This is a genomic window from Alishewanella sp. WH16-1 (assembly GCF_001441695.1).
GTDB classification, from domain to species: Bacteria; Pseudomonadota; Gammaproteobacteria; order Enterobacterales; family Alteromonadaceae; genus Alishewanella; species Alishewanella agri.
The window spans coordinates 1-107,042 of record NZ_LCWL01000145.1; the positions used below are offsets into that span (position 1 = coordinate 1).

107 protein-coding genes and 1 pseudogene are annotated in these 107,042 nt (G+C 51.3%); 50 read left to right on the top strand and 58 right to left on the bottom strand.

Annotated features, from left to right (window positions below; genetic code table 11):
• Positions 1–206 precede the first annotated feature (206 nt).
• Positions 207–704 (top strand): RNA-binding protein, encoded by a 498-nt coding sequence (locus tag AAY72_RS14965; RefSeq protein ID WP_008985215.1) that lies wholly within the window; start codon positions 207–209, stop codon positions 702–704.
• A 96-nt stretch (positions 705–800) separates the two neighbouring features.
• Positions 801–1,889, top strand: a complete 1,089-nt coding sequence (trmA, locus tag AAY72_RS14970) for a tRNA (uridine(54)-C5)-methyltransferase TrmA (protein ID WP_008985214.1) — start codon at positions 801–803, stop codon at positions 1,887–1,889.
• Here trmA and fabR read toward each other — a convergent pair.
• Positions 1,886–2,494, bottom strand: a complete 609-nt coding sequence (gene fabR, locus AAY72_RS14975; protein ID WP_008985213.1) for an HTH-type transcriptional repressor FabR — start codon at positions 2,492–2,494, stop codon at positions 1,886–1,888. The genes trmA and fabR overlap by 4 nt on opposite strands.
• A gap of 99 nt (positions 2,495–2,593) precedes the next feature.
• On the opposite strand from fabR, the gene AAY72_RS14980 reads away from it, so the two are divergent.
• On the top strand, positions 2,594–3,712 hold the full coding sequence (locus AAY72_RS14980; RefSeq protein WP_008985212.1) for a fatty acid desaturase: 1,119 nt from the start codon (positions 2,594–2,596) through the stop codon (positions 3,710–3,712).
• A 60-nt stretch (positions 3,713–3,772) separates the two neighbouring features.
• On the top strand, positions 3,773–5,233 hold the full coding sequence (gene sthA, locus AAY72_RS14985) for a Si-specific NAD(P)(+) transhydrogenase (protein ID WP_193353437.1): 1,461 nt from the start codon (positions 3,773–3,775) through the stop codon (positions 5,231–5,233).
• Between the two features lie 55 nt (positions 5,234–5,288).
• Here the strand turns inward: sthA and hemE are convergent, their stop codons facing one another.
• Positions 5,289–6,368 carry a uroporphyrinogen decarboxylase gene (hemE, locus tag AAY72_RS14990; protein ID WP_008985210.1) on the bottom strand — a complete coding sequence of 360 codons (1,080 nt, stop codon included), beginning with the start codon at positions 6,366–6,368 and terminating at the stop codon, positions 5,289–5,291.
• A 266-nt stretch (positions 6,369–6,634) separates the two neighbouring features.
• The gene (nudC, locus tag AAY72_RS14995; protein WP_057788601.1) at positions 6,635–7,435 is read right to left on the bottom strand and encodes an NAD(+) diphosphatase; all 801 of its coding nucleotides are present in this window, start codon (positions 7,433–7,435) and stop codon (positions 6,635–6,637) included.
• A 154-nt stretch (positions 7,436–7,589) separates the two neighbouring features.
• On the opposite strand from nudC, the gene AAY72_RS15000 reads away from it, so the two are divergent.
• A complete protein-coding gene (locus AAY72_RS15000; RefSeq protein ID WP_057788603.1) occupies positions 7,590–8,075 on the top strand; it encodes an Rsd/AlgQ family anti-sigma factor in 486 nt (161 codons plus the stop codon).
• Between the two features lie 85 nt (positions 8,076–8,160).
• Here the strand turns inward: AAY72_RS15000 and fkpA are convergent, their stop codons facing one another.
• The gene (fkpA, locus tag AAY72_RS15005) at positions 8,161–8,892 is read right to left on the bottom strand and encodes an FKBP-type peptidyl-prolyl cis-trans isomerase (protein WP_057788604.1); all 732 of its coding nucleotides are present in this window, start codon (positions 8,890–8,892) and stop codon (positions 8,161–8,163) included.
• Between the two features lie 104 nt (positions 8,893–8,996).
• On the opposite strand from fkpA, the gene AAY72_RS15010 reads away from it, so the two are divergent.
• Together AAY72_RS15010 and AAY72_RS15015 are read left to right on the top strand one after the other, a co-directional pair.
• On the top strand, positions 8,997–9,974 hold the full coding sequence (locus AAY72_RS15010; protein ID WP_057788606.1) for a WD40 repeat domain-containing protein: 978 nt from the start codon (positions 8,997–8,999) through the stop codon (positions 9,972–9,974).
• Complete coding sequence (locus tag AAY72_RS15015; protein ID WP_008950776.1) at positions 9,967–10,194, top strand: SlyX family protein; 228 nt, start codon at positions 9,967–9,969, stop codon at positions 10,192–10,194. The genes AAY72_RS15010 and AAY72_RS15015 overlap by 8 nt, the downstream gene beginning before the upstream one ends.
• A gap of 33 nt (positions 10,195–10,227) precedes the next feature.
• Here AAY72_RS15015 and AAY72_RS15020 read toward each other — a convergent pair whose 3' ends face one another.
• Entirely contained in the window at positions 10,228–10,434 is a 207-nt protein-coding gene (locus tag AAY72_RS15020; protein ID WP_057788608.1) for a YheV family putative zinc ribbon protein, read from the bottom strand.
• 96 nt (positions 10,435–10,530) lie between these two features.
• Between AAY72_RS15020 and AAY72_RS15025 the strand changes: the two genes are divergently transcribed.
• The 3 genes from AAY72_RS15025 (at position 10,531) to AAY72_RS16785 (ending at position 13,187) form a co-directional block, all read left to right on the top strand.
• Entirely contained in the window at positions 10,531–12,441 is a 1,911-nt protein-coding gene (locus AAY72_RS15025; RefSeq protein ID WP_057788610.1) for an ATP-binding cassette domain-containing protein, read from the top strand.
• Positions 12,442–12,455: 14 nt separating this feature from the next.
• Positions 12,456–12,968, top strand: a complete 513-nt coding sequence (locus AAY72_RS15030; RefSeq protein WP_057788612.1) for a TIGR02444 family protein — start codon at positions 12,456–12,458, stop codon at positions 12,966–12,968.
• 78 nt (positions 12,969–13,046) lie between these two features.
• A complete protein-coding gene (locus tag AAY72_RS16785) occupies positions 13,047–13,187 on the top strand; it encodes a DUF3149 domain-containing protein (RefSeq protein ID WP_141686150.1) in 141 nt (46 codons plus the stop codon).
• A gap of 32 nt (positions 13,188–13,219) precedes the next feature.
• Here the strand turns inward: AAY72_RS16785 and fdxA are convergent, their stop codons facing one another.
• Positions 13,220–13,543, bottom strand: coding sequence for a ferredoxin FdxA (fdxA, locus tag AAY72_RS15035; protein WP_057788614.1), 324 nt, complete (start codon positions 13,541–13,543; stop codon positions 13,220–13,222).
• A gap of 137 nt (positions 13,544–13,680) precedes the next feature.
• On the opposite strand from fdxA, the gene AAY72_RS15040 reads away from it, so the two are divergent.
• From AAY72_RS15040 to AAY72_RS15055, 4 genes are all read left to right on the top strand, one after another.
• Complete coding sequence (locus AAY72_RS15040; protein WP_057788616.1) at positions 13,681–15,306, top strand: NAD(P)/FAD-dependent oxidoreductase; 1,626 nt, start codon at positions 13,681–13,683, stop codon at positions 15,304–15,306.
• A 114-nt stretch (positions 15,307–15,420) separates the two neighbouring features.
• Positions 15,421–15,732, top strand: coding sequence for a hypothetical protein (locus AAY72_RS15045; RefSeq protein ID WP_008985200.1), 312 nt, complete (start codon positions 15,421–15,423; stop codon positions 15,730–15,732).
• Positions 15,733–15,808: 76 nt separating this feature from the next.
• The gene (locus tag AAY72_RS15050; protein ID WP_008985199.1) at positions 15,809–16,369 is read left to right on the top strand and encodes a CBS domain-containing protein; all 561 of its coding nucleotides are present in this window, start codon (positions 15,809–15,811) and stop codon (positions 16,367–16,369) included.
• A gap of 91 nt (positions 16,370–16,460) precedes the next feature.
• On the top strand, positions 16,461–17,249 hold the full coding sequence (locus AAY72_RS15055) for a CLCA_X family protein (protein ID WP_057788618.1): 789 nt from the start codon (positions 16,461–16,463) through the stop codon (positions 17,247–17,249).
• Here the strand turns inward: AAY72_RS15055 and AAY72_RS15060 are convergent.
• From AAY72_RS15060 to AAY72_RS15070, 3 genes are all read right to left on the bottom strand, one after another.
• Entirely contained in the window at positions 17,246–18,556 is a 1,311-nt protein-coding gene (locus AAY72_RS15060; protein ID WP_057788620.1) for a bifunctional diguanylate cyclase/phosphodiesterase, read from the bottom strand. The genes AAY72_RS15055 and AAY72_RS15060 overlap by 4 nt on opposite strands.
• Before the next feature lie 97 nt (positions 18,557–18,653).
• Positions 18,654–20,222, bottom strand: a complete 1,569-nt coding sequence (locus tag AAY72_RS15065) for a GMC family oxidoreductase (RefSeq protein WP_057788622.1) — start codon at positions 20,220–20,222, stop codon at positions 18,654–18,656.
• Positions 20,222–20,713 (bottom strand): hypothetical protein, encoded by a 492-nt coding sequence (locus AAY72_RS15070; RefSeq protein ID WP_057788624.1) that lies wholly within the window; start codon positions 20,711–20,713, stop codon positions 20,222–20,224. The genes AAY72_RS15065 and AAY72_RS15070 overlap by 1 nt, the downstream gene beginning before the upstream one ends.
• Positions 20,714–20,767: 54 nt before the next feature.
• On the opposite strand from AAY72_RS15070, the gene AAY72_RS15075 reads away from it, so the two are divergent.
• Positions 20,768–21,793: a hydrolase gene (locus AAY72_RS15075; RefSeq protein ID WP_057788625.1), complete on the top strand. Its 1,026-nt coding sequence runs from the start codon at positions 20,768–20,770 to the stop codon at positions 21,791–21,793.
• A gap of 65 nt (positions 21,794–21,858) precedes the next feature.
• Here AAY72_RS15075 and pckA read toward each other — a convergent pair whose 3' ends face one another.
• The 3 genes from pckA to nudE form a co-directional block, all read right to left on the bottom strand.
• Complete coding sequence (pckA, locus tag AAY72_RS15080; protein WP_057788627.1) at positions 21,859–23,457, bottom strand: phosphoenolpyruvate carboxykinase (ATP); 1,599 nt, start codon at positions 23,455–23,457, stop codon at positions 21,859–21,861.
• A 209-nt stretch (positions 23,458–23,666) separates the two neighbouring features.
• Positions 23,667–24,491: a 3'(2'),5'-bisphosphate nucleotidase CysQ gene (gene cysQ / locus AAY72_RS15085; protein ID WP_008985191.1), complete on the bottom strand. Its 825-nt coding sequence runs from the start codon at positions 24,489–24,491 to the stop codon at positions 23,667–23,669.
• Positions 24,445–25,056: an ADP compounds hydrolase NudE gene (gene nudE / locus AAY72_RS15090; RefSeq protein ID WP_008950758.1), complete on the bottom strand. Its 612-nt coding sequence runs from the start codon at positions 25,054–25,056 to the stop codon at positions 24,445–24,447. Before nudE ends, cysQ begins: the two co-directional genes overlap by 47 nt.
• Before the next feature lie 72 nt (positions 25,057–25,128).
• On the opposite strand from nudE, the gene yrfG reads away from it, so the two are divergent.
• Positions 25,129–25,821 carry a GMP/IMP nucleotidase gene (gene yrfG, locus AAY72_RS15095; RefSeq protein ID WP_057788629.1) on the top strand — a complete coding sequence of 231 codons (693 nt, stop codon included), beginning with the start codon at positions 25,129–25,131 and terminating at the stop codon, positions 25,819–25,821.
• On the opposite strand, the gene AAY72_RS15100 is transcribed toward yrfG, so the two are convergent.
• Genes AAY72_RS15100 through gspC form a run of 12 tightly spaced genes read right to left on the bottom strand, consistent with a single transcriptional unit; the run spans position 25,810 to position 37,026 of the window.
• A complete protein-coding gene (locus AAY72_RS15100; protein ID WP_057788631.1) occupies positions 25,810–26,559 on the bottom strand; it encodes a type II secretion system protein N in 750 nt (249 codons plus the stop codon). The genes yrfG and AAY72_RS15100 overlap by 12 nt on opposite strands.
• Before the next feature lies 1 nt (position 26,560).
• Complete coding sequence (gene gspM, locus AAY72_RS15105) at positions 26,561–27,031, bottom strand: type II secretion system protein GspM (RefSeq protein ID WP_057788633.1); 471 nt, start codon at positions 27,029–27,031, stop codon at positions 26,561–26,563.
• Complete coding sequence (gspL, locus tag AAY72_RS15110) at positions 27,028–28,218, bottom strand: type II secretion system protein GspL (protein WP_057788635.1); 1,191 nt, start codon at positions 28,216–28,218, stop codon at positions 27,028–27,030. The genes gspM and gspL overlap by 4 nt, the downstream gene beginning before the upstream one ends.
• Positions 28,215–29,213, bottom strand: coding sequence for a type II secretion system minor pseudopilin GspK (gspK, locus tag AAY72_RS15115; RefSeq protein ID WP_008985186.1), 999 nt, complete (start codon positions 29,211–29,213; stop codon positions 28,215–28,217). Before gspK ends, gspL begins: the two co-directional genes overlap by 4 nt.
• Positions 29,210–29,827, bottom strand: coding sequence for a type II secretion system minor pseudopilin GspJ (gene gspJ / locus AAY72_RS15120; protein WP_057788637.1), 618 nt, complete (start codon positions 29,825–29,827; stop codon positions 29,210–29,212). The genes gspK and gspJ overlap by 4 nt, the downstream gene beginning before the upstream one ends.
• A complete protein-coding gene (gene gspI, locus AAY72_RS15125; RefSeq protein WP_008985184.1) occupies positions 29,814–30,194 on the bottom strand; it encodes a type II secretion system minor pseudopilin GspI in 381 nt (126 codons plus the stop codon). The genes gspJ and gspI overlap by 14 nt, the downstream gene beginning before the upstream one ends.
• Positions 30,194–30,760: a type II secretion system minor pseudopilin GspH gene (gspH, locus tag AAY72_RS15130; protein ID WP_057788639.1), complete on the bottom strand. Its 567-nt coding sequence runs from the start codon at positions 30,758–30,760 to the stop codon at positions 30,194–30,196. Before gspH ends, gspI begins: the two co-directional genes overlap by 1 nt.
• The gene (gspG, locus tag AAY72_RS15135) at positions 30,760–31,203 is read right to left on the bottom strand and encodes a type II secretion system major pseudopilin GspG (RefSeq protein ID WP_008985182.1); all 444 of its coding nucleotides are present in this window, start codon (positions 31,201–31,203) and stop codon (positions 30,760–30,762) included. The genes gspH and gspG overlap by 1 nt, the downstream gene beginning before the upstream one ends.
• A 1-nt stretch (position 31,204) precedes the next feature.
• A complete protein-coding gene (gene gspF, locus AAY72_RS15140; protein ID WP_057788641.1) occupies positions 31,205–32,425 on the bottom strand; it encodes a type II secretion system inner membrane protein GspF in 1,221 nt (406 codons plus the stop codon).
• Entirely contained in the window at positions 32,425–33,933 is a 1,509-nt protein-coding gene (gene gspE, locus AAY72_RS15145; protein ID WP_057788723.1) for a type II secretion system ATPase GspE, read from the bottom strand. Before gspE ends, gspF begins: the two co-directional genes overlap by 1 nt.
• Before the next feature lie 11 nt (positions 33,934–33,944).
• Positions 33,945–36,044: a type II secretion system secretin GspD gene (gene gspD, locus AAY72_RS15150; protein ID WP_057788643.1), complete on the bottom strand. Its 2,100-nt coding sequence runs from the start codon at positions 36,042–36,044 to the stop codon at positions 33,945–33,947.
• Between the two features lie 28 nt (positions 36,045–36,072).
• Positions 36,073–37,026: a type II secretion system protein GspC gene (gspC, locus tag AAY72_RS15155; RefSeq protein WP_057788645.1), complete on the bottom strand. Its 954-nt coding sequence runs from the start codon at positions 37,024–37,026 to the stop codon at positions 36,073–36,075.
• Positions 37,027–37,193: 167 nt separating this feature from the next.
• On the opposite strand from gspC, the gene hslR reads away from it, so the two are divergent.
• Positions 37,194–37,607, top strand: a complete 414-nt coding sequence (hslR, locus tag AAY72_RS15160; protein ID WP_057788647.1) for a ribosome-associated heat shock protein Hsp15 — start codon at positions 37,194–37,196, stop codon at positions 37,605–37,607.
• A 10-nt stretch (positions 37,608–37,617) separates the two neighbouring features.
• Positions 37,618–38,460: an Hsp33 family molecular chaperone HslO gene (hslO, locus tag AAY72_RS15165; RefSeq protein WP_057788649.1), complete on the top strand. Its 843-nt coding sequence runs from the start codon at positions 37,618–37,620 to the stop codon at positions 38,458–38,460.
• Positions 38,461–38,572: 112 nt separating this feature from the next.
• Here hslO and AAY72_RS15170 read toward each other — a convergent pair whose 3' ends face one another.
• The 4 genes from AAY72_RS15170 to AAY72_RS15185 form a co-directional block, all read right to left on the bottom strand.
• The gene (locus AAY72_RS15170; RefSeq protein WP_057788650.1) at positions 38,573–42,316 is read right to left on the bottom strand and encodes a S8 family serine peptidase; all 3,744 of its coding nucleotides are present in this window, start codon (positions 42,314–42,316) and stop codon (positions 38,573–38,575) included.
• 286 nt (positions 42,317–42,602) lie between these two features.
• Positions 42,603–43,910: a two-component system sensor histidine kinase EnvZ gene (gene envZ / locus AAY72_RS15175; protein WP_057788653.1), complete on the bottom strand. Its 1,308-nt coding sequence runs from the start codon at positions 43,908–43,910 to the stop codon at positions 42,603–42,605.
• Positions 43,910–44,632: a two-component system response regulator OmpR gene (ompR, locus tag AAY72_RS15180; protein ID WP_008985173.1), complete on the bottom strand. Its 723-nt coding sequence runs from the start codon at positions 44,630–44,632 to the stop codon at positions 43,910–43,912. Before ompR ends, envZ begins: the two co-directional genes overlap by 1 nt.
• A gap of 116 nt (positions 44,633–44,748) precedes the next feature.
• Positions 44,749–44,964: a hypothetical protein gene (locus tag AAY72_RS15185; protein ID WP_231728981.1), complete on the bottom strand. Its 216-nt coding sequence runs from the start codon at positions 44,962–44,964 to the stop codon at positions 44,749–44,751.
• A 165-nt stretch (positions 44,965–45,129) separates the two neighbouring features.
• On the opposite strand from AAY72_RS15185, the gene greB reads away from it, so the two are divergent.
• Both greB and AAY72_RS15195 read left to right on the top strand, forming a co-directional pair.
• Positions 45,130–45,633 (top strand): transcription elongation factor GreB, encoded by a 504-nt coding sequence (greB, locus tag AAY72_RS15190; RefSeq protein ID WP_057788657.1) that lies wholly within the window; start codon positions 45,130–45,132, stop codon positions 45,631–45,633.
• Between the two features lie 48 nt (positions 45,634–45,681).
• The gene (locus AAY72_RS15195) at positions 45,682–48,003 is read left to right on the top strand and encodes a Tex family protein (RefSeq protein ID WP_057788659.1); all 2,322 of its coding nucleotides are present in this window, start codon (positions 45,682–45,684) and stop codon (positions 48,001–48,003) included.
• 44 nt (positions 48,004–48,047) lie between these two features.
• Here the strand turns inward: AAY72_RS15195 and AAY72_RS15200 are convergent, their stop codons facing one another.
• The 3 genes from AAY72_RS15200 to bioH form a co-directional block, all read right to left on the bottom strand.
• Positions 48,048–48,923 (bottom strand): putative metalloprotease CJM1_0395 family protein, encoded by an 876-nt coding sequence (locus AAY72_RS15200; protein ID WP_057788660.1) that lies wholly within the window; start codon positions 48,921–48,923, stop codon positions 48,048–48,050.
• Between the two features lie 5 nt (positions 48,924–48,928).
• Positions 48,929–49,261 (bottom strand): hypothetical protein, encoded by a 333-nt coding sequence (locus AAY72_RS15205; protein WP_057788662.1) that lies wholly within the window; start codon positions 49,259–49,261, stop codon positions 48,929–48,931.
• Positions 49,262–49,343: 82 nt separating this feature from the next.
• Positions 49,344–50,099 (bottom strand): pimeloyl-ACP methyl ester esterase BioH, encoded by a 756-nt coding sequence (bioH, locus tag AAY72_RS15210; protein WP_057788725.1) that lies wholly within the window; start codon positions 50,097–50,099, stop codon positions 49,344–49,346.
• A gap of 29 nt (positions 50,100–50,128) precedes the next feature.
• On the opposite strand from bioH, the gene AAY72_RS15215 reads away from it, so the two are divergent.
• A complete protein-coding gene (locus AAY72_RS15215) occupies positions 50,129–50,848 on the top strand; it encodes a ComF family protein (protein ID WP_057788664.1) in 720 nt (239 codons plus the stop codon).
• Here the strand turns inward: AAY72_RS15215 and AAY72_RS15220 are convergent.
• A complete protein-coding gene (locus AAY72_RS15220) occupies positions 50,833–53,379 on the bottom strand; it encodes a M14 family zinc carboxypeptidase (RefSeq protein WP_057788666.1) in 2,547 nt (848 codons plus the stop codon). The genes AAY72_RS15215 and AAY72_RS15220 overlap by 16 nt on opposite strands.
• 126 nt (positions 53,380–53,505) lie before the next feature.
• Between AAY72_RS15220 and nfuA the strand changes: the two genes are divergently transcribed.
• Positions 53,506–54,084, top strand: coding sequence for a Fe-S biogenesis protein NfuA (gene nfuA, locus AAY72_RS15225; RefSeq protein ID WP_008985164.1), 579 nt, complete (start codon positions 53,506–53,508; stop codon positions 54,082–54,084).
• A gap of 99 nt (positions 54,085–54,183) precedes the next feature.
• Positions 54,184–55,191, top strand: a complete 1,008-nt coding sequence (locus AAY72_RS15230) for a polysaccharide deacetylase family protein (protein ID WP_057788667.1) — start codon at positions 54,184–54,186, stop codon at positions 55,189–55,191.
• On the opposite strand, the gene AAY72_RS15235 is transcribed toward AAY72_RS15230, so the two are convergent.
• The 5 genes from AAY72_RS15235 to AAY72_RS15255 are packed head-to-tail and all read right to left on the bottom strand — an operon-like array spanning position 55,188 to position 58,951.
• Entirely contained in the window at positions 55,188–55,832 is a 645-nt protein-coding gene (locus AAY72_RS15235) for an SCO family protein (protein ID WP_057788669.1), read from the bottom strand. The two genes, AAY72_RS15230 and AAY72_RS15235, sit on opposite strands and share 4 nt — an antisense overlap.
• Positions 55,822–56,733 carry a heme o synthase gene (gene cyoE, locus AAY72_RS15240; protein WP_057788671.1) on the bottom strand — a complete coding sequence of 304 codons (912 nt, stop codon included), beginning with the start codon at positions 56,731–56,733 and terminating at the stop codon, positions 55,822–55,824. Before cyoE ends, AAY72_RS15235 begins: the two co-directional genes overlap by 11 nt.
• 1 nt (position 56,734) lies before the next feature.
• The gene (locus AAY72_RS15245; RefSeq protein ID WP_057788673.1) at positions 56,735–57,727 is read right to left on the bottom strand and encodes a heme A synthase; all 993 of its coding nucleotides are present in this window, start codon (positions 57,725–57,727) and stop codon (positions 56,735–56,737) included.
• On the bottom strand, positions 57,724–58,230 hold the full coding sequence (locus AAY72_RS15250) for a hypothetical protein (RefSeq protein WP_057788675.1): 507 nt from the start codon (positions 58,228–58,230) through the stop codon (positions 57,724–57,726). Before AAY72_RS15250 ends, AAY72_RS15245 begins: the two co-directional genes overlap by 4 nt.
• A complete protein-coding gene (locus AAY72_RS15255; RefSeq protein WP_057788677.1) occupies positions 58,217–58,951 on the bottom strand; it encodes an SURF1 family protein in 735 nt (244 codons plus the stop codon). The genes AAY72_RS15250 and AAY72_RS15255 overlap by 14 nt, the downstream gene beginning before the upstream one ends.
• Before the next feature lie 22 nt (positions 58,952–58,973).
• On the opposite strand from AAY72_RS15255, the gene AAY72_RS15260 reads away from it, so the two are divergent.
• Positions 58,974–59,183, top strand: a complete 210-nt coding sequence (locus AAY72_RS15260) for a DUF2909 domain-containing protein (RefSeq protein WP_008985157.1) — start codon at positions 58,974–58,976, stop codon at positions 59,181–59,183.
• Positions 59,184–59,188: 5 nt separating this feature from the next.
• Here the strand turns inward: AAY72_RS15260 and AAY72_RS15265 are convergent, their stop codons facing one another.
• From AAY72_RS15265 to lexA, 5 genes are all read right to left on the bottom strand, one after another.
• The gene (locus AAY72_RS15265) at positions 59,189–60,067 is read right to left on the bottom strand and encodes a cytochrome c oxidase subunit 3 (protein ID WP_008985156.1); all 879 of its coding nucleotides are present in this window, start codon (positions 60,065–60,067) and stop codon (positions 59,189–59,191) included.
• Position 60,068: 1 nt separating this feature from the next.
• Positions 60,069–60,623 (bottom strand): cytochrome c oxidase assembly protein, encoded by a 555-nt coding sequence (locus AAY72_RS15270; protein WP_008985155.1) that lies wholly within the window; start codon positions 60,621–60,623, stop codon positions 60,069–60,071.
• An 8-nt stretch (positions 60,624–60,631) separates the two neighbouring features.
• Positions 60,632–62,212, bottom strand: coding sequence for a cytochrome c oxidase subunit I (gene ctaD / locus AAY72_RS15275; RefSeq protein ID WP_008985154.1), 1,581 nt, complete (start codon positions 62,210–62,212; stop codon positions 60,632–60,634).
• Between the two features lie 3 nt (positions 62,213–62,215).
• Positions 62,216–63,286 carry a cytochrome c oxidase subunit II gene (gene coxB / locus AAY72_RS15280; protein ID WP_057788679.1) on the bottom strand — a complete coding sequence of 357 codons (1,071 nt, stop codon included), beginning with the start codon at positions 63,284–63,286 and terminating at the stop codon, positions 62,216–62,218.
• Positions 63,287–63,804: 518 nt separating this feature from the next.
• Positions 63,805–64,428 carry a transcriptional repressor LexA gene (gene lexA, locus AAY72_RS15285; RefSeq protein WP_082629004.1) on the bottom strand — a complete coding sequence of 208 codons (624 nt, stop codon included), beginning with the start codon at positions 64,426–64,428 and terminating at the stop codon, positions 63,805–63,807.
• Between the two features lie 135 nt (positions 64,429–64,563).
• Between lexA and plsB the strand changes: the two genes are divergently transcribed.
• Positions 64,564–66,999 (top strand): glycerol-3-phosphate 1-O-acyltransferase PlsB, encoded by a 2,436-nt coding sequence (gene plsB, locus AAY72_RS15290; protein ID WP_057788681.1) that lies wholly within the window; start codon positions 64,564–64,566, stop codon positions 66,997–66,999.
• Here the strand turns inward: plsB and tesB are convergent.
• A complete protein-coding gene (gene tesB / locus AAY72_RS15295; protein ID WP_008985150.1) occupies positions 66,996–67,865 on the bottom strand; it encodes an acyl-CoA thioesterase II in 870 nt (289 codons plus the stop codon). The two genes, plsB and tesB, sit on opposite strands and share 4 nt — an antisense overlap.
• Positions 67,866–67,928: 63 nt before the next feature.
• On the opposite strand from tesB, the gene AAY72_RS15300 reads away from it, so the two are divergent.
• Both AAY72_RS15300 and AAY72_RS15305 read left to right on the top strand, forming a co-directional pair.
• Positions 67,929–68,387 carry an EVE domain-containing protein gene (locus tag AAY72_RS15300; protein WP_008985149.1) on the top strand — a complete coding sequence of 153 codons (459 nt, stop codon included), beginning with the start codon at positions 67,929–67,931 and terminating at the stop codon, positions 68,385–68,387.
• A gap of 33 nt (positions 68,388–68,420) precedes the next feature.
• Entirely contained in the window at positions 68,421–68,663 is a 243-nt protein-coding gene (locus AAY72_RS15305) for a hypothetical protein (protein WP_008985148.1), read from the top strand.
• A 77-nt stretch (positions 68,664–68,740) separates the two neighbouring features.
• Here AAY72_RS15305 and AAY72_RS15310 read toward each other — a convergent pair whose 3' ends face one another.
• Positions 68,741–70,477 (bottom strand): DUF885 family protein, encoded by a 1,737-nt coding sequence (locus AAY72_RS15310; protein ID WP_057788683.1) that lies wholly within the window; start codon positions 70,475–70,477, stop codon positions 68,741–68,743.
• A gap of 238 nt (positions 70,478–70,715) precedes the next feature.
• Here AAY72_RS15310 and AAY72_RS15315 point away from each other — a divergent pair, with 238 nt between their 5' ends.
• The 10 genes from AAY72_RS15315 (at position 70,716) to hemB (ending at position 78,508) form a co-directional block, all read left to right on the top strand.
• On the top strand, positions 70,716–71,738 hold the full coding sequence (locus AAY72_RS15315) for a GGDEF domain-containing protein (RefSeq protein ID WP_008985146.1): 1,023 nt from the start codon (positions 70,716–70,718) through the stop codon (positions 71,736–71,738).
• A gap of 99 nt (positions 71,739–71,837) precedes the next feature.
• Entirely contained in the window at positions 71,838–72,593 is a 756-nt protein-coding gene (gene ubiE, locus AAY72_RS15320; protein WP_057788685.1) for a bifunctional demethylmenaquinone methyltransferase/2-methoxy-6-polyprenyl-1,4-benzoquinol methylase UbiE, read from the top strand.
• Complete coding sequence (locus AAY72_RS15325; RefSeq protein ID WP_057788687.1) at positions 72,593–73,210, top strand: SCP2 domain-containing protein; 618 nt, start codon at positions 72,593–72,595, stop codon at positions 73,208–73,210. The genes ubiE and AAY72_RS15325 overlap by 1 nt, the downstream gene beginning before the upstream one ends.
• Positions 73,201–74,829: a ubiquinone biosynthesis regulatory protein kinase UbiB gene (gene ubiB, locus AAY72_RS15330; RefSeq protein ID WP_057788689.1), complete on the top strand. Its 1,629-nt coding sequence runs from the start codon at positions 73,201–73,203 to the stop codon at positions 74,827–74,829. The genes AAY72_RS15325 and ubiB overlap by 10 nt, the downstream gene beginning before the upstream one ends.
• Positions 74,830–74,863: 34 nt before the next feature.
• On the top strand, positions 74,864–75,124 hold the full coding sequence (tatA, locus tag AAY72_RS15335; protein ID WP_057788691.1) for a twin-arginine translocase TatA/TatE family subunit: 261 nt from the start codon (positions 74,864–74,866) through the stop codon (positions 75,122–75,124).
• A gap of 2 nt (positions 75,125–75,126) precedes the next feature.
• Positions 75,127–75,513: a Sec-independent protein translocase protein TatB gene (tatB, locus tag AAY72_RS15340; RefSeq protein WP_057788693.1), complete on the top strand. Its 387-nt coding sequence runs from the start codon at positions 75,127–75,129 to the stop codon at positions 75,511–75,513.
• Positions 75,491–76,243 (top strand): twin-arginine translocase subunit TatC, encoded by a 753-nt coding sequence (tatC, locus tag AAY72_RS15345; RefSeq protein WP_008985140.1) that lies wholly within the window; start codon positions 75,491–75,493, stop codon positions 76,241–76,243. The genes tatB and tatC overlap by 23 nt, the downstream gene beginning before the upstream one ends.
• Positions 76,240–76,719 carry a hypothetical protein gene (locus AAY72_RS15350; RefSeq protein ID WP_057788695.1) on the top strand — a complete coding sequence of 160 codons (480 nt, stop codon included), beginning with the start codon at positions 76,240–76,242 and terminating at the stop codon, positions 76,717–76,719. Before tatC ends, AAY72_RS15350 begins: the two co-directional genes overlap by 4 nt.
• A gap of 1 nt (position 76,720) precedes the next feature.
• The gene (locus AAY72_RS15355; protein WP_008985138.1) at positions 76,721–77,500 is read left to right on the top strand and encodes a TatD family hydrolase; all 780 of its coding nucleotides are present in this window, start codon (positions 76,721–76,723) and stop codon (positions 77,498–77,500) included.
• The gene (gene hemB, locus AAY72_RS15360; RefSeq protein WP_057788698.1) at positions 77,501–78,508 is read left to right on the top strand and encodes a porphobilinogen synthase; all 1,008 of its coding nucleotides are present in this window, start codon (positions 77,501–77,503) and stop codon (positions 78,506–78,508) included.
• Between the two features lie 10 nt (positions 78,509–78,518).
• Here the strand turns inward: hemB and gppA are convergent, their stop codons facing one another.
• The gene (gppA, locus tag AAY72_RS15365; RefSeq protein WP_082629005.1) at positions 78,519–80,063 is read right to left on the bottom strand and encodes a guanosine-5'-triphosphate,3'-diphosphate diphosphatase; all 1,545 of its coding nucleotides are present in this window, start codon (positions 80,061–80,063) and stop codon (positions 78,519–78,521) included.
• Entirely contained in the window at positions 80,029–81,312 is a 1,284-nt protein-coding gene (gene rhlB, locus AAY72_RS15370; protein WP_008985135.1) for an ATP-dependent RNA helicase RhlB, read from the bottom strand. Before rhlB ends, gppA begins: the two co-directional genes overlap by 35 nt.
• A 101-nt stretch (positions 81,313–81,413) precedes the next feature.
• Here rhlB and trxA point away from each other — a divergent pair, with 101 nt between their 5' ends.
• The gene (trxA, locus tag AAY72_RS15375) at positions 81,414–81,740 is read left to right on the top strand and encodes a thioredoxin TrxA (RefSeq protein WP_008609714.1); all 327 of its coding nucleotides are present in this window, start codon (positions 81,414–81,416) and stop codon (positions 81,738–81,740) included.
• A gap of 194 nt (positions 81,741–81,934) precedes the next feature.
• The gene (rho, locus tag AAY72_RS15380) at positions 81,935–83,200 is read left to right on the top strand and encodes a transcription termination factor Rho (RefSeq protein ID WP_008609715.1); all 1,266 of its coding nucleotides are present in this window, start codon (positions 81,935–81,937) and stop codon (positions 83,198–83,200) included.
• A 24-nt stretch (positions 83,201–83,224) separates the two neighbouring features.
• On the opposite strand, the gene AAY72_RS15385 is transcribed toward rho, so the two are convergent.
• From AAY72_RS15385 to AAY72_RS15410, 6 genes are read right to left on the bottom strand one after another with little or no spacing between them, the layout of a single operon-like run.
• Positions 83,225–84,079, bottom strand: a complete 855-nt coding sequence (locus AAY72_RS15385; RefSeq protein WP_008985134.1) for a hypothetical protein — start codon at positions 84,077–84,079, stop codon at positions 83,225–83,227.
• 30 nt (positions 84,080–84,109) lie between these two features.
• Entirely contained in the window at positions 84,110–85,417 is a 1,308-nt protein-coding gene (gene deoA / locus AAY72_RS15390) for a thymidine phosphorylase (RefSeq protein WP_057788700.1), read from the bottom strand.
• On the bottom strand, positions 85,418–85,849 hold the full coding sequence (locus AAY72_RS15395) for a cytidine deaminase (RefSeq protein WP_057788731.1): 432 nt from the start codon (positions 85,847–85,849) through the stop codon (positions 85,418–85,420).
• A gap of 56 nt (positions 85,850–85,905) precedes the next feature.
• The gene (locus AAY72_RS15400; RefSeq protein WP_057788702.1) at positions 85,906–87,081 is read right to left on the bottom strand and encodes a sugar MFS transporter; all 1,176 of its coding nucleotides are present in this window, start codon (positions 87,079–87,081) and stop codon (positions 85,906–85,908) included.
• Positions 87,082–87,124: 43 nt separating this feature from the next.
• On the bottom strand, positions 87,125–87,916 hold the full coding sequence (locus AAY72_RS15405; protein WP_057788705.1) for an amidohydrolase: 792 nt from the start codon (positions 87,914–87,916) through the stop codon (positions 87,125–87,127).
• Entirely contained in the window at positions 87,904–89,082 is a 1,179-nt protein-coding gene (locus tag AAY72_RS15410; protein WP_057788707.1) for a methionine aminotransferase, read from the bottom strand. Before AAY72_RS15410 ends, AAY72_RS15405 begins: the two co-directional genes overlap by 13 nt.
• Before the next feature lie 134 nt (positions 89,083–89,216).
• Here AAY72_RS15410 and AAY72_RS15415 point away from each other — a divergent pair, with 134 nt between their 5' ends.
• The 4 genes from AAY72_RS15415 to AAY72_RS15430 all read left to right on the top strand — a co-directional run bounded on the left by AAY72_RS15415 (position 89,217) and on the right by AAY72_RS15430 (position 92,191).
• Positions 89,217–89,858, top strand: a complete 642-nt coding sequence (locus AAY72_RS15415; RefSeq protein ID WP_008985128.1) for a methylthioribulose 1-phosphate dehydratase — start codon at positions 89,217–89,219, stop codon at positions 89,856–89,858.
• Positions 89,855–90,532 (top strand): acireductone synthase, encoded by a 678-nt coding sequence (gene mtnC, locus AAY72_RS15420; RefSeq protein WP_008985127.1) that lies wholly within the window; start codon positions 89,855–89,857, stop codon positions 90,530–90,532. The genes AAY72_RS15415 and mtnC overlap by 4 nt, the downstream gene beginning before the upstream one ends.
• A 15-nt stretch (positions 90,533–90,547) precedes the next feature.
• The gene (locus tag AAY72_RS15425) at positions 90,548–91,090 is read left to right on the top strand and encodes an acireductone dioxygenase (RefSeq protein ID WP_057788709.1); all 543 of its coding nucleotides are present in this window, start codon (positions 90,548–90,550) and stop codon (positions 91,088–91,090) included.
• 195 nt (positions 91,091–91,285) lie between these two features.
• Positions 91,286–92,191, top strand: a complete 906-nt coding sequence (locus AAY72_RS15430; RefSeq protein ID WP_008609725.1) for a LysR substrate-binding domain-containing protein — start codon at positions 91,286–91,288, stop codon at positions 92,189–92,191.
• 261 nt (positions 92,192–92,452) lie between these two features.
• Here AAY72_RS15430 and lepB read toward each other — a convergent pair whose 3' ends face one another.
• From lepB to mtnA, 4 genes are all read right to left on the bottom strand, one after another.
• The gene (gene lepB, locus AAY72_RS15435) at positions 92,453–93,184 is read right to left on the bottom strand and encodes a signal peptidase I (protein ID WP_057788711.1); all 732 of its coding nucleotides are present in this window, start codon (positions 93,182–93,184) and stop codon (positions 92,453–92,455) included.
• 47 nt (positions 93,185–93,231) lie between these two features.
• On the bottom strand, positions 93,232–93,441 hold the full coding sequence (locus AAY72_RS15440; RefSeq protein WP_008950694.1) for a hypothetical protein: 210 nt from the start codon (positions 93,439–93,441) through the stop codon (positions 93,232–93,234).
• A gap of 86 nt (positions 93,442–93,527) precedes the next feature.
• The gene (locus AAY72_RS15445) at positions 93,528–94,238 is read right to left on the bottom strand and encodes an SIMPL domain-containing protein (RefSeq protein ID WP_057788713.1); all 711 of its coding nucleotides are present in this window, start codon (positions 94,236–94,238) and stop codon (positions 93,528–93,530) included.
• A gap of 72 nt (positions 94,239–94,310) precedes the next feature.
• A complete protein-coding gene (gene mtnA, locus AAY72_RS15450) occupies positions 94,311–95,339 on the bottom strand; it encodes an S-methyl-5-thioribose-1-phosphate isomerase (RefSeq protein ID WP_057788715.1) in 1,029 nt (342 codons plus the stop codon).
• A gap of 90 nt (positions 95,340–95,429) precedes the next feature.
• Between mtnA and mtnK the strand changes: the two genes are divergently transcribed.
• The 6 genes from mtnK (at position 95,430) to AAY72_RS15480 (ending at position 101,804) form a co-directional block, all read left to right on the top strand.
• Positions 95,430–96,629 (top strand): S-methyl-5-thioribose kinase, encoded by a 1,200-nt coding sequence (gene mtnK, locus AAY72_RS15455; protein ID WP_057788717.1) that lies wholly within the window; start codon positions 95,430–95,432, stop codon positions 96,627–96,629.
• Positions 96,630–96,753: 124 nt separating this feature from the next.
• Positions 96,754–97,434: an ABC transporter ATP-binding protein gene (locus AAY72_RS15460; RefSeq protein WP_008985121.1), complete on the top strand. Its 681-nt coding sequence runs from the start codon at positions 96,754–96,756 to the stop codon at positions 97,432–97,434.
• Complete coding sequence (locus AAY72_RS15465; protein WP_057788719.1) at positions 97,422–98,363, top strand: HlyD family secretion protein; 942 nt, start codon at positions 97,422–97,424, stop codon at positions 98,361–98,363. The genes AAY72_RS15460 and AAY72_RS15465 overlap by 13 nt, the downstream gene beginning before the upstream one ends.
• Positions 98,363–99,373, top strand: coding sequence for an HlyD family secretion protein (locus AAY72_RS15470; protein ID WP_008985119.1), 1,011 nt, complete (start codon positions 98,363–98,365; stop codon positions 99,371–99,373). The genes AAY72_RS15465 and AAY72_RS15470 overlap by 1 nt, the downstream gene beginning before the upstream one ends.
• Complete coding sequence (locus tag AAY72_RS15475; protein WP_008985118.1) at positions 99,374–100,567, top strand: efflux RND transporter periplasmic adaptor subunit; 1,194 nt, start codon at positions 99,374–99,376, stop codon at positions 100,565–100,567.
• A 1-nt stretch (position 100,568) separates the two neighbouring features.
• Positions 100,569–101,804 carry an ABC transporter permease gene (locus AAY72_RS15480; RefSeq protein WP_008609743.1) on the top strand — a complete coding sequence of 412 codons (1,236 nt, stop codon included), beginning with the start codon at positions 100,569–100,571 and terminating at the stop codon, positions 101,802–101,804.
• A 61-nt stretch (positions 101,805–101,865) separates the two neighbouring features.
• Here the strand turns inward: AAY72_RS15480 and AAY72_RS15485 are convergent, their stop codons facing one another.
• Positions 101,866–102,465 carry a redoxin domain-containing protein gene (locus AAY72_RS15485; protein WP_008609744.1) on the bottom strand — a complete coding sequence of 200 codons (600 nt, stop codon included), beginning with the start codon at positions 102,463–102,465 and terminating at the stop codon, positions 101,866–101,868.
• Between the two features lie 34 nt (positions 102,466–102,499).
• Positions 102,500–104,545, bottom strand: coding sequence for a protein-disulfide reductase DsbD (locus AAY72_RS15490; protein ID WP_231728982.1), 2,046 nt, complete (start codon positions 104,543–104,545; stop codon positions 102,500–102,502).
• A 197-nt stretch (positions 104,546–104,742) separates the two neighbouring features.
• On the opposite strand from AAY72_RS15490, the pseudogene AAY72_RS15495 reads away from it, so the two are divergent.
• Positions 104,743–106,988 (top strand): annotated as a pseudogene (locus AAY72_RS15495) (TonB-dependent receptor).
• The last annotated feature ends 54 nt before the right edge of the window (positions 106,989–107,042 follow it).

The following is a 107,042-nucleotide window of genomic DNA, read 5'->3' on the forward strand; positions in this document are numbered from 1 at the left end:
AGTTTTAACGAGGCTGCAAGCGGATATTTATAAAAAAAATTGATTACAGCACTGTTTGCTTATTAAAGCCTCATTTTGGTTATTTTTATAGCCGTAGCATATTAAAACAACTGATATTACTTGTTGGCTGTTCAGAAAATAGTCGTTAAGATAGAGTGGCTTTATATAACAAGAATCATTTTTCAACTAAGCTGCAGGAATTCATTATGTCATCTATGTTACGCGCATCCCTTCCTTATACACTGGCACTTGCTGTTATCGCTTTTTTAGTTTTTAACTTTGCCGTGACCTTACCCTTGTCGTCTGGCTGGGCATTTATTGCTGGCGTTCTTACATGTGGCATTCTGGTGCCTATTCTGGTCGATGTAAAAGGCCCGGCTGTTAGCGCTGAAATTTCTACTCAGGAAATCCCCAACAACGACTTTAGCGGTGAGACTGCAACCTTATATGTGGGAAATCTGCCCTATCGCGCCAATGAAGATGCTGTAAAAGCACTATTCAGTCGTTACGGTACTGTGGTCAATGTGCGACTGATGAAGGATCGCCAGACTGGACGTCGTCGGGGTTTTGGCTTTGTCGAAGTCGCCGCAGCAGACGCCAATCAAATGATTACCAAGCTCAATGATTTCGAATTTCAGGAACGCACATTAAAAGTGCGTGAAGCTCGTGAGCGTCAGGATGAAGATAATTCCAATGACGAGTAATTGAGGTTTAACGCCGGCATAGTGTCGGTGGTTAAATTTGGCTCTACGGTAAAAAGCGCTTAAAATAGCGCTTTTTTCTTGCATACTGAGAGTCGAATGTCGTTAGGTCAGGTATTTCCCGCACAATATGAACAGCAACTTGCCGATAAAGCAATTAGGTTGCAACAGTTATTACAAGCTTTGCCCTTACCGACATTACAGCTTTATCGTTCTGCCGATTCGCATTTCAGACAACGGGCCGAATTTCGAATTTGGCATAACGGTGACGATCTTTATCACTGCATGTTTGATCCGGCAACGAGGCAGCCTGTTCGGATAGACTCGTTTCCGGTAGCAACGAAACCGATTGCTAACTTTATGCCGGTTTTATTAAAGGCTATCCAGTTTAATCATGAATTGCGTTACCGGCTTTATCAGGCCGATTATCTGGCAACCACCAGCGGCGAGCTCCTGGTCAGTCTTATTTATAAGCGCAAACTGGATGAGCAATGGCTAACAGCAGCTCAGCAACTTCAGCAAGAATTGTCACCTCTGTATAACGTGCGCTTTATTGGCCGCGCCAGGAAACAAAAGTTGGTGGTGACGGATGACTTTGTAACCGAGCGATTTACGGTGGCAAATACTACTCTGCACTACCAACAACTTGAAGGCAGTTTTACTCAGCCTAATGCTGGCGTGAATCAACAAATGCTCAACTGGGCAGCAGATTGTGCCCGGGGTTTATCGGGTGACTTATTAGAGCTTTATTGTGGTAACGGTAATTTCTCTTTGGCATTAGCCAGCCAATTCGGACAAGTTGTTGCTACCGAACTGGCGCGCAGCTCTATTCAATCAGCAAAGTACAATATTGCGCTGAATAACATAGAGAATGTGCAAGTACTGCAAATGTCTGCTGAAGATGTTGCTGCGGCTTTGCAGCAAGGCAGCAAGCTAAAAGATCTCGACCTCTCGACTTTGCAACTTAATACCGTACTGGTTGATCCACCACGGGCAGGTTTAGATCCAGCCACGCTGGAGTTAGTCAGCCGTTTCCAATCGATTATTTATGTTTCTTGCAATCCGGAAACGCTTGCTGCCAACCTGATGGAACTGAGCAACACTCATTCCATCAGCAGGCTGGCATTATTTGATCAGTTTCCTTACACCCATCATATTGAAACCGGTGTATTGCTGACCAAAATCTAATCCGGTTGCTTGCGTCCATAACTCGCTGCGCCATGCGCCAGCCAGCGCAGCTGGGTAATGGTCCTTTTCGTCAACTGCGGATAGAGTTCTCGCGGTGCATCCAAGGCATCAGCGCCGGTGTGGAACACCAGTGTTACCATGGCTTCGGCCTGTAATTGCGCATGCTCTAGCGGACATTGAGTCTGTTTGCGCAGATAATGCGCCAGCTCAGCACAAAAATGCTGAATCTCCCGCGCAACAGCACCTCGAAAGGCAGCTGAGGTACCAGAGCGTTCACGCAACAATAAACGGAACACGTTACTGTTTTCAGCGACAAACTCCATAAAGGTTTCAACTGAGGTACTGATCACACTGCCATGTTTTTCTATGCGCAGCCGCGCCTGCCGCATCAGTTGTCGCAACATCAGACCGGCCTCATCAACCAGCGTCAGCCCCAGTTCATCCATATCAGCAAAATGACGGTAAAATGATGTCGGGGCTATCCCTGCTTCGCGCGCAACTTCACGCAAACTTAGACTGGCAAAGCCTTTTTCGGCGCTAAGCTGTGAAAAGGCAGCATTAATAATCGCCTGCCGGGTGCGCTCTTTCTGTTCTGCTCTGGTCACTATGCATCCCTTTCTTACTGCTGTTCAGCCGATTTACCTTGACCAGCCGTTAGCAGCTCGGTAAATTGGCGTACAGTTGTAAGCTCAAAGTGTGAATTCATGAAAAAACATCCAATCATCTGGACAAACGTTATCCTGTTCAGCCTGACTTTTCTGGTTGCGGCTATTGCCGTACCCTATTATGCCCTGACAGTTGGCTTTACCGCAGCAGAAATTATCGCCACTATCCTCTGTATGGGTTATTGCGGTATTTCGATTACGGCAGGTTATCACCGGCTATGGGCACATAAAACTTATGATGCTCACCCAGTTTTGCAATGGATTTTCGCTATCGGCGGTGCCTTTGCGCTGCAGAACAGCGCTATTCATTGGTCATCTGATCACCGGGTCCATCACCGTCATGTCGATAATAATGAAAAGGATCCTTACTCTGCCGGCCGCGGCTTCTGGTATAGCCATATCGGCTGGATGTTACGTGACTACCAGGGTGAGAGCTATTTTGACTATAGTAATGTGCGCGATTTGCAAAAGAACCCAATCCTGGCTTTTCAACATAAACATTACTTAGTACTGGTACTCTTGACTAATATCGGTATTCCACTGTTGCTGGGCCTGCTGGTTGGCAATATCTGGGGTATGTTACTGAGTGTTGGCGTATTACGTCTGGTATTGAGTCACCACTTTACGTTTTTTATCAACTCACTGGCGCATATCTGGGGTAAGCAGACCTATACCGATGAAAACAGTGCCCGGGATAACGGTTTTTTAGCCTTTCTGACCTATGGCGAGGGTTATCATAACTATCATCATATTTTTGAATATGATTACCGTAACGGTATTCGCTGGTGGCAGTTTGATCCCACCAAATGGCTGATTAAGACTTGCTCATACCTGAAATTAACCGGCAATTTGCGAACAGTACCGGAAGATCGGATTGCCCAGGCAGTAGCGAAAATGCAACTAAAGCGCGCCAAGGATAAAGCCCGCCATCTGCCAAACGCCGAACAACTGCTCGCCTTGCTGGAGCAGGAATATCAGCTGTTAGTGGCAAAAATTCAGGATTATTATCAACTTAAAAAAGAGCTGTTACAGCAAAAACGTAATGCCCTGGTTGATCAGTATCATGCGTCAGAGTTTATGCAGCGTTATCAGGAATTGAAGCTGCACTTACAACAGCAACAAAACCATTGGCAACGCCTGACCGCAGCCTTTAGTTAAGCGAGCGCTTGTTCCGGAAAAAAGAGGCTAACGCCTCTTTTTTTGTGTTCGATAACTGTTATGCTAATTTCCATTAGGAATTTGACAGGATTGGCTAGCGTGTCAGTAAAAGCATCGAAAAAACAACCCAGTTATGATTATGACGCCATTGTAATAGGTACCGGCCCCGGCGGTGAAGGGGCTGCTATGTATCTGGCAAAAAGCGGCAAACGCGTTGCGGCTATCGAGCGCTACCAGGCGGTGGGTGGCGGCTGTACCCATTGGGGTACCATTCCGTCTAAGGCATTACGGCACTCGGTCAGCCGCTTAATTGAATTTAACGAAAACCCGCTATTTCAGGTCGAAGAGCAGATGAAAGGGTTAACCTTTTCACAGATCCTGAAGCATGCGGCCGGGGTAATTCGCAAGCAAGTGCGGCTGCGCAGCGGCTTTTATGATCGTAATCTGGTAAAGATTTATCAGGGCGAAGCGCGTTTTATAGATAATCATACCCTCGAAATCACCCATACCGATGGCAGTAGCTACACACTTAGCGCTGAGACTATCGTCATTGCAACCGGATCCCGCCCGTACCGGCCACCGCAAGTTGATTTTAATCATCCGCGTATTTATGACAGCGATACTATTTTGTCACTGGATCACGACCCGCGGCATATTATTATTTTTGGTGCCGGGGTTATCGGCTGTGAATATGCGTCGATTTTCAGAGGTCTTGGCGTACGGGTCGATCTGGTCAATACCCGTGATCGCCTCCTGTCATTTATGGACACCGAAATTTCAGATGCGCTGAGTTATCACTTCTGGAATTCCGGCATGACCATCCGCCACGGTGAAGAACTGTCGCATGTTGAAGGCCGTGATGATGGCGTAGTTTTACACCTGCAATCGGGTAAACGGATGAAAGCTGACTGCTTCCTGTTCGCTAACGGCCGCACCGGCAATACTGAAATGCTGAATCTGGAGGCGGTAGGTCTGGCGGCTGATAGTCGCGGCCTGTTAAAAGTAAATAGTGAGTATCAGACAGCGGTTGATAATATCTATGCCGTCGGTGATGTAATTGGTTATCCCAGTCTGGCCAGCGCTGCCTATGACCAGGGCCGGTTAGCGGGAGAGGCTATTGTTAAAGGCAATCTGGACGGGCATTTGATTGCCGATATTCCGACTGGTATTTACACCATTCCGGAGATGTCCTCAGTCGGCAAAACCGAGCAGGAACTCACCGCCGCCAAAATACCTTACGAGGTCGGCCGGGCGCAATTTAAGCATTTGGCCAGAGCGCAAATCGCCAATACCAGCGCCGGCAGCCTGAAAGTGTTATTTCACCGCGATACATTAGAAATTCTGGGGATTCATTGTTTTGGGGAGCGGGCGGCGGAGATTATCCATATCGGCCAGGCCATTATGATGCAAAAGAACGGTGGTAATAATCTGAATTACTTTGTGCATACCACCTTTAACTACCCAACGATGGCCGAGGCTTATCGGGTTGCAGCGCTCAACGGGTTAAACCGCTTGTTCTGATGTTCTGAGTCTTAGCGCAGTAGCTCACTACTGCGCTATCAGCTTCACCTAAAACTTACTCGGCGATCTCTGCATTCATATGGTACATCGGACTAAGGTCCTGCACCGCCTCGATAAAGATCCCGGCATGCTCAGGATCAACATCCGGTGTAATGCCATGTCCCAGATTAAAGATATGACCTGAACCCTGGCCAAAGCCATCCAGAATAGTTTGCACTTCCTGACGGATCCGCTCAGGTGTACCGAGTAGGATCGAAGGGTCCATATTACCCTGTAACGCCACCTGATGCCCTACGCGGGCACGGGCATTGGCGATATCAGTCGTCCAGTCTAAACCTAAGGCATCACAGCCTGTTGCAGCCATCATTTCCAGCCACTGGCCACCGTTTTTGGTGAATAAAGTCACCGGCACTCTACGGCCATCCGCTTCACGGGTTAAACCGTTCAAAATTTGTTGCATATAACTGAGCGAATATTCTTGGTAATCGCGCGGGGTCAGCACCCCACCCCAGGTATCAAAGATCATCACGGCCTGAGCGCCGGCTGCAATTTGCGCATTCAGATACAGGGTCACGCTTTGCGCCAGCTTATCCAGCAGCATATGTAGCACTTCTGGCTCGCTGTACATCATCTTCTTGATGATACTAAAGGTTTTACTACCACTACCCTCAACCATATAGGTCGCTAGCGTCCAGGGACTACCTGAAAAGCCAATTAACGGCACACTACCCTGCAACTCACGACGGATAGTACGGACTGCGTCCATTACGTAACGCAGCTCCTGTTCCGGATCCGGAATGGGTAAATGTACAACATCCATAAAATCGCGGATCGGCTTACTAAATTTAGGGCCTTCGCCGACACCAAAGCTTAAACCCAAGCCCATGGCGTCAGGGATGGTCAGAATATCGCTAAATAAAATGGCAGCATCTAACGGGTAACGGCGCAAGGGTTGCAACGTCACTTCACAGGCTAATTCCGGATTCTTGCAAAGTGACATAAAATCACCGGCCTGAGCACGGGTGGCACGATACTCTGGTAAATAACGTCCGGCTTGCCGCATCATCCAAATTGGGGTTCTATCAACCGGCTGCCGCAGTAACGCCCGCAGGTAACGATCATTTTTTAGTTGCATAATTTATCCGCCATAACACCTTTTGTCGCATTCTAACAGCTTGCGGGCAGCAGCTCTATGATCTGGCGCTAAAAGCCGCACGCTTTACCTTTACGTCAACTGCAAAAAATATTCAGCTTAGGTTCATTTTTTTCAATTTCACCCTTGTGTCAGTAAAACGCATCTGTTATAACACTATTGCGCTAGTGAAGTTCTAACAACGAAGAAGCTCGATCTACGAGACCTAAAGCTCCAATTTGAAGCCACCTTGAGTGGCTTTTTTATTTTCAGTTTTTCGCCAGGCATTTCGCTTGCGCCAACGCAATCAACTGCCCGGATAGGGTTTGCAAGCCTGGCGTTTCTGGTAACTGGTCAAGCGGACACCAGTAGGCCTCAGCTATTTCCTCTGGCTGGCACTGGATCTCTCCGCCGGCATAATCAGCCAAAAAGCCGGTCATTAAAGAATGGGGAAAAGGCCACGGCTGACTGCCGACATAGTGCAAATTGGTGATATCGATCCCCACTTCTTCTTTTACTTCCCTTACTGCTGCCTGCTCCAGAGTTTCGGCCGACTCGACAAAACCCGCCAGCACCGAAAAAAAGCCGGCTTTGTGGCGGGTGGAGCGCGCCAGCAAAATCTGCTCGTCTTTTACTACGGCGACTAAGACACAGGGGGCGATACGAGGGTAACAGCGGTGGCCACAGCGGTGACAAAGCGTTGCCAGCTCCCAGTTAACCAGACGCATCGCACTGCCACACTGACCGCAAAAACGGTGTGTTTGCAAAAACAACGCGACCTGGGTCGCCCGGGCAGCAAGCTGAAACAGCGCTTCGCCCTGTTCCAATAAGGCGCGGGCGGAATGCCAATCTGCTTCATTCGGCGGCCGGTCGTCATAAACCACCAGATAACATGGCTGCAGCTGGTATTCGCCCAGTTTACAGATCATCGCGTCTGCCAGCTGCAACGGCAGAGCTGCCAGCTCCGCAAAGGGTACAGTGCCATCTGTGGTCAGAAATAACCGACCCTGACTAACAATAAACCAGTAAGCCAACTGCCCGGATGATACTTTTACACTATGTTCAATCATTACAGCCTCTGTTTTAATGCGGAGGTTTTAGCAAGAATGGCAGCATCATACTCTGCACCGCTGAGCTGACCAATAAAAAAACGGTTGATCTTTTGTTGGAAATTCTTTTAATTAGCAGTATTGCAGCAAAGTTACTGCATCTAAGGAGAGGCAAATGTACACCCGCGTACAGCAAGCGCAACAGAAGTGGGGCGGCAGCCTGAATGCGATAGACAATTGGTTGCAGGAGAGACGCGAGCTGATTGTTTGTTATTGCCGTCTGGCGGGATTACCGCCCTTCGAAAAGGATCGCCATACCATGCCCTCGCAGGACAAAATTAAAGAGTTCTGTCAGTTACTGATGGATTATTTATCGGCAGGCCACTTTGAGGTGTACGAGCAAATCGTAGCCCAATGTGCGGTAAACGGTACCGACAGTCGCAAACTTGCCGACTCGCTTTATCCGAAAATTTCGGTCTCTACTGACTTAGCACTGGAGTTTAACGACAAATATGCCGATCATCTGAGCACCCGCAGAAGCGGTTCCTTTGATTTAGAGCTTTCGGCACTGGGGCAAGCCCTGGAAGAACGGTTTGCGTTGGAGGATAAGTTAATCGATACCTTACACGCTAAACATCAATCCACCCAAACCATCGCCTGAGTAGAGATCCCGCTCTGCAAAATTCGGGGCAAAATTACCAATAAAAAAAGCGGCAACTTGCCGCTTTTTTTGCTTAAACAACTGATTACTCAGCTTTAATAATATCTAACAGCTCAACTTCGAACACCAGTACGCTGTTTGGCGGAATGGTGCCCATATCACGTTCGCCATAGGCCAGCTCTGATGGGATAGTGAAGCGGAATTTCGAGCCAACGTTCATCAGCTGTACACCTTCAGTCCAGCCTGGGATCACGCGGTTTAACGGGAACTCAACCGGTTCGCCACGATCGACAGAGCTATCAAACTTAGTGCCATCAGTCAGGGTACCGGTGTAGTGCACTTTTACGGTATCAGTGGCAGCAGGTTTAGCACCTTCTGCCGCTTGCAGTACTTCATACTGCAGACCCGATTCCGTCACTGAAACACCTTCTTTCTTGGCGTTTTCATCCAGATAAGCCTGACCAGCAGCCTTGGCAGAAGCCGCTGCGGCTTCTGCCAGCTTAGCTTGCTCAGTACGGTAGGTTTCATCTAACGCGGACAGTAACTGCTGAATATCTTCTTCAGACACTTCCGACTTACCGGCCATGCCGTCCTGCACACCACGTAAAATCAGCTCAGCGTTTAAGTCAACCGCAATTTTACCGTATTCATCAACAGTGCTTTGTAAATAACGACCTGCTGACACACCCAGACTATAGGCTTGTTTCGCCTGTTCAGTTTCTAATACCGGTGCTGGTGCGGCCTTTTCTTCTTTTTGACAGGCTGTCAGGGTCAGCAAAGCGACCGCGATCAGGGTAAATTTGGTTTTTAAGCGCATTCTTTTCTCCATAGTGCAGCCTTAAGACTGCGAAAGTATGTTTTAATAAAGGTTAGCTCGCTTAGCTATACTAACGCTTTGTGTGGATGAGGTTAACACCTGTCATGAAATATCCTGTACTTTTGCTGCTCGGTGGCCTGTTGCTGACCGCCTGCAACAAGCCGGAAACGCAACCGGTTTCCAGCTGGCCACATGTGGCACCGGGCAGTTATGCAGCAGCCATCTCAGCCGATGCCCGCTACGCTGCTGTTTCATCCATTCAGGATGGGGTTGCGCTGTGGGATCTGCAAAACAATGCCCTGCTCTATCAATGGCGGCATCAGGACAGTAGCGATAATCTGGTCTTTACGCTGGCCATTAGTGACGACAACAGTCATGTTGTAACCGCCGATCACAGTACCTTTGCCCTGTGGCGCACCGCCGATGGCCAGAACGTCGGCTATTGGCAAACCGATAACAGCAGTATCCGCGATATTGCCCTGTCTAATAACGGCGCCCATATTCTGGTTGGACGCAGCGATAACGTGGTACAACATATTACGCTTAGCAGCGGCCGGCGCCTGGACTTTCTGGGGCACAGCGAGCGTATTAACAGTGTCGCCTTATCACCGAATGGCCGCTATGCCCTGACCGGTAGCAATGATTATCAGGCGTACCTCTGGGACACTCAGACCGCACAAATCCTATATAGTTTCCCGCATCCAAGCCGGGTGACCAAAGTCGCCTTTGACCCACAGGGCCGTTATGCGTTTACCGCTGATAGTCAGCAATTAGCGCAAATCTGGGATATTCAAAGCGGGCAACGGGTGAGCTCCTTGCAAATGCTGGCCAGACAACAAATTTTTAGTGCTGTGCGTTTCAGTCAGGATGGCCGCTTTTTACTCACCGGCGCCCCAACCCGCAACCTGGTACTCTGGGATGTACAAAGTGGCCGGGAGCTGCAACGCTGGCGGGTTTCCCCCAGAGTTGGCAGTCGCCCACCCAGTGCAGTGGTACATGCCGTCGCTTTTCTGGATGAAAACCGTATAATTAGCGAAAGCTCCAGTGGCCTGGCTGAAGTATGGGAAATCCGTTATGACTGAGCAACCCTCAGCAATAGAACTACATTTGATTGAGCTGGAAAGCAAAATTGCTTTTCAGGAAGATACAATGCACAGCCTGCACGAGGAGCTGCTGGCTCATCAACGCAAGATTGAGCAACTGCAACGGCAAATTCTGCTGATGGCGCAAAAGTTACAACAATTACCGGAAGACAGCGGTATTTTGCGACCGGAAGAAGAACCGCCACCGCCGCACTATTAAGGCCACTCCGATCAAGCCAGCAACAGTGCTGGCCTATTCTGGCTTAAAGACCCCAATCACCAATTCCTTCTCGCGGGTCGATTGCACCACTTGCTGCTCTGGCTGCGCCATCTGATGCCCACAGGCCACACATTCCACCTTCTCAACATTGTTTTCAATAAACAAACTCATGGTATCGGTGGCTTTACACTGTGGGCAGGTCGCGCCAGCGATAAAACGCTTTTTCTTACGGGTGGTCATACAGGCTCCAACGGGCACAAAAAGCCGGACGAAATTTTAGTTTCAGCCGGATATAGCGTAAAATCGCCGACTTAGTTCACTGGTACAAGGTAAAACATGATCCAGCTTCAGCAGGTAGAATTAAGACGCGGTATCCAGGCACTGTTTACAGGGGCCGATCTTACCGTATTTCCGGGGCAAAAGGTGGGAATTGTCGGCGCCAACGGTTGTGGTAAATCCAGCTTATTTGCGCTGCTGCAAGGTAAATTACATGCCGATGCCGGTAATGTCAGCATTCCTGCTGCCTGGGTGATCGCAACAGTGGCCCAGGAAACGCCGGCCCTGGACTGTTCCGCCCTGGATTATGTGTTACAAGGCGAGCCTGAACTCTATCCCTTGCTGCTAAAAGCCCGCAGTCAATGCAGCGACAGCGATCTGGCAGCGGTACATCAGCAAATTGAAGCGCTGGATGGCTACCGTGCCGAAGCCAAGGCCGGTACCCTGCTGGCGGGTTTGGGATTTAGTGGCGAGATGCAGCAACAGACCGTGAAGTCGTTTTCCGGTGGCTGGCGGATGCGGATGAACCTGGCACGGGCGCTGATGCAAAAAGCCGAGCTGTTACTGCTCGATGAGCCAACCAACCACCTGGATCTGGATGCGGTACTCTGGCTGGAAAAGTACCTCAGTAACTATCCGGGCACCTTACTGCTGATTAGCCATGATCGGGATTTTCTTGATGCAGTGACCGACAATACTGTGCATATCGAACGCCAGTGTCTGACGCTGTATAAAGGCAATTATAGCCAGTTCGAGCGCCAGCGCGCAGAACAACTGGCGCAACACCAGGCGAACTTTGAAAAGCAACAGCGCCAAGTGGCGCACTTGCAACAATTTATCGACCGCTTTAAAGCCCAGGCCACCAAAGCCCGGCAGGCACAGAGCCGGATTAAAGCGTTGGAGCGGATGACCATACTGGCACCGGCGCACGTTGATTCGCCGTTTAACTTCAGTTTCCGCGAGCCACGGGCCTTACCCAACCCACTGTTAAAACTGGAACAGGTCCAGGCCGGCTACAGCGGCAAGCCCATTCTAAGCAATATTAACTTTCAGTTGCTGCCAGGTAGTCGTATCGGCTTACTCGGGCGTAATGGCGCCGGTAAATCCACACTAATCAAATTACTCAGTGGTGAGCTACCGCCACTGGCTGGTGAACTCTGGTATGCCAGTGGCGTTAGTCTTGGTTATTTTGCCCAGCACCAACTGGAAACCCTCAGACCGCAAGATTCGCCACTGCAGCATCTGGTACGACTGGACCCGCAGGTTCCTGAGCAGAAGCTACGTGATTTTCTTGGTGGTTTTGGTTTTCACGGCGACAAAGCGCTGGAACCCTGTGCGCCTTTCTCCGGCGGCGAAAAGGCACGCCTGGTGCTGGCGTTATTGGTGTATCAGCGCCCGAATTTGCTTTTGCTGGACGAACCGACTAACCATTTGGATCTGGAAATGCGCGAAGCCATCGTAATGGCGCTACAGGATTTTGCCGGTGCCATAGTAGTGGTTTCGCACGACCGCCACTTGCTGACCAGCACCACTGACGAATTTTATTTAGTGGCGAATGGCAAAGTCGCACCCTTCGATGGCGACTTGCAGGACTATTACCAGTGGCTGCAACAAGATGCCCGGCAAAGCCAGCAGAGTGCGGCACCGGAAACCGTCAGTAGCAATAGTGCTGCAGTGCGCAAAGATCAAAAACGCTTGGAGGCGGAGCTGCGTAATGTGCTGCGACCACTGAAGCTGAAAATTGACAAGCTGGAGCTACGGCAGCAACAACTGGAAACTCAGCTGGCCAGCCTGGAGCAACAACTGGCTGAGCCAACCATCTACGAAGCCGCTAACAAAGCCCAGCTAACTAAACTGCTGACAGAACAAACCCAGGCCAGCAGCGAACTGGCGCAAGTAGAAGAAAGCTGGTTTGAGGCGCAAGAGGCGCTGGAACAACAAAGCCAACTTTTCTGGCAGCAAAATCAGTAGGGACAAAGCGATCTATGCAGCAGAGGCCAGTGCAGCAAATGACAGTGCAGCAGCTTAATGCCGACGCCTTCTGGCAAGTCAGCCTGGCGTTTTACCCACAGGTGCAGCCGCTTTGCCTGCAGTTACAGGACAATTGGCAGGCCAATGTTAATCTGCTGCTGCTACTCAGCTATACCGAGCAGCTGGGCTGGCAGCTGGATGCCGCTAGTCTGACGCAGGGCTTACAGCAACTGGCACCGTTAAGTCAGCACATTACTCAGGTATTGCGCCAGTGCCGGCGAGAGCTGCCTAAACTGCCGCTGGATAGTAACCAGCAAACGGAACTAAAACAGGGACTTTTACAAACCGAGTTGGTGGCAGAACGGCTGGAGCAGCAACTGCTGTGTCACTACTTACGCTTCAAGCTGGCAAGCAACCCGGACAACCTGAGCCTATACTGCCAGCAGTTAGCCGCAACAAACGAAGCGCTACAACGGGCATTATTTGATCTGCGTCAAGCTGCCGCCCGCTTTGCCGCGGCCAGCTGAGTAACTTTGATCCAGGTCATATCAGCGCCTGCTGCCCTTGCCTACACTTCCCTCAAGCAACTTCAGGAGGGAAATCCTATGAACCTATGGCATGAGTTTTTAAACGACCCGGTAATTTTTATTTCTTTTACCGGCCTGGCCATTGTGATTGGCCTGTGCATTTTCTACGCGGTGTACTTTATGTACAAAGTCGGTAATGCTGAGGAACAAACCAAGTAAAACCAGACGGTTTAACAGGTCGGGCAGATGCCCTAATACTCCAGATGCTGGAGTTTATCGGCCACACCATTCCAGGCATCCGCATCGGCGGGTGCCGCTTTGACTTCACGGATATTCGGCCACAGCTTAACCAGCTCGGCATTTAACGCGACAAAGCCTTCCTGACCTGGCGGCAGTTTATCTTCCTGAAAAATCGCCGTGGCCGGACATTCCGGCTCGCATAAACCGCAATCAATACAAATCACCGGGTCAATAGCCAGAAAATTTGGCCCTTCAAAGAACGCATCAACCGGGCATACCGCCACACAATCGGTATATTTACATTTGATACAGTTCTCACTTACCACAAAGGCCATGGCAACTTCCTCCGCTATTTTGCGCGATCATACTGAAGCAAACGTGAAACACAACAGGAAAGCGGACAGCCGGCGTCAGATCGCGTAAAATACTGGCTTTACCGGTAAACCGGCCCGCAATCTGAGACTCGAGTGTTATGTTACGTTTAACCGAAATTAAATTACCGCTGCAGCATCAAGATGAACAGGCTGAATTGCGCGCAGCCATTCTGGCCAAACTGGGCATCAGCGACAGTGATTTAAACCATTTCAGCGTGTTTAAACGTGGCATTGACGCCCGTAAAAAATCTGATATTCAACTGATTTATACCCTGGATCTGGACGTTGCCGGCGAAGCGGCACTGCTAAAACGTTTTCAGAAAGATCCGCATGTGTCGGTTGCGCCGGATACCCGTTATAAATATGTCGCGCCAATTCCTGCCGCCGCAGCTGAACGACCAGTCGTGGTCGGCTTTGGTCCCTGTGGTTTGTTTGCCGCACTGATCCTGGCCGAAATGGGCTTAAAACCTATAGTGTTAGAGCGCGGTAAAGCCGTGCGCGAGAGAACCAAAGATACCTTTGGTTTTTGGCGTGGCCAGGCTTTGAATACCGAATCCAATGTGCAGTATGGCGAAGGCGGCGCCGGAACCTTTTCCGATGGCAAGCTATATAGCCAGGTCAAGGATCCGAAACACTATGGCCGCAAAGTGCTGACCGAGTTCGTTGCCGCCGGGGCACCGGACGAAATACTCTATGTCAGTAAGCCGCATATCGGTACTTTTAAATTGGTGTCGATGATTGAAAAGATGCGCGCCAAAATCACCGAGCTGGGTGGTGAAATTCGCTTTAGTACCCGGGTCGATCAGCTGCATATCAATAACCAGCAACTGGAAGGGGTGACGCTGCATAACGGCGACTACCTGCCCTGCCGGCATCTGGTGCTGGCCGTTGGCCACAGTGCCCGCGATACTTTTCAGATGCTGTACGATGCCGGCGTCTATATTGAAGCCAAACCCTTTTCGGTTGGCTTTCGGATTGAGCATGAACAATCCCTGATTGATGAATGCCGCTGGGGGCCAAATGCCGGCCACCCTATTCTCGGTGCTGCCGATTATAAGCTGGTGCATCATTGTCAGAATGGCCGTACTGTCTACAGTTTCTGTATGTGCCCGGGCGGTACTGTAGTTGCTGCTGCGTCCGAAGAGGGCGGCGTGGTGACCAATGGAATGAGTCAGTATTCCCGCCACGAGCGTAATGCCAATAGCGCAATAGTGGTGGGCATTGATCCGGAACGTGACTATCCGGGCCACCCGCTGGCTGGTATCGATTTACAACGTAAACTGGAACGTGCAGCCTTTGAGTTAGGCGGGGCCGACTACCATGCACCGGCACAGCTGATTGGCGATTTTCTTGCGGGTAAATCCTCTGCCGAGTTAGGTGAGGTTAAGCCCTCTTACACGCCGGGGATCCGGCTTACCGATCTGTCTGCGGTATTGCCCGACTTTGCTATCGCCGCCATCCGCGAAGCCATCCCGGCTTTTGATAAGCAGATTAAAGGTTTTGCCAAAGCTGATGGCTTACTGACCGGCGTGGAAACCCGCACCTCATCACCGATTTGTATTAAACGCGGCAAAGATTTCCAGAGCCTGAACGTGCGCGGCCTCTACCCCGCCGGTGAAGGCGCCGGTTATGCTGGCGGTATTTTATCTGCCGGCATTGACGGCATAAAGGTAGCCGAAGCGCTGGCACTGGATTTACTGCAGCAAAGTATCGCATCAGCCTGATTCGGATTTAAGTAAGAATTAGGGCGGTAAATATTTTTTATTCGCCCTCTTGTTAATTGCTGCAAAACTGGCCATTATCACTTTAGTAGTAGTAAAAGGGTCGTCGTATAGACTATGCGTTGGTTTAATCTGTTTATCGCGGTGTTTTATCTGAGCCTGTTGGTGACAACAGACGCAGGTATTACCCATGACAGCAGATTATCGCCGTTAGCTGATAGTCCTTATCAGGCATTACATGCTGAAAGTAGTCATCTGGGTCAAAGCAAGAGCAGTAATGAGCAGGAGCCAGATGAACCCGACAGCCTGAATGCAACTGTAAAAGTGCCTGGCCAAAGTCTGCTACCTACTCTTAACTCGCTGTATCAAACTCCCTGGTTATCACATCGTAGCAGCCCGGATAGCGCCCGCGCACCACCCGTAGTTTAATCGCACTTAACATCAGCTCGTTTTATTTGTTAATTCCGGCGCGGCCTCTGCGTGCCTATTAGTGTGAGAAGCTATTATGAAAACTTTATCATTATTTAATTTAGATGCTGTTGATCAATTAATCCAACCAACCGATTTTACCGAAACCTCGCTGAATTCACCGGCGCTAAGCGTGTTAAGTGACTTCAAACATAACCAGCCAACGATGATCGAGGGCAATACCTCGGCCACGCAGGCGCTGCAAATGATGCAGCTGGAACACTGTCAGTTAAAACTGGTAGTCGATGCCGACGAGCGGATGCTCGGTCTAATCCATATCGAGCAACTATCTGAACAGGCATTATTGCGGCAGGTTATTCAGGGTAATAGCCGTGATGAAATCAAGGTACGGGATCTGATGCGGCCACGTGAGCGCATCAAGGCGCTGGCTTATCAGCAACTACAAAACTGCACCATCGCCGACGTGGTCAATACCCTGCAATCGAATGGCGAGGCCTTTTGTCTGGTGGTGGACCGCGATAACCATCAGATCCGTGGCGTGATCCATGCGCAGGAGCTGGCACGGCGCTTACATATGCCGTTAGCTATCCGCCAGCAACCGACTTTTTTGCGGATCTTCGATAGTTTAACCGCTTAACCTTTCAGGTCTGCGGGCTGCTGTGTTACTCCGAGCATGGTGGCCCGCTTTTTTGTTGCCCTAAGCTGAAAGCTCTCGCTATTATAGCGGCATGCAGCACGCTTCCCGCCCCCCACGCCAATACTATCGAAATGGTCCACCGCATCGCAGTGGTGCCGACGTTAGCTTTGCCGATTTGGTAACGATTTTTGGCTTTAACAGCATTCATATTGGTCGCTGGGTGACCGCAGCAGAACAACAACAAGCGGCTAATTTATTCTTTGATGCCTTTGCCGATTTGCAACAATTGCTGCAAGTCCCGGCCGAGGTGATTTCACTGCGCGGTACTCTGGCGTTAACTTTTGGTATTGGTGGCCAACCCGGAGTTTGCGCATTTTATCAACCCAAAGGACGGATCCTGGCGCTGGCCAAAAATGCCGGCGGCGGCAGCCTGGCTCACGAGTGGATGCATGCTTTTGATCATTATATTGCGCAGAAAATGTTTCAGGGCGAGGTTAGCGCCGGTCAATTTGCCAGCCGCACCTGGCTAACACAGCAGCCAATAAAAGCGCATCCCCTCAATGCTTTGTTAGACCAGGCTTTTACAAAACTCTTTGTTAGTGATGATGGTTGTGATGTCAGCGACTTTTTTCAGCATTGCCGAAGTCTGGACCAAGCCGCAGCGCGACTTTATTTCAGCTTGCCGGAAGAAATGACGGCCAGAGCATTCGAGAAAGTATTACAGAGCCAGTCACTGAAAAATAGTTTTCTGGTAGCGGGCACCCAGCAAACTGCTGCTGCCCGCGCAGGGGTTTACCCTGAACCGCAATTAACCGCTGAGCTCGGACAATTATGGCTGGGTTATTTCCGTCTATTAGGGCAACAACTACAAACCGTTTAGCCCTGAATACAGCGGTTACCACCGAGTTGCTTGGCGCGATACATCGCCTGATCGGCCATTGCAAGTAACGGCTCTGTGTTTAGTGTCGCCGCTGCAGCACATACCACACCGATACTTGCCGTGATCGTCAGGCTGTGCGACGGTAATTGAAAGGAGGTGCTAAAACTCTGACGGATCTTTTCCGCCGCTACGGCGGCCTGCTCTGCCGAGTCAACTTCACTCAACAAAATCACAAACTCATCGCCACCAAAGCGCGCGACAGTGTCGGCCTGACGTACATTCTGGATTAAGCGTTGCGCAACCTGTTGTAATAAATCATCACCAACGCTATGACCGAACTGATCATTCACCGGTTTAAAACCGTCCAGATCGAGATAACAAATGGCCAACTGACACTGATGCCGCTGTGCCTGTGCCATGGCTTGCCGGCAACGATCGTAAAACAGCTCCCGCTTGGGTAAGCCGGTTAGCTCATCATACAATGCGGAATGTTGCAGCCGCGCCAGCAACTCTTTCCGCTCAATCGCTACCGCCATATGCTGTGCCACGAAATCCAGTAAATCGGCATCCGCATGATGTGATACGGCAGTTTGTGCTGAAACTAAGATCACCATAGCGCCTAGCACGTTGGTGTGCGAGATCAGCCGCACCCCCAACCATAAATTATGGTCTGCACGTTTACGGATCAGCGGCAATGAGGCTGGTCCCCTGTCCTGCAACAGCTGATTACAAAGCTCGGTTGCTTCCGCAGCACTCTGCGTATCCCCCTCAGGTAGATACTGATAAGCTAAATTGATACTGCCGGCAACCGTGCGGCGGGCAATGACACAGGCCTGGATCGGCATTAACTGCTGTACAATTTGCAACAGCTGCCGGTATAGATCCTGCAAATTCTCGGCAGCAAAAGCCGCCTCGGAAATAGCATAGAGCGCATGCTGGCGGCTCTCCGCCAATTTTAACCTGGTAATATCACGCGCCACGGCGACCCGCTGCTGCTTATCTGCCGACCAGCGTGCTGACCATAGCAAATGTACAATCTGGCCATCTTTGCGTAGGTAGCGGTTTTCGAAATCGGTCTTGATTTGCCCGGTATTGATGGCCTGCGCCGCGGCCAGCGTCTTAGGAACATCATCCGGATGGATAAAGTCCAGCATACTCCGACCCAGCATTTCACTGGCCGGGTAACCAAAGATCCGCTCTGCACCAGAGCTTAAAAACTGAAAATGCCCATCGCGATCCACAGCACAAACCGCATCCAGTAAAACATCTATATATTCGCCTAAGGCGTGGCATAACGAAGCTGGCATGACTGTATTGTTACAACATAAGAAGTGTCAGAGCTTAACAATAGTCTATTTTTACTAGTAGAATCCAGCTTTAGCTACCTAAGCCAAAGAAAAATTGTTAACGGGAGCCGTGTCGTAAACGACTAATCAGCCGTTCAGTATTACGCCACACTAAAGCGTAGATCGTCAGCTGCGGGTTAGCCCCCAGGCTGGTTGGTAATACCGAGCCGTCAAAAATCGACAGGTTTTGCAGTTGATAATGCTGACCATCGGCATTCACTACGCCCTGTCGCTCGTTAGCCGCCATATTACAGCCGCCCATCACATGAGCCGACACCACCGTTTGTAATAACGGACGCATTGCCAGCTGGGCGATCGCGCTTTTTGCCTCGGCCCAGCTTTGGTATTGCTGCGCCTGATGATGAATGGGCAATACCGCTTTGGCACCAGCAGCAAATTGTAGCTCAGCCATCGATAACAGCGCACGACGCATACCCTGCCACAAATAGTCACTGATCGGATAATCCAGCAGCGGTTGCTGCTGCGCATCCAGGCTAACACTGCCGCCCTGACTTTGCGGATGAAAACCATCGCGCAGTAAAGCGATAGTCACCTGTAACTGATTAAACTGCTGCATCAAGGCAGCATGGGCCTGAGCCTGGCCAGTCAGCTTGGTTGCCATCAGTACCGGGTGCAGCGGGGGGACTTCCAGCTTGTAACCGGCCTGCCCATCGCTGGGCCAGACAAACTGATCGGAATAAATACTTTGCGGTGCGCCGGCATGGCCATTAATGTCCTCATTAAAGACCGCGCCGGAGATCACTGTCGGGTGCAAATAGGTATGTTTACCCAGACGGCCTGAGGGATCCGGCACTTTGGAGCGTAACAGTAACGCCGGCGAGCCGATGGCGCCGGCGGCGACAATAAAGTGTTTGGCCCGAATGCGAATCTGTATTTCCGCGCGCGGATGGAAAAAGCGATCGACCGGCACCGCAGTAAGACTTTGCACCTGATTGCCCTGCCAGTGTAGCTGCCGCACCGAAAGTCGCGAGATCAGCCGGGCGCCCTGCGTCAACGCACTGGGAATGGTACTAACTAACATCGATTGCTTGGCATTGATCGGGCAGCCCATGCCGCAATAGCCAAGGTTGGCGCAGCCGTTGACATTACGGTCGATCACCGTATATTCCCATCCCAGACGCTCGCAACCTTGCTGTAATTTGGCATTATTCGCATTGGGCGGCATCGGCCAGCGGTGGATATTTAACCGCTGCTCAGCCAAAGCAAAATAAGGACTTAGCGTATTGTCACCGCTAAAGTCGAGGCCAAATTCTGTTTGCCAGTAGCTGAGTGTTGGCTGAGGGGTGCGGATTGAGGTAGTCCAGTTAACGGTGGTTGAGCCACCTACAGTGCGGCCCTGCAGAATACCAATCGCCTGATCGCGGGTTTTACGCCCCGCTGCTTCCTGATACAGCTGCGGATAGGCCCAGCGCTCTTCCATGACAAAATCATCGCGATCATAGTAGGCGCCCTCTTCCAGTAACAATACCTGCAAACCGGCCTTAGCCAGTAACTCCGCGGCAATACCGCCACCGGCGCCGCTACCGATGATGACCACATCGGCGCTAAATTGTTGTTCGGCGGTAAATTGACTGGCGTCCAGATGTTGCGGTGACTGCTTAGCCATTAACGGAACCTCGGTGCAGTATAATTGAGGGTGGCCCAGTGCTCGGGCTGACTGTAGTAGGCAGCAAATAACAATTCGCGTAAACCATGGTAAGCTTGCTGCAATACGGCAAGGTAGCTATCACGCCAGCGGGCAAACAACGTCAGCCGTTGTGGCAGACTCAGCTCAGCCAGCGGCAACCAGTGGCCACTTAGCGCCAGCCGGCCCAGTCGCTGTGCCAGCAAATTAAATAGCAGTTGTAGTTCTTGCTGCTGGCGTAGCGGCAAAAATGCCAGGCTGTCGTGCACCGCCGCGATAGTCCGGCTAATGGCGGCGTCAGACTCTGCCGGCGCTGTGGGTAAAGCACCGTATAATAAGGCCGGTAGCAAGGCGGCGAGGACCAGCTCAGAATTAGCCGTGTCATCACTGTTTAGCAGCTGATAACCGTTAACTCCCAGCGTTGCGGTGGTGCCAAGCGCCAGGCCTGACAGGATAAATTGGCGGCGATTCATCGTTATTCTTTTTTTGGAAGCCTTAGGCCACATTCTTTCTCAGGAGCGGTTATTTTGCAAGCACAGCTCGGACCAGCCAGTCATCATCTTCATGCCACCAGCTTTAGCGCGCCGTGGTGGCTACGTAATGCTCATCTGCAAACTATTTTTGCTAAGTATTTAAGTCCAAAGCAACAGGTGCCAACCTACCCGGAAATGTTAGCCTTACCCGATGGTGATGAACTGCAGCTCAACTGGACCGAACAACTGCCAGTAACCGAGCAAAGGCCGCTACTGGTGATCCTGCATGGTTTAGCCGGCGATCTGCACAGCCATTATATTCAGGGGCTGCTGGCCGAAGTAACACGCCGCAAACTGCCAGCGGTAGTGATGCATTTTCGTGGCTGTCATGGCAAACCGAACAAGCTGCCACGGGCCTATCACAGCGGCGATACTGCCGATGTTGGCTATTTGCTAAGCCAACTACAACAGCGTTTTCCGGCGATGCCACTAACCGCAGTTGGCTTTTCCCTGGGGGGTAATGTGTTGGTAAAATACTGTGGTGAGCAAGCCAGTGCTAATCCGCTACGCGCTGCCGTCGCCATCTGCCCGCCACTGGATCTGGCGGCCTGCGCCAAACGCATTAATCAGGGCCTGAGTAAAATTTATCAGCGTTACTTGCTGGAGCGCTTAAAACGGCAAACCCTGGCCAAGCTGGCGCAGTTCCCGGATTTTCCGCTCCCGCTAACGCCAGCTCAGGTGCGGCAATTTAACAGTATTGCCGAATTCGACCAGCATTATACTGCGCCGATCCATGGCTTTCGCGATGCCGCTGACTATTACCAACGCGCCAGCGGCAAAGCCTGGTTAAACGCTATCACCATCCCAACGCTGATTATTCATGCCAGTGACGATCCCTTTTTAAGCGACGCCGTGATCCCCTCCCCGGCGGAGCTGAGTCCACAGGTGGAATACCGGCTCAGCCGCCACGGTGGCCATGTCGGCTTTGTCGGCGGCAAACATCCATTTCGTACCGAATTCTGGCTTAACCACCAAATCTGCGACTATCTGCAGACGAAGCTGAACCTGGCGCCAGCATAAATTTAGTACCGGATAAAACAACAAAGCCCCGAACCGGGGCTTTGTGTTATTAGCACTGCAGTTTATTACAACTGTGGGCCTGCCGCCACCAGGGCTTTACCTTCATCGTTATCAGTAAACTTAACAAAGTTATCGATAAAACGTTTGGCCAGATCTTTGGCTTTGACTTCCCAGTCTGCTGCGTTGGTGTAAGTTGCACGCGGATCCAGGATACCGTCATCGACATCATGCAGATGAGTTGGAATTGCCAGGTTAAAGTACGGCAGCTGCACAAATTCGGCGTTCTCGATGCTACCGTCCAGGATGGCGTCAATAATGGCACGGGTGGCTTTAATGGATACACGTTTACCTGTGCCATTCCAACCGGTATTGACCAGATAAGCTTCAGCACCAGCGGCTTCCATCCGCTTACCTAACACTTCCGCATACTTAGTTGGGTGCAGGCTTAAGAAGGCGGCGCCGAAACAGCTGGAGAAGGTTGGCGTAGGTTCAGTAATACCACGCTCAGTACCGGCCAGCTTGGCCGTAAAGCCAGACAGGAAATGGTACTTAGCCTGTTCTTTGGTTAACTTCGATACCGGCGGTAAGACACCAAAGGCATCTGCAGTCAGAAAAATCACTTTCTTGGCATGACCAGCTTTCGACACTGGGGTGACGATATTGTCGATATGGTAAATCGGGTACGACACCCGGGTATTTTCCGTTTTCGAGCCATCGTTAAAATCAATTTTGCCGTCTGCCAGCACGGTCACGTTTTCCAGCAGGGCGTCACGACGGATGGCATTATAGATATCCGGCTCGTTTTCTTTCGACAGGTTAATGGTCTTGGCGTAACAGCCGCCTTCGAAGTTAAATACACCGTCGTCATCCCAGCCGTGCTCATCGTCACCAATTAACTGGCGCTTCGGATCGGTTGACAGGGTCGTTTTACCGGTACCAGACAGACCGAAGAATACCGCCACGTCGCCGTCTTTACCGACGTTAGCAGAACAATGCATCGAAGCGATGCCTTGCAGTGGCAGGAAGTAGTTCATCATTGAGAACATACCCTTCTTCATTTCGCCGCCGTACCAGGTACCACCGATCAGTTGAATGCGCTCGGTCAGGTTAAAGGCAACGAAGTTTTCTGAATTCAGGCCATGTTTCTGCCAATCCGGGTTAGTGCATTTGGCACCGTTCATCACGATAAAGTCTGGCTTATAGCTTTTCAGCTCTTCATCGGTAGGCCGGATAAACATATTTTTTACGAAATGCGCCTGCCAAGCCACCTCAGTAATAAAACGTACCGCTAAGCGGGTGTCGGCGTTAGCACCACAAAAGGTGTCAACAACAAAGAGTCTTTTGCCGGATAACTGGCGGGTTACCAGTGTTTTCAGATCAGCCCAAACTTCCGGGGTGATAGCTTTGTTGTCGTTTTTGCCTTGATCAGACCACCAAACGGTATCGCGGGTGGTGTCATCACGCACAATGTATTTGTCTTTCGGAGAACGGCCGGTAAAGATACCAGTATCAACTGATACCGCGCCAAGTTCGGTCAGCTTACCTTTTTCATAACCTTGTAGGTCACTGCGGGTTTCTTCAGCGAACAGCAGCTCGTAAGATGGGTTATATACGATTTCCGTGACATCTGTGATGCCGTATTGGCCCAAATCCAGATCGGACATTTGTTAACTCCTAAGGGTACTGTAGGTAAGGGTGCAGTCTCTGACGGACTTAATTTAATGTTGCTCTTTGAACAAAGGGCGGTTCTCTGTTCAAAAAACACCCGCGCATCATAGCGTTTTTTCACGATAAAAGATACTGGGATTTGGCTAAGCGCCACTGATTGCGCGGCTTGTGGCCAGTTACTTAATTACTAAAGTTGGTAATTTTATTACAATTCGCGCGCAGTTTGCCGGGCTTTAATTAACTCCGGCCAGGGCTGTACTGCAGCTCCTATTACCATAAAATCAGGATTACCGAGGGTTTCCCTTTGGTTATAACTAAGGGGTGCAAACTGACTATCGAGGATTTTACCGCCGGCTTCTTCAACAATGACCTGCACCGCGCCGGTATCCCATTCACCAGTGGGTCCTAAGCGCAGATAACAATCTGCTTTGCCTTCCGCCACCAGACAACTTTTTAACGAGCAGCTACCTAAAGCAATAAATTCAGCATGTTCGGGTTGCTGTAATAACTCACTGATAAGCAGCCGGGGCTGACGCCGACTTACGGCGATACGCAAGGGTTGCTCAGGCTGATACTGATGAACCTGAATACGTTGTAGCAGATTACGTTGTTGTTTAAAGGCGCCATTGCCGCGAATGGCGTAATACAACAACTGTTCCTGAGGCCAGTAAATCACGCCCAGCGCTGGCCAGCCATGTTCCACCAACGCAATACTAACGGCAAAATCGCCACTACGGGCAACAAACTCCTGGGTACCGTCCATCGGATCGATCAACCAATAACGCGGCCAGTCATAACGCTGGGCTAAAGGAACTAAGTGAGTTTCTTCGGAGATAATCGGTATGTCCGGCGTCAGCTCACTGAGCCGGTCAATAATATGCTTATTAGCGGCCAGATCAGCCGTAGTGACCGGGCTGGTATCCTGCTTTTGTTGCTGGCTAAAGTCACCGCTCTGGTAAAGCTCCCATAAAATCGCACCGGCCTCACGGGCGGTGGTCTTCACTGGCTCCAGCAGTTTGCTTAAAAACATCCGGGTTGGCTTCCAAATAGTGTTGTGCCAGCAACAAGGCTGCCACGCTGCGCGCTTCGGTAAAATCTGCCTGTTGCAATAAAGCGGCTGACTCTTGCCGCGCCCAGCGCACCAGCTCCAAAGGTTCAGGTTCGTCACCAGCCTGTTGCTCAGCATAAAGATCAAAGGCCAGCACCAGATGCATTGTAGCATTAAAATAGCCAGGCGCTAAAGCCAGTGATTTCAGCTGTACAAAACGCCTGGCACCGAAGCCGATTTCCTCTTTTAGCTCGCGATTGGCCGCAGTCAGAATATCCTCGCCCGGGTCAATTAACCCTTTCGGAAAACCCAATTGATAATCGTGGGTGCCGGCACAGTATTCGCGTACCAGATACAGGTGTTCCGGATCCGGACAGGCGATAATCATTACCGCGCCGCGGTTGCTACCGCGCATACGCTCGTAAATACGCTCTTCACCGTTGCTAAATCGCAGCTCCAGCTGCTCCACTTTAAACAGCCGGCTTTGCGCCACAATTTGTTGCGACAGAATTTCCGGTTTTTGTTTATCGTCTGTGCGCTGCGTCATCGGCTGCTCTCTGTTAAACTGCTTATCACTCTACTTGGTTAGCTACTATAAAGCGATTAACGGGAAAAGCCTATGCTGCAATGGTCAGAAATCGATACCGTACTATTGGATATGGACGGTACCCTGCTGGATTTACATTTTGACAATTATTTCTGGCAAGTACATTTGCCACAGCGCTGGGCCGAGTTGTCAGGCAAGAGCGCAGCGGAAGCCAGTGCTGAGCTGATGGCTGAATACGACCATCTGCAAGGCAAACTAGAATGGTATTGTCTGGATTATTGGGGTAAACGATTACAGTTACCGATCACCGAACTGAAACGTGAAATAATCCATAAAATTCAGATGCGCGACGATGTACCGGCATTTTTGACAGCCTTAAAGGCTACCGGCCGGCATGTCGCTTTAGTCACTAATGCTCATCCGGACAGTTTGTCGTTAAAACTGGAACGTACGGATCTGGCGAAATATATTGAACAGCTGATTTCAACCCACGAATTTGGCGTCACCAAAGAAAGCCAGCAGTTGTGGCATAAATTAAAGCAGCGACTGAATTTCGATCCGGCACGCACGCTGTTTGTCGATGATAGCCTACCCATTCTGGAAGCCGCCCGCGAGTTTGGCATTAAACACCTACTCGGCGTGGCGAACCCGGATAGCCAGAAACCGGGTAATCATTACCATGGTTTTAGCATGATTACCGATTACCGCACTTTGCTGTCAGACATTTATCAAAGCCGCAATCAGCTCCCTGCTTCAGAAGTTTAGCCGATAACGCCCTTCCGCATCAGGTGTACCGACAAAACGCATCGCCTGATGCACCTCATCTGGCAGTTGTGCAGAGGGTTGTAGCGTGCCGCTTACTGTAAGCTGCCCTTGCTGATTGACGGTAGCTTCTATTGCCAAGGCTAAAATGTTAGCCGGATCAGTAGTCAACAGCGGCTGATTATTTTCACAACGCAGGCTGGCATGAAAATGCTCCAGGTTCAGCCAGGTACCAGTTGGTGGCTGTAAACGCGCATCTAACCAACTCGCACTGCCCGTAAGCTCGTGGCATTGTTGTTCCCGAATAACCAAGCGACTGACATCAAACAGCAAATTACCTTCCGCCTGTACCGGTAACGGCAGCTTTAGTAATGGCAGCACCGCCGGCACGGGCAACCGCAACAGAGCGTCACGGACCTCGACTGCCGCCGGCGATAAACGCAACTGCGCTTGCAGATAAGGCTGCTGTTGTTGTTGCATAGAGCCGGAATCCAACTGCAACTCGGCACGTAATAACAACAATGACCAGGGTTGCAACTGCCAGCGTAACTCTGCTATCTGCAACTGTTGATACTGCACTTGCTGGATCTGTCCCTGCCATAAAGTACCGGTTACCGGACCATGCTGGATGGCGGCTGGCAAGGGTAACAACCTGAACCACCAGGCTGCGGGCATCATGATAATCAGAAATACCAGATAAGCCAGACTACCCAGCAGCGCGAACTTCCAATACTTCTTCATACTACTCAATCACCATTCTGCGAACTCTGACCATACCGCTTTTATCTGTCGCCGCCAAATCGACTTGCACCAGCCGTACGCCATTCTGATAGTGCAATTGGTGCAACCATGGCAGTAATTGCTCGTAAGCAATATCTTCTAACACCAGTTGCAACTGTTCGCCTTGCGGCTGCATTCTGCTAACGCGAATATTAAAGGTCCTGGCGCTGTTACTGACAATTTGTGCCAGACTACCACCGGTTCGCTGCAGCTCTTTGCCCGCTTGTAATAAGATGGGCTTAGCTTGCTGCAGTGCTGCTAATTGCTGCTGTGCCAGCTGTAAGGCCTGACTATTTTGTTGCTGCGCCTGATGAAGTGGCTGCCAGATTAGCCAATAAAACATCCCCAACGCTAACACCGGAATACAAATCAGCAACAGCCGCTGCTCACGTTGCGCCAGCTGACCCCACCAAATCAAGAGCCGTTGTTTCATACTTTACCCCGCATGACTACTGTACCCTGCACACGACTGCCGTCATTACTCAAGGCACCCTGTTCAACCACGTAGCCAGCTTGTTCCAGAGCATTTTTCAACTGTTCAAAGCTCTGAAAACCACCGGCACTCGCCGAAAAACGCAGCTCCTGCCTTGCCGCATCGTAACGCAAAGAATCCAGCTTAATATCTGGCATGCTTTGTAATCGTTGTTGTAATGCCTGTAACTGCACAAAGAAGCTTTGCTCGCTACCTCCGGCGCCGACAGCCTGCAGCTTTTGCTGCAACTGACGGCTTAAATTAATAATCCGCTCGCCGGGGTAGAGCTGCAAATACTCATTTTGTAAATTGGCACGGGTCTCGGCCAGAGCCCGCTGTTGCTGCCAGACTTCCGCGGTCAATTGTGCTAAATACAATATCAGCACAGCGCCGGTAAGCAGTGCGGTTGAGCGCCATTGCTGCCAGGTTTTATTCTGCGGTTTCTTCGGCGTATAGGTGCCTTGCAGCAGGTTAAAACTGGTAGTGGCTAGCCCCCGGGCCAATAATGCCAGCGGTAACTCAGGTGAACCGGGTTTGACCGGATGGGCGAGCTGTTCTGGCCACGGACTGTAACTGGTCATTTCTGGCAAAGCCGCCAAACTGAGGTAGTCTGGCCACCAACTACTATCAACAGCCGTTGCCTGCCACGCATCTAAACGCAATAACCATTGCTGTTGCAGTTCAATGCAGGCAGGTAGTGACTCTGCGGGTAACAACAAGGCATCCGGAATCAGCCGGCTGACATTAAAGCCAGCTTGCTGCAGCCAGTCCAGCCACTGTTCCAATCGTTGCCGCTGACAAATCGCCACTTGCTGCCAATACTGTCCTTCGCGCTGTTCAACCTGGCCGACGGCGATAAAGAGCCGATCAATATCTTCTGCCTGCTCCTCCTCCAGCATAAAGGGTAATGCCTGCAACAGTTGCTTAGTTGGCTTGGCCGGCAAAGCGATAGTTTTTAATACCACATCTGCGGCTGGCACCAGGGCAATGACCGCTCTACGCCCCAAGCGTTCGGCTAATGCAGGTAATTGTTCAACTGCAGCCACTTCGCCACTGGCGATCACTTCTGCCGTCAACGGTGCCCACACCAACCAACTAATGCTTTGTTGTGGCTGACTACCAAGCCGGATTATTAATTGTTCATTCACCCCTGGCCTCCAAAACGCCGTGCCAACACCTTGATTGCATCATTTTCTTCTCGTTTAAACAGCGTCGTCTGCCGGAACCCGGCTTCCAGATAAGCGGTTGTTGCCTGCAACCGAAAATAGTTGGAACGGACACTGAGTATTGCCTTGGCTTCATCTGTTACTGTTATACCGGAAAGTGCTGTGCTTTGCAGAAAGCTTTCTACATCGGCATAACCTTCTTCGGGCCTTTCCAACACCAGCTCCTGAGCTTGCGCTTCGGTCAGCTCAGGTATCAGTGCTTGCAACAATACCGCTGTCTGCTCCGTCAGCGTATTCACATTCAACAGCCAACTGTCTGTTTCCGGTAGCACACAGATATAAGGTTGTAACAACTGGTAGTCTGCCGGCGTCAGATCCAGCATCAAACGCAGTTCAGTCTCTGATACCATTAAACTGTTAGCGGTATAATACGGAAACTGCAGCGAGGCATAATCATCTTGTTCAGCGCCACCGGCTGAATTCAATATGCCATCTTCATCCAACCAGTCGCTGAGCCTGGCTGTCAGGTACTCAGCCGGCATACTGAGCTCGCTACCTATTTGCTCCAATAACCGCTGAAAACTTTGCTGTGCCAACGTTTGTTGCTGACCCTTGCTGCGGTCGGGCTGTTTTTGCAAGGCGTTTAAATTAAAACAGCTGTTCAGGTCATTAATTTCACCCGCAATCTGGCCATCTTCTACCATAAAACTGGCACCCTGTTGCGCCCAATCCTGCCCCAAATGCACCACCTGCTGCCCCGCTAACGAGCGTTGTAATAACACCCTGGCAAAAGCCTCGGCGCCCATGGCGTACCAAAATGCCTGTTGCTGTTGCTGAATATTTTGCTGCCGTTGTAGTTGCAATTGTAAGCGGCCACTCATTTCGACAGCTAATACCACGACTATCGCTACAATCATCAGCACCGTAATTAAGGCTGCACCAGCTTGAGTGCGGATCGGAGGCGGGCTTGTGTTCATCCCTCAACTCCACGCCATAACGCATCAGGCAGTATAAAAACCCGCTCATATTCACCGCTACCCAGCTGGGTCAGTTGGATACGGATCGCTTGCGGAAAATATTGATGATGCCAACGCTCTTCCCATTTATCGTTGTACCAGTAAGACACCACAAAGGACTCGACATCGGTCAGCAAAATTTGTTGTTGCGGCGTACTGTCATTCACCGCATCCACATAAAGCGTAAACAGCCGTTGTAATTGACCATCCTGCAAACGATAAGCAACCGCTTGCAGTTCGCTACGCGGTAATAACATTCCCGGATTGCGCCAACCCTGACGGGTAAAACTCAGACCATGGTCTTCACTACCGAGCAAAAAGGGCTCACCCCATAAACGCTCTTGTTTTGGTGGATCACCTTCAATACGTACCCGTCTGGCGCTGATTTGCATCAAATCCCGCTCTAATAGCAACATGGTTTGTTGTAACTGACGTAAGTTTGTTAACCGCTGTTGTGATACCTCATCGCTCTGAGTCACATTCGATAAAATGCCAACTGAAGCTAAGCCAACCATCGCAAAAATTGCCGTCGCCAACAACATTTCCAGAAAGGTAAAGCCGTTAATTCGCTGCATCTGGCCGCCCGACGTAAGTTTTCAGCTGATAGACAATCTGCTCCGGAGCTTCTGCTGCTCTGACTGTCACCACTAATTCGCGCAAATCCTGATCCGGTACCACATTAGCCCGCAGTTGCCATTGCCAGTCGCGTTCACCTAAGCGGACTTCGCCCTGCTCCAGCTCACGCGGTGGCCAGCTGCGATTTATCTGCGCCAGCTGTAGTTGATTATTCGCCACCATACTCGCCAGTGTCAGTTCTTCCAATTGGGCAATGGCGCGTAAATGGCTGCCACTGGCTTGCAAGATGGCGGCACCGGCGGTAGCAAAAATAGCCAATGCAATAAGCACCTCAAGTAACGTAAAGCCGCGGCAGATTTTGCGCATCAATCCGCCTCACTATATCGCTGCAATGGCAGGCTAAAGTCGGTACCCAGTGTTACCTGCACTGGCGACAGTGACTGCTCGGTGCTGAAGGTTAAACGAAAGGGGCTGAGTTCGCCGGATGACAAAATAAATACCTGTGGTAGCGGTGGCGGTGAGGAGGCTTCGGGTGATGTTGCAAGGTCTTCGGCTGCATCTTCCCACTCGAGCTGGCTCAATAAACTCTGTTCCTCACCTGGCAGCCCCTCCAGTTCCACTGTCAGGGTAATACCCTCAGGTAAGGTATAGGCTTTGGCTGCGGCAGGTTGCTGTGCCCATTGCCAACCATCGGCCTGATAGTAGACAAAAGCGTATTGACCGGCGGCAACCACCAGTCCCCATTCCTGCTGCCTTAATTGTGCGGAGTCGGCAATAAACTGAAACACTTGCGAAAAACGCAATACCTCTTTTTCCAGACGTTGCTCGGGGCTATTACCGCTAAAATTAATGACGACTGCACTGGCTAGGATCCCAACCAGTAGCAGCACTAACATCACCTCCAGTAGCGTAAAGCCCCGAGCTCTCTGCATTAATTCGCACCTGAGCCTTCCGCGTCCAGGTTCCAGTTGCCGATGTCATCATCAGTACCAGCGACCCGGTCAGGACCTTTGCTGAACACATCAATACGGCCCATCTGCCCTGGGCTGACCAGAATATATTCTTCACCCCAAGGGTCCTTTGGTAAGCGACGGATAAAACCGCCTTCCGGGAATACCCGTGGTACCGGCTGAGAGCTGGGTGCTGTCACCAAAGCTTCCAGGCCCTGCTCAGTAGTTGGGTAGAAGCTATTGCGTAAGCGGTACATATCAAGGGCACTTTCCAGCTGCTGAATATCCACCACCACTTTCTGCCGGGCAGCCTGCTCCTGATTACCCATCAAGTTAGGTACCACCATACTGGCAATAATACCCAGGATTACAATAACGACCATCACTTCCAGTAAGGTAAAACCCTGTTGTTTCTGCCTTAACATTTTAACCACCTACCATATTGTTTAACGCTAAAATCGGCTGCAGAATCGCTAAGACGATAAATAACACCATCCCGGCCATCACTGCGACTAATACTGGTTCAAACACTTTCAACGATACCTTAACCAGTGTTTCAAATTCTGTGTCCTGGGCATTGGCGGCCCGCTCTAACATTGCATCGAGCTGGCCACTTTTTTCACCGCTGGCAATCATATGCAGCATCATTGGTGGAAACAGTCGACTTTGCTCCAGTGCACTTTTTAACGAAGCCCCCTCTCGCACCCTGGCTGTTGCCTCTCCCAGCGCCTGCCGCATATAACTATTACTCAACACGTCTGAACTGATCCGCATCGCTTCCAATAGCGGCACTGCGCTGGCATTCAGAATACTTAAGGTGCGGGCAAAGCGGGCGGTATTTAAGCCTCTTGCGACCTTGCCAAACAGACCGCTGCGCAATACCAGCTGGTCCCAGCGCAAGCGCAATGCGGGTTTTTGCAGCGCCCGTTGCCAAAACACCAGCGCCAACAACAGAGCAATCAGAACTAAGACACCATATTGGCGTAAAAAATCGCTGGCGGCGATTAAGAATAGTGTTGAGCCGGGTAACGACTCGCCCATATGCTCAAACTGCACAACAATCTTCGGCACAACAGCAGCCAGTAGAATGCTGATCACCAATATTGCAAAACCGGTAAGGATTAACGGATACAGCATAGCTTGCAGGATCTGGCTGCGCATATATTGCCGCTGCTCGGTGTAATCGGCCAGGCGGTTCAGTACTTGCTCCAGATGCCCGGCTTTCTCACCTGCGGCAACCATTGAGCGGAATAAATGATCAAACACGTGGGGGAACTCTGCCAAACCTTCAGCCAGACTGTAGCCTTCCACGACCTTAGAACGAACAGCCATCAGCATATTTTTCAGCCGCGGTTTTTCACATTGCTCGGCCACCGCCAGAATGGCACTTTCGATCGGCAGAGCAGCTTCAACCAGCGTCGCTAATTGCCGGGTAATGAGCGCCAGCTCGGCAGCAGAAATACGCCGGCGCAACCACACCGACTGAGTGGCCAGGCGCTTTTCTTGTTGTGACGCCAGCTCTACGGCGAGCGGTGTTAGCTTACGTTCGCGCAGGATTTGCCGGGCATGCCGGGCATTATCTGCCTCTAACACACCTTTGTTTTTTTTCCCCTGACTATCCAGAGCCTGAAATTCAAAGGCTGCCATTACAGATCCTCACGGGTGACCCGTAATACTTCCTCCAGCGTGGTAAACCCCGCCAGCACCTTACTAAAGCCATCCGCTCTGATACTGGGGCACTGCGCACGGGCGTATTTTTCTATCGCCTGCTCACCCTTACCGTTGTGGATCATTTCGCGCATTTGTTCGTCTACCACGATCAGCTCGTGAATACCTGTCCGGCCACGATAGCCAGTATAATTACACTGCTCACAGCCCACCGCCCGATAAATCAGGCCACCCTCTTTCTTAGTGATCCCCAACAGGTGTCGCTCTTCCTTATCGGGTTCATGGGCGGCTTTGCAGTGCGGACACAGAGTTCTGACTAAACGTTGCGCCAGTACACCGAGCAAACTCGACGACAACAGAAAGGCTTCGACGCCCATATCTTCCAAGCGGGTTATTGCGCCGGCAGCGGTGTTGGTGTGTAAGGTCGATAACACCAGGTGGCCGGTTAAACTGGCCTGCACCGCAATTTGCGCGGTTTCCAGATCACGGATTTCACCAACCATCACCACGTCCGGGTCCTGACGCAGAATAGCCCGCAGGCCCCGGGCAAAAGTCATATTGACCTTAGTATTAACCTGCGTCTGGCCAATGCCTTCCAATTCATATTCGATTGGATCTTCGACCGTCAGAATATTGCGATCTTTAGTGTTAATCTCGGTCAGGCCGGCATACAAAGTGGTACTTTTACCGGAACCGGTAGGGCCAGTGACCAGAATAATGCCATGTGGCTTCAAAATCAGTTGCGAAAATTGCTGCTGGACGCCGCTGGTCATACCCAGATCGGCCAAATTCAGATGTGAATTATTTTTATCCAGTAAGCGCAGCACTACCCGCTCACCATGGCTGGATGGCATAGTCGAGACCCGCACATCGACGGCGCGACCGGCAATCCGCAGGCTGATCCGGCCGTCTTGCGGCACCCGCTTCTCGGCGATATCCAGCTTCGCCATCACCTTAATCCGCGATACCAGTAAGCTGGATAAGCGGCGATTCGGCCGCAGCACTTCCCGCAGCAAACCATCGACCCGAAAGCGGACGACAAGGGCCTTTTCAAAGGTTTCAACGTGGATATCCGAGGCACCAAGTTTAATGGCTTCACCGAGCATGGCATTGATCAGCTTAATAATCGGCGCATCATCTTCGTTTTCCAGCAGATCTTCGGTTTCCTGAATATCTTCTGCCAGCGATACCAGATCGACTTCGTTGCCGATATCTTCCATCAACTGCTGCGCTTCGCTGGAGTCACGCTGATAAGAGGCCTCTAACAGCGCCTCAAATGCCTGAGCCTCTAGCCGCTGTACCTGGAACGGCTCGGCGAGTAAACGCCGAACTTCCAGCAGTGCCTGTGCCGAGGTTGCCGGCTGAGTGTAAAGCATCCAGCCAGAGGCCTGCTGCTGTAACAACACACCAAAACGTTTGGCGAAGCCAAAAGGCAGGCGAATCCGCGGGCTCACCGGCTGAATCGGTTGCTCTGCACTCTCGCTCATTACACTGTCGATCATGGTTGCTGCTGCCCCTGCGGCTGCACCTGTTGCTCTTGCTGTTGCATAAACTCTTCAAAACTTGGCGGCAACTTCAGTGTATCGTCCCACTCCGGCAATACCGCCTGCGGCGTGTTTGGCATCAAACGGATACCTTCTTCGTCACGTTTCAGCTGTTCTGCCCGGATATAGTTATACTTTTGTTTACTAATACCACTGATGGCACTGCCGTCACGCACGATACTGGCTTTAATAAAGACCATCAGGTTACGCTTACGTTTGCTGACGCTGGTAGATTTAAACAAATGGCCCAATACCGGAATATCACCCAGCAATGGCACCTTAGATTCACTTTCCTGAACGTCCTCGTCAATCAGGCCACCCAGTACGATGGTCGCACCATCATCCGCCATCACTGTGGTTTTAATTTCACGCTTGTTGATCGTGATATCGACTGCGGTGGCACCGCCAATGCTGGAGACCTCCTGCTCGATCACCAGTTGTACCGCATCGCCTTCGTTAATTTGCGGTGTGACTTTTAACTTGATACCTACTTCCTGCCGCTGTACCTGCTGGAATGGGTTAGTATTGTCTGAGCCCAATGACGAGCCGGTAATGATTGGCACTTCCTGACCGACCAGGAAAATCGCTTCCTGGTTATCCATAGTGGTGATATGGGGTGTTGCCAAAACATTGGAATTGGTATTGGACCTGACTGCCTGCAATATTGCAGCCCAATTACCATTATAGAAACCTAACATAGCACCATTCAAACCGCTCAAAGCCTGGGCTAATAGGGTATAGTCACCCGGTGTATCCGGGACAGGCACTGTCGTACTAGGTACACCAGGAATCGTAGATTGCTCTACGCGATCCGGATTCCGTGTTGGTCTCGCGGCAGCGGCGCCAGTAGCGATATTCACAATAGGGATCACGTTACCTGTATTGAAATTGGTTCCACCACCCTTTTCGTTAATCCACTGCACACCAAAGTCTGTACCAGTGCCATCAAAGACCTCAACAATAATCGCCTCGACCAGAACCTGAGCGCGGCGGATATCTAACTGGCGCACCACTTCTTCCAGCGAACGCATCATATCCGGTTGGGCAGTAATCACTAAGGAGTTACTGTCCGGATGCGCTTCGATGCTAATCGCCCGGCCCGCATTGCGGCGCGGTGCTTGCTGACCTCCGGCCTGCTGCGCGCCCTGAGCTTCGGCAGCGATAGAGTCACTGACCCCTTTTAATACCGGCACCAAATCTTCTGCCTTGGCGTATTTGAGGTACATTACCCGGGTATTACCATTGGTTTGCAATTCGGCATCCAGACGACGGGCTAATTCGATGACCCGCTGCCGCGCCTGGGCTTCACCGCTGACGATCACGCTATTGGTGCGTTCGTCGGCGACAATCCGCGGCACCAGAAAATCAGGTTGCTCGCCCCGACTCTGACCACGGTAGATGCTTTCCAGGATACGAACAATTTCTGCCGCAGACGCAAAGTTAAGTTTTAAAATTTCCAGTTCCTGGTCGCCGGCTTTGTCTACGCGCTGGATAATATCTACCAAGCGGTTTACCAGGGCGGCCGGACCGGTCATCATAATGACGTTGGACGGGTCGTAGTTCACCACATGGCCGCCACCACCCTGATTAACAAACTGACGTAATAACGGCGCGAGTTCACGTACCGAGACATTGCGCACCGGAACGACCCGGGTCACCATCTCATCACCGTAACCCGGTGCGTCATCGCCGACCACCGGAATATTTGACGTTTTAGCGTCCTTGTCGCGTACTACCTTTAAAATACCACTGTCCATCTCGACAATTGCAAAGCCGTACACCTGTAATACGTTAAGGAAAAACTGGTAATACTGCTCTTCGGTCAGCATATCGTAGCTACGGACATTAATCCGGCCGCGCACCTGAGGATCAACGATAATGGTTTTTTTCAGGTTCATACCGACGATATTAATAAATTCATTAATATCGGTGCCTTTGAAATTCGGAGAGTAGCGGACTTCGTTGTCTGCCAGCACGCTGAAGCTAAGTAGTGCTGCCAGCAACAGGCTGGCCAGAGTACGCGGCTTCGCAACAGAGAGAAAAGCTGATTTCATGAGAGATTAACCAATTCTTATCGTTATATTACTGTGACAGACTAAACAGAATATCTCTGATTTCGCCATCGCGTTCAATCTTTAATGTCGCTTCGGTGGCTTCACGCAGATCATTAATTACCCGCATCGCCTGCTGCATATCATTCAGCGGTATACCATTGATCTCGATGGCCAGATCATTTTGCTGCAATCCCATCTGGGCAAAGACAGCTGCATCTTTACCAGGCATCAACCGATAACCCACCAACTGGCCATCACGCTGTACCGGTGAGACTCTGACATAATCGAAAAATTTCATTGGTTCAGCCAGAATTTCATCCCGTCTGGCCTGCACGTCAGGATTAATGACCCCACTGGCGATAGATTCAGCCAGCACGATAGGCTCTTCCACTGCAACCACATCACCTGGGTTGTCACTTTGACCCAAACCGGCATTCGCCTGGGCAATACGGGTAAATTCAACACCGTCCAGCATTAGGGTTTCAAAACGGCCATTTTGCTCTAGCAGAACGCGATCCTCTAATACCTGATGCAATTTAGCACGGGTACCGTCCAGCGTATCGCCGACTGCATAGGTCGCTTCGGCACCGCGATGCTCGATAATAGCGCTGCCGGCATCCGGCCGGTTAGGTACGGCAACCAGGCCAGTCAACTTAACATTTAATTGGGTTTTCGGCGCTTCGGTAATGGCGACAGTACTGGTAATGGCAACCGGCTCTGCCTGTAGGGTACCGAATAATGCGTGTTGTAGCAGGTCGTTAAGCTGAACGCCCGCCGCTCTGTTCGTCGTCAGACTGACTGACGTAATAGCCGGCAATGCTTGCTGCACCGGCAACGGCAACACCTGCCAGCTCAGACGCGCTAACATAAATGCTGCTAGTATCACCAGCAACCATTGCAAAGGTCTAATTAACGCCAATACCGGCAGCTGTTGTAATGAGATCCAGAATGCTGCCAATTTTGGCGATAAGGTAACGCTCATAGTTATAATCTTTATCTAAGCTTAAAAGCATCTTACTGAGGAACGCTAAGTACAACAAGCTTTGCTCAAGCCTTTTACAACAATCTAACGATAAAAAGCCCGGCAACTGTAAGCCAAAACGTACTTTTGCACTATAATGCAGGGTCTGGGCATATTACAGGAAGACTATGACAGTTTTAGCAACCCCTACACAGGGCTCGACAGTAGGTATTCGCCTCGATAAATGGCTATGGGCCTGCCGCTTCTACAAAACACGAGGCCTGGCCAAAGACATGATTGAAGGCGGTAAGGTGCATTATAACGGCCAGCGATGCAAGCCGAGTAAGGTGGTGGAACCCGGCGCGACGATCCGTTTGGCACAGGGTTCAGACGAAAAGATTGTCGTTGTATTGGCGCTCAGCGACAAACGGCTTGCTGCACCGCTGGCACAACAGTTGTATCAGGAAACCGCCGAAAGCCTGGCCGAACGGCAAAAACGCGCCGAGTTACGGAAAACCAACTCCCTGTATGCGCCCCATCCGGAAACGAAACCGGATAAAAAAGAACGCCGACAATTACTTTTATTAAAATCACAGCAGTGAGAACTTCAGCATGTCAGATGCATTAATCCGTTTTTTATTTCAGCAAAAGCATGTCCGGGGCGAGCTGGCCTATGTGCAGCAAAGCCTGAATCAAATGCTTGAACATCACCAATATCCGCTACCGGTGAAACAACTACTCGCTGAGTTAGTGGTTGCAACCAGTCTGCTTACCGCTACCCTGAAGTTTGAAGGCGAAATAGCAGTACAATTACAAGGCGATGGTCCGGTACGCTTTGCTGCGGTAAATGGTACTCACGCTCAGGCTTTCCGGGGCGTGGTTCGCTTGCAAGCCGAGCTGACGGGGGAAAGTTTTCGTGATCTGGTCGGTAACGGTTATCTGGTGGTGACCATTACGCCAAATCAAGGCGAGCGCTACCAGGGGATCATTCCGTTAACCGGCGATAGCCTAACCTCAACCCTGGAAGCTTATTTCGCGCAGTCAGAACAGCTACCGACCCGCTTATATATTTTCACCGACATCCAACAACATAACAGAGCTGCAGGCTTGATGTTGCAGGTGTTGCCGGTAGAGCAGGAAAAAGCGCGGCAGGATTTTGCGGACTTGGTGGTACTAAGCGACACCATCACTGCGGCAGAGTTGCTGGATCTGGAACCCGAGGTCGTGCTGCATCGACTGTTCCATCAGGAATCGGTCGAAGTATTTCCAGCGCAAGGTATTAGCTTTGTCTGCGGTTGCTCAAAGCAGAAATGTGAAGCAGCATTATTCAGTCTGGGCCGCGCCGTGGTAGCTGAGCAACTGGCGATGGGCGGTTTGGATATGGCCTGTGAGTACTGTAATGCGTCATACCACTTTAGCGCCGATGACTTGCAACTGATTCACGACCAGCTGTAACGCCTGCGCGTCCGTATAGTGCTGACCTTTTAGCGGCTGTAAAAAAACCACCGTTTCGCGGTGGTTTTTTGTTCTGCTACAGCCCACAGTAGTGAGCTGTATTACCGCCTAATTAGGCTTTAGTCCGGCGCCGTAACCACAGCAATGGTAATAGCAGCAGGCCTAACCAACCTGCACTACCACCACTTGATTTGTGCGTAAAGGTCACCTGACCAGTCGCTGTAGCCTGTAAACCTGCTGAGTCGCGAGCTGTCAAAGTAAAGCTTTGCGTACCTGCATCGGCTTTAGAGGGTGAACGTGTCAGGATAATCTGGCCATTTTGTACCGCAAACAGTGGGTTGCTGGACGTAACACCAACCAAGGTTGCCCCAGCTTCACGTACCTGAACCGAGACCGTACCTACGACAGTGCCAGCAGCAGTACCTGAAGCCAGACTGCTCATTGTAACTGTAGACGTCAGTACCGGCGTTTCATCAGGCACGTTATTAACTGCAACATTAATAGTTACCGGAGCTGACACCTGACCGCTGCTATCTAAAACAGCCACTTCAAAGCTTGCACCAGTCATGCCGGCTTCATAGTTTAGCGTTGCTCCGTCGGCGACCACGATACGGCCATCAGTCTCAACCCGAATGGCAGACGTAGAACTTGCCAGTACCACAAACTCGGTGATAGCCGTACGGAAATCCGCCGTCGCACCGATTTGACCGATGACCGTACCGGCAGCCGTATTTTCATTCACGTTGAAATTGCCATCTGCATGTACGACCGGTTGTGCCAATGGTGCAGCATAGTTTGCCACAGCAGCAGCTTCAGCCTGTGCAGATAACAGCACGAAACTGCGATTATCACCGGCAGGACGCTGCAGGTAAGCAGACTCACCCGGTGCCAACTCCGTCACGTTGTTATCATCTTCCGCCTCGTTAGCAGGACCTTGGTTATCCGCTAAAGAGCGGGTAAGTGTTACGGCCGGGGACGGTAACAAAGTCACCGCTGCAGTAACCTGATCCGCAGTCAGTGCCGGGTTATAACTTAAAGAGAACGAGTCAGGATTGGTCCGGAAACGCGCACTGATAGTACGACCAAGATCGGCAGCCGTTAAACCAACATGGTTAAAACAGGCTTCCAGTGTGACTTGTTTACTGCCAGAGAAATGTAACACGTCACCAAAGAAGCCGCTGGTGGTGTTATACACAGTATTAAACGACACCATTACACCCGGGCTGCCGGCATAGGCAGCACCCAACCGCGTCAGTAACAAGGTGTTCATGGTATGATTGTATACGCCGTCATTATTGGCATCGATATCAATTGCATAGTTGCCCTGTAGCAGATGCGTCACACCTTCTGCCAGATGAATCGTCGGATACAGTGCATAACCCGAAGTACAGAAGTCCGCTTCGGCAATATCAAAGGTCACGGCCCGGATATCGTGAATTGGGTTAATGGCTGGGTTAGCAACAGAAGTCGCAACTAGCGTTGAAGCGAACGGCTCAACTGGAATTGCCCCTACGTTGTTAACCTTAGTAGCAACTTGACCATTTACCATCTCACCAGATAGTTGCAGCTGACCAACTGCTTTTGGAATCAAATGATAAACCAGATGTAAATCATGGTCGCCGCTGGTGCTCGGATCGTTAAAGACCAGCGCACCGTCAAACTCCACCGCATCCATTTGTGTTGCTGCGTTCAGAGGTGCCCAGTAGACACCATTTGTCAGCACAAAATCAGGTAGCTTAGCCGGATCAACGGTCAGGGTTACATCAAATTGTACTGACTGATTTGCCGGTACCGTAACTGAAGCCGGGAAATTCCAGCTCAGCGCACCTGTGGCGGTCTTATCCGCATAACGGTCCTGCACACGCAGATTGTAAGTTTTATTGCTGCTACTAAAGTTTTTCAGCGTAACCGTTTTGGTCATACTGCTCACTTCGCTTAGCGATTGCAAACCAAAAGACAATGCTGCCTGGCCAGTATCAAACTGTGGCTCGTTAACCCAGGCCGCTACTGGCGAGTTAACTGCTTTTTCCACATCAACTAAGCCAGCACCAATTTGGCTGATTGAAGCCAGCTTGGCATTTGGATTGATAGCAATTGGCTCACGATGCACGGTTAAATTGGCAGTATTCATTAGGGTTGCTTTAACTTCCAGCGCGCTACGGTCTGGCAAGGCACCGCGAACCAGCGCCACGGCACCGGCAGTAATCGGACCGGAGAAGGAGGTACCATTAACCAGTGCCGAACCTGTTCCGGTACCAACGCGGGCAACATCGATGTCGACACCCGGTGCAGTAATTTCAGGCTTCAATAAGCCATCCATTGCCGGACCGCGAGAGGTAAAGTTAGCAATAGCACCGGCACCAGACTTGCCAACTGAACGAATCTCGTAACTGACTACATCACCCGCTTCCAGCTTAGCTTTAATGGCATCGCCGACTTCTTTGGTAATCATTACCGCCGGAATGGTCACTTCAGGATCAGCACCACCTGCAACAATCGGGGCTTCACCCGGGTTGCTGTTGGCAATAATCACAAATTCCGCACCACGTTGCTGAGCAACTTTAACTTTCTCAGTAAAGGCACAAGCACCGCGCGACACTAAAACCGCTTTACCAGTCAGGTCAACGTCTTCTGCTAAGGCTACACAGGCGGTGTATTCGCCAGGAATCACCACCAGTGGCGTGCTCGCTGAGCTATAATCTAAATTCAGAGTACGGTTAAAACCAGCGGCAACCATCACTACCGTTTCACCGTCAATGGTTGCTTCTTCAAATACACCGACTGCGGCTGCCGGATGCGTCATGGCGCCAACTGACAGCGCATTCGGCGTAGTACTGGGGCCACCCACACGGAACGGCACATTACCGTCGTTACCGGCTGAGATCACCATATTGGTACCCAGTGTAACAGCGCGCTGAATCAGGAATTGCGTACCTGACATGGTTTGAGTAGAACCAAACTGGCCACCTAATGACATATTGATAATATCAACGCGGTCTTCCAGGTTACCATCACCATTTGGATCCATGGCCGCTTCTAAAGCGCGCAATTGCGCCACACCAGGACAAGTGTTAGTACAGACGGTATAAGCATAAAACGCCACTTTCGGGGCAATACCGGCAACCGAGTGCGCTACCGAAGTACCGTGACCAGCACCTGCTAAACGGACATCATCAATAGGATTTGGGTCGTTGCGTAAGAAATCGTAACCACCGATCACCTGACCAATCGGCCAAGCCGGAGTGCTGGTTTGGTCTGATAAGGCTGCTGCATAAGCCTCGGCAGTGCCCGGACCACCTAAGGCAGCATGAGTATAATCGACACCGGAGTCCAGAATAGCAACTTTAATACCTTCACCAGTCGCTTTGCCTGATTCAACCGTTTGTACTGCGCGAATATATTCTGCGCTGTCGGCGACCATTGGCTTGCTGTCATAGATCGGTAGAATTTTGCTAACAGCAGCGCTTTGCCGCAGGGCATCTAGCGCCTGGGGTGATGCCGTCACAACTAAACCAGCAGCTAAATGTTTAGTCTGTAACAATACCTCTGCATCGGCATCTAAAGTACGCAGCTGATAACTCACTTCCCGTTGCAGGGTTTCCGTGGTTGCCACATTCTGTGCTGCCAGCTGTTGATTAAATACTTCGCCTTGTAAGGCATCGCTGGATGCCGGAGCATTTAACAAAATTAACCAGGCACTGGGTTGCTCAGTTTGCTCATCCAGACTAACCGCGACTTGATTGGTATAAATTTCGTGTACGCTTTGGCCGTGAGCGGCTCTGATTTGTTCAATACCGGCATGCGCAGCGCCGGAGATTGCCAGACCCACTGCGGAGGCTAGCATTGTTTTTTTCATATTCACCAAAGTGTTACTCCTTCAAAACTCTTATTGTTTTACCCGGGACAAGGGCTTATTTTTTTGAACGGCCGCTTTAAATCTGATGCTTCAGCATCGAACAGCCAGGGTCAGGATGAGAGCCTGAATCCCACTGAGACAAAGTCTCATTTCCTGTTTTTAACACAGCTTTGGCTAAAAGTGATACAGAAAAATCAGGTGACTGTAAAATTTAATGACACCAAGCAACACCAGGTGTAATTTAATTTTTACATTTGTGTAAGAGTGATGCAGCCTTGAGACTGGATTAAAGTTCAGTTTTTAGCGGTAAAGTTACAGTAACCACTAAACCACCCTGCGGATGATTATGCAGCTTCACTTCGCCACTGTGAGTACTGATAATCTTCTTGATAATCGCCAGGCCCAGACCAGAGCCGCCACTGCCCCTAGCCTCATCGCCCTGAACGAAGGGGGTGAACATTGCTTGCATCCGGTGCTCAGGAATACCAGGACCGTAGTCCCGCACTTGCAGATAAATACGTTTGCCGGCTTTATCAAAACCAGTACGGATCTCGATGTCACCTTCACTGTAGCGCAGGGCATTTTCCAGCAAATTATTCAACACCCGTTTTATCGCCAGACGCCGTAAGGCAATTACCGGCAAATCCGGATCAAAATGGGTAGCAATCTGCCGTTGTTGCACCTGTTCAGCTTGTACCACCTCATTTACCAGCTCGTTTAAACTTAACCACTGCGGTTCTTCCTGTTTATGGTGCCGCAAGTAATCAATAAATTGGTCAATAATGGCATTCATATCCTCAATATCATTGATAATGCCATCCCGGATCCAACTATCCTGCTCACTCATCATTTCAGAAGCCAACCGGATACGGGTTAGCGGTGTACGCAAGTCATGTGACACGCCAGCCATCAACAGTGCCCGATCTTGTTCCAGTTGTTTAATCCCCTGCGACATATAATTAAACGCCTTGGTTACCGCTAAAATTTCGGTTGCGCCTTCATGCTCTGGTAACGGCGGGGGAAATTCGCCATGCCCTACTTGCAATGCGGCTTGCTGTAGTTTTTGTAACGGTCGGTTTAAATGCCGCGCTAATGTCCAGCCACCCAGTACGCTAAGTGCACCAATCATCAGCAAATAAAAGGTTAACAGCGGGAAACTGGCTTCATCTAACCCCGCCAGCGGCACTCGCACCCAAAATTCAGACTCAGGCTGCGGTTTAACCCAAAACACGAAATTGTCAGTCTGTGAGATCCTGACTTCAGCCGAACGCTGCAGCGCATCAGAAAGTTGTTGCGAAAAGTAGCCATAGTAGGTTGCCTCAGCCAGGCCATGCTGCAGAGCTTCGGCTTCATCATAGAGCTTAACTCCGGTTTTCTGCTGCAGTTGCGCCGACAAGGCAGCGGCTAAGGGTGGTTCAAGTTCAGCAGGTAGAGCTAACTCCACTTGCTTGGCAATCAAATGACTAATTTGCTGTGTGCTGGGTTTGATGACATAAAATGCCACAGAAAGGTAAGATACAACCTGATTAATCAGTAACATAATACCGATTAAAAAAACTGTTTGCCCAAAAGCGCTACGCGGTAACAGCCTCATCAGCCAAGATTACCATCTGGTACAAACACATAGCCCAATCCCCAAACGGTTTGAATATACCGTGGATTGGCAGCATCATCTTCCAACATTCTTCTCAAGCGTGATACCTGGACATCAATGCTGCGTTCCATCGCTGAATAATCGCGACCTCGCGCCTGATTCATCAGTTTATCACGTGATAAGGGTTCTCTTGGATGACTGACTAAGACCTTTAGTACCGCATATTCACCACTGGTTAACGGCAGCTGCTGTTGCCCCCGGAACATTTCACGGGTTGCGAGATTGAAGCGAAAGGGACCAAATTCAATAATGCTTTCTTCCTGACTGGGTGCGCCGGGGGCTTCCTTGGTTTTACGCCGCAGTACGGCACGGATCCTGGCCAATAACTCCCGCGGATTAAATGGCTTGGGCAGATAATCATCAGCTCCCATTTCCAATCCGATAATCCGATCTACCTCGTCACCTTTGGCGGTTAGCATAATAATCGGAATTTCATTGTCCTGTTGCCGCAACTTTCGGCAAATCGATAAACCGTCCTCGCCGGGCAGCATTAAATCCAACACCAGCAAGTGAAAATGTTCCCGCTCCATCAACCGCTGCATCTGCTCATAATTGGCAACGCTGCGCACCTGATAGCCTTGTTCGACCAGGTAGCGCTCTAATAATGAACGTAGACGCAAGTCATCGTCGACGACCAGAATTTTGGTTGTTTCAGTGACCACAGCACTATCCTTATTCCTGATGATATTCAGGTCACTATAAACGAAAAAACCGCCGATGCATCACGCTGGCGGTATAAACAGTGTTACAAAATTTTTCAGCGTTAAGCGACCTAGGCTTATTGTTCAGCGGGTTCCTTTTTTAATGGCGGGTTCACCCAGTAAATCCGTGGGCTTAAGCTATTTTTCTTAGCTGCGGCTTCGACTTGATTAATATAGTTCTCATCGACCTGTGCCCGTGTGGTCTGGTGTGGTGTAGTACTACACCCGGTCACGACGAGTAGTGACAGTAAACCCCAAATTTTGTTGCGCATTTTCATCACAGTTTCTCTCATGCTGATCTACCCCGATTAAAGTTTAACCAGGTTCCGGCAAGACGCCAACGAAACTTGTTTGAATTTCAAACAGCAAAATCCAGTTACTGGCTAAAAAGCTTTACGCTGCGCCGGACTATAGCTGATAATCAGTCATAGCTTTAGGCGCAGGAATGTTAAACACCATTGAAACGCAGTAACAGTAAAACTCTGCTGATTACCCGCGAAGGCTACCAGCAACTGAAAGCAGAGCATGATGAGCTCTGGTTTAAAAAAAGGCCGGAGATCACCCGTATTGTCAGTTGGGCCGCCAGCCTTGGCGATCGCTCTGAGAATGCCGACTACACCTACAATAAGAGATTACTTCGGCAAATTGACAGTCGGCTGCGCTTTTTACGCAAACGGCTGGAGGAGCTGAATATTGTCGATTACTCACCACAGCAAGCCGGCCGGGTGTTCTTTGGCGCCTGGGTCGAATTGGAAGATGATGATGGCAATAGCCTGAAATTTCGCATTGTCGGCCCGGATGAAATCTACGGCCGCAAAGACTATATCTCGATCGACGCCCCTATGGCCCGCGCCTTACTGAAAAAACAGGTCGATGATGTGGCCACGGTTTCCACCCCAAATGGTCCGAAAGACTGGTACATTGTGGCTATCGACTATCCGCAGCCAATCCAGCCTAGTTAAGGCTTTAAACTCAATCGCTGCGCCAAACCGTTACAGGAATTTAGTGTTATGTCTATGCTGATTAATCAAATTGCTACTGAAATCGCCGCCCGCCCGGAGCAGGTTGCCGCGGCCATTGCCTTACTGGATGAAGGCGCCACTGTGCCTTTTATTGCCCGTTACCGTAAGGAAGTCACCGGCGCCCTGGACGACACCCAGCTGCGTACCCTGGATCAGCGCCTGAGCTATTTGCGAGAACTGGAAGAGCGGCGCCAGGTGATCCTAAACACTATCGCCGAGCAGGGCAAACTCACGCCCGAACTGGAACAACAAATTCGCGCCGCGGATAATAAAACCCGACTCGAAGATTTGTATTTACCCTACAAAACCAAAAGACGGACTAAGGGCCAATTGGCAATTGAAGCTGGCATTCAGCCACTGGCTCTGCTGTTGCTCTCAGAGCCAACACGGCAACCGGAACAGGAGGCCCTCGCCTACCTGAACGCTGAGGCCGGTTATGCCGATGTCAAAGCCGTATTAGAGGGCGCCAAATATATTCTGATGGAGCAATTCGCTGAAGACGCTGACTTGCTGGCCCGTTTGCGCGCCCATCTGAGTCAGCATGCCGTACTGCAAAGCCGGGTTATTGCCGGTAAGGAGCAGGAAGGTGCCAAGTTCAGCGACTACTTCGAACACAGCGAAGCACTGAAACAGGTGCCTTCGCACCGGGCGCTGGCCATGTTCCGGGGGCGCAACGAAGGCATACTTAACCTGCAGTTACTGCCTGAACTGAGTGAACAACCACACGCCGTCTGTGAACAAATGGTCGCTGAGCAATTTCAGATCCGGCAGTTGGACCGTCCTGCTGATGCCTTCCTGCGCACCGTTGTACAGTGGACCTGGAAGGTAAAACTACAGCTGCATCTGGAAAATGATTTATTGAGCGAACTGCGGGAACGGGCAGAAGCCGAGGCGATCAGGGTATTCGCCCGTAACCTGAAAGATTTGCTGATGGCGGCGCCAGCCGGCATGCGCCCGACTCTGGCGCTGGACCCGGGACTGCGTACCGGTGTAAAGGTCACGGCCATTGATGAAACCGGCAAGCTGTTAAATCACACCACCATCTACCCGCATGCGCCCCAGAATCAATGGGATAAATCCGTTCAGGTCCTGTCGGCCTTGTGCAAGGCCTACCAGATTGAGCTGATTGCCGTGGGTAATGGTACCGCATCGCGGGAGACCGATAAACTGGCTGCTGAGGTGATTAAGACGCTGCCCGGTCAGCGGATCAGCAAGGTAATGGTGTCCGAAGCCGGCGCCTCGGTGTATTCGGCATCGGAGTTGGCGGCGCTGGAATTTCCGCAGCTGGATGTATCATTGCGGGGCGCCGTCTCGATTGGTCGCCGCTTACAGGATCCATTGGCCGAGCTGGTAAAAATTGAACCTAAAGCCATTGGCGTTGGCCAGTATCAGCATGATGTTAACCAGAGCCTATTAACCAAATCGCTGGATGCGGTAGTAGAAGACTGCGTAAACGCCGTCGGCGTCGATTTGAATACCGCTTCAGCGGCATTACTGGCCCGGGTGGCAGGCCTGAACAAAACGCTGGCACAAAATATTGTGCAGTATCGCGATCAACATGGCCGCTTTACCAGCCGCAGCCAGTTGTTAAAGGTGCCGCGTCTGGGGCCGAAAGCCTATGAACAGGCCGCCGGCTTTTTACGCATTAATAACGGCACTAACCCACTGGATGCCTCAGGCGTGCACCCCGAAGCCTACCCACTGGTCGAGAAAATTGTTGCCGCGCATCAGAAAAGTGTCGAGCAGCTGATTGGCAACAGCAGCTTCCTGAAACAAATCGATGCCCGGCAATTTGTCGATGACCATTTTGGCTTACTGACTATCGCCGACATTCTAAAAGAGCTGGACAAGCCCGGTCGCGATCCAAGACCGGAATTCCAGATGGCCAACTTTAAAGACGGGGTGGAAACCCTGGCCGATCTCAAACCCGGCATGTTGCTGGAAGGGGTGGTTACTAACGTCACTAACTTTGGTGCCTTTGTTGATATCGGCGTGCATCAGGATGGCCTGGTCCATATCTCCTCGCTAGCCGATAAGTTTGTCAGCGATCCGCATCAGGTGGTCAAAGCCGGCGATATTGTGAAAGTGAAAGTATTGGAAGTCGATCAGGCCAGAAAACGTATCGCCCTGACCATGCGGATGGATGAGCAGGCTCGCAGCAATGGCGACAGTAATATTTCGACTGCCGGCAAGGGTCGGCCAGAGCGCAGCTCGGGCAGTAACAAAACCAGCCAGACGCCAAAACAGGAACAAGGCAGTGCGGCCATGGGTAATGCCCTAGCGGCGGCCTTAGCGAAATTTAAAAAGTAGGGTAAGTCTGCGCAGGAAAAACCGGAATTGCTGCTGCGGCTGGATTAAACCTGCAGCCGTAATGGCCGCTGTGCCGGTTCAGTTGCCAGCTGATAGAAATTTTCAATCACCTGGCTGCGTTTGGCCATCAGCGGCGGCAATTCCAGACGTTCACGTTGCGGTAATACAATAGCGGCGTCTGGGCTTGCGGTTCCCGCTACCTCAGTGTCCTGCAATTGTTGCTTATTATCGGTATCTGCTAGGCGCGTTTCGTTTTGCTGAGCTTGCGGTGCCTTACTGGCAATCAGCTCAGCTTGTGCTGCTATTAAACGCTGCTGCGCCGTACTGGCAACACTACGATCTGCCGCTGAGGGTTCTGCCGGTGCCAGGGCTGCTGCTTTAACCTGCTGCATTTTTTGAATGGTTGCAGCTGGATCGCCGGGTATCGGCGCTACATCAATCTGCACCTCGCCACCAACGGCATAGCGTTTGCCATCCGGACCTTGTTGATACTCATAACTTGGCGCACCGGCATAACGTCCACCCACTGTCGCGTGTGCCTGTTCATGAGTACGCACTTCCTGATCCCGGGCTTGTAACTCACGGATCTCACGCTGCTCAGCCTGTTGCTGCTGTTGTTCCTGCTCGGATTGCTGACGACGCTCCGGGCTATCCTCCCGCTCGCCACGTTCTCCCTGTTCACCACTAACCGCTTGTTGGGTTTCGGTTTCCTTACCGTTAGCATCGTACAAGGGTACGTTGGTATTGTTCGGCGCGCTACGCTGCCGATCATCTGTGCTTAACGGACGCTCGGCCGCGCCCTTTTCCAACTCTCTGATTGGCTCCACCGGTTCCCGGCGCAGCATTTCCCGCCGCGCCTGCTCCGTTGCCGGGTTCGCGGTGTTAATACTGACATTGGGATAGTAGGAGGTGATTTGCATCGACGCTACACCCGAATATCGATGATACTACCGAGCATTTCGTCTGCCGTGCGTAAACTACGAACATTAGCCTGTGCCGACAGTTCCTGCTGTTCTAAACGAACCAATGACTGAGTCACATCAGTTGCCGGTGCTGCTTGCTGTGGCCGCGCTGTCGCGTCAACTTGGGCCTGCTGATCCTGCGCGGCGTCAACTTGCTGCTGTTGCTGTTGCTGTTGCTGTTGCTGTTGGCGGTTTAGTGTAGTCTGCCGGTTAATATTTAGCGTTTCTTCGCTAATACCATTGGACGCCCGTTGTAAGCCTTGCAGGCCGGCGCCAAATGCAGATTGAATTTGCATAACCAAGCCCTCTTAGGAATTTGCTTATTAGAGTGCTTAATTATCGACCAGTTCCACCCAAAAGAAAAGCAATCCCGCCGTTTTATTGCACAACACTGCGTAACCAGCTGCAAAATTCAGCCGGATGTGAAATAAAAGGCGCATGCGATGCCTTCGGTAAGACAGTAAAACGGGCCTGCGGTTGTAATGCTTGCAGCATTTGCACCACCGACACAGGCACCAATGAATCGAGGCGACCATAACAACCAACTATCGGTAACGTCAGTTCCGCGAATGTCTGCCGCAGGTCAGTCTGCGCCAGCAAGGTTAGAGCCAGAGCTACAGCTTGTGCTTGCGGTGGCGGATAGGCTGCGATACTTTCCCGTAATTTCAAAATATCCTGCCTCGCGTGTTCTGAGCCCATTGCCTGAATCGCCAGAAACCGCTGAATCGTTTGTGGCAAATTCACCGTTAACGCAGTAGAGAATTGTTGCATAACCTCAGCGCGCATCCCTGGCCAGTCCGGCGTAGCAAGAAACTTCGGTGTAGCCGCAATCAGCGCCAACTGCCGCACTTGTTGCGGAAACGCAGCCGCCAGCGCAATCGCGATTAACCCACCCAGTGACCAGCCAAAAACATAACTTTGCTCGGGGATCTGCGCCGCCAACTGTCTAACGACTGCCGACAACTCGTAATCTGCCGGAAATTGCTGATTCTGGCCGAATCCGGGCAGATCAGGTGTCAGTATCCGGAAATCCGCAGCCAGTTGTTGTTTGATATCCGACCAAACCCCCTGATTAAGTCCCCAGCCATGCAATAACACTAGTGTCGGTTTGGGGTTCTGTTGCTGCTCTGCCATACTCATCTCATGTAAACGAAAGGTGAAAAATGAACCTTATAGAACTGTGCCGCCGGGCCTGGCAACAACTCTTACCGTCGCCATGTCTTTGGTGTAGTCTGCCTGTCCGGCAACATAATTTTATGCTCTGTGAGGCATGCCGTTCCGCACTGCCGGATTTCCCTTACGCGCTATGCCACTTCAATTTGCTATTTCTACCGGCCGTCAGTGCCGGGCTTGGTCAAACCGACTTTCAGCACCTGCTCAGCCTGAGTTGGTATCAGCAGCCATATCAATACTGGATCAGTCGCTGGAAATTCCAGCAGGACCCCTTTGCCGGTTTATTGTTACAACAAGAATTCAGCGCGCTATTACAGCGTTATCAGCAACAACATCCTTTGCCTGATGCCATAACCTATGTACCGATGGCCACCAGCAGAGAGCGGCAGCGTGGTTTTAATCAAGCGCGTTTACTTGCCGAGTCAGCGGCACGCACCCTGCAACTCCCGCTACTGCATTGTTTAGAACGCAGCCGTTTCACCCGGCCGCAACTGGGTTTAACCCGGCAGCAACGCCTGCTGAACTTGCAGCAGGCATTTCGTGTTACCACGGCGGCTCCCTTGCCGAAACACCTGGCGCTGGTTGACGATGTGGTGACGACCGGCAGTACCGCAAATCAACTCTGTCGGTTGTTAAAACGGCATGGCGTGCAGCAGATCAGCCTCTGGACTCTGGCTGTAACGCCTACCGAACATCACTCCTCAGTTTGACTACTGGCGCTAAAACCATGACTCAGATACATCGCATTAATCAGTAAACGACTGGAACCTTTGAAATAACCACGAAATACCGGATTATCCGTCATGCCAATAACCCGGCCCTGCCCCAGATTGTGTGCGACTAAAGCCGCCCCCTGGGCAATGCGAGGAAGATACTCGCCAGCGGTGTAACCCGCTAAATGTGGTTGAGCACTGTAGGTCGCGACATTGACAAAAGGCGCCTGACTCGGTTGCAGCAGCAGATTACTGTTTTTAAATACCGGTAACTCGCGGCGTGGAATACCGAACGTCAAGGGATGACTCAGATCCAATTCCGCACTAAAAATCGCCCCGGCAATACGTTGCTGACCGGCCAGTTGTTCTTTATCGGCGTAGCGCAACTCATTTTGTGGGATCAGCTTGTTCATCTCCTGTGCTGACCATACGCCGGCCTGCAACAGTTTGGCATCTACCAACCAGGCCGCTGCACGTTTTTGCCCCCAGAGTACACCACCTTGTTGCACCCACTGCCGCAGCTGCGTCACTTCCGCCTCTTTCCAGCCACGATAATCACCATCCGGCAGAATGATATGGGTATACCGGCTCAGGTTTAACCGCGACATCCGCTCCGGTTCGGCCAACGTAGGTGAAATACCTGCCAGACGCTCCAGGTTATACCAGAGTTCGCCTGCTTCTGTAGAGTTAACCTCAGGCCCGGCGACGACCAAGACCTGTGGCATTTTCACCGGGGTAAAATTATTACTACCCAGGTCACTACCACGGTTGGTCAGGCCGGTGGTCAGGGTATACACCGGCAGATTAAAACGCTCCTGTACTTTTTGTAACCGGAAAAACCAGTCTGGATGCTGCTGCAAGCCGGCTGGTACCACCATAGCACCCGCTTTAAAGCCACGACTACCTTGTGGCGTGGTGCCGGTAAAATCACCCAGGGCTGCCCGCACCACCAGCCCGTCAGCCAGCATCGCCTGCAACATCACCGGTGCCAGCTGATCCTGCCAATTTATGACATATGCATAACCACCGGCCTGCAGATTTTGACTGCGCACCCGCGGTTGTGGTTGCCAGGGCTGCTCAGAGGCTGCCCGGGCTGGTTCACGATTTACTTCAGTAAAGTCAATATTGTAGGCATAAGGCAAGGTCCAGGCCGACACATCGTAAAAGGTATTATCATTAAAGTTTTTATCGGTACTAAATGCCGCTTTTAATAACCGGTACTGGGTTTGTTGCAACGGCACATAATAACTCTGACCAGCACGGAAAGTACGTTGTTCATATTGCCAGTCAGAGGTTAACGGATAGACCGCAATCTGGTGCTGATTCAGCAACTGCAACAGCGACTCCAAACGACTGCGATCCTGGCTCTCGGTCAGAATATAACCTTTGGCACGTTCACCTTTCGCTTGCTGGGCTGCAGATTGGAAGAACTCCTGTTGATAACTGAGTAACGCCCGGCGATTCGCTACTGCACCTCGAATGGTTGATAAAGACGCATCAAATTGGTTTTTAATCGTTGCGGCAAAGGTCAATAAACCATTGATCGATTCCTGCACATGGCCGCGGCTGCTGGCCTGTTCAAACAGAATCCCGACGCTACCGGTAACATCAGGGTAAGTTGAGCCCTTACCGACATAAAAATCGTCAAAACTTTCTTCGGTGTAGTACAACTGGCCACGTTGATCAAAGGCTTCAGCATGGAAGCCCGCCAGAATTCTGGTCAGTTCGAAATTACGCTCCGGTGTCAGCGGATAATTACGGCTCGGGATCCCGGGCTGAAAAAAATAGCTGGAGTTGGTGCCCATTTCATGGAAATCACCGACAATATTCGGCTGCCATTTATGGAACTGGGCGATCCGGGCCTGACTCTCCGGATGCTGCAACAACAGCCAGTCGCGATTTAAATCAAACCAATAATGGTTTGGCCGGCCATTTGGCCACGGCTCAATATGTTCGCGGTGTTGCGGATCGGCAACCGGCATTTTGCCACGATGCATATTGGCCCAAAGCGCAAAACGATCATGGCCGTCCGGGTTTAAACTGGGCTGAATCAGAATAACGGCCTGCTGTAACCACTGCTGCACTTCCGGGTTATTGCTGGCGGTCAGGTAGTGCGCCAGCACCACTGCTGCATTGGCTGCACTGGGTTCATTGCCATGCACACCATAACCCAACCAAATCACCACCGGACTGTTATCGCTGACCGCAGCACTGCCCCGCACCTGGGCTAAGTGCTGGCTGCGAATTTGGTCCAGCCTGGCCAGATTTTCGGGTGATGACACCACCAATTGCAGTAAAGGCCGCTGTTCATGGCTGTACCCTATTACTTCCAACTGAGCGCGTTCAGACTGGCTGGCTAATTGTTCGAAGTAACGCTGAATCTGATCATGGCGGGCATGCCACTCTCCCACCTCAAAGCCAAACACTTGCTCTGGCGTGGGTACATTGGTCGCGACCGTTTCATTAAAATAGTTTGCCTGCGCTTGCCAAATGCTGCAAAGCAGGACAACAGCTAACAATTTTCTCATTAATACTCTCCCCGGATCCGCGGCTAAGTTAGCCAGAAACTGTTACAAAACTCAAGCAGGGCTGGCATCGCCGCGGTAGGAGGAGTATGATAGCAACATAACCTAGTAATTTAGTCAGGTACTACGATGATTACGATTTCAGAACAGGCTCAGGCACACTTTGCCAAACTGCTGGAGAAGCAACCGGCAGGCACTAACATCCGGGTATTCGTGGTCAATCCGGGCACGGCACAAGCGGAATGTGGCGTTTCTTACTGCCCGGCAGATGCCGTTGAGGATACTGACATCCGGTTAAACTTCACTGGCTTTGATGCCATCGTTGATGAAGAAAGCAAGCCGTTTTTATTGGACGCCGAAATCGACTTTGTGACCGATCAGATGGGTTCACAGCTGACATTAAAAGCGCCGAATGCCAAAGTACGCAAGGTGAGTGACAATGCCCCGCTGATGGAGCGCGTCCAGTATGTGATCGACAGTGAGATCAACCCGCAGCTGGCTAATCATGGCGGCCGGGTTAGTGTGATGGAAATTACCGATAGTGGCGTTGCCGTGCTGCAATTCGGTGGTGGTTGTAATGGCTGTTCACAAGTTGATCTGACCTTAAAAGAAGGGATCGAAAAAGAGTTGTTAAACCGCTTCAGCGGCGAGCTGGCCGGCGTGAAGGATATCACCGAGCATCAGCGTGGTGAGCACTCTTACTACTAAAAACCATCCTGCTTTTATGCTATAACTGCCCCGATAAACTGCACCTCTGACTAAGTTACCGGTCAGAGGTGTAATCAAACGCAATTCCGGGGTTAGCTTATGCGCGTGTTACTGCTCTGCTGTTTACTATTATTAAGTCTGCCTGCGTCAGCGGCTGTGATGTTAATTTATCACCACGTGGCAGAGGATACGCCAAGAGTCAGCTCCGTAACGGCTGCAGAGTTTCGTGGTCATCTGCAGTATCTGCGTGATAATCATTTCCAGGTCATAGGCCTCGACGTCCTGATAGACCAGCTCAAAAGTGGCAAACCGATTGCGGATAATGCAGTCGTCATTACCTTTGATGACAGCTACGAAAATAATTTTACAACCGCACATCCGATCCTGCAGGAGTTCGGTTATCCGTACACCATCTTTATCAGCCCGGGTGACATTGATAAAGGTGCCGGCCCGGTAATGAACTGGCAACAAATCAAACAAATGTCTGAAGATGGCGTGCTGGTCGCTAATCATGCGATGTGGCACGAGCATATGGCCCGACCTGAGCCCGGTGAATCCGAAGCAGACTGGTTAAAGCGGATGCGGCAAAGTATTCTGGATGCCGAGCGGCGGATCAAAGAAGAGACGGGCCAAAATCATCAGTGGCTGGCTTACCCCTATGGCGAGTTTAGCGCCAAGCTGGAGCAGCTGGTACAAGAGTTAGGCTTTATTGGTATCGGCCAGCAGTCCGGCGCCATTGGGCCTTTAACCAAACTGACCCGTATCCCGCGCTATCCGGCGGCCGGTCAGTATGCCGATTTAAAAGATCTGGCACAAAAGCTAAGGACTTTGGCCTTCCCGATCACGAATTATCTCGCAGCTGACCAGGTGATTAGCGCCAACCCGCCAACCTTACGCCTGCAACTTGATATCACCGATTTCCGTAAACAACAATTACGTTGTTTCGCTGGCGCTGAGGTCTTGGAGCCGGTCTGGTTAAATGACAATACTTTTGAAGTAAAAGCCAGTAAAGCGCTGAATCGCGGACGCAGCCGCTACAATTGCACCGCGCCCTCGCTTAGCAAAAAAGGTTACTTTTACTGGTATTCCCAGCCCTGGTTAAATTAGGGTTGATAGCCTAACTGCGCCAGCACCAGCGGAAAATCGGCCAGCAGCTGTTCGGTATCAATCACCGGCACCTGGCCGACCGCCAGGTCCGGTTTAAACATCGCGGCAATTTGTCCTTGCGGGTTTATCAGCACCACTGAAGCACTGTGATCAACCAGATAGTTGCCCTCAGCATTAGTATTGAGGGCATACATCAAACCGAGTTGCCGTACAAAAGGAAATAGCTGATCATGACCTGCGGTCAGACCCAGTACCGCCGGTTGCTGAAAATAATTAACATAATTATTGATTTGCTCTGGTGTATCCCGCTGCGGATCGACAGAAATAAACCATATCTTTAACGGCTCCCTAACCATGGCCGCCAGTTCAGGCTGTACCCCGGCCAATTTAGCCAATGTCAGCGGGCAGATATCCGGGCAATAGGTATAACCAACAAACGCCAGTGTCCACTGTTGATATAACTGTTCACGCCCGACTTGCTGACCGTGTTGATCGATCAATTGAAACTCAAGCAGATTACGGGCCTGCGGATACACCAGCGCCATTGCTGGCTCAGCCGGCTTTTGCCATAACAGATAGCTAAAACTCCCTGCCAATATTGCTGCTACCGCCAATAACAGATAAATCAACTTACGCCACATACAGAGCTAACACCTTAAAGTAATGGTCGACCAGTAATAACAGGAAGAGTACCATTAAATGCAGAATAGAAAACTTAAAGGTTGCCATTGCTGTCTCTGGCTCGGCAGCAAACTTCAGTTTCCAGGCATATTGCAAAAACCGCAGATTCAGCAAAGTACTTCCCAGCAAATAGATAGCTCCGGTCATACCCACGATATAAGGTAACAAGCATACCAGGCATAATAGCAAGGTATACAACAAGATAGCGCTCTTGGTAAATTCAATACCATGGGTGACTGGTAACATTGGCATATTCACCCTGGCATAATCATCCCGCCGGTGAATCGCTAACGCCCAGAAATGCGGCGGTGTCCAGGTAAAGATAATCATCACTAATAACAACGCATAGCCATGCAGCTCACCGGTTACGGCAGTCCAACCCAATAAGGGCGGCATGGCACCTGCTAAACCACCGATCACGATATTTTGTGGCGTAGCCCGCTTCAGAAACATGGTGTAGACCACGGCATAACCAAATAAGCTTAGTAGCGTTAACCAGGCAGTCAGTGGATTTACCGCCAGGTACAGCAAGGTAAAGCCCGAGGCGGCCAGACTGGTCGCAAAAATAATCGCTTGCTTACTGCTAATGCGACCCCGCGCTACCGGCCGGCTATGGGTGCGCGCCATTTTGGCATCAATCTGCTGATCGACAACATGATTTAACGCCGCCGCCGCCGCAGAAAGCAGGCCAATGCCAATAGTTGCGCTGAGTAGCAACGACCAGTCAGCTAACTGCTCACTCGCTAACACCATGCCTACCCAGGCCGTTAGTACTAATAACGCGACCACCTTTGGCTTGGTTAACTCCAGGTAATCACGCCAGCGCCGGCTAAACTGTCCTGTTAAAATTGCGGTTGCCATCTTATGCCTCCTGCGGCTTGGGGTAAGCGATCTGGTAGCAAATTACCACCGACAGCATCAGTAAATTCGCACCAACAAAGTTATGTGCCACGGCATTTAGTAAAGGTAAGTGCAGCACGATATTGAGTAAACCCAGCGTCAGTTGTAATGCCAACACCGCTGCTAACGCCAGCGCCAAACGACGCATCAGTTGCTCTTGCGCCTGCCGGTAAAGCCGCCAGGCAAAGCTGGCCACTACCAGAGTGGTGACGATGGCACCCAAGCGGTGCAGCACATGGATCGTCGCCCGTGCATCCTGCGACATCACACCATATTCATAATCATCATGCCCCAGATGTAAATCAAAGGCTTCGGCGAAAGTCAGCCGGTTACTCCAACCCGCTTCACAAATCGGTAAATCAATACAGGCCAGGGCTGCATAATTGGCAGCGGTCCAACCGCCCAGAGCAATTTGTAAGGTGACGACCAATAAGCTGAGCAGTGCCAGCGGTAATAAGGGTTTTAAGCGCTGATCCTGACTGCGCCAGGCAGGCCTTTGCTGCAGCCAGTATAGCGCCAGCAAACTGAATAACGTAAAGCCAAACATTAGGTGTGCCAGCACCACGATCGGCAATAAGCCCATGGTCACGGTCCAGGCCCCCAACGTGGCCTGAAAGATCACAATTAACAATAAAGCGCTTGGTAACAAGCGGCCACTTTGTTGCCGCCGCCAGTGTATTACGGCCAGGGCTGCAATCAACAAACCCAGAGTACCGGCCAGATAACGGTGAATCATCTCATTCCAGGCTTTGGCATGCTCCAGCGGCCGCTCCGGAAAGCGCTCGGCGGCAATTTGCATTTTCTCCGGCTTATGCGGCACCTTCAGAAAACCATAGCAACCTGGCCAGTCCGGGCACCCTAAACCCGCATCGGTTAACCGGGTATAGGCTCCCAGAATAATCACCAGCATGGTCCAGACTAACGTCAGCGTGATTAATTTTTTTTGTAATGTCATACGCTGGTCCTATCGTAGTTCATCAGTTTCATTAAATCGGCACGGATCGCTTTAGCCGTATCGGCCATCTCGGCAGCCTGCTCCGGCAACGGGTAAGTCAGTAACGCCAGGCCACGCTGGTCAACCAGCACAATTTTTTGCTGCAAAGTTGTCAGGCTAGTTAACGGCTTCGGCTGGGTAAACATCGGATAATCCGCCAGGCTGGTCGCCCCCAGATAGACTGGCTGCACCTGAGTTTGTTTGCGTCCCAACCCGACATAAAGCTGCTTCACCGTATGCAATGCCTGCTGACAAGGCTGACTGCAGTCTTCAGCCACCACGACGATACGCCAGTGTTTTGGTACCTTGCTGGCATCGGGCAGTAAATACACTTCTTCAGTTAACCAGGCGCCGCGACTGGAAGAACCGGCATTAAACCAGCCAAACTCCAGCACCAGTTTCGCCAGCACTAACGGCAAGGCGCAACACAATACAAACAACAGCAGAAATTTATTCTTGTTCATTTTCATTCTCCCGGTGCCAACTGGCCGCCAGCGCGACCATTAATACGGCGACAGCTAAACCAAACCACTGTAAGGCGTAACCACGATGTTTTTGTGGCGGCATCACCACTGGCTGGTAATGTGGCATAAAATCAGAGGCTCGCTGCTGATACAGCACGGCCGGATACAGAGACAAGGGTAATTGTTGCTGCAGCAGAGCATAGTCAATTTGCTGCATCCGCATCGGGTAACTGCTGCCCTCCAGATTCTGGCCAAGCAATAAGGTGTTGGCCGGCTCACTGCGTACCAGGGCTTCAAGTTCAAGCTGCGCGGGGATCTGCGGCTCCGGCAACAGCTGGCGGCTGTCGCCGGCAGCCAGCCAGCCGAGGTTAACCAATACCAGTGTACTGTTGTCAGCAAACTGCATCGGTATTATCACATCATAGCCAACCCGGCCATTAAGGATTTGATTATCCAGCAACCAAATATAGGGTGGCAGCCAGTAAGCGGTATCCACCAGCATGGCGCCATCCAGTTGAGCGGCTCCCTGCGCCAACAGCTGATGACCACTGAGCGCACCCTGTTGCTGAATAGCAGCGATCTGCTGCAGTTGCAGCGTTTTTTCTGCAGCCCGCTGCCACTGCCAATGGGACAACTTGATCAAAATGGCAAAAGCGGTCAGAGTAATTAATAGCCAGACCCGATTAACCTTAAATAATTGACCGAACAACTTAAACTGCATCAGTCAGACTCCGGAGTACCTTATGCTTATTAAAATCATTATTTGCGCACTACTGCTCTTTATCGTCATTAACCTGGTCAGGGCGGGGGTGGCGATGCTGCGGCAGCAAGACAGCACCTTGCCCATGTCTCATTTTCTTGGTCGCCGTGTGTTGTACTCGGCGGTGATTTTGGTGCTGATTTTAGTGGCCATGGCGCTGGGCTTGATTACGCCCAACCCACGGCCTTACTAAAAGATTTAAAGCACATAAACAAACACAAACAGGCACAGCCAAACCACATCAACAAAGTGCCAGTACCAGGCACCCGCCTGAAACGCAAAGTGCTTTTCAGGCGTAAAGTGGCCTTTTAATACCCGTAGGAACACAAAGAACAAGATTAGCGCCCCCAGGGTCACGTGCAAACCGTGAAAACCCGTTAGCAGATAGAAGGTGTTGCCATAGAAACCCGAGTCAAGCCGCAGCCCCAGGTCACGGTAGGCATGCACATATTCGTAGCCTTGCAGGCACAGGAAGATCACGCCAAGCACTAAAGTCAGAAACAACATGCCTTTTAGCTGCCCGCGCTTGTTCTGTTCCAAACCCGTGTGAGCAAAGTGCAGAGTGACAGAGGAAATCAGCAGGATAGCGGTATTAATCGCCGGTAAGCCCCAAGCCGGCATCGCCTGGGTCTCAATACCACCCGGGGTTTTCACCAGTGGCCATACCGGTTCGAAATCCGGCCACAGGATGGCGAAAGTCATGGCATTATTACTGGCCCCGCCCAGCCATTCCATCGCGATCACCCGGCCATAAAACAGTGCGCCGAAAAACGCCATAAAGAACATCACTTCCGACACGATAAACCAGCTCATCCCCTGACGGAATGACCGGTCCATCTGACTGCTGTACAGACCCGACATCGATTCCTCAATGATGTTTCTGAACCAGCCGACTAACATAAAAACTAAAATGGCAAAGCCAGCCAGTAGTAACCAACCGCCAAAACCGCTTTGTTGCTTGCTCATATCAATAACGAGGTGACCCGCACCAAAAGCAATGCAAAACAGAGCAATGGCGCCGACAATCGGCCAGGGGCTTTGTGCCGGCACATAATATCTTTCGTACGTTTTACTCATCTTATTCCCCAAGATTTTCGGTAGCGGCGTTGCCCTGCCAATTCGCGGTCACATCGTACAGCGTATAGTTCAGCGTAATAGTGCTGAATTGGGCAGGCAGCGCCGGGTCAACGTAAAACTGCACTGGCATCAGCATATTACGGCCGGCTGCCAGTTGCTGCTGGGTAAAACAGAAACATTCAATCTTATGCAGGTACAGTGCGGCTTGCCCAGGCGATACTGAAGGTACCGCCTGGCCCACGATCATCTGCGCGGTCGGATTCTCAGCAAAATAATTCATCACATGAACTTCTCCCGGATGCACCGTCAGACGACGGATCTCCGGTTTAAAAATCCACGGCATATCCTTATTCGGCCGCGCCAGAAATTCGATAGTAATTTCACGGCTGGTATCAACACCATCAACCAGTGCCGTTGCCGGCACATTTGACGTTTTACCGTTGATCCCGGTTACCTCACAGAACACGTCATACAGTGGTACCAGCGCAAAGCCAAAACCGAACATCAGCGCCGTAACCAACAGTAATTTCGTTACCAGGGTCCGATGTAACTGCATAAGGCCTCCTATTTCACTTCCGGTGGCGTTTCAAAGGTGTGATAAGGTGCCGGCGATGGCACCTGCCACTCCAGACCTTCGGCACCTTCCCATACCTGAGCCGTCGCTTTCTCACCGCCACGGGCACATTTCACCAATACCCAGACGAAAATCAGTTGTGACAACCCGAACAGGAAGCCACCCACACTGATAAAGGCGTTAAAGTCAGCGAACTGCAGCGCATAATCCGGGATCCGTCTTGGCATACCAGCCAGACCGACAAAGTGCATCGGGAAGAACAGCAGATTGACCGAAATCAGTGAACACCAGAAATGTAATTGTCCGAGGCGCTCGTCATACATATGCCCGGTCCATTTCGGCAACCAGTAATAGGCCGCAGCGATAATCGAGAACACCGCGCCGGTTACCAGCACATAGTGGAAATGCGCCACCACAAAATAGGTGTCGTGATATTGGAAGTCTGCCGGTGTAATCGCCAGCATCAGACCGGAGAAACCACCGATGGTAAAGAGCACAATAAAAGCCAGCGCAAACATCATCGGCACTTCAAAGGTCATAGCACCGCGCCACATCGTTGCTACCCAGTTAAACACCTTCACCCCGGTCGGCACTGCGATCAGCATCGTACAGTACATAAAGAACAGGGTGGCAAATACCGGCATCCCGGTAGTGAACATATGGTGCGCCCATACCAGGAACGACAGAATGGCAATACTGGCGGTGGCATACACCATCGAAGCATAACCAAACAGAGGCTTGCGGGCAAAGGTAGGGATGATTGCTGAGACAATCCCAAAGGCCGGCAAAATCATAATGTAAACTTCAGGATGGCCGAAGAACCAGAAAATATGCTGGAACAGTACCGGGTCGCCACCACCGGCGGCATCGAAGAAACTGGTACCAAAATACTTGTCTGTCAGCACCATGGTAACGGCGCCAGCCAACACCGGCATCACCATAATTAGCAGGAAAGCGGTAATAAACCAGGTCCAGACAAACAGCGGCATCTTCATCCAGGTCATACCGGGTGCCCGCATATTCCAGATGGTTACGATCACGTTAATCGCGCCCATAATCGACGAAATACCCATGATATGCACTGAGAATACAAACAAGGCAGTGCTGTCGTTACTATAAGTTGTAGACAGTGGTGCATAGAAGGTCCAGCCGAAGTCCGGCCCGCCGCCTGGCATAAATAAACTCAGCAGCAGGATCAGGAAGGCAAAAGGCAGGATCCAGAAGCTCCAGTTATTCATCCGTGGCAATGCCATATCCGGCGCGCCAATCATCATCGGAATCATCCAGTTCGCCAGGCCGGTAAAGGCCGGCATCACAGCACCGAATACCATTATCAGACCATGTACTGTGGTCATCTGGTTAAAAAACTGTGGCTCGACGAACTGCATACCAGGTTGGAACAACTCTAAGCGGATCACCATCGCCATACTGCCGCCGATAAAGAACATCAGCAGTGCAAACACCAGATACATGGTACCGATGTCTTTATGGTTGGTAGTATACAGCCAGCGTTTTATACCGCTGGGTTTGTGGTCATGCTCGTGGTCATGATCATGTGTAATAGCTGACATTGGTTATTCTCCCTTGCCATGCTGTACGGCGTAGACATCGGCAGCTTGCACGGCATCCCCGGTGTTATTGTCAAAAGCGTTACGGGTGTAAGTAATAACCGCCGCCAACTCTTTTAAACTCAGCTGTTTGCCAAAAGCCTGCATTGCGGTACCAGCCTTGCCGTTGACGATGATTTCAATGTGCGCCTGGCGGTCATTCAAAATTAACTGACTGCCTTTCAGCGCCGGGAAGATACCGGGTAAGCCACCACCAGTCGGTTGATGGCAAGCGACACACCAACCTTGATAAACTTTTTCACCGGTTGCCATCAGCTCCGCCATATCCATATTCATCGCCAGCAATTCGCGCTCGGCCGCTTTTTCGGCAGCGATCCGGCTCTCTTCCTGTGCCACCCATGCCAGATAATCTTCGGGGGTCTTGGCAATCACCACCACTGGCATAAAGCCGTGGTCTTTACCGCACAACTCGGCACATTGCCCACGATAAATGCCCGGTTCATCGACCCGGGTCCAGGCTTCGTTAATAAAGCCAGGATTGGCATCTTTTTTTATGGCAAAGGCAGGTACCCACCAGGAGTGAATCACATCATCCGAGGTCATCAGAAAACGCACTTTTTTACCGGTTGGAATCACCAGCGGCCGGTCAACTTCCAGCAGGTAGTTTTCACCTTTCGCTAATTTGTTTGCGATTTGTTCGCGCGGGGTGGCCAGCAGTGAGAAATACTCCAGGTCATGTTCCAGGTATTTGTAATGCCACTTCCACTGCGAGCCAGTCACCAATACCGTGACATCTGCCGCAGAGGTATCCTCCATCGCTATCAGGGTTTTGGTGGCTGGAATAGCCATACCGATCAGGATGACTACCGGAATGGCAGTCCATAGAATTTCAACCTTAGTGCTCTCATGGAACTGAGCTGGCTGCACTCCCCTGGCTTTACGATGGCGAATGATGGACCAGAACATGATCCCAAACACCACAGCACCGATAACACAGCAAATCCAAAATATGGTCATATGCAGGTCGTAAACCTGCTGACTGATTTCAGTGGCGCCTTTGGTCATATTTAAAGGCATGGATTTTGATGCGTTTGCCGATGCGGCAAAAAGCAGGGTCGGCAGCGACCAAAGCAGACAACGCGCGTTTGTCACTGTACTTCTCCTCTGTCATTTGCAAAGCAAATTGCAGAAACTAAGTACACAGAACTACACGGTTTTTTTACTACCCACCCAACCGAATCTATGTGCTATACCCTTCTTCCTTGAAGATACGGGGGTGTTAGCTGCCTTCACTTACCCCAGTCACATAGGGCTACTATGTTCTTAGGGATGCATTCAGTTGCCGCCTACCCGCATCGTCAATGCTATTGGGTAAATAAGTTTCGCAATTTTATTCTTGTTATTGTTTTTTGGGTTGATTTCGAGGCTAGCGCTGAAATCAGTAGTGGCACACCTGTTGTTATTTTTTCACCAGCTACCGTCTAAGAATTGTCCAGGAATTGAATTATGTAAACCCCTAAAATGCAAAAGCACCGATAAAACCAAATGGTCATACCAGTGCTTTGGGGAAAATAACTTATTGAGAACAGGTGGAATTATAACCAGCTGCCGTTACGGATCACGCCAACTGCCAGGCCTTCCACGGCGAAATGCTGCTGCCGTAAATCGACTTTTATCACCTGAAAATCCGGATTTTCCGGTAACAACAATACTTGATGGCCATCGCGCTGAAAACGTTTCACGGTGACTTCGTCATCAACGCGGGCCACGATCACTTGCCCAGGCAGCGCCTGATGTGTTTTATGTACGGCCAGTAAATCACCATCCAGAATGCCGATATCCTGCATACTCATCCCTTGCACCCGTAGCAGGAAATCCGCATGCGGCTTAAACAGGTTTGCATCAATCTGATAGTGATCCTGTACATGTTCTGCCGCTAAAATCGGCTGACCAGCAGCGACCTTACCGATTAAGGGTAATCCCAACTGTTCCGGTGCAGTGTCATCTTCAATCAGCCGGATCCCTCTGGACGTACCGGGCAACATCGCAATCACGCCTTTTTTTGCCAACGCTTTTAAATGCTCTTCGGCGGCATTCGCCGATTTAAAACCCAGACGCACAGCAATCTCAGCGCGGGTTGGCGGCATCCCGGTTTCACTTTGATAATCTTTAATCAGTTGCAGAATTTCTGCCTGACGTGGCGTTAATGGTCTAATCATGCTGGCTACCCATACAGTATTTACTGTGAGTATATACAGTCTTTTTCAGCTTGCCAAGTTTTCTGCCGCAGCAAAATTTGCCTCACCGATCAGCTATGCTATTCTTAGCGCCCATTTTTTCAGGTCAGTAAGGTTATGTTGTCAGGCTTGTCGCTGTTTACCAAACTGTTAAGTTGGCCGATCCGGCTACTGGTAAAGTTTAAAATCGTACCGGATAATCCAATCCATGAGCTGCAGATCTGCACTGACCGGCCATTATTCTATATTTGCCATACTGAGTCCGCCTCTGATCTGGCGACACTGCGCCGGGTTTGCCGCGTCCTGGACTTACCTGACCCATTAAGCCGGGTCAAGCTGGATGAGCAATCACTGCCACGCACGCTGTTTCTGGAACAGCCGCATCAATTGATTGGCGGTCGAGGCAAAACCCGGGCATTACAACAAGGCCAGCAGCTGTTGGCCGCTCATCTGGCTAATCCAAAGTTGCAGGCGCAGTTAATACCCGCAGCCATCCTCTGGGGTCGGGCGCCGGGCAAAGAAAACAGTATAAAATGGTTGCTTGGCGAAGCTCATGCCCCGAACTGGCTGGCAAAGCTGTTAATCGTACTGATTTCTGGCCGCCATACTCTGGTACGGTTAAGTAAGCCGGTCGACCTGCAGCAAATGGCGGCGCAGTTTGGTGCCGAACAGGAGATTGCCCGCAAATTGCTGCGCATGTCGCGGATCCATTTTTACCGGCAGCGGTTGGCCGCAACGGGTCCGAAACTGATCGCCAGAGCGCAGTTATTCAATGCCCTGCTGGCGTCACCGGCGTTAAAGCAAGCCATTGCCGACGAGGCCAGTAGTAAAAAAATCAGCTATCAGGCAGCGCAACAGGAAGCACGTAAACTGTTGCAGGAAATCGCTGCCGACTATCGCACCTCGACTCTACGCTTTGGCGACCGTATTCTCAGCTGGCTGTGGCAGAAATTGTATTACGGCATTAAGGTTACCAATGCCGACAAGTTACGCGATCTGGCGCAGAAAGGTCACGAAATCGTGTATGTACCCTGCCATCGCAGCCATATGGATTATCTGCTGTTAAGCTACATTATCTACCACCAGGGTCTGGTACCACCGCATATCGCCGCCGGTATTAACCTGAACTTCTGGCCCGCCGGGACCATTTTTCGCCGCGGGGGTGCCTTTTTTATCCGCCGCAGCTTTAGCGGTAATAAGCTTTATTCGGCGGTGTTTCGCGAATACCTCAGCCTGTTGTTTATAAAAGGCTACGCCGTGAAATACTACACTGAGGGCGGTCGTAGCCGCACCGGTCGGTTGTTACAGCCAAAAACCGGCATGCTGGCGATGACTGTGCAGTCGATGCTGCGCGGTATTGACCGCCCCGTCACCCTGGTACCGGTGTATCTGGGCTATGAGCACGTCATGGAGGTGAATACTTACCTCAGTGAATTGCAGGGCTCGGGTAAGCAGAAAGAGTCAGTGCTTGGCGTGCTGAAGGCCATTCGCAATTTGCGGGATTATGGTTATGGCTATGTCAATTTTGGTGAACCGATTTCGCTGAACCATTATCTGAATCAACAGGCACCGGACTGGAAAACCGAAATTAACCCGTTAGAAGCGCCAAAACCGCAATGGCTAAATCCGGTGGTCGCTAAACTGTCAGATCAGATTATGCGTCATATTAACCAGGCGGCGGCGTTAAACAGCATTAACCTGATTGCATTGTGCTTATTAGCCAGTGACGAGCAAAGTTTGACACGGCAGGAGTTAGAGCGGCAACTCGAAGTCTATTTGAACTTACAGCGTATGGTGCCATATCACGCGAATGTCAGTTTGCCAGAGCAAACGCCAGCCCAAATGATTGCCCATGCCGCCAAGATGCAGAAAATTCAGTTAGCCACAGACAGTTTTGGTGAACTGGTGAGCCTGAGCCCGCAACATGCGGTGCAGATGAGTTATTACCGTAATAACATTTTGCATCTGTTTATCATCCCGGCGCTGTTAGCCTCAGCCGTGCTACGGCAGCAGGAACAATCACAACAACAGCTACTGGCGATGGTTGAACAGCTTTATGGTTTACTGCGTCATGAACTGTTTTTATATGTGCCATCAATTAGCAACTACAGCAAACAACTGTTACAACAGTTAGTGCAGGCTGGAATGTTACAGCAGCAGGAGCAACGCTTTCTGGTGCCGCCGCAACATAGCCGTGAGTACTTTATGCTGGACCTGCTGGCACATAATGCCGAACACACCTTGCAACGCTATGCCATGGTATTTAACCTGCTGCACGCGCATGGACCACTGCAGCGCAGTGAGCTGGAGCAGCAAAGCCAACAACTTGCACAGCGGTTGCTGACTTTGCATGGCATTAACGCACCGGAATATTACGACAAGAATCTGTTTGCCACCCTGAGCCAGGCGTTAAAACTGGAAGGTTACAGCCAACCGGACCAGGACAACCGGGTCAGAGCCACACCCGAGTTGTCGAAACTGGCGACCAGCGTCAATCTGCTACTGCGTAATGAAGTGCTACAGAGTATCTACAGCATTATGCCCCGCGACTAGCCGCCTTCATGGTACTCGCGAATCACACCTTGCTGAATGGTAGTCGCAACCAGTTTACCATCACGGGTAAAAAACTGGCCCTGCACCAAACCCCGGCCGCCTGAGGCTGCCGGGCTATCGACCGCGTAAAGTAACCAATCGTCAAAGCGGAAATCGTGATGAAACCACATCGCATGGTCGATAGTCGCAACTTGCATATTTTTCGCCATAAAAGAACGGCCGTGCGGCTGCAGCGCCGTCGGCAAAAAATTAAAATCAGAGGCATAGGCGAGCAGATATTTATGCACCCGATGATCGTCCGGCATATTGCCGTTAGCTTTAAACCAAACATAGCGCTTAGGCGCACTGACCGCCGGTGAGAAAGGATTTTGAAAATCCACCGGCCGCATTTCGATCGGCTTTTCACAGATAAATTTACTGCGGAGTTTTTCCGGGATCTGCGCCGCATGCTGCTGATAAAAATCTAAATCGGACACCAGCTCATCCGGGCCTGGTACCTGTGGCATCGGTAACTGATGCTCAAAGCCCTGCTCTTCAATCTGAAACGAGGCTGTCATGTAAAAAATCGGCTTACCATACTGAATCGCACTAACCCGGCGGGTACTAAAACTTTTGCCATCGCGGATGTCTTCTACTTCATAGACAATTGGCTTACTAGCATCCCCAGGCCGTAAAAAATAAGAGTGAAAGGAGTGTAATTTACGCTCTTCCGGCAAGGTTTCTTTTGCCGCCGACAATGCCTGCCCCATCACCTGGCCCCCAAATACGGCTTTAAAGCCCAGATCCTGACTTTGTCCCCGATACAAACCCAGCTCGATAGTCTCTAATTTTAATAAAGATAATAAATTCGCCAGTACCTGACTCATAAGCTAGCCTGTTTAGTCACCCGAAGAACTGTTATTCTGCCGTAAATGATGGAGTCTGGCAAAATGAACTATTGGTTATTTAAAACTGAACCCAGCGAGTGCAGTATTGATGATTTTGCGCGTAATCCGCAACAACCGATAGTGTGGGAGGGGGTGCGCAATTATCAGGCGCGCAATTACTTGCGGGACGGCGTTGCGCTGGGGGATCAGGTACTGATTTATCATTCCAGTTGCAAACATCTTGGTGTTGCAGGTATTGTTAAAGTGGTACGAGCAGCTTATGCTGATCCCAGTCAATTTGACAGCCGTAGTGTGTATTACGATGCCAAGGCAACAGTAGCTCAGCCGACTTGGGTGGCAGTAGATTTGGTTTACGTTAGTAAACTATCTCACCTGATAACACTGGACAAAATAAAAAGCTCCGCTAAGATGGCAGAGTTGCCGCTTGTACAAAAAGGCAGCAGATTATCGGTAATGCCAGTGACGGCTCAACAGTGGTGCGACTTACTGGCCTTACAGTAGTTCGCCGTGATCCCTTTGGTTTCGGAGCCAAAAATGCTAGCAATCCAAGTAGAAGAAAGGCGCCAGACGGACAAGGACCTTAATTATTTTTGGAATCAGCTCAATTTAGCGCAGAAGTTTTCTGCCGCAGAGTTGCAACGCTACGGATATCAGTTGCGATTTGTCAGAAATATGACCAGTGGTAAACTGGCAGTGTTAGATTACGATGGCAAGTTGGCGGCGATTGACCACGATGGTCTGATTGATACCGAGCCTAAGATAGTCCTCAGACACTGATTGTGACAGCCACAGCCGTTGTGGACTTTCTGGTTTGGAGCGACATAACGCCGGCAAATGCCGGCGTTATGCTTTGGTTAATTTGCTTGTGCCTGTTTGATATACTGCTGCACCTGCTGCTCCAGTACTGCCAGTGGTACACTGCCATTACCCAGCACCACATTGTGGAAAGCCCGCACATCGAACCTGTCTCCCAGCTGCTGCTCAGCTTCCTGCCGTAAGCGGCGAATCGTCAATTCACCCAGCTTGTAGGACAAAGCTTGCGCTGGCCAACTAATATAACGGTCAATTTCAGTTTGCACATTATGCATCGACAAGGCGGTATTCTCCGCTAAAAAGTCGATGGCCTGCTGCCGACTCCACCCCAGACTATGCATGCCAGTATCTACGACCAGACGGGCCGCGCGCCACATCTCATAAGTCAGACGACCGAAATTACTGTAAGGGTCCTGATAGAAACCCATCTCTAAGCCCAGGTATTCCGCATATAGGCCCCAACCCTCACCAAAAGCAGAGGTATAAAAAGTGCGTCGGTAATCAGGCAAATCGCCCTGCTCACGAGCCAGTGAGATTTGTAAATGATGACCAGGTACCGCCTCATGCAGCGTCAAGGCTTCCATTTCATATAAAGGACGCCGATTTAACGCATAGGTGTTGACCCAATAATAACCAGCCTGATCGTCCCGGGCGGCGCCAGAATAACGGCCCGTCGTATATTTCGGGGCTATCTCAGCCGGGACTTCGGTCACGCCATAAGGGGTGCGGGGCAGCAAATTGAAGAACCGCCGCAGTTGAGCATCAGCCCGCTTCGACAACCATGCCGCGTAACGCAGTAATTCATCGGCTGATTGCGGATAGAAACGCGGGTCCTCACGCAAAAAACGCACAAAATCCGCAAAGCTACCTTCAAAACCCAGACTATCGATCACCTGCTGCATCTCAGCACGGATCCGTTTTACCTCAGTCAAGCCGATGTCATGCACCTGCTGCGGTGTCAGCTTTAAGGTGGTGTAATGCTCCAGGCGGTTTTGGTAAAACGCGGCACCATCTGGCAAATTGCTGGCGGCTATATCCTGTCGGGCCCCGGGCAAATATTGCTGCACCATAAAATCATAAAACGCCTGATAAGCCGGATTGACCGCCTGTGTAATCAACTCAGCAGCTTGCTGACGGAACGACTGCCACTGCTGCTCGGTGATCGCATCAGACTTTCGTAACAGTGGTTGAAAAAAAACACTTTGTTCCGGGGTGGCAATATAAGACACGATACTTTGCTCGAAACCTTCCAGCACAATACGTGGCTGAGTGATCCCTTTTGCCAGCCCCTCGCGCATCAGCGCAATTTGTTGCTCCATGTACTGCGGCACAGCAGCCAAACGCTGTAAATACTGTTGATAATCCTCTGCCTGACGCAAATTGTTGCGCTGAAAACTAAAAGCGAGCGAAGTATGAAAGCCTGACTCAGAGGTCAACGGCATTAAATGACCATTAAAACGATATTGATCGATTTCATCAGCCAGCCGATAGCTGAGAATCGCATGATTAATCTTGTCTTGTTCATTCAGCGTTGTCAGATCAATCGCCAGTAATTGTTGTTGTAACGCCAATCGTTGTTGCTGTCGGGCGGCCAGGGCCGGCGCTGACATATCCGTCAGGGTGCCTGCGGCCGGAGTTCTCAGTGCAGTCTCGGCTTGCCAGATCTGAGACGCGAGTTCACTGAATGTTGGGGGCGTCGGCGCGGTTGATTGGCTGGCACAGCCTGCCAGCAGTAATACTGCCGCGAGCATGCTAAGTGGCTTTTGCAGTTTTTGCATCAGGGTTTCCTTAGTTATTTTTATCGATTGTACCTTTAACCATCCTAAGATACAGGTCGTTGGACCTCACAAAATCAGCACTCTATCGTGATTCTCACGCTACGGCTAACGCAGTATTGCTGTTAATTTAGACTATTCTGACAAATTATCTGGAAAAGATATTGCCTGTAATCTTTAATCACGTAGTATAGAACCGAAATAATAATAACATCGCGCTGATGGAGCCTGGTTGCCCGGTATGAAGTATAAGGATTCGTTGCAGCAAGCTTTGGACAAAGCTGCGCAGGTTAGTGCTTTTCTCAAGCACAACCAGCTCGCCGCGCATCCGACCAATTATACGGTTGGCTACGAGTATATCAGCGGTAATAACAATGAGCTTTGTGAAGCCATTGAACAAAAACTGGCTGCCAAAGCCAGGTTTGACGACTTTATTATGGCGGAGCTGTATAACCGCTACCTGCTACCTGAGCAGCAGCAACAAGAGCAGCTGCTTCGTGATGTTTCTGGCATGGTCAGCCGTTTGTCTGGTTATACCGATCTTGCTGCCGAAGCCACCGAGAATTTTATTGATCAGCTCGACCATACCGTTTTTAAGCTGGAACAAGACGCCCAGCCGATGCCGCCGGCATTAGCTGAGTTAAAGCAGGTTACTCTCGCCTATCGTAAACAACAGCAGCAACTTAACCAGCAGCTGGTAGTCGCTAACCAACAAAGCCATCAGTTACGGGACGAGTTGGAGCAACTGAAACAACAGCGCTTGCAAGATCCCCTCACCGGTTTATACAACAGGGTTGCCATGCAAAATCAGGTGGAGCTCTGGCTAAGCGAACAACCCGATCGCCGTATCGCTGCGATCGCCGTTGACCTTGATCACTTTGCCCGCTTTAATCAGGATTATGGCCAAACTATTGGTGATATCATCCTGTCCAAAGTAGCGAAAAAGGTCCGTAGCTACGTACAGGAAAGTGGTATGCCTGTGCGTGCCGGTGGCGAAGAATTCCTGCTGTTACTGCCTGATGTTGATCTTCGAACCGCAGCTGAAATTGCAGAACAGGTGCGCAAAGGGGTCGAAAAACTGCGCTTTGTGTCGGCGCGCGACAAAAAAAGCCTGCCTAAAATTACCATTTCGCTGGGCGTTGCGCTGTATCAGGCGTCAGAAAACTGGTATCAATTCCTGTCCCGCACCAATAATGTGTTACAGCTGGCTAAACAGCGTGGCCGCAATCAGGTTGCGAATGAGGCCATGCTGGCAGCAATTTAAATCTGACCGCATATTTTTGCAGCCTTTCTGTTCAGCTTGTTGGCTCAGCCAGTATTATCTTTTACACTAGCCGCCTGTTAATTCTAATCAGGCGCTGTTATGACTGAACCCAGCAACAACACTACCCACTTTGGCTTTAAATCGGTACCTAAAGAACAAAAGGTGGCGATGGTCGCCGATGTTTTTCATTCGGTAGCAGCTAAATACGACATTATGAATGATGTGATGTCGATGGGGATTCACCGCCTGTGGAAACGTTTCACTATCGATTGCAGCGGTGTACGGCCGGGCCAGCAGGTGTTAGATCTTGCCGGCGGTACCGGTGACATCACTGCGCTGTTCTCGAAACGTGTCGGGCCAACTGGTAAGGTCGTATTGGCCGATATTAATGAATCAATGTTAAACGTCGGCCGGGATAAACTGCGTGATCTGGGGTTAGTCACAAATATCGAGTTTGTCCAGGCTAACGCCGAAGCTCTGCCTTTCGCCGACAATAGCTTTGATATTGTATCGATCGGCTTTGGCTTGCGTAACGTTACCGATAAAGATGCCGCCTTGCGTTCTATCTTCCGGGTGTTAAAGCCCGGTGGCCGCCTGTTGGTGCTGGAGTTTTCCAAGCCACAAAGCGAAGTACTCAGCAAAGCCTATGATCTGTATTCGTTCCGCATTCTGCCATTTATGGGGCAACTGATCGCGAATGATAAAGAGAGTTATCAGTACCTGGCCGAATCTATCCGCATGCATCCGGATCAGGAGACCCTGAAACAAATGATGCAGGACGCGGGTTTTGCCGAAGTCAGCTACCATAACCTTACCGGTGGTATCGTAGCACTGCACCGGGGTTATAAATTCTGATGCTCCCGTTACTGCCCCAGTTAGTCTGCGCCCTGGCCGAACAGCTGAGCCGTAAGGCGATTGCTTTAGATCCGGCTTGCCAGCCCAAGCTGCGGCAACTGCAAGGTACTCAGCTGGGGTTTGCGCTAAAAGAATTCAAACTAACGCTGGTCATAAGCGCCGGTACCGATAGCTTACTTTTCAACCAGCACGACGAAGCGGTCGATTGCCGGATTAGTACTGACTTGGCCAGCCTGCGGTTACTCGGCGATCCCAGTCAACTCACCCGGTTAATTAAAAGCGATGCGCTACAGATCGAAGGCGATTTGCAGCTGGCGCAGCAATACGCCAATTTTCTGCAGCAACTTAATCCTGATTGGCAGGGTGCCCTGGCCGGCTATGTAGGTGATGCCGCTACTCATAAACTGGTACGGCTACTCCAGCAACTGCAAAGTTACTGTAGTCTGAAATGGCAGCAGCTACAGCAAAGTCAGATGGAGTTGGTGCAGGACGAGTTAAAACTGACCCCGGTACGGGCTGAATATGAGTTATTTAGCCAGGATCTGAGCAAGCTAACGGGCCGTGTCGAGCTGCTACGGCGCCAACTACAACAGGTGCAGGAGTCAGAGTGCGTTTAGGCCGCTTTTATCAAATCCAAAAAACCTTACTCGAATATGGCCTGGATGAATTGATCCCGGCGCAATGGCAACCCTGGTACGCCAAAGCCGCGCGACGTTGTTTTTTCTGGTTAAAAAACCGCTATCCTGAACAGCGGCCCGCTGCAAGACTCCGCCTCGCTTTACAGAGTCTGGGGCCGGTATGGATTAAATTCGGCCAGATGTTATCTACCCGGCGCGATCTGCTCCCTGCTGAGCTGGCAGATGAACTGGCGATTTTACAGGACAAGGTCGCACCCTTTCCCGGCGAACAAGCGCAGGCATTAATTGAAAAGGCATTAGAACTCAATCATATCAGCGACTTATTTACTGACTTTGCCGTCCAACCGCTAGCGTCTGCTTCTATCGCTCAAGTGCATACCGCCAAACTGCGGCTGGCAGACGGCACTGACACTGCCGTGGTAATCAAAGTGATTCGCCCTGGCATTCAGAAGCAAATTCTGGCTGATTTGGCCCTGATGGATAGCCTGGCAGCGATGGCTGCCAGGTTTTTACCAGATGGCAAAAGGTTAAGACCTCGCGAGGTGGTTTCAGAGTATCGTAAAACCATATTGGATGAGCTGGACTTGCAACGTGAGTCTGCTAATGCGATCCAACTGCGCCGTAATTTCGAGGGCTCTGACTCGCTGTACATCCCCTTTGTTTACGCTGACCATTGCCGTCACAACGTGATGGTGATGGAACGTATCTATGGCATTCCGGTATCCGATATCGCCGCGCTGGAAGCCCAGGGTACCAATATGGAGTTACTGGCTAAGCGCGGCGTCGAAGTCTTCTTTACCCAGGTGTTTCGCGATAGCTTTTTTCATGCCGATATGCACCCCGGCAATATTTTTGTCTCGCGTGAGCATCCGGACAACCCCAAATATATTGGGATCGATTGTGGCATTGTCGGCACTCTCAATGCGGCTGATAAACGTTATCTGGCCGAGAATTTTGTCGCCTTTTTTAATCGTGATTATCGTAAAGTAGCTCAGCTACACTTAGATTCAGGTTGGGTGCCTGCCCATACCAAGGTAGAAGAATTTGAAAGTGCGATTCGCACTGTCTGTGAACCGATTTTCCAAAAACCACTGGCGGAAATATCCTTTGGGCATGTGCTCCTCAATCTGTTTAATACCGCCAGGCGTTTTGAAATGCAGGTGCAACCACAATTAGTGTTACTGCAAAAAACGCTGCTCTACATCGAAGGGCTTGGCCGTCAGTTATATCCGCAGCTCGACTTATGGAAAACAGCAAAACCCTTTTTAGAAAATTGGGTCAGACAACAGGTTGGTTTGCCTGCTGTCTGGCGCCAAGTGAAAGAAAACTTACCTTTCTGGGCAGAGAAACTACCCCAGATGCCAGAGTTACTGCATCGTTATCTGGAGCAAGGGCCGAAACAACAACAAGCCCTGCTGCTGCAGCTACAAGCTCTACAACAGCAACAACAGCGGGCGAAAGGGCAAATAATTAACGCTGTGCTTGCAGCAGCTTGCCTGATTAGTGCTAGTATAGCGCTCACTACACAGCAAGGTTGGCTGGCAATACCCTTAGGGATTGCCACTATTGCTCTGGCAATTAAAGCCTGGTGCCGCTAAGCGGCATCAACCTATAACTTACGAGGAACAAAACATGGGTTTTGGTGGTATCAGTATCTGGCAACTTCTGATTGTTCTGGCCATTATTGTGCTGCTGTTTGGCACGAAAAAATTGCGCGGTATCGGTTCCGATCTCGGCTCAGCCATTAAAGGTTTCCGTAGCTCAATTAAAGATGAAGAGCCAACCGAACCGACTGCACCAGACGAAAAACCGCAGCAGTTACCCAAGCAGCAGGAAACGTCTTCGGAACCGGCCAAGCATAACGCAGCCAACGTTGAAAAAGATAAGCTCTGATTATGAGTTTTTGGGAATTACTGGTCGTTGCAGTGGTTGCACTGTTGGTACTGGGCCCGGAGCGCCTACCAGGCGCTATTCGTAGTACCGTAAAAACAGTGCGTGGCATAAAACAGTTCGGTCAGCAAATGCAGGCAGAACTCAGCGACAATCTGCGGGTACACGAACTGCATCAAAAATTAAAACAAGCTGAGGAAAAAGGACTGGTCAATCTAACGCCGGAGGAATCGGCGGCACTAAAAGAACTGACCGAGGCAGCGAATTCAGTGCGCCCCCCGACTCAACCTACTGCTTCAGCACTGCCGGAAGCCACTACCGGACCGGCTGCAATTACGCAAACACCGGCTAACGAGACCGTTGTAAAAGATGAAGACAAAACCCGATCCTAATAGCCTGTTAGGTCATCTGATTGAGTTACGCAACCGATTGTTACGCTGTGTCGCAGCGGTACTGTTGGTGTTTGTCGCCATCGCGTATTTCGCCCGTGATATTTACGCCTTGCTGGCTGAACCCTTATTAGCCGTATTACCGGAAGGCACCAGTATGATTGCCACTGATGTTGCCGCGCCGTTTTTTGCACCCTTTAAACTGACCTTTATTGTCGCAATTTGTTTGGCTATTCCCTACATTTTATGGCAGGTCTGGCAGTTTATCGCCCCCGCACTGTACAGCAGGGAAAAGCGTCTGATGGCGCCATTAGTCTTTAGCAGCACCCTGCTGTTTTATGCCGGTATTGCTTTCGCCTATTTTATTGTGTTTCCACTTATTTTTGCGTTCTTTACCAGCGTCGCCCCTGAGGGCGTAACGATCGCCACCGATATCAGTAGTTACCTGGATTTCGTGCTCAAACTGTTTTTTGCCTTTGGCTTATCCTTTGAAATCCCCATCGCCATCCTGCTGTTAGTCTGGAGTGGCAGCATTAGCCGTGAAGCGCTGGCCGAGAAACGACCGTATATCATTGTCGGAGCCTTTATTCTCGGAATGCTGCTGACACCACCTGATGTGTTATCACAAACCTTATTGGCCATTCCGATGTGGCTACTCTTCGAGGCGGGTCTTTGGCTCAGCCGTTTTTATCAGCCGAGTACTGATGACCAAACCCAGGAACAAGAACCATGAAAATACTGCTTTCTGCATCAACTTTATTGATCTTATTGTGCAGTAGCCCACTGCTGCACGCACAAAGCACCCTAGCCAGCCAGCTTGAACAATGTCGTACCGAGCAAAATGCCTTAAAGCGCTTAGTTTGCTATGACGAAATCAATACCCGTACCGCGGGCTCACCAGCACCACACGCCGCCGAGCGCGCCCGTGCAGTAACGAATCCACCTGAAGATAATTTTGGTAAGGAACACCGCCAGGTTGCTGCCGATCCGGTCGATCAGCTTTACGCAACTGTGAGTGACATCAGTTTCAGTCCGCGTAAAGAGCTGATTATCACCCTCGATAACGGCCAAATCTGGCGCCAGAATGGCTCAGGGCAGTTCCCACTGCAAACCGGCGAGCGTATCTATATTAAACGCGGCTTACTCGGTGCCTTTTATCTGGGTAAAGACGGCAGTAACCGTACTCTGAAAGTGGTGCGTAGCAACTAAGATGCGCTGGTTTGATGCCGGTGTAAATTTGTTTAGTCCACAGTTTGCCGGACAAGAAGCGCAGCTCGTCACCGAAGCGCAGGCCGCTGGTATCGACGGCCTGTTACTGATCAGCAGTGATCTGGCAGAAAGTCAGCTTAACCTGAGTTTCTGCCAACAACACAGCAGTTGCTATGCCACCGCGGGTGTACATCCCCATCAAGCAGCTCAAACGACAAACGCCTGGTTAGCCGAGCTGAAAACTCTGCTTGCCATACCTCAGATGGTTGCCATCGGCGAATGCGGTCTGGATTTCAATCGCGATTTCTCACCCCGCCATGCACAGCAGCAGGTCTTTGCCGAGCAGCTGCAACTGGCAGCACAATATGATAAAGCGGTGTATCTGCATGAGCGCGACGCCTTCAGCACACAGGTCGCTATGCTGCGCGAACAACCGGTTAGCCGAGGTATAGCCCATTGCTTTACCGGCGACTTAGCGCAATTAAAAGTTTATCTCGATCTGGGACTTTATATCGGTATCACCGGCTGGCTATGTGATGAACGTCGCGGCCAGGCATTGCAACAGGCGGTGACCTATATTCCTGAAGATCGCTTGATCCTGGAGACCGATGCCCCATATTTAGTCCCCAGAACGATCAGACCAAGACCCAAACGTAATACACCGGCGCTACTGCCCGCTATCGCCGCAGAGGTCGCCCGACTGACCGGGCGAGATCTGGCGACGCTCGCCGCACAGACTGTTGCCAACAGTTGTCGGCTGTTTCAACTTCAGGAGACCTAAATGCACAGTAATCGTTATTTCCCTGCCAGTCGGCCACGCCGGATGCGCGAACAGGACTTTAGCCGTCGCCTGATGGCAGAGCATAAACTGACTGTCGATGATTTGATTTATCCGATGTTTATTCTCGAGGGTGAGCAGCAACGTGAAAGCATCGCTTCGATGCCGGGCATTGAACGCCTGAGCCTTGATCTGTTGCTTGCAGAAGCAAAAGAGCTGGTCGCACTCGGTATTCCGGCTATTGCCCTGTTCCCGGTGGTGCCGGCAGCGAAGAAGTCATTAAACGCTGAAGAAGCCTGGCAGCCAGATGCACTGGTGCAGCGGGCAATAAAACTGCTGAAACAGCAGGTACCGGAACTGGGTATTATCACTGATGTGGCCTTAGATCCTTATACTACCCATGGCCAGGACGGTATTATTGATGATAACGGTTACGTGCTAAATGATGTTACCACTGCAGCGCTGGTAAAACAGGCGCTATCGCATGCGGCTGCCGGTGCTGATATTGTTGCGCCATCGGATATGATGGACGGCCGGATTGGCGCTATCCGCGAAGCCCTGGAAGACGCCGGTTTCGTCAATACCCGTATTCTGGCGTACTCTGCTAAATATGCCTCCAGCTACTATGGCCCGTTCCGCGATGCGGTAGGCTCTGCCGGTAATTTAAAAGGTGGCAATAAAAAAACCTATCAGATGGATCCGGCAAATAGCAACGAAGCCCTGCATGAAGTGGCGCTGGATCTGGAAGAAGGTGCCGATATGGTGATGGTCAAGCCGGGTATGCCTTATCTGGACATAGTACGGCGGGTAAAAGACGAATTTGGTGTACCGACCTTTGCCTATCAGGTCAGCGGTGAATATGCGATGCATATGGCAGCCATTCAGAATGGCTGGCTGGCCGAGCAACCGGTGATTATGGAGTCGTTACTGGCGTTTAAACGCGCCGGCGCCGACGGCATCTTGACCTACTTCGCCAAAAAAGTTGCGATTTGGTTAAAACAGGGCGCCTGACGGCAGCACCTTAGTTAATAGTCAGTACCCAGCCAGCCTGCTGCTGGTACTGCACTTCCTGCTCCAGCTCCGCCCGCATCAGCGGGTGTTGCTCGAGCCAGCCCGCCGGTAAACTCAAATTCAAACACTCGTTGTGTACTGACAGTCTGACTTGCGGCAAAGCCTCGTGCCGGCGACGCATCGATAAAATTACGGCTAAACGCAGGATCCGCGTGAGGCGCCCAGCCAACATCACTGACGTCATGGTTTGTCTGGCTAATACTTCCGGCATTATCTCTGCACGGTGATTATGCACCAATGCCATTACCAGTTGCTGCTGCGCCCGGGTAAAACCCGGCAAATCTGAGTGGCTGATAATATAAGCACCATGATGGTGGTGATTCTTGTATTCAATGAGCAGCCCAAGTTCATGCAGCATGGCGCTGCTACGCAACATACTCATGCCTTCAAACTTTTGCAGATCCCAGCGATTTTGCAGTTGGGTTGCCAGCTCCAGCGCCATCTCCGCAACGCGCTCTGCATGTTGCCGATCAATAAAATAGCGAATCATCAGGCTGTTAACGGTCCGGTGCCGCACATTAGTATCCTGCAACTGCGGCAACATACTGTACAACACACCCTCACGCAGCGCGCCGCCGGAAAGGGTCATTCCCTGAATATCGAGTTGCCGGAACAAGGCAATTAGGATCGCCAGCCCGGACGGAAAAACTTGCTTGCGCTCTTGTGCTAAACCGGTAATGTTCAAGCGCTCCAGATGAACGCAGGCAATGACTTGCTGCATAATATCATCCAGTTTTTGTAGCGTAATGACTTCGTCCTTACCTTGCGCAACCAGGATTTCCTGCACCGCCTGGACGGTACCGGACGCCCCGACCGCCAACTGCCAACTCTCCTGCCGGAATCGGATCGTTATCGTCTGGGTCTCTGACTCTGCTGCACTGATTGCTGCCAGAAAGTTCTGCTCCGTCAGCTCCTGATCAGCAAAATAGCGCTCTAAATAGGTGACACAACCCATATTCAGGCTGGCCAACACCTTAGGCGTAAAACCCTGACCAATGACCATCTCGGTACTGGCGCCCCCGATATCAATCACCAACCGGTTACTGTCACTGTTTGAGGTATGGGCGACACCGAGATAAATGATTCGCGCTTCGTCTTCGCCGCTAATCACTTGCACTTGCTGACCAAGAATGGCTTCTGCTTCTTTTAGAAAGGTGGCAACATTGCGGGCTAAGCGCAGTGTTGCGGTACCAACGATACGGATATTTTGCGCGGGGATATCTTGCAGTCGCTCTGCGAATAATGCCAGGCATTCCCAACCGCGCTTCATCGCTTTGTGGCTTAACACTAAGCTATCATTTAATCCGGCCGCCAGGCGGACTTTACGTTTAACCCGGCCAATCACCTGTACCGAGCCACCGACGACCTTGACCATTAGCATATGGAAACTGTTGGAGCCGAGATCAATTACCGCATAGATATCACTATGCGGTACGGTAGCAGAGGGTGAATGCTCTGATTTAACGAGGTCGGCTTCGCGGAGATCTTGGGCCATTACTTGTACGTCCGCTACTACTTCTGCCTCCGGTGCGAGCTTGTCCGGGACGTCTTCTGATCCTGGGTTTAGGTGGGGTCAGATCCGTCAGTAACGCTGTTACATCATATTGGGTAACGGCAATAGGATGTTTGATATAGTCTTCAATCGCTGTCAGGTTTAATGCGTAGCGTTCACAGGCAAAACTGATCGCCTTACCACTCTCGCCGGCACGACCAGTTCGGCCAATACGATGTACATAGTCTTCGCAGTCATCCGGCAAATCATAGTTAAAAACATGGCTGACTTTCGGGATGTGCAAACCACGGGCGGCAACATCGGTCGCCACCAGAATATCCAGTTTGCCGGTAGTAAAATCATCGAGGATTTTCAGCCGTTTTTTCTGGATCACATCACCGGTTAATAAGCCAACCCGATGGCCGTCGGCGTCTAACCAATGATAGACATCTTCACAGGCATGCTTGGTATTAGCAAACACAATGGCTTTATCCGGCCATTCTTCTTCCAACAGCGTTAGCAACAGCGGCATCTTATGTTCATGCGCCGGATAGAACAGTTCTTCACTGATCCGGCTACCGGTCATTTCTTCCGGCGCGATATGGATATGTACCGGCTGATTCATCTTCTCAAACGCCAGTTCCTGCACTTTATAGGACAGCGTCGCAGAAAATAATAAACTTAGACGTTCAGTCGCTGGCGGCATCCGGTTAAACATAAAGCGGATATCTTTGATAAAGCCAAGATCAAACATCCGATCCGCTTCATCCAGCACCACGACCTGGATTTGCGACAAATCGTACAAGCCTTGTTTCAGGTAATCGATCAGCCGGCCAGTAGTGCCAATTAAAATATCTACGCCCTGCTCCAGCGCCTGGCGTTGAGAATCGTAGCCTTCGCCCCCATAAATCAAACCAAGTCGCAGATTGGATTTTTGCGCCAGCATTACGGCATCATTATGGATCTGAACCGCCAGTTCTCGCGTAGGAGCCATTATAATGGCACGCGGTTGACCGGAGCCTTTGGGCTCATGGGTTAACAGATAATGGAAGGTTGCCGTTAAGAAAGCCAGTGTTTTACCCGTGCCGGTTTGTGCCTGTCCGGCAATATCTTTACCGGCCAGCGCCAGAGGTAAACATTGGGCTTGAATTGGCGTACAATAACCGTAACCTTGCGCGTTTAACGCGTCAAGAACCTGAGGTGCCAATGCGAAATCGGCGAATTTATGCGATGTTAAGTGTGTTTTATTCATACCTGCCTAGCATAACTGTTACGCTTGCAATAAGAAACAGCCGCGATTAAATTGATAATAGATATTTGCAGTGTAACTGCACAGCCTGAACGGAGAAATAGATGAGCGAACATATTTTACAGGTTTCTGACGACAGTTTTGAGACTGACGTATTAAAAGCAGAAGCACCAGTACTGGTAGACTTCTGGGCAGAGTGGTGTGGCCCATGTAAAATGATCGCCCCTATTCTGGATGACGTTGCGACAGAATACGCTGGCAAAGTGACAGTTGCTAAGGTCAATATCGACCAAAACCCAAATACGCCACCTAAATTTGGTATCCGTGGTATTCCAACTCTGCTGCTGTTTAAAAATGGCCAGGTTGCAGCAACCAAGGTTGGCGCGCTGTCAAAAACCCAGTTAAAGCAGTTCCTGGATAGCAATATCTAAATTTGGATGGAAAAGGCGTATTTTTGTACGCCTTTTTCTATTGTCTGCTGGACGCAGTGATAATCAGCTGCTATTGTGTGCAATAGCAAAAGTCCTGAACCACGCTTGTCTGTCGAAAAAACCAACTTCAATCCCTTATTTTTATCGAACCGATAAGCTTTTACTCTGTTTTTACCAACAAGAACCCATCAAATATGCATTTAACAGAACTGAAACTGAAGCCAATTAGCGAACTGGTTGAGCTAGCTGAGTCTATGGGCCAGGAAAATATGGCTCGTCTGCGTAAGCAAGATATCATTTTCGCTATCCTGAAAGCTCACGCCAAAAATGGTGAAGAAATTTACGGTGACGGCGTGCTGGAAATCCTGCAAGACGGCTTCGGTTTTCTACGTTCCTCTGACAGCTCTTATTTGGCCGGCCCGGACGATATCTACGTCTCACCGAGTCAGATCCGTCGTTTTAACTTACGCACCGGCGACAGTATTTCTGGTTTAATTCGTCCACCCAAAGAAGGCGAGCGTTATTTCGCGCTGTTAAAAGTCAGCGAAGTTAACTTTGGTAAACCAGAGCAGGCCCGTAATAAGATCCTGTTTGAAAACTTAACGCCGCTGCATGCCAATTCACGCCTGCGGATGGAGCGGGGTAATGGCAGCCGTGAAGATATCACGGCCCGGGTATTAGATCTGGCAGCGCCGATTGGCCGTGGCCAGCGCGGCTTGATTGTGGCCCCGCCGAAAGCCGGTAAAACGATTTTGCTGCAAAATATTGCGCAATCGATCGCCGCCAATCACCCCGAATGTGTGCTGATGGTGCTGTTGATTGACGAACGTCCGGAAGAAGTCACCGAGATGCAGCGCCTGGTCAAAGGCGAAGTGGTGGCCTCGACGTTTGATGAACCAGCCAGCCGTCACGTCCAGGTAGCGGAGATGGTGATTGAAAAAGCCAAGCGCTTGGTTGAACACAAAAAAGATGTGATTATCCTGCTCGACTCCATTACCCGTTTAGCCCGTGCTTATAACACCGTGATCCCAAGCTCCGGCAAGGTATTAACCGGTGGTGTGGATGCCAACGCCCTGCATAAACCAAAACGCTTCTTCGGTGCTGCCCGTAATGTCGAAGAAGGTGGCAGCCTGACCATTATCGCGACGGCGTTGGTTGATACCGGCTCGAAAATGGATGAGGTTATCTACGAAGAGTTTAAAGGTACCGGTAATATGGAATTACACCTGTCGCGCAAAATTGCAGAGCGCCGCGTATTCCCTGCTATCGACTTTAACCGCTCTGGTACCCGTCGTGAAGAGTTATTGGCGTCACCGGAAGAGCTGCAAAAAATGTGGATTTTACGCAAGATCCTCAACCCAATGGATGAGACAGATTGCATGGAATTCCTGATCGATAAATTGTCAATGACCAAAACCAACGATGAGTTTTTCGACGCGATGAAGCGGCAGAAATCTTAATTCTGTCAGCTACAAAAAACCGGCTTAAGGCCGGTTTTTTTCTGCCATTTGTTGCTGGATTTCGCTAAATTTCGCCGACAACACCTGCTTTGCATTATCGTCCAACCAATAAAACAGCACGTCTTTGAAGTCAGGCGCTAACCAGATTTGTGGCAATACCTGATTAATATCGGCTATAAGTTGTTTTCCCAGCTCCGTTTGACTGCAAGTGATATAAGATACTGAATCAGCCGACGCGCCTTGCAACGCGGCGCTTTCGATCTCTGCTGTTTGCTGCAGCTCGCGTTGATAAAATTGCATCCGTTCCGGATACTCAACCACATAATCAACACGCTTAGAAATCAGTAAGGCGGCAGCATTGAGTTCGCTGGTAAATTCGGTTTTGATTAAGTGGTTAGCCGTGTTCGCTAAGATCGGTTGCATCACCTGCGGATAATAACGATTGGGCTGGTAGGCGCCTAATAACTTCTCATCCTGGACCAGCTTCTTAATATCAATTTGCAGAGAATCATTAACATAGGCGGCGACCCGACTACCGCGGACATAGTTTATTGAAAAGCCCGGCCCAACCGCCATCGGTAATGAATAATAGCGGTTGCTGGCTCGCTCCGCTGTATATAAGGAGCCGGTGATACAAACCGTTTCCCGCGGCTGCTGGAAAAACACTTCGACGCGCCCAAGGCTAATTAGCCGATCCTGATGGCTATATTGCGGCAATAACGCCGTCACCCGTTGCTGTAGCACATCGAAAGTTCCCTGACCGCGCATAGGGCCTTCCACAATTTGATGTGGCGCCCAATCCGTTTGCAGCCAGATCACCGTCGGACGCTCTGGCAGCGAGAGCCCCATCAGCAACGATAAAACCAAACCCTGATACACAGAAAATCCCTCTTAGCTGCCAACATAAACTTAGCCTATCACCTGATGAATAAGCGGCGTTGGCTGAAAACCCTCAAACCGGCAAGCTGCCAGATATTCCGCTTGTGCTACAGCGGCAGCCTCGCTAGTCGCTGCATGCACCATCGCAATCGGCTCGCCGGCGCTAACCTCAGTGCCAGCGGCAACAATGTTGCTAAAACCCACTGCCGGATCAATTTGTTGTGCCGGGTGTGAGCGACCGCCGCCCAAACGTACCACCGCCATCCCTAAGCCAACGGTGTCAGTATAGACCAGTTTACCCGTTTGTGGAGCCAGTACCGGAACAACCACCGGCGCCTGCGCCAGATAGTTATCAGGCCGCTCCATTAAATCTGCCGGCCCTCCCAAGGCACTGACCATTTTGGCAAAGATTTCAGCGGCTTTACCACTGCTCAGACTATATTCCAGCGCAGCGATGGCGGCGGCCTTATCCTGATAGCGTTTACCGAGTAGCAGCATATTGGCACCCAGCTCCAACGTCAGCTGGTGTAACCGCGGCTCGCGGTATTTACCGGTCAGATAATCCAGCGCTTCTAACACTTCCAGTGCATTACCGGCGGTGGTACCGAGGATCTGATTCATATCAGTAATCAGGGCCCGGGTGGCGACACCGGCGCCAGTTGCGGTGTTAACAATACTGTGGGCTAAGGCACTGGCATCCTCTGCCGTGGCCATAATGGCACCGTTACCGACTTTGACATCCATCACCAGGGCATCCAGCCCTTCGGACAGCTTTTTCGATAGAATAGAAGCGGTAATCAGCGGAATGGATTCCACTGTCGCCGTCACATCGCGAATCCCATAGAGCCGGCGATCGGCCGGCGCCAGTTCACTGCTCTGGCCGACAATGACACAGCCCAGCTCAGGTAACAGCTGGCGAATTTTCGTCAGGGGTTGCGTACAGCTATAGCCCGGTATAGCTTCCAGTTTATCGACGGTACCACCGGTGTGCCCGAGGCCGCGCCCGGCAATACTGGGCATAAAGGCGCCACAGGCCGCAACCATCGGCGCCAGCATCAGGGTCACCTTGTCACCGACACCGCCAGTACTGTGTTTATCCACCACCGGACCATTCAGGCCCGGCCATTGTAATACAGTACCGGAGTCGCGCATGGCCAGCGTCAGTGCTACCGTTTCCGGTACCGTCATGCCATTTAAATAAATCGCCATCGCCAGCGCCGCAGCCTGGCTATCGCTAAAGCTGTCGTCGGTCAGCCCCTGCACAAACTGCCGGATCTCGGCTTCGTTTAACACGCCACCATTGCGTTTACGTTTAATAATTTCCTGTGGAATGGCCATTTATACATCCTTTTCAATTTTTGTGCTGGCTGACAGATAGGTTGGCGTAAACGCATCCGGCAATAATTGCTGCAAACTCCAGCTCTGTTGCTGGCCTAAATGATTACAACTGGCGATCGGACTGTCTGGTAAAAAGAATTCGGCGATCACCTGCCGGCAAATACCACAGGGCGGTGTAAGTTTCGTTTGCGGGGTATATACCATTAACGCCTGAAAGCGGCGTTGGCCGGCCACCACGGCGGCGGCGATGGCATTGCGCTCGGCGCAAACCGTACCGCCGTAAGAGGCGTTTTCAACATTACAGCCGGTGAAGATCTGACCATTTTCGGCCAGTACTGCCACACCAACCGGAAACTGACTATAGGGCGCATAAGCCTGCGCGGCGGCATCTTTGGCAGCCTGTTGCAGGGCTGCCCAATCGAGTTGTTTCACTATTTGAAACCCGGTTAACCAATGGGCATATAGTGTTGCCGCGAATCCGTTGCCGGTCAAGCCCTGCTTACGCGGGCCGCCAGTAATCGACAAAACACGATCAGGGTCAGCAATAACCAGATACTGGCCAGCGGTACCAGCCAGAACGCATTAACGATGCCGGCTTGCTCGGCCCAAAGGCCGGTTAGTAGTCCGGCAAACTGGAAACCAACCGCACTGCCAATGCTGGCAATACCGGAAAGTACCGGGCCATTGTCACTATCCAGATCCATCACCGTAGCCAGCATCAGCGGGAAAATGGCGCCAATCCCCAGACCTAGCAGTAGATTGCCCAACCCCAATAGCCCGACTGTCATACCCAGCTTTACCAACAAAGCACCACTGACGGTCAGGATACCTAACAACAGTAACAACTGGCTTGCCGTTAGCCAACGCAGCAAGAGCGCAAAGCCTAACCGACTCAGCACCATACCGCCAGTAAACCAGGCCAACAGTAACCGGCTTTGCTCCGCCTGTAAACCGAGGCCGGTTACCGCATAGCTGACAAACCAGTTACCCTGGCCCCACTCCGCCGCGCCATAACCAATCATCACCAGTAGTAGCAGTAAAAACAGTGGCTGGCGTAATAATGCCGTGTAAGACAAACTTCTGGCGCCGCTGCGGCTTGGCTGCGCCAAAGCCGGTAACCTTGAAGCCGCCCAGTAGCTGTAACAGGCAATAACAACCAGGCCAAAAGCAAGGATCCGTAGCGGCCAGCGCCAGTCATCCAGGTAGCGGAACAGCAGTACCACCCACAGAGGCGCGGTAAGGGTGCCAAGACTAAACATAAAGTCCATCAGCCCCATCATCGCCGCCCTGCGGTTAGCAAATAAGCGGGCGATCAGCGTATGGCCAATGGTAAACATAATGGAATAGGTCATGCCAATCAGGGTGATCAACAACAGTAAATAGCGCCAGTCAGTCACCAGCGAAATCAGCAGTAACCAACAGGCTGATAACAGCGCCAGTGCCGCGAATAGCTTTAAAAACTGAAACTTCTGCGCATACTTACCGCCCAGCACGGCACCGAGTATGGTGCCAACCGACATCAGACTAAAGAACAAACCACTAAGGCTTTGCGATAGTGCCAACTCTGCCGCCAAATCCGGCAGCAGCAAGCCCCATAGAATAATCAGGTTACCGAGGATAAAGAAGCCGCTAAAGATCACGGCAGTCGGTGCAGCACGCGACATCGCTAAACTCCCTGTGCCAGCTTACCGCAGCTGCGGTTTGGCACTAACGTAATTCGAAAGCATCGGCATCCAGCGCCGCCGGGAACTTTTGCCGGAACTGCTGTAACGCCGCCAGATCGGCCTCGGCATAAAGGATGCCGCTCTGCTCAGGCGCCAGCTCAGCCTGCGGCTGGCCCAGATAATCGACAATCAGGCTATCGCCGCGGTAATTAAGACCATTAGCATCCTGCCCTACCCGGTTGCAGCCAAACACATAGGCCTGATTTTCAATCGCCCGGGCCTGCAATAATAACCACCAGGCGCGGCTGCGCGGCGCCGGCCAGTTTGCGACATAGATTATGGCATCGTAATCGCCCAGGTTGCGGCTAAAAACCGGAAAGCGCAGGTCATAACACACCTGCAATAAGATACGCCAACCTTGCCAGTTAACAATTACCCGCTGCTGTCCGGCAGCATAAGCCTGATGCTCACCGGCCATGCGGAATAAATGGCGTTTATCATAGGACTGTACCACACCATCCGGGGTGACAAAATACAGCCGGTTCACATAGTGCCCGTCAGCTGCGCGAACCGCCAGCGAACCGGCAATGGCACTTTGATAGTGCGCAGCCTGCTGTTTAAGCCAGCTTAGTGCCGGCCCGGGCTCATGCTCGGCGATACGGGCACTGTCCATACTAAAACCACTGGCAAACATTTCCGGCAATACCAGCAAGTCTGCGGCCGGGGCGGCGGCCAGTTGCCGCGACAGCGCCTGCAGGTTAGCCGCAGTATCCTGCCATACCAGTTCGGTTTGCAGCATCGCTACCCTTAGCTTGGGTGCCATCACAGCCGGCATAACACCTCCGCGGCCTGAGCCAGTGTCGTATCCTGCTTGGCAAAACACAGCCGGATTATCCGTGCATTGGACCCATGCTGATAAAATACCGACAGCGGGATCGCCGCCACTTTATGCTCGATGGTCAGATAACGGCAAAAACTGAGGTCATCCAGCTCTGGCGCAATGGCGCTATAGTCCAGCAGCTGAAAATAAGTACCCTGACAAGGTAACAAGCTGAACCGACTACCGCTTAACGCCTGGCGGAACTGATCGCGCTTGTGCTGGTAAAACGCCGCCAGCTCGGTCACCTGCTGCGGCTGTTCGCGCAGCATCTCGGCGATCGCATATTGCGCCGGCGTAAAACTGGAGAAGGTGACATACTGATGAATTTTCCGAAACTCTGTCATCAGCGCGGCTGGCGCCACCGCATAACCGAGTTTCCAGCCGGTAACATGAAAGGTTTTACCAAAGGATGACACAATAACCGAACGTGCCGCCAGTTCCGCAAAACAATTCGCGCTCAGCCGCGGCGCCGCATCGTACACCATATGCTCGTAAACTTCGTCACTAAGACAATACAGGCCATGCTGGGTAACCAAGTGCTGCAAGGCCAGCCAGTCTGCATGGCTAAATACCATTCCGGTTGGATTATGCGGGCTATTGACGATAATCAACTTGGTACGCGGCGTGAGCCGTGTCGCCACCTGCTGCCAGTCAACCCGATAATCCAGCGCCTCTAAACGCAAATGCACCGGTACACCACCGGCCAACTGAATAGCCGGGCTATAGCTGTCGTATGCCGGGTCAAACAGGAGTACCTCGTCACCCGGCTGCACCAGCATCTGGATCGCGACAAATAAGGCCTCAGTGGCGCCGCTGGTGACGGTGATCTCACGGCTCTCATCCAGAGTTCGGCCATAACAGCGTGCGGTCAGGGCCGCAATTTGCTGCAGTAACAAGGGAACACCCGGCATCGGCGCATATTGGTTTAAGCCAGCGCTACTGTGCCTGGCCAGCGCGGCCAAAAGCTGGCTATCGGCAGCAAAATCGGGAAAACCCTGCGATAAATTAATGGCTTGCTGCTCTGCCGCTAACTGCGACATCTGACTGAAGATGGTGGTGCCCACCGCGGGTAACTTGGAAACTATCGACATAAGGGCTGAAAAAGTTGCGAAAACCGGCATCAATGCTATCATTTGGCAGGTTTCAAGTATAGACATCTAAACGCTCAAGCGTATAAACGCCTTAATGGTTATAATATTTAACCGCGTCAGGCAATAAATAGCGACGAATCGCAGCGAATAACCAGGTCAGTAGCATGAATAATACAGCCCATGTGCATCAGCTTAACCCTAACGCCATTGCGCTCTGCAGCCTTGGCCGCTGGATCGCCAGCCGGCATTGGGTGCCCGCCACCGGCGGTAATTTCTCCATTCGTCAGGGCGAAAACAGCGCCCTGGTCACCGCCTCCGGCAAAGATAAAGGCGAACTCAGCCCGCAAGATCTGCTGCCGGTAAGCTGGCAGGATGAACAGCTGTCCAGTCCGCACGGAACGCCATCAGCCGAGACGGCCTTGCACGCCGAATTGTACCGGCTGGATCCGGCCATTAAAGCGGTGCTGCATACACACTCAGTACATGCCACCGTATTTTCGCGTCTGGTGCAGGCCGACAGCTATCTGTTTAGCGGCTACGAGATGCAAAAAGCCATCACCGGCATTAAAAGTCACCAGCAGTTATTGCCACTGGCGGTATTTGATAATACGCAGGATATCCCGGCCCTGGCGAAACAGCTGCGCCAACGCTGGCAGCAAAAACCCTTGCCGTTTGCACTGCTGGTACGCGGCCATGGTCTTTATGCCTGGGGCCACAGCCTGGAGCAGGCAAAAAGGCATTTGGAGGGTTGGGAATTTCTTATACACTGCGAACTGGAACGTATTAAATTAACAGGCTTACCGTGAACTACCGCGCCATTATTACCGATATTGAAGGCACCACCAGCCGCATCAGCTTTGTCACCGACATCTTGTTTCCGTACGCCAAAGCGCATTTACCGGCCTTTATTCAGCGTGAGCAACAGCAGCCGGCGGTGGCAGCAGAACTGGATGCCATCCGGCGCCTGCTGGGCCAGCCAGCCGCCAGCACCGACGACTGTATTGCCGCCCTGCTGGACTGGATCGCTGCCGATAAAAAACTGACACCGCTAAAAACTCTGCAAGGCATGGTTTGGCAGCATGGTTATCAGCAAGGCCATTTTCAGGGCCATATTTATCCGGATGCCGCCGCGCAACTGCGCCACTGGCAACAGCAGGGCATCCAACTTTATGTATACAGCTCCGGCTCAGTGCAGGCGCAACAGCTGCTGTTCCAGTACAGCGAGGCAGGTGATCTGCGGCCGCTGTTCAGCGGCTACTTTGATACCCGCATCGGCGCTAAGCAGGAGATCGCCAGCTATGCGGCTATCCTGCAGCATTTACAGCTACCGCCCAATCAGGTGCTGTTTTTATCCGATGTAGCTGCCGAGCTCGACGCCGCCGCCAAGCTTGGCATTGCCACAGTGCAACTGATCCGGGAGCAGCAAGCGCCCAGCCAGCACCAGCGGGCCGAAAATTTTTATCAGATTGAGGTGCAATAAGAGGTGGAAAGTTAGATGAGCCGTTTACAAATCTTCGACCTGAGCCAGCCCCAGCAAGCGCGATTTAGCAGTAGCGACGCCGCTGAGATCGCCGCGAAATTGCAGCAACAGGGCATTCGCTTTGAACAATGGCAAGCCGCAGCGCCAGTCAGCGCCAGCAGCAATAGCGAACAGGTGCTCTCAGCCTATGCCGCCGATATCAGCCGACTAAAAGCAGAGCAAGGTTATCAAACCGTGGATGTGATTTCGCTGCACCCGGCGCATCCAGATAAGGACGCGCTGCGGCAGAAGTTCCTGGATGAGCATATCCATAGCGAAGATGAAGTGCGGTTTTTTGTCCGTGGTCAGGGCTTGTTCTGCCTGCATTTAGGTGAGCAGGTCTATCAGGTGTTGTGCCAGCAGAATGATCTGATCAGTGTGCCAGCCAATACCCCGCATTGGTTTGATATGGGCAGCGCCCCGGATTTTACCGCTATCCGGTTGTTTAATAACCCAGCGGGTTGGGTGGCACACTTTACCGGCACCACTCTGGCCCGACAATTTCCGCTGTTAGATTAGGCGACAAGCCGCTACCAGACACCATTTTGCCGCAGTAAGATGCTGCAAAATGGTGCAACACTGATAAAAGGGCTAGATAAGTTAGCTTAACCAACTGAAAGTAAATCACTTTTAATTATGGTTTAGCTCTTGCAGTAATTTTGTCATACTAGTTTCCTATACTTCGCGTTGATGCTGATACCCGGGTAAGTTGATATGTCTTTGCAAACACCGCTGCGAGGCTTGCGCTGTTTCTGTGTTGCCGCAGAATGCCTTAGCTTTAAAGAAACGGCGAAACAGCTGTACCTGACGCCATCTGCGGTAAGCCATCAGATCAAACAGCTGGAAGATAACCTGAACCTGAGTTTATTTGAGCGCAAAACCCGCGCCATTGAATTAACCGAAAGCGGTAAACAGTTTTATCACGCCATTAAGCCGCTGCTGGAGCAACTTAGCCAAACCATTAACCAGTTTAGCCAGGTAGAGCGCACCAAAGAAGTCAGTATCTCGATGCCGGAGTTCTTTGCCAGTGAGCTCTTTGTCCCGCGCTTGCGCGGCTGGTCAGAACAATATCCGAATATTAACCTGACGCTGGAAACGGTGAAATCACGGCGCGACAGCCCGAAATATACCGATGTGTCGGTGGTGCTATCCGGCAAAAAGCCGCAGGATGTGCTGTCTTACGATCTGTTCCCCATTAGCTATATCCCGGCCTGTAACCCGAGCTTGTTTCAAAAGCTGCATGGCAAAGGCTACCGGGTGCTGGAGAAAACACCACTGATCCTGCATCAGGCGCGGCCCACAGCCTGGCACCAATGGGCGGAGCGGGTCGGTTATCATCAGTTTCAACCAAAGCAAATTATTCAACTGGACAGTATGTTTAGTGTGGCCCGGGCGGCGCAGCAAGGTCTGGGGGTGGCGCTGATTCCGATGCCGATCAGCCACGCCTGGTTTAGCAGCGGTGCCCTGGTCAAGCTGTTTGAACAGGATTTACTAAGCCGCGACCGTTACTATCTGGTGCAGCATAATGAGGATCCGGAGCGGCCGGAAATTAAGCTGTTAATAGACTGGGTACTGCAAAGCTTTAATACCCCGGAAGTAGCACTGCAACCCGCGAGCTAACGGCATTTTCCGCCACTTTTCATTGAAGCAAAGTTCCGCCTCCATAGATGAATTTTTTTAACCTGTCAGGTGTTTTTTTATCGTTTGTACAGCTGTTTGGTACGGCTTATAGTTAACCCGTGTTCGAGATTCGAATACAGCGGTTAAAGTTGTTGAAGGGTGTAACCTACCCTTACCTGTCTACCTTGTCTTAGCCCGATTGAATAAATCGGGCCTTTTTTTGTCTGCTAGCACCGCAAACCGGCTTTATCGTTGCAAGGCTTACTGCCCTGCGCCCCTCTCCTCTGCTGGTGGTACAAACTCGGCAGTTAAATACCGCACCGTCATATCATCGCGTATCGCATACAGAAAATTTTCATACAGCACAGTTTTCGGCACTGGACCATATTGTCTGGAATCCCGGCTTTGGTTAGTGTTATCCCCTAACACAAAATACTCATCCGCGGCGAGTTGCAGCTTACGGTACTCTCTTTGACACTGTGCAGCGTTTTCAAATCGAAAACCCACCCAATTATTAACCTGCTGATAGGCAATATCATTGACGTATACCAAGCCGTCGCAGATGGTAATCCGATCTCCCGGTACGCCATGAATTCTCTTTATCATGCTCTTACCATCAATTTCCGCTCTTACCATCACACCAGCCTGAAATGAAAGCGCAAAGTTCCGGCCAATAACCAGATCTCCTTTTGTTACCAACGGCAGGGCAGATGGACCTGATGCCTTGCCAAGGACGTAACCGATAGCCCCGGTAGCCATAAAGATGACCAGCAACAGAACCGCAGAGATATAATAGCCAATACCAGCCAAAATATTTTTGCGTAAGGCAAAAGCAATACCCTGAGCAGCGAGCAAAGCGATCCCCAGGTAACTCCAGCTTTGCAGCTGCTGTGGGCTATCGCCGAGCTGAAACAGCCGCAAACTCAGCAAAAACCCAAACCAAATTAGGATATTTAAAATAAAGAAATGCTGCGTACGACTTTTTCTAAACAAGCTAACTCCTTTAGCTAAAAAGACCTATCTCAATTAGCAACACAAGCTCACGACCAAAGCAGCGAGTTAATATAATAACTTAGCACCAAAGAAATCGCGGCTAAAATGGCTGGTAAAGCCGCTGCTAACATATTTTTCCAACCCTTGTCATATTCAGGCAGCGGGGCGAATAATTTCACGCCAAGACGTCGTTTTATCAGCCAAGCTAGGCTGAAACTGATAACGACAATCAATGCAAAGAGTGTGAACAATTCCATTGCAATCCTTCATTCCCTCTAAGCTCAGCATGCGGATTATGGCTTAGTTGTACCCTGTTGTAAGCCATAGCTGCGTTAATTCCGGGCTAATCTGACAGATAATACTCAACTGTGGTCACTACACGTACCTTTTTAATATGGGGTGTATTGGCATCCCGGTCGCTAATCGAAAACTGGCCCTGTGACGCGGTTTTGATTTTGCCCAGCTGGCTTTGTGAATCCTGCGCAAATTTTAACGCCACTTCGCGCGCTTGCTTGGTCGCTTCTTCAATCATCTGTGGTTTTAGCTCATTCAGTGCCGTAAAGCTGTATTCCACCCGGTTCTGGTAAGGATCCTGATTAAAGACAATACCCTGGCGCCCCAGTTGCCCGATAGCACTGATCAGGCCGCGGATCTTTGCCACATCCTTACTGTAAACCGTTAGCGTCTGGCTGGCGATATAGCGAAACTCCGCGCGGTCGCCTTCACCATACTGCTGCGCTTTTTTATCAATCACATTAGGTGCGGCACGGCTGATGGCAGTGGCCTCGACACCGCCCTGTTGCAAAAACGCCGTAATTAGGCCGCTTTGCTGCTCCAGGGTTTCAAATAAGCTGCCCAGCTGATTATCGGCCACCGTAAACTGGATCGGCCAAATTACGGTATCGGCTGCCACTTCCTGCTCGGCCAGGCCTTTTACATTGACCACCCGCTCATACTCTTTAAATTTTACCGCCATTTGCTGCACCAGAAATCCCAGTGCCGCCAGCCCGAGCATCAGGCTAAAACCCAGTATTGTTGCCGCCTTGCTTTGCATCTTCATTCTCCTTATTGCCAGTACCCTACTGCAATACCGGCATACTGTGCGACTTAAGTGATTAACGCCGACTTAATAGTTTAGTTGCTGTAGCACACCGGCAGCAATTTGCTGCTGGGTATAGACCCCGCTATCCAGCACCCAGCCGGTGACCAGCTTAGCCGGTGTTACATCAAAGGCCGGGTTAAATACCGGCGCTTGTGCCGGCGCCCACAGCGTTTGGCCAAAGAACCCCGACACACCGCGTACTTCATCCGCAGCGCGCTGCTCGATGGGAATAGCCCCCCCATCCGGACAGGCCAGATCGATGGTAGTACGCGGTGCCACCACATAAAACGGCACCTGATGATAATGCGCCAGCACCGCCAGGCTATAGGTACCGACTTTATTGGCAAAGTCACCATTGGCGGCAATTCGGTCGGCGCCAACAAAGATCCGATCCACCTCACCACGCGCCATTAACATCGCCGCCATATTGTCGCAAATCAGCTGATAGGGAATGCCCAGCTGTTCGCACTCCCAGGCTGTCAGCCGGCCGCCTTGCAATAAGGGGCGGGTTTCATCTACCCAGAGCCGGATAGCTTTGCCTTGCTGCTGCGCCAGCCGGATCACCCCCAATGCAGTGCCGACGCCAGCCGTGGCAAGGCCGCCGGTATTACAATGCGTCAGTAACCGCTCACCGGGTTGCACCAGCGCAGCACCATTTATGGCAAGTTGCTCACATAACGCCACATCTTCGGCAAACAAGGCTTCAGCACAGGTCACTGCCGCCGCGACAAAATCCGGCTGCGCCAGCGCCGCCAGCATGCTGTCCAGGTTATTCATTAAATTGACTGCGGTGGGCCTTGCCGCACGCAGCACAGCAGCGTCTTGCAGCAACTGCTCGCGGCTATCCCCCTGCAAGGCGCGGTAAGCCAGTAACAGCACAGCGCCAATGCCAATAGCCGGCGCACCACGTAATTGTAAGTTCTTGATCAGGCTCACCATCTGTGGCACGGTGGTGCAATGCAACCATTGCTGTTGCTGGGGCAGTAAGGTTTGGTCCAGCACATAGAGCTGTTGCTCGACGATTTTCAGGCTTAAGGCGGTCAGGTTTTTCATCTGTTTTATCTCATTTGGCGTTGCAGACGTCTGGATGTTTTGCGATTATGCAGCCCTGTTTACCCCCGAGCAAGTGATTGAGGCAACCCGATGACGGCTTATCATATCTTTACCCCGGACGATGCATTACGTTTTGCGGATCAGCATAGTGAACTCTTTGGCGATCACAGTAAATTATCTGCCGTTGAATTTGGCGACGGTAATCTGAATCTGGTATTCCGGGTCAGTAATGATAAAGGCACCTCGCTGATCGTCAAGCAGGCGTTACCCTATGCCCGTTGCGTGGGGGAAAGCTGGCCGCTTAGCACCGACCGCGCCCGGATCGAGGCCGAAGTGTTGCAGCAGCATGGCCGTTTTTGCCCACAGCATACGGTGGAAGTATTGCATTTTGAGCCAGCGTTGTCGGCTATTTTAATGGAAGACCTGAAGCAGTATCAGATTTTGCGCAGCGAACTGGTCAAGGGCAAAACCTTTGCGCATCTGGCCAGCCAGATGGCAACCTATCTGGCACAAACCTTGTTTTATAGCAGTGATTTTGTGCTGAGCGGCCCGGTTAAAAAAGCCGACGTGGCCCGCTTTATCAACCCCGAGCTGTGCCTGATCACCGAGGATTTATTCTTTACCGACCCTTACTGTAATCATGAGCGCAATACTATCCATGCCCTGATTCTGCCGCGGGCACGCCAGCTGTGGCAGGATGAAGAACTCCAGGCCGAAGTGGCGGCGCTAAAGGCCGACTTCTTATCCAAACCCCAGGCCTTGCTGCATGGTGATGTGCATAGCGGCAGTATCTTTATTAATGCGGATAACTGCAAAGTCATCGACGCCGAGTTTGGCTTTTATGGCCCGATCGGCTTTGATGTCGGGTCCCTGCTCGGTAACTTATTGCTAAACTACGTCGCCTGCCCCGGCCTGTTTGCGCCAGAGCAAGCAGAGCAGCAACAAGCCTATTTATTAGCGCAAGTCCGTGAGCTCTGGCAGCAATTTGCTGCGCAGTTTAGCCAGTTAATGGCCAGCGAAACGCAAGATAGCGCCCTGCAAAACAGCCGCTACCAGCAACACTTTTTACAGCAGGTATTGGCAGATAGTCTGGGTTACGCCGGTTGTGAGCTGATCCGCCGTACCGTTGGCTTGGCGCATGTCGCTGATTTGGAGAAAATTACTGATGCCAAAAAGCGGGCTGAGGCGGAACTGCGGGCGATTGAGTTAGGGCGGGCCCTGATTATGCAACGGGCACAGTTAGCGCAAATGGATGCCGTACTAACCCTGGTGCAACAAGTTGCAGTATAAGTTAACGCCACCTGGTACGCTGTTCCTGAAATAACTGCTTACATTTTTCGCTGCGACCTTACTGGTCGTAGCAGGCCCGGCTATGGCAGACTGTTGTTAATAAACTATTACAACAGGGATGACGATGATTTCTGCCTCGGCATTAAACAAAGTGTTTGGTAGTGGCGATACCCAGGTGCAGGCGTTACGGGATGTCAGTCTGCAAATTGCTGAAAACGAATTTGTTGCCATTATGGGCAGCTCCGGCTCCGGCAAATCGACACTGATGAATATTCTTGGCTGCCTGGATACGCCAAGTAGCGGCAGCTATCAGTTAGCCGGTGCCGATGTCAGCCAACTGGATGACGCCGCCCTCTCCGCCATGCGTAATCAGCATATCGGTTTTATTTTCCAGTCTTTTCACCTGTTACCACGCCTTAGCGCGGCCGAGAACGTGGCGCTACCGCTGCGCTATACCGCTACGCCGGCTGAGCAGGCATTACAACGGGCCGAAACCTTGTTACAGCAGGTTGGTCTGGGCCATCGCATGCACCATAAACCAGCCGAGATGTCCGGCGGCCAGCGCCAGCGCGTTGCTATCGCCCGCGCCCTCATCAATAACCCCAAGGTGATCTTTGCCGACGAGCCGACCGGCAACCTCGACAGTAAAACCTCAGTCGAAATTATGCAGCTGTTAACCGAGTTACACCGCCAGGGCAATACCGTGGTGATGGTAACGCATGAGGATGATATCGCTGCCTATGCACAACGGGTGATCCGGATGCGCGATGGCCAGATCCTGGAGGATAGCGGATGTTCAGTCTGAGTTTTGTCTTTGCGCTGACACTCAGTCAGCAAGCCGAGCAGCCATTACCGCTGCTGTTAACCGGTAGCCTGGTCTCGGAATACCGGCAAAATATTGTGGCGCCGATGAGCGATACCTGGCGCATTCAAGTGCAATGGCTAAAACCGGAAAACGAAGCAATTAAGGCCGGCGACCTGGTTGCGGTCTTTGATGCCGGTACCATTCAGGCCAGTATCGAGCGCCTGAAGACATCGCTGATCAGTGCCCAGGAGCAGTATAAACAGTTGGAAAGCCAGCATGCGCTCAAGGTGCTGGAGGCCGAATATGAATTAGAACGCCGTCAGTTATTGCTGGAAAAAGCCGATATTGATGCCGCTGTACCCAAAGACAACCTCAGTCTTTATGATTATGAGAATAACCAGTTAACCCAGCAGCGTGCCCGTACCGAGCTGAAAAAGGCTCAGGAAACCCTGGTTACCGCGCGGCAGGAGCAGAAAAACGCCCTGTATAAGCAACAACTGGTGATAGAAAAAACCGCCGCCGATCTGGCTGAGGCCGAACAAAACCTCAGTAAAATGAGTGTGTATGCCGAACGTGATGGCGCCATCAGTTATAGTTTGCATCCCTGGTATCGCACCAAGCTCTATGCCGGAGTGACGGCTCAGCCGGGCTGGTTAATTGCCGAGGTAACAGAACAACAAGGCTTGTACGTTGAGGCCTGGGTACATGAGGTCGATGTCGGCCGCTTGCGGCAGGCCAGCCGGATCAGTGCCCGCTTTGATATCGCCCCGGAACAGCAGTTCGCACTGCAATTACAGGAATTAGCCGGTCAGGGTGAAAAGCGTCAGGCTTGGGGTAATGCCTTGTACTATCGCGCTAAGTTCACGGCTGAAAGCTTACCTATTAGCCAACCGATGTTGGGCATGGGCTTACTACTGGAGGCCCGCTAATGACAGCACGCTACCTATATCTTCGTATTACTCTGCTTAGCCTGGGCCTGCTTGGGCTTAGCGCCTGTAGCAAACCGGCAGAACAAGTCAAAGAGCAGCAGCAACGGCAACAGGTTCGGGCCACCGGACAACTGGCAGCCGCTACATTTTTTACTGTTTCACCACCGGCTGTCGGTCGGATGTGGCAGTTTAACATCCGCGAAATGGCACCGGAGAGCAGCATGCTGCAGCCCGGCATGCCGGTCATCAGCTTTGATGGTCAAAGCCTGCAGGATGATTTACGCAATAAAAGTATCGAACTGAAAAGTGCGCAGCAAGAGTTGGCAAACCGTCTCACCACAGATGAGCAGCGCTATGAAGAGCTGAAGCTGCAACTGGCGGAACGCAAAAACGATCATGACCGGGAACAACGCAAGGCAGAAATCGTCGATCATTCCCGCTCAGAAAATGACAGACGCAAAGCACAAATTGACTTTACGCTGGCAAAAAGCCAATACCAGCTGGCACAGCGCCGGCTGGATTTTCATCAGCAGCAACGCGAAGCAGAAAAGCAGATTATCTCATCAAAAATTGCCCGCTTAACTGCTGAAGTCCAGCAACTGCAGGCCGAGTTCGCCTCGTTACAAATCAAAGCCCCCTATGCCGGCATTATGGTGTATTTACCGGACTATAACGGCGAGAAATCTTCCGTTGGCGACACCGTGCAATTCGGGCAACCCGTTGCCGAAGTTAGTCAGTTGGAAAGTTTGTATATTAAAACCGAAATTGACGAAGTGGATCTGAAGTACCTGCAACCCGGCCTGAGTGTACAAATCACGCTGGATGCCTATCCCGAGCGTAACTTTAGCGGGGTACTGACTGACCTGGGCAAGGCGGTACGCAATAAATCTGCCGAGAACCTGAGCCGGGTGGTCGACGCCAGCATTAAACTGGATGAACCGGACTTAAGCATTATGCGCCCCGGTATGAGCGCCCGTTTAGTGATTCGTCTGTCGCAGGGAGCGAACTAAATGCGTCTATTAAAAAACTCCGCTCTGAATCTCAGCCTTTGCGCCCTACTGCTCACCGGCTGTACCGATCCGGCGCAAACGCAGCCGCTGCTCACAGTCAGCCAGGGTGAGCTGGAGCACCGTATTAGTGCCGAAGGTGAACTCTTTGCCGTAAACTCGGTAAGCATTAATGCGCCACAAAATACCCGTGGCCCACGTTTTATTGCCGAATTAGCCCCCGAGTACAGCAGTATCGCGCCGGGAGATCTGGTGATCCGCTTTGATGCCACCCAGCTGGAGCGCAGTCGCCGCGATGCCGGTAATTCGCTGGCGGCAGTATTATCCGATCAGCAATTTAAAGGCACTCAGCAAGCCGCAGAGCTGGCCAATATTGGTCTGGACCAAAGGCTGGTGCAGCAGGAGTTTGCCTTCGCCGATCGTTTTAGCATTGATGACATCCAAATCCGTTCGCGGCTGGAAATTCTCGATTCACTGCAAAACAAAGAGTTCCTCGGTGAGAAACAAGCCTACCTTAACTGGCAGCAACAAAGCTTTGCCGCCCGCTCGCAGGGCGAGCTGGACTTACTGCAATTGCAAAAAGGTCAGCAACAAAGTTTGCTAGAGCAAGCCGAAACCGGCTTGTCAGCGCTGGAAATCCGGGCCCCTCACAGCGGTATCCTGCTATACGACAGCAACTGGCGCGGTGAAAAGCCAGAGGTCGGTCGCATGGTATTCCCCGGTGAAAAACTGGGGAGTATCCCCGATCTCAGTTTACAGCACCTGAAGTTACAAATTATCGAACAAGAAGCCGTTGGCCTGGCAGTGGAGCAACCGGTGTCATTCCGGCTCACCGCGCAACCGGAACAGGTACTACAGGGTAAAATTGTTAGCGTGGGTCAGGTAGCGCAATCCCGCGAGCGGCGCGATCCTCGCCGCTATATCGAAGTGATAGTGGCGCCAGACAGCCAGCAAAGCTTCTTCTTGCCGGGTGCGAAAGTCCGCGCCGATATTCTGGCTAACCGTTTAACGCAGGTGCTGACCGTGCCATTACAAGCGGTGTTTAGCGATGAGCAGGGGCAATATGTCTGGAAACAGCAAGGCACAAGTTTAACCCGTCAGGACGTGAGTTTGGGTGCGAAGAGTCTGACACATGCCGAAATTACCGCTGGCCTGAAAGCCGGTGATCGCATCAGCCTGCTGGCACCGGAGAATTAATATGCAACATAGTGCAATGCTCAAAGATACGCTGGCCGAACTGGCGCAGCATAAGTTACGCACCTTCCTGACCTTACTGGGCATGATCTTCGGTGTTGGCGCAGTGATCGCCATGTTGAATATTGGTGAAGGCGCAGAGCGCGAAGCCTTAAAAACCATTGAAACCATGGGCCTGCGCAATATTATCGTCGAAAGTAAAAGCTTTGATGAGAAAACCCTGCTCGAGCATCGTAAACATTCACTGGGAGTCAGTCAAAGCGATCTGCAGGCGGCGGTCAGCACGCTACCGGATATCACCGGCCACAGTGCCGAACGCAAGCTGGAAACCTATGCCATTATCAGCCATAGCGGCAAAAGTGAGGGTGTTGCGGTCGGTGTCTTACCCAGCTACCTGGAGCTGAGTAGTCTGCCACTGGCAGCCGGGCGTAACTTTACCGAACTGGAAGATCTGTATGCGGCCCAGGTGGCGATCCTGGGCTCGCAGATGGCTGGCAGCTTGTTTCCGGACGGCGAAGCACTGGGAAAATACGTGAAGGTTAACCATGTCTGGCTGCAGGTGATTGGCGTGCTGGCCGAGCCCTTCACCAGCCAGAATGAATTTCAGGGTATCAAACTTGGCGGCGAGCAGAACCAACTCTTTATGCCGCTGCAAACCGCCCGTAACCGCTTTCGCAGTATACCGCTGGATGCTGAGTTAAGTTCGTTCCGCTTACAACTGGCTGAGGGCGCCAATACCGCAGTGATAGCGCAGGCACTTAACGCTTTGCTACTGCAGCGCCATAATGATATTGATGATTATCGGATCGTGGTGCCGGCGGCCTTACTGGCACAGCAGGAACAAACCCAGAAAATTTTTAATATCGTGATGTCCTGTGTCGCCGGTATTTCGTTGCTGGTTGGCGGTATCGGTATTATGAATATTATGCTGGCGACCGTACTGGAGCGGACCAAAGAAATTGGCTTATTGCGGGCCATTGGTGCCACCAAACGTGATATTAAACTGCAGTTTGTCGCCGAGAGCTTTACCATTGCTATTGTTGGCGGTATTGCCGGTATTCTGTTCGGCATTATTCTGTCGGAATTAATCGCCTTTTATTCCGGTTGGGCGGTGTCCTGGTCGCTACCGGCCATCGTGCTGAGCTTTAGCATCTGTGCACTGATTGGTATCGCCTTTGGCGTCTATCCGGCGATTAAGGCCTCAGAGCTGGATCCCATCACCGCGCTGCAAACCGATTAACAACCTACTCTTCAATGTTCTCCGCGCTGAAGCAAATAGCATCAACGCAGATAACAATCGCTTAGTACTTAATGCTGCAACCATAAGGCCGGCTTACCGCCGGATCCGGCGCTTGCCCGGCCAGCACGGCTTTTGCCGCATTGGCAAAGTACGGCGTTGCCGTTTGGATATCTTCTACTTTAGCAGACGGAATGCTATCAATACCGCCCATATACTGCAGTACACCGTTTTTGTCGATCACATACATATGTGGTGTGGTACGCGCATCATAGGCTTTCCCCATCACGCCGTCTTCATCAAAAATAACTGCGGTTGGCGCGGCGCCACGGCTGCTGGTCAGCTCATCCGATTTTGCCTGATTCACATGGCCTTGCTTACCTGGTGCCGAGGAGATCACGCTCAGCCACACTACATCTTGCGCCGTCAGATCTTTTTGCAGTTGCTGCATATTGCCCTGATAGTGTTTTACTACAAAGGGGCAATCGTGATTGGTCCACTCCAGCACCACATTCTTGCCGGCGAAATCCTGCAGGCTATGCACCTGCCCGGCGGAATCTTTTACGGTAAAAGCCGGTGCCGGTTGACCAACCTGCGGCGCAGCAGCCAGGCTACCGGCGAACACCGCCGCAGCGGCCAAAGCTAACAATTTCATCTTTTTCATCATAGACTCCTGTTGCGTTGAAAAACGGGCGACCTTACTGACTACTCAGTCGCTCTAAAGTTTGCCGGAGCGTATCCGGCGTTAAAATCTGCGGTAATACTTCTGGCGCCTGCCCGGGCCAATACAACACATATAGCGGCACGCCATCACGCTGGTATTGGTGTAAATAGGCGGTAATATCGGCATCACGCCGCGTCCAGTCGCCTTTTAAATAGGTCACATCATACAGCGCCAGCGCTGCTTTACTGCTTTCGGTATTTAGCGCCACCCGCTCATTGACCAGACAGGTAATACACCAGTCGGCCGTCATATTCACCAGCACCGGCTTGCCGCTTTGTCGCAGCTGCGCCAGTTTATCCGGGCTCCAGGCTTGCCAGTGCGCATCTGCCGCCGCTGCGGCCGGTGTCGCACTGTCCGGCACTAAGCGCAATACCCCAACTGATAATAAGAGTAGCAGCGCCGCCAATAGCGGGCGGCCCCAGCCGGCGCGGCTAAACTGCCAACTACCGTATAACCAGCAGGCAGCGGCGATTGCCACCATACCGCAAAGCAGCACTGCGACCGCATCGATACCCGCCTGGCGACCAAATACCCAAACCAGCCATACTGCACTTAAATACAACGGAAACGCCAGCAGCTGCTTAAGCGTATCCATCCAGGCACCGGGTTTGGGCAGTGCCTGCGCTAATGCCGGCAAATAGGCCAGCAGCAAAAATGGTAACGCCATCCCCAAGCCCAGTGCGACAAAGACCAGTAAGGCTAACAGCGGCGGCTGGGTGACGGCATAGCCTAAGGCTCCGCCCATAAAGGGCGCAGTACAGGGGCTGGCAACTACCACGGCCAGCACACCGGTAAAAAAGCTGCCTTTGGCACCTTTGCTCTGGGTTAAACCGCTACCGGCACTCATCAGGCCAAGGCCAAACTGCACCACGCCGGATAAACTTAAGCCCAGGGCAAACAGTAAATACGCTAATAAAGCCACCAACCAGGGGCTTTGTAACTGGAAGCCCCAGCCCACTGCCGAGCCGGCCGCGCGCAGTGCCAGTAATAACAGCGCCAGACTGACAAAACTGAGCACCACCCCTAGCGTGTACCAGATTGCATCGCGGCGTTGCTCAGCACGCTGCCCGCTATTCGCGGCGATACTTAACGCTTTGAGTGACAGCACCGGAAATACGCAAGGCATCAGATTTAGAATCAGACCACCGGCGGCAGCCATAAGCAGAACCAGCCACAGGCTAGTGCTTTCCGCCGCAGTGGCAGGGCTACTCTCAGCTGCCGCCTCTAACAGCACGCTGTAGCCCTGGCCGTTACCACTTACCAGCACCAACTCAAAACTGTCCGCGGCACTGGTAAAATAGGTATTCAGATTTTGCCGCAGTAACCATTCACCTTCGCTGAATACCAGTTGTTGTTGTGCAGCATGATCCACCAGCTCAGTGGCGGCGACAAAAAACTGCTGAAAATCGACATCCGGCAAACCGCTAACTGCTGCAGAGAAGCTACCGCCAGCAGTATCAAAGCTGCCGCGTACCGCTAATGGCAAGGGCTGACTGCTTTTACCCCGGGCGATCAGAGCGGTGGCACTATCAGACAGCACCGCCGCTGAACCCACTGTCAGCTCGAGCTGAAATTCGGCATCTGCCGGGATACAAATTTCCTCACAGACCAACCAATCAACCTTAGCCTTAATCGGCAGGCTGCTGTCGGTATAATCGAGTGGTATTGTTAATTCTGTCAGCAGGATAGTCGGACCAGCGAAACCATAGTTCATTAGGGGAGGAATAGAAAACGCCTGCGGTGTCGGCCACTGGATAGGACCGGTGCTAACGCCTTCGGGTAACTGCCAGCTAATACTAGTAGGCAAGCCCGAGTCACCGGGGTTTTGCCAGTAGGTATGCCAGTGTTCGTCCGGAATAAAATGCAACGCCAACAGCAGTTTTTGCCCCGGCATCACTTGCTGATACTCGCTGACCAGCTCAGCCCTGATGTGCTTACTTTCTTGCCAGCCACTGCTGTGCGCCCAGGCTGCGGTACTGATACAGCAGCACAACAGCATGCTAATGAAAATTCTGAACACTGTTTCCACCTCCGGTTATTGGTTTACGTTAATACAACATCTGCGATCAACCGACCAGAGAAATTGCGGTAAAATTAAGCTAAAAGCAGGCAAATACACGACAAACCGCTATAATAGAGCGCCGTCTGCAGTCACTGTGGTCACTCCAGTTCTTCGCGCAGACTGCATCATCTTCTAACAACTAAGGTGTAACATTCATGACCCTATTTACCAAATCTGCTGTGTTTGCAGCGGTACAGGCTGCACTGTTCGGTGCAACTCTGGGTTTTTCTCCAGTGCTGCTAGCACAGGAAAGTGACAAAGATCCGGCCGCTGAAGAGAAAAAACTGGAAAAGATCACTATCACGGCACAGCGCCGCAGCCAAAGCATTCAGGAAGTACCGATTTCTGTCGCTACCCTGTCGGGTGAGAAATTCGATAGCATTTTCGTCTCAGGAGACGATATCACCGCCCTGGCGATTAAAGTGCCTGGCCTGTATGCCGAAAGTTCGAATGGCCGCGCAGCACCACGCTTTTATATCCGGGGTTTAGGTAACACCGATTTCGATTTGGCCGCCTCACAACCAGTATCGATCGTGATGGATGACGTGGTAATGGAAAACGTGATCCTAAAAAGTTTTCCACTGTTCGACGTGCAGCAGGTGGAAGTCATCCGCGGGCCACAGGGTACATTGTTCGGCCGCAACACCACAGCCGGTATTATTAAGTTTGATAGCGTGAAACCCCGCCAGGATTTTGATGCCTATCTGAAAACGACCGCCGGCACTTTGGGTACCGCGCATTTTGAAGGTGCTGTCGGCGGCGGCCTGACCGATTCGCTGTCGGCACGGGCCTCGTTCCTGTCACAACACCGCAGTAACTGGATCGATAACAGCTTTACCGGTCAGAACGATGTGATGGGTGGCTACGACGAGCGCGCCGGCCGCCTGCAGTTTTTTTTTATGAAAACGAGCAGTTTGACGCCTTATTCCAGGTACATAGCCGTAACTATGACGGTACCTCGACGATGTTCCGCAAAAACATCTTAAGCCCTGGCAGCAACAAGCTGAACCAGAACTATGACCGTGATGTGGTGGCTTATGATGCGCCGGGTAATAACGTACAGCGCTACGATGCCTGGGGCAGCTCGCTGAAATTCGATTTCCATTTAGATGGTATGACGCTAACCAGCATTTCGGCGATTGAAAAAGCAGCGGGTGGTGGTATCGGTGATATCGACGGTGGTAACCCGGATCAGGCGGGTGCTGCCGCAGTGCCTAATGCCGTCACTGAAGATCAGCTGAAAGATTTAAAGCAAGTCACCCAGGAAATTCGTTTAGCCAGTGATACCAGCACTGCGCTGAGCTGGCAGGTAGGTGCCTTCTATTTCGACTCGTCGTTTGGTGTTAATACCATTGACGGTTTCTTCGGTGCCACTGAAGTATTCCACGGCAATACCAGTTGGGCGCTGTTCGGCCAGACCTCTTATCAGGTTAACGATAAGCTGACTCTGACCGGTGGTTTACGTTACACCGATGACGAAAAAACCTTCTCGGTCGGCCAGCAAAACGTTGATGGCTTCGCCTTAGTAATTGGCGCAGCACAAATCCAGCAGTATGACCCGATTAAAGTGCGCGATGATCAAATTAGCTGGGAATTAAGTGCGAATTATCGCCTTACCAACAGCACCAGCGTATTTGGCCGGGTGGCTGAAGGTTTCCGCGCCCAGACCATTCAGGGTCGTGATGTGGCCTTTGAAGCACCACCGTCAGTCGCCGGTGCCGAAACCATCACCTCGTTTGAAGTGGGTACCAAGTCTGATCTACTGGACAATACGCTGCGCTTAAACGCTGCCCTGTTCTATTACACCATTGATGATATTCAGTTATCTGCGATCGGTGGTCAGACGCAGGGTAACCAGCTGATCAATGCCGACAAAGGCACTGGCTATGGCTTTGAAGTCGACTTCGACTATCGGGTACTGCCAAACCTGAGTTTTGGTGGTGGTTTTAGCTATAACAATACTGAACTGAAAGACGATACGCTGACCGTCGCGCCTTGTGGTTCTGGCCTTTGTACTGTGCTGGACCCAAGAACGGCTGATGGCTTAGCGTTGATTAATGGCAATCCGTTCCCACAAGCGCCGAAAACCATTCTGACACTGAATAGCCGTTATGCCTATCCGGTCGACAGTGGTGAAATTTATGTGTTTGCAGATTACCAGCTGCAGGGTAAAACCAATTTATTCCTGTATGAGTCTGCTGAGTTCCGTAGCAATAACAACCACGAAGCCGGTTTACGTGTTGCCTACGTTAATGATCAGCACAACTACGAAGTGGGTGTATTTGGTCGCAACATCACCGATCAGGACAACCTGAAAGGCGCAATCGACTTTAGTAACCTGACCGGCTTTGTCAATGAGCCGCGGGTATTTGGCGTTGATTTTAGAATTAACTTCTTCTAAGCCATTGCGTTAATGATAAAAGGGCAGCGATGGCTTAATGCCGGTCAGTTAAGC

Excerpts from the sequence above, each read along its gene's own strand:
- AAY72_RS14965 (WP_008985215.1), top strand. The coding sequence starts at position 207 with ATGTCATCTATGTTACGCGCATCCCTTCCTTATACACTGGCACTTGCT.
- trmA (WP_008985214.1), top strand. The coding sequence starts at position 801 with ATGTCGTTAGGTCAGGTATTTCCCGCACAATATGAACAGCAACTTGCC.
- AAY72_RS14980 (WP_008985212.1), top strand. The coding sequence starts at position 2,594 with ATGAAAAAACATCCAATCATCTGGACAAACGTTATCCTGTTCAGCCTG.
- sthA (WP_193353437.1), top strand. The coding sequence starts at position 3,773 with ATGCTAATTTCCATTAGGAATTTGACAGGATTGGCTAGCGTGTCAGTA.
- hemE (WP_008985210.1), bottom strand. The coding sequence starts at position 6,368 with ATGCAACTAAAAAATGATCGTTACCTGCGGGCGTTACTGCGGCAGCCG.
- nudC (WP_057788601.1), bottom strand. The coding sequence starts at position 7,435 with ATGATTGAACATAGTGTAAAAGTATCATCCGGGCAGTTGGCTTACTGG.
- AAY72_RS15000 (WP_057788603.1), top strand. The coding sequence starts at position 7,590 with ATGTACACCCGCGTACAGCAAGCGCAACAGAAGTGGGGCGGCAGCCTG.
- fkpA (WP_057788604.1), bottom strand. The coding sequence starts at position 8,892 with ATGCGCTTAAAAACCAAATTTACCCTGATCGCGGTCGCTTTGCTGACC.
- AAY72_RS15010 (WP_057788606.1), top strand. The coding sequence starts at position 8,997 with ATGAAATATCCTGTACTTTTGCTGCTCGGTGGCCTGTTGCTGACCGCC.
- AAY72_RS15015 (WP_008950776.1), top strand. The coding sequence starts at position 9,967 with ATGACTGAGCAACCCTCAGCAATAGAACTACATTTGATTGAGCTGGAA.
- AAY72_RS15020 (WP_057788608.1), bottom strand. The coding sequence starts at position 10,434 with ATGACCACCCGTAAGAAAAAGCGTTTTATCGCTGGCGCGACCTGCCCA.
- AAY72_RS15025 (WP_057788610.1), top strand. The coding sequence starts at position 10,531 with ATGATCCAGCTTCAGCAGGTAGAATTAAGACGCGGTATCCAGGCACTG.
- AAY72_RS15030 (WP_057788612.1), top strand. The coding sequence starts at position 12,456 with ATGCAGCAGAGGCCAGTGCAGCAAATGACAGTGCAGCAGCTTAATGCC.
- AAY72_RS16785 (WP_141686150.1), top strand. The coding sequence starts at position 13,047 with ATGAACCTATGGCATGAGTTTTTAAACGACCCGGTAATTTTTATTTCT.
- fdxA (WP_057788614.1), bottom strand. The coding sequence starts at position 13,543 with ATGGCCTTTGTGGTAAGTGAGAACTGTATCAAATGTAAATATACCGAT.
- AAY72_RS15040 (WP_057788616.1), top strand. The coding sequence starts at position 13,681 with ATGTTACGTTTAACCGAAATTAAATTACCGCTGCAGCATCAAGATGAA.
- AAY72_RS15045 (WP_008985200.1), top strand. The coding sequence starts at position 15,421 with ATGCGTTGGTTTAATCTGTTTATCGCGGTGTTTTATCTGAGCCTGTTG.
- AAY72_RS15050 (WP_008985199.1), top strand. The coding sequence starts at position 15,809 with ATGAAAACTTTATCATTATTTAATTTAGATGCTGTTGATCAATTAATC.
- AAY72_RS15055 (WP_057788618.1), top strand. The coding sequence starts at position 16,461 with ATGCAGCACGCTTCCCGCCCCCCACGCCAATACTATCGAAATGGTCCA.
- AAY72_RS15060 (WP_057788620.1), bottom strand. The coding sequence starts at position 18,556 with ATGCCAGCTTCGTTATGCCACGCCTTAGGCGAATATATAGATGTTTTA.
- AAY72_RS15065 (WP_057788622.1), bottom strand. The coding sequence starts at position 20,222 with ATGGCTAAGCAGTCACCGCAACATCTGGACGCCAGTCAATTTACCGCC.
- AAY72_RS15070 (WP_057788624.1), bottom strand. The coding sequence starts at position 20,713 with ATGAATCGCCGCCAATTTATCCTGTCAGGCCTGGCGCTTGGCACCACC.
- pckA (WP_057788627.1), bottom strand. The coding sequence starts at position 23,457 with ATGTCCGATCTGGATTTGGGCCAATACGGCATCACAGATGTCACGGAA.
- cysQ (WP_008985191.1), bottom strand. The coding sequence starts at position 24,491 with ATGTTTTTAAGCAAACTGCTGGAGCCAGTGAAGACCACCGCCCGTGAG.
- nudE (WP_008950758.1), bottom strand. The coding sequence starts at position 25,056 with ATGACGCAGCGCACAGACGATAAACAAAAACCGGAAATTCTGTCGCAA.
- yrfG (WP_057788629.1), top strand. The coding sequence starts at position 25,129 with ATGCTGCAATGGTCAGAAATCGATACCGTACTATTGGATATGGACGGT.
- AAY72_RS15100 (WP_057788631.1), bottom strand. The coding sequence starts at position 26,559 with ATGAAGAAGTATTGGAAGTTCGCGCTGCTGGGTAGTCTGGCTTATCTG.
- gspM (WP_057788633.1), bottom strand. The coding sequence starts at position 27,031 with ATGAAACAACGGCTCTTGATTTGGTGGGGTCAGCTGGCGCAACGTGAG.
- gspK (WP_008985186.1), bottom strand. The coding sequence starts at position 29,213 with ATGAACACAAGCCCGCCTCCGATCCGCACTCAAGCTGGTGCAGCCTTA.
- gspJ (WP_057788637.1), bottom strand. The coding sequence starts at position 29,827 with ATGCAGCGAATTAACGGCTTTACCTTTCTGGAAATGTTGTTGGCGACG.
- gspI (WP_008985184.1), bottom strand. The coding sequence starts at position 30,194 with ATGCGCAAAATCTGCCGCGGCTTTACGTTACTTGAGGTGCTTATTGCA.
- gspH (WP_057788639.1), bottom strand. The coding sequence starts at position 30,760 with ATGCAGAGAGCTCGGGGCTTTACGCTACTGGAGGTGATGTTAGTGCTG.
- gspG (WP_008985182.1), bottom strand. The coding sequence starts at position 31,203 with ATGTTAAGGCAGAAACAACAGGGTTTTACCTTACTGGAAGTGATGGTC.
- gspF (WP_057788641.1), bottom strand. The coding sequence starts at position 32,425 with ATGGCAGCCTTTGAATTTCAGGCTCTGGATAGTCAGGGGAAAAAAAAC.
- gspE (WP_057788723.1), bottom strand. The coding sequence starts at position 33,933 with ATGAGCGAGAGTGCAGAGCAACCGATTCAGCCGGTGAGCCCGCGGATT.
- gspD (WP_057788643.1), bottom strand. The coding sequence starts at position 36,044 with ATGAAATCAGCTTTTCTCTCTGTTGCGAAGCCGCGTACTCTGGCCAGC.
- gspC (WP_057788645.1), bottom strand. The coding sequence starts at position 37,026 with ATGAGCGTTACCTTATCGCCAAAATTGGCAGCATTCTGGATCTCATTA.
- hslR (WP_057788647.1), top strand. The coding sequence starts at position 37,194 with ATGACAGTTTTAGCAACCCCTACACAGGGCTCGACAGTAGGTATTCGC.
- hslO (WP_057788649.1), top strand. The coding sequence starts at position 37,618 with ATGTCAGATGCATTAATCCGTTTTTTATTTCAGCAAAAGCATGTCCGG.
- AAY72_RS15170 (WP_057788650.1), bottom strand. The coding sequence starts at position 42,316 with ATGAAAAAAACAATGCTAGCCTCCGCAGTGGGTCTGGCAATCTCCGGC.
- envZ (WP_057788653.1), bottom strand. The coding sequence starts at position 43,910 with ATGAGGCTGTTACCGCGTAGCGCTTTTGGGCAAACAGTTTTTTTAATC.
- AAY72_RS15185 (WP_231728981.1), bottom strand. The coding sequence starts at position 44,964 with ATGAGAGAAACTGTGATGAAAATGCGCAACAAAATTTGGGGTTTACTG.
- AAY72_RS15195 (WP_057788659.1), top strand. The coding sequence starts at position 45,682 with ATGTCTATGCTGATTAATCAAATTGCTACTGAAATCGCCGCCCGCCCG.
- AAY72_RS15200 (WP_057788660.1), bottom strand. The coding sequence starts at position 48,923 with ATGCAAATCACCTCCTACTATCCCAATGTCAGTATTAACACCGCGAAC.
- AAY72_RS15205 (WP_057788662.1), bottom strand. The coding sequence starts at position 49,261 with ATGCAAATTCAATCTGCATTTGGCGCCGGCCTGCAAGGCTTACAACGG.
- bioH (WP_057788725.1), bottom strand. The coding sequence starts at position 50,099 with ATGGCAGAGCAGCAACAGAACCCCAAACCGACACTAGTGTTATTGCAT.
- AAY72_RS15215 (WP_057788664.1), top strand. The coding sequence starts at position 50,129 with ATGAACCTTATAGAACTGTGCCGCCGGGCCTGGCAACAACTCTTACCG.
- AAY72_RS15220 (WP_057788666.1), bottom strand. The coding sequence starts at position 53,379 with ATGAGAAAATTGTTAGCTGTTGTCCTGCTTTGCAGCATTTGGCAAGCG.
- nfuA (WP_008985164.1), top strand. The coding sequence starts at position 53,506 with ATGATTACGATTTCAGAACAGGCTCAGGCACACTTTGCCAAACTGCTG.
- AAY72_RS15230 (WP_057788667.1), top strand. The coding sequence starts at position 54,184 with ATGCGCGTGTTACTGCTCTGCTGTTTACTATTATTAAGTCTGCCTGCG.
- AAY72_RS15235 (WP_057788669.1), bottom strand. The coding sequence starts at position 55,832 with ATGTGGCGTAAGTTGATTTATCTGTTATTGGCGGTAGCAGCAATATTG.
- cyoE (WP_057788671.1), bottom strand. The coding sequence starts at position 56,733 with ATGGCAACCGCAATTTTAACAGGACAGTTTAGCCGGCGCTGGCGTGAT.
- AAY72_RS15245 (WP_057788673.1), bottom strand. The coding sequence starts at position 57,727 with ATGACATTACAAAAAAAATTAATCACGCTGACGTTAGTCTGGACCATG.
- AAY72_RS15250 (WP_057788675.1), bottom strand. The coding sequence starts at position 58,230 with ATGAACAAGAATAAATTTCTGCTGTTGTTTGTATTGTGTTGCGCCTTG.
- AAY72_RS15255 (WP_057788677.1), bottom strand. The coding sequence starts at position 58,951 with ATGCAGTTTAAGTTGTTCGGTCAATTATTTAAGGTTAATCGGGTCTGG.
- AAY72_RS15260 (WP_008985157.1), top strand. The coding sequence starts at position 58,974 with ATGCTTATTAAAATCATTATTTGCGCACTACTGCTCTTTATCGTCATT.
- AAY72_RS15265 (WP_008985156.1), bottom strand. The coding sequence starts at position 60,067 with ATGAGTAAAACGTACGAAAGATATTATGTGCCGGCACAAAGCCCCTGG.
- AAY72_RS15270 (WP_008985155.1), bottom strand. The coding sequence starts at position 60,623 with ATGCAGTTACATCGGACCCTGGTAACGAAATTACTGTTGGTTACGGCG.
- ctaD (WP_008985154.1), bottom strand. The coding sequence starts at position 62,212 with ATGTCAGCTATTACACATGATCATGACCACGAGCATGACCACAAACCC.
- coxB (WP_057788679.1), bottom strand. The coding sequence starts at position 63,286 with ATGCCTTTAAATATGACCAAAGGCGCCACTGAAATCAGTCAGCAGGTT.
- lexA (WP_082629004.1), bottom strand. The coding sequence starts at position 64,428 with ATGATTAGACCATTAACGCCACGTCAGGCAGAAATTCTGCAACTGATT.
- plsB (WP_057788681.1), top strand. The coding sequence starts at position 64,564 with ATGTTGTCAGGCTTGTCGCTGTTTACCAAACTGTTAAGTTGGCCGATC.
- tesB (WP_008985150.1), bottom strand. The coding sequence starts at position 67,865 with ATGAGTCAGGTACTGGCGAATTTATTATCTTTATTAAAATTAGAGACT.
- AAY72_RS15300 (WP_008985149.1), top strand. The coding sequence starts at position 67,929 with ATGAACTATTGGTTATTTAAAACTGAACCCAGCGAGTGCAGTATTGAT.
- AAY72_RS15305 (WP_008985148.1), top strand. The coding sequence starts at position 68,421 with ATGCTAGCAATCCAAGTAGAAGAAAGGCGCCAGACGGACAAGGACCTT.
- AAY72_RS15310 (WP_057788683.1), bottom strand. The coding sequence starts at position 70,477 with ATGCAAAAACTGCAAAAGCCACTTAGCATGCTCGCGGCAGTATTACTG.
- AAY72_RS15315 (WP_008985146.1), top strand. The coding sequence starts at position 70,716 with ATGAAGTATAAGGATTCGTTGCAGCAAGCTTTGGACAAAGCTGCGCAG.
- ubiE (WP_057788685.1), top strand. The coding sequence starts at position 71,838 with ATGACTGAACCCAGCAACAACACTACCCACTTTGGCTTTAAATCGGTA.
- AAY72_RS15325 (WP_057788687.1), top strand. The coding sequence starts at position 72,593 with ATGCTCCCGTTACTGCCCCAGTTAGTCTGCGCCCTGGCCGAACAGCTG.
- tatA (WP_057788691.1), top strand. The coding sequence starts at position 74,864 with ATGGGTTTTGGTGGTATCAGTATCTGGCAACTTCTGATTGTTCTGGCC.
- tatB (WP_057788693.1), top strand. The coding sequence starts at position 75,127 with ATGAGTTTTTGGGAATTACTGGTCGTTGCAGTGGTTGCACTGTTGGTA.
- tatC (WP_008985140.1), top strand. The coding sequence starts at position 75,491 with ATGAAGACAAAACCCGATCCTAATAGCCTGTTAGGTCATCTGATTGAG.
- AAY72_RS15350 (WP_057788695.1), top strand. The coding sequence starts at position 76,240 with ATGAAAATACTGCTTTCTGCATCAACTTTATTGATCTTATTGTGCAGT.
- AAY72_RS15355 (WP_008985138.1), top strand. The coding sequence starts at position 76,721 with ATGCGCTGGTTTGATGCCGGTGTAAATTTGTTTAGTCCACAGTTTGCC.
- hemB (WP_057788698.1), top strand. The coding sequence starts at position 77,501 with ATGCACAGTAATCGTTATTTCCCTGCCAGTCGGCCACGCCGGATGCGC.
- gppA (WP_082629005.1), bottom strand. The coding sequence starts at position 80,063 with ATGGCCCAAGATCTCCGCGAAGCCGACCTCGTTAAATCAGAGCATTCA.
- rhlB (WP_008985135.1), bottom strand. The coding sequence starts at position 81,312 with ATGAATAAAACACACTTAACATCGCATAAATTCGCCGATTTCGCATTG.
- trxA (WP_008609714.1), top strand. The coding sequence starts at position 81,414 with ATGAGCGAACATATTTTACAGGTTTCTGACGACAGTTTTGAGACTGAC.
- rho (WP_008609715.1), top strand. The coding sequence starts at position 81,935 with ATGCATTTAACAGAACTGAAACTGAAGCCAATTAGCGAACTGGTTGAG.
- deoA (WP_057788700.1), bottom strand. The coding sequence starts at position 85,417 with ATGGCCATTCCACAGGAAATTATTAAACGTAAACGCAATGGTGGCGTG.
- AAY72_RS15400 (WP_057788702.1), bottom strand. The coding sequence starts at position 87,081 with ATGTCGCGTGCTGCACCGACTGCCGTGATCTTTAGCGGCTTCTTTATC.
- AAY72_RS15405 (WP_057788705.1), bottom strand. The coding sequence starts at position 87,916 with ATGCCGGCTGTGATGGCACCCAAGCTAAGGGTAGCGATGCTGCAAACC.
- AAY72_RS15410 (WP_057788707.1), bottom strand. The coding sequence starts at position 89,082 with ATGCCGGTTTTCGCAACTTTTTCAGCCCTTATGTCGATAGTTTCCAAG.
- AAY72_RS15415 (WP_008985128.1), top strand. The coding sequence starts at position 89,217 with ATGAATAATACAGCCCATGTGCATCAGCTTAACCCTAACGCCATTGCG.
- AAY72_RS15425 (WP_057788709.1), top strand. The coding sequence starts at position 90,548 with ATGAGCCGTTTACAAATCTTCGACCTGAGCCAGCCCCAGCAAGCGCGA.
- AAY72_RS15430 (WP_008609725.1), top strand. The coding sequence starts at position 91,286 with ATGTCTTTGCAAACACCGCTGCGAGGCTTGCGCTGTTTCTGTGTTGCC.
- AAY72_RS15440 (WP_008950694.1), bottom strand. The coding sequence starts at position 93,441 with ATGGAATTGTTCACACTCTTTGCATTGATTGTCGTTATCAGTTTCAGC.
- AAY72_RS15445 (WP_057788713.1), bottom strand. The coding sequence starts at position 94,238 with ATGCAAAGCAAGGCGGCAACAATACTGGGTTTTAGCCTGATGCTCGGG.
- mtnA (WP_057788715.1), bottom strand. The coding sequence starts at position 95,339 with ATGAAAAACCTGACCGCCTTAAGCCTGAAAATCGTCGAGCAACAGCTC.
- mtnK (WP_057788717.1), top strand. The coding sequence starts at position 95,430 with ATGACGGCTTATCATATCTTTACCCCGGACGATGCATTACGTTTTGCG.
- AAY72_RS15460 (WP_008985121.1), top strand. The coding sequence starts at position 96,754 with ATGATTTCTGCCTCGGCATTAAACAAAGTGTTTGGTAGTGGCGATACC.
- AAY72_RS15465 (WP_057788719.1), top strand. The coding sequence starts at position 97,422 with ATGTTCAGTCTGAGTTTTGTCTTTGCGCTGACACTCAGTCAGCAAGCC.
- AAY72_RS15470 (WP_008985119.1), top strand. The coding sequence starts at position 98,363 with ATGACAGCACGCTACCTATATCTTCGTATTACTCTGCTTAGCCTGGGC.
- AAY72_RS15475 (WP_008985118.1), top strand. The coding sequence starts at position 99,374 with ATGCGTCTATTAAAAAACTCCGCTCTGAATCTCAGCCTTTGCGCCCTA.
- AAY72_RS15480 (WP_008609743.1), top strand. The coding sequence starts at position 100,569 with ATGCAACATAGTGCAATGCTCAAAGATACGCTGGCCGAACTGGCGCAG.
- AAY72_RS15485 (WP_008609744.1), bottom strand. The coding sequence starts at position 102,465 with ATGAAAAAGATGAAATTGTTAGCTTTGGCCGCTGCGGCGGTGTTCGCC.